General features: G+C 68.7%; 107 protein-coding genes, 3 tRNA genes and 1 other RNA gene (2 of these 111 running past the window's edge). 76 read left to right on the top strand and 35 right to left on the bottom strand.

Annotation, left to right across the window (positions count from 1 at the left end; translation table 11 throughout):
• Together pepN and E4M00_RS07265 are read right to left on the bottom strand one after the other, a co-directional pair.
• A protein-coding gene (pepN, locus tag E4M00_RS07270) for an aminopeptidase N (protein ID WP_135119778.1) crosses the window boundary here: on the bottom strand, positions 1-1,856 show its 5' portion. 718 nt of this gene lie to the left of the window's left edge; the window shows 1,856 of its 2,574 coding nt (coding positions 1-1,856); its start codon is at positions 1,854-1,856; its stop codon lies off the left edge, out of view.
• A gap of 128 nt (positions 1,857-1,984) precedes the next feature.
• On the bottom strand, positions 1,985-3,469 hold the full coding sequence (locus E4M00_RS07265; RefSeq protein ID WP_135119776.1) for an SDR family NAD(P)-dependent oxidoreductase: 1,485 nt from the start codon (positions 3,467-3,469) through the stop codon (positions 1,985-1,987).
• Between the two features lie 97 nt (positions 3,470-3,566).
• Here E4M00_RS07265 and E4M00_RS07260 point away from each other — a divergent pair, with 97 nt between their 5' ends.
• From E4M00_RS07260 to E4M00_RS07230, 7 genes are all read left to right on the top strand, one after another.
• Entirely contained in the window at positions 3,567-4,112 is a 546-nt protein-coding gene (locus tag E4M00_RS07260; RefSeq protein WP_135119774.1) for a ribose-5-phosphate isomerase, read from the top strand.
• A gap of 5 nt (positions 4,113-4,117) precedes the next feature.
• Positions 4,118-5,092, top strand: coding sequence for an Fpg/Nei family DNA glycosylase (locus E4M00_RS07255; protein ID WP_135119773.1), 975 nt, complete (start codon positions 4,118-4,120; stop codon positions 5,090-5,092).
• A gap of 52 nt (positions 5,093-5,144) precedes the next feature.
• Positions 5,145-5,777, top strand: a complete 633-nt coding sequence (locus tag E4M00_RS07250) for an FMN-binding negative transcriptional regulator (RefSeq protein WP_135119771.1) — start codon at positions 5,145-5,147, stop codon at positions 5,775-5,777.
• The gene (locus tag E4M00_RS07245; protein ID WP_135119770.1) at positions 5,774-7,258 is read left to right on the top strand and encodes an amidohydrolase; all 1,485 of its coding nucleotides are present in this window, start codon (positions 5,774-5,776) and stop codon (positions 7,256-7,258) included. The genes E4M00_RS07250 and E4M00_RS07245 overlap by 4 nt, the downstream gene beginning before the upstream one ends.
• Positions 7,259-7,422: 164 nt before the next feature.
• The gene (locus tag E4M00_RS07240; RefSeq protein WP_135119768.1) at positions 7,423-8,997 is read left to right on the top strand and encodes a multicopper oxidase family protein; all 1,575 of its coding nucleotides are present in this window, start codon (positions 7,423-7,425) and stop codon (positions 8,995-8,997) included.
• Positions 8,987-10,435 carry a sensor histidine kinase gene (locus tag E4M00_RS07235; RefSeq protein WP_135119766.1) on the top strand — a complete coding sequence of 483 codons (1,449 nt, stop codon included), beginning with the start codon at positions 8,987-8,989 and terminating at the stop codon, positions 10,433-10,435. The genes E4M00_RS07240 and E4M00_RS07235 overlap by 11 nt, the downstream gene beginning before the upstream one ends.
• Positions 10,436-10,487: 52 nt before the next feature.
• Entirely contained in the window at positions 10,488-11,117 is a 630-nt protein-coding gene (locus E4M00_RS07230; RefSeq protein WP_135119974.1) for a response regulator transcription factor, read from the top strand.
• Between the two features lie 4 nt (positions 11,118-11,121).
• Here E4M00_RS07230 and E4M00_RS07225 read toward each other — a convergent pair whose 3' ends face one another.
• On the bottom strand, positions 11,122-12,198 hold the full coding sequence (locus E4M00_RS07225; protein WP_135119765.1) for an App1 family protein phosphatidate phosphatase: 1,077 nt from the start codon (positions 12,196-12,198) through the stop codon (positions 11,122-11,124).
• 97 nt (positions 12,199-12,295) lie between these two features.
• On the opposite strand from E4M00_RS07225, the gene E4M00_RS07220 reads away from it, so the two are divergent.
• The 5 genes from E4M00_RS07220 to E4M00_RS07200 all read left to right on the top strand — a co-directional run bounded on the left by E4M00_RS07220 (position 12,296) and on the right by E4M00_RS07200 (position 16,341).
• On the top strand, positions 12,296-12,949 hold the full coding sequence (locus tag E4M00_RS07220) for a TetR/AcrR family transcriptional regulator (protein ID WP_135119763.1): 654 nt from the start codon (positions 12,296-12,298) through the stop codon (positions 12,947-12,949).
• Positions 12,950-13,074: 125 nt separating this feature from the next.
• Complete coding sequence (locus E4M00_RS07215) at positions 13,075-13,941, top strand: ABC transporter ATP-binding protein (protein WP_135119761.1); 867 nt, start codon at positions 13,075-13,077, stop codon at positions 13,939-13,941.
• Positions 13,938-14,633, top strand: coding sequence for an ABC transporter permease (locus tag E4M00_RS07210; RefSeq protein WP_135119759.1), 696 nt, complete (start codon positions 13,938-13,940; stop codon positions 14,631-14,633). Before E4M00_RS07215 ends, E4M00_RS07210 begins: the two co-directional genes overlap by 4 nt.
• Positions 14,630-15,412, top strand: coding sequence for an ABC transporter permease (locus E4M00_RS07205; RefSeq protein WP_135119758.1), 783 nt, complete (start codon positions 14,630-14,632; stop codon positions 15,410-15,412). The genes E4M00_RS07210 and E4M00_RS07205 overlap by 4 nt, the downstream gene beginning before the upstream one ends.
• Positions 15,409-16,341, top strand: coding sequence for an ABC transporter substrate-binding protein (locus E4M00_RS07200; RefSeq protein ID WP_135119757.1), 933 nt, complete (start codon positions 15,409-15,411; stop codon positions 16,339-16,341). The genes E4M00_RS07205 and E4M00_RS07200 overlap by 4 nt, the downstream gene beginning before the upstream one ends.
• A gap of 57 nt (positions 16,342-16,398) precedes the next feature.
• Here the strand turns inward: E4M00_RS07200 and E4M00_RS07195 are convergent, their stop codons facing one another.
• Genes E4M00_RS07195 through E4M00_RS07185 form a run of 3 tightly spaced genes read right to left on the bottom strand, consistent with a single transcriptional unit; the run spans position 16,399 to position 18,401 of the window.
• On the bottom strand, positions 16,399-17,103 hold the full coding sequence (locus E4M00_RS07195) for a DedA family protein (RefSeq protein WP_135119756.1): 705 nt from the start codon (positions 17,101-17,103) through the stop codon (positions 16,399-16,401).
• 30 nt (positions 17,104-17,133) lie between these two features.
• Positions 17,134-18,021 carry a M56 family metallopeptidase gene (locus E4M00_RS07190; protein ID WP_135119754.1) on the bottom strand — a complete coding sequence of 296 codons (888 nt, stop codon included), beginning with the start codon at positions 18,019-18,021 and terminating at the stop codon, positions 17,134-17,136.
• Positions 18,022-18,023: 2 nt separating this feature from the next.
• On the bottom strand, positions 18,024-18,401 hold the full coding sequence (locus E4M00_RS07185) for a BlaI/MecI/CopY family transcriptional regulator (RefSeq protein WP_135119752.1): 378 nt from the start codon (positions 18,399-18,401) through the stop codon (positions 18,024-18,026).
• Between the two features lie 89 nt (positions 18,402-18,490).
• Between E4M00_RS07185 and E4M00_RS07180 the strand changes: the two genes are divergently transcribed.
• From E4M00_RS07180 to holA, 10 genes are all read left to right on the top strand, one after another.
• Complete coding sequence (locus E4M00_RS07180; RefSeq protein ID WP_135119750.1) at positions 18,491-19,903, top strand: cytochrome ubiquinol oxidase subunit I; 1,413 nt, start codon at positions 18,491-18,493, stop codon at positions 19,901-19,903.
• A 9-nt stretch (positions 19,904-19,912) separates the two neighbouring features.
• Positions 19,913-20,920 carry a cytochrome d ubiquinol oxidase subunit II gene (gene cydB, locus E4M00_RS07175; RefSeq protein WP_135119748.1) on the top strand — a complete coding sequence of 336 codons (1,008 nt, stop codon included), beginning with the start codon at positions 19,913-19,915 and terminating at the stop codon, positions 20,918-20,920.
• A 51-nt stretch (positions 20,921-20,971) separates the two neighbouring features.
• Positions 20,972-22,675 carry a thiol reductant ABC exporter subunit CydD gene (gene cydD, locus E4M00_RS07170; RefSeq protein WP_135119746.1) on the top strand — a complete coding sequence of 568 codons (1,704 nt, stop codon included), beginning with the start codon at positions 20,972-20,974 and terminating at the stop codon, positions 22,673-22,675.
• Positions 22,668-24,341 (top strand): thiol reductant ABC exporter subunit CydC, encoded by a 1,674-nt coding sequence (cydC, locus tag E4M00_RS07165; RefSeq protein WP_193555552.1) that lies wholly within the window; start codon positions 22,668-22,670, stop codon positions 24,339-24,341. Before cydD ends, cydC begins: the two co-directional genes overlap by 8 nt.
• 148 nt (positions 24,342-24,489) lie before the next feature.
• Positions 24,490-26,049 (top strand): M20/M25/M40 family metallo-hydrolase, encoded by a 1,560-nt coding sequence (locus E4M00_RS07160; protein WP_240036902.1) that lies wholly within the window; start codon positions 24,490-24,492, stop codon positions 26,047-26,049.
• A gap of 86 nt (positions 26,050-26,135) precedes the next feature.
• Entirely contained in the window at positions 26,136-27,518 is a 1,383-nt protein-coding gene (locus tag E4M00_RS07155) for an anthranilate synthase component I family protein (protein WP_135119744.1), read from the top strand.
• Positions 27,519-27,645: 127 nt separating this feature from the next.
• A complete protein-coding gene (gene leuS / locus E4M00_RS07150; protein WP_240036900.1) occupies positions 27,646-30,228 on the top strand; it encodes a leucine--tRNA ligase in 2,583 nt (860 codons plus the stop codon).
• A 148-nt stretch (positions 30,229-30,376) separates the two neighbouring features.
• Positions 30,377-31,090 (top strand): ComEA family DNA-binding protein, encoded by a 714-nt coding sequence (locus E4M00_RS07145; protein WP_240036898.1) that lies wholly within the window; start codon positions 30,377-30,379, stop codon positions 31,088-31,090.
• 6 nt (positions 31,091-31,096) lie between these two features.
• A complete protein-coding gene (locus E4M00_RS07140; RefSeq protein WP_135119741.1) occupies positions 31,097-33,460 on the top strand; it encodes a ComEC/Rec2 family competence protein in 2,364 nt (787 codons plus the stop codon).
• Between the two features lie 29 nt (positions 33,461-33,489).
• On the top strand, positions 33,490-34,518 hold the full coding sequence (gene holA, locus E4M00_RS07135; RefSeq protein WP_135119739.1) for a DNA polymerase III subunit delta: 1,029 nt from the start codon (positions 33,490-33,492) through the stop codon (positions 34,516-34,518).
• Between the two features lie 212 nt (positions 34,519-34,730).
• On the opposite strand, the gene rpsT is transcribed toward holA, so the two are convergent.
• The 3 genes from rpsT to E4M00_RS07120 form a co-directional block, all read right to left on the bottom strand.
• The gene (gene rpsT, locus E4M00_RS07130) at positions 34,731-34,991 is read right to left on the bottom strand and encodes a 30S ribosomal protein S20 (protein ID WP_135119738.1); all 261 of its coding nucleotides are present in this window, start codon (positions 34,989-34,991) and stop codon (positions 34,731-34,733) included.
• Between the two features lie 169 nt (positions 34,992-35,160).
• The gene (locus E4M00_RS07125; RefSeq protein WP_135119736.1) at positions 35,161-36,063 is read right to left on the bottom strand and encodes an NAD-dependent epimerase/dehydratase family protein; all 903 of its coding nucleotides are present in this window, start codon (positions 36,061-36,063) and stop codon (positions 35,161-35,163) included.
• 67 nt (positions 36,064-36,130) lie between these two features.
• Positions 36,131-36,865, bottom strand: coding sequence for an alpha/beta fold hydrolase (locus E4M00_RS07120; RefSeq protein WP_135119735.1), 735 nt, complete (start codon positions 36,863-36,865; stop codon positions 36,131-36,133).
• Positions 36,866-36,899: 34 nt separating this feature from the next.
• Here E4M00_RS07120 and lepA point away from each other — a divergent pair, with 34 nt between their 5' ends.
• The 4 genes from lepA to hemW all read left to right on the top strand — a co-directional run bounded on the left by lepA (position 36,900) and on the right by hemW (position 41,269).
• Complete coding sequence (lepA, locus tag E4M00_RS07115; protein WP_135119733.1) at positions 36,900-38,750, top strand: translation elongation factor 4; 1,851 nt, start codon at positions 36,900-36,902, stop codon at positions 38,748-38,750.
• Between the two features lie 25 nt (positions 38,751-38,775).
• Positions 38,776-39,306 (top strand): hypothetical protein, encoded by a 531-nt coding sequence (locus E4M00_RS07110; protein ID WP_135119732.1) that lies wholly within the window; start codon positions 38,776-38,778, stop codon positions 39,304-39,306.
• A 73-nt stretch (positions 39,307-39,379) separates the two neighbouring features.
• Positions 39,380-40,030 (top strand): DUF1990 domain-containing protein, encoded by a 651-nt coding sequence (locus tag E4M00_RS07105; protein ID WP_135119730.1) that lies wholly within the window; start codon positions 39,380-39,382, stop codon positions 40,028-40,030.
• Between the two features lie 9 nt (positions 40,031-40,039).
• The gene (gene hemW / locus E4M00_RS07100) at positions 40,040-41,269 is read left to right on the top strand and encodes a radical SAM family heme chaperone HemW (protein WP_135119728.1); all 1,230 of its coding nucleotides are present in this window, start codon (positions 40,040-40,042) and stop codon (positions 41,267-41,269) included.
• Positions 41,270-41,288: 19 nt separating this feature from the next.
• On the opposite strand, the gene E4M00_RS07095 is transcribed toward hemW, so the two are convergent.
• Together E4M00_RS07095 and E4M00_RS07090 are read right to left on the bottom strand one after the other, a co-directional pair.
• Positions 41,289-41,675: a DUF4870 domain-containing protein gene (locus tag E4M00_RS07095; RefSeq protein ID WP_135119727.1), complete on the bottom strand. Its 387-nt coding sequence runs from the start codon at positions 41,673-41,675 to the stop codon at positions 41,289-41,291.
• A gap of 160 nt (positions 41,676-41,835) precedes the next feature.
• Positions 41,836-42,276, bottom strand: a complete 441-nt coding sequence (locus tag E4M00_RS07090; RefSeq protein WP_135119726.1) for a DUF4870 domain-containing protein — start codon at positions 42,274-42,276, stop codon at positions 41,836-41,838.
• 192 nt (positions 42,277-42,468) lie between these two features.
• Here E4M00_RS07090 and hrcA point away from each other — a divergent pair, with 192 nt between their 5' ends.
• From hrcA to leuA, 13 genes are all read left to right on the top strand, one after another.
• On the top strand, positions 42,469-43,491 hold the full coding sequence (gene hrcA, locus E4M00_RS07085) for a heat-inducible transcriptional repressor HrcA (RefSeq protein ID WP_135119725.1): 1,023 nt from the start codon (positions 42,469-42,471) through the stop codon (positions 43,489-43,491).
• A gap of 68 nt (positions 43,492-43,559) precedes the next feature.
• Positions 43,560-44,672, top strand: a complete 1,113-nt coding sequence (gene dnaJ, locus E4M00_RS07080; protein ID WP_135119723.1) for a molecular chaperone DnaJ — start codon at positions 43,560-43,562, stop codon at positions 44,670-44,672.
• A gap of 10 nt (positions 44,673-44,682) precedes the next feature.
• Complete coding sequence (locus E4M00_RS07075) at positions 44,683-45,432, top strand: 16S rRNA (uracil(1498)-N(3))-methyltransferase (RefSeq protein WP_135119721.1); 750 nt, start codon at positions 44,683-44,685, stop codon at positions 45,430-45,432.
• Positions 45,433-45,505: 73 nt separating this feature from the next.
• Positions 45,506-45,862 (top strand): histidine triad nucleotide-binding protein, encoded by a 357-nt coding sequence (locus E4M00_RS07070; protein ID WP_135119719.1) that lies wholly within the window; start codon positions 45,506-45,508, stop codon positions 45,860-45,862.
• Between the two features lie 55 nt (positions 45,863-45,917).
• Positions 45,918-46,934, top strand: coding sequence for a PhoH family protein (locus E4M00_RS07065; protein WP_167756849.1), 1,017 nt, complete (start codon positions 45,918-45,920; stop codon positions 46,932-46,934).
• Between the two features lie 21 nt (positions 46,935-46,955).
• The gene (gene ybeY, locus E4M00_RS07060) at positions 46,956-47,417 is read left to right on the top strand and encodes an rRNA maturation RNase YbeY (RefSeq protein WP_056162498.1); all 462 of its coding nucleotides are present in this window, start codon (positions 46,956-46,958) and stop codon (positions 47,415-47,417) included.
• Positions 47,418-47,421: 4 nt separating this feature from the next.
• On the top strand, positions 47,422-48,741 hold the full coding sequence (locus tag E4M00_RS07055; protein WP_135119715.1) for a hemolysin family protein: 1,320 nt from the start codon (positions 47,422-47,424) through the stop codon (positions 48,739-48,741).
• Positions 48,728-49,627 carry a GTPase Era gene (gene era / locus E4M00_RS07050; protein WP_135119713.1) on the top strand — a complete coding sequence of 300 codons (900 nt, stop codon included), beginning with the start codon at positions 48,728-48,730 and terminating at the stop codon, positions 49,625-49,627. Before E4M00_RS07055 ends, era begins: the two co-directional genes overlap by 14 nt.
• Positions 49,627-50,889, top strand: a complete 1,263-nt coding sequence (locus E4M00_RS07045) for a sensor histidine kinase (protein ID WP_135119712.1) — start codon at positions 49,627-49,629, stop codon at positions 50,887-50,889. Before era ends, E4M00_RS07045 begins: the two co-directional genes overlap by 1 nt.
• Complete coding sequence (locus E4M00_RS07040) at positions 50,886-51,551, top strand: response regulator (RefSeq protein ID WP_135119711.1); 666 nt, start codon at positions 50,886-50,888, stop codon at positions 51,549-51,551. Before E4M00_RS07045 ends, E4M00_RS07040 begins: the two co-directional genes overlap by 4 nt.
• Positions 51,552-51,645: 94 nt before the next feature.
• Positions 51,646-52,407 carry an ABC transporter ATP-binding protein gene (locus E4M00_RS07035; RefSeq protein WP_135119709.1) on the top strand — a complete coding sequence of 254 codons (762 nt, stop codon included), beginning with the start codon at positions 51,646-51,648 and terminating at the stop codon, positions 52,405-52,407.
• On the top strand, positions 52,404-53,816 hold the full coding sequence (locus E4M00_RS07030) for an FtsX-like permease family protein (protein ID WP_135119707.1): 1,413 nt from the start codon (positions 52,404-52,406) through the stop codon (positions 53,814-53,816). Before E4M00_RS07035 ends, E4M00_RS07030 begins: the two co-directional genes overlap by 4 nt.
• Positions 53,817-54,104: 288 nt before the next feature.
• The gene (gene leuA / locus E4M00_RS07025; RefSeq protein ID WP_135119706.1) at positions 54,105-55,874 is read left to right on the top strand and encodes a 2-isopropylmalate synthase; all 1,770 of its coding nucleotides are present in this window, start codon (positions 54,105-54,107) and stop codon (positions 55,872-55,874) included.
• A 148-nt stretch (positions 55,875-56,022) separates the two neighbouring features.
• On the opposite strand, the gene E4M00_RS07020 is transcribed toward leuA, so the two are convergent.
• Positions 56,023-56,682 (bottom strand): trimeric intracellular cation channel family protein, encoded by a 660-nt coding sequence (locus tag E4M00_RS07020; RefSeq protein ID WP_135119704.1) that lies wholly within the window; start codon positions 56,680-56,682, stop codon positions 56,023-56,025.
• A gap of 70 nt (positions 56,683-56,752) precedes the next feature.
• Here E4M00_RS07020 and recO point away from each other — a divergent pair, with 70 nt between their 5' ends.
• From recO to E4M00_RS18170, 4 genes are read left to right on the top strand one after another with little or no spacing between them, the layout of a single operon-like run.
• Complete coding sequence (recO, locus tag E4M00_RS07015) at positions 56,753-57,484, top strand: DNA repair protein RecO (protein WP_135119702.1); 732 nt, start codon at positions 56,753-56,755, stop codon at positions 57,482-57,484.
• Positions 57,481-58,299, top strand: a complete 819-nt coding sequence (locus tag E4M00_RS07010; protein ID WP_056162519.1) for an isoprenyl transferase — start codon at positions 57,481-57,483, stop codon at positions 58,297-58,299. The genes recO and E4M00_RS07010 overlap by 4 nt, the downstream gene beginning before the upstream one ends.
• Positions 58,300-58,353: 54 nt before the next feature.
• The gene (locus E4M00_RS07005; protein WP_135119701.1) at positions 58,354-59,019 is read left to right on the top strand and encodes a DsbA family oxidoreductase; all 666 of its coding nucleotides are present in this window, start codon (positions 58,354-58,356) and stop codon (positions 59,017-59,019) included.
• On the top strand, positions 59,016-59,138 hold the full coding sequence (locus E4M00_RS18170) for a hypothetical protein (RefSeq protein WP_275668167.1): 123 nt from the start codon (positions 59,016-59,018) through the stop codon (positions 59,136-59,138). Before E4M00_RS07005 ends, E4M00_RS18170 begins: the two co-directional genes overlap by 4 nt.
• A gap of 30 nt (positions 59,139-59,168) precedes the next feature.
• Here the strand turns inward: E4M00_RS18170 and E4M00_RS07000 are convergent, their stop codons facing one another.
• Positions 59,169-59,663, bottom strand: a complete 495-nt coding sequence (locus tag E4M00_RS07000) for an aminoacyl-tRNA deacylase (protein WP_135119699.1) — start codon at positions 59,661-59,663, stop codon at positions 59,169-59,171.
• Between the two features lie 50 nt (positions 59,664-59,713).
• Here E4M00_RS07000 and dusB point away from each other — a divergent pair, with 50 nt between their 5' ends.
• The 16 genes from dusB (at position 59,714) to E4M00_RS06920 (ending at position 76,455) form a co-directional block, all read left to right on the top strand.
• The gene (gene dusB / locus E4M00_RS06995) at positions 59,714-60,871 is read left to right on the top strand and encodes a tRNA dihydrouridine synthase DusB (RefSeq protein ID WP_135119698.1); all 1,158 of its coding nucleotides are present in this window, start codon (positions 59,714-59,716) and stop codon (positions 60,869-60,871) included.
• Positions 60,861-62,120 carry a deoxyguanosinetriphosphate triphosphohydrolase gene (locus E4M00_RS06990; RefSeq protein ID WP_135119697.1) on the top strand — a complete coding sequence of 420 codons (1,260 nt, stop codon included), beginning with the start codon at positions 60,861-60,863 and terminating at the stop codon, positions 62,118-62,120. Before dusB ends, E4M00_RS06990 begins: the two co-directional genes overlap by 11 nt.
• Before the next feature lie 101 nt (positions 62,121-62,221).
• Entirely contained in the window at positions 62,222-64,099 is a 1,878-nt protein-coding gene (gene dnaG, locus E4M00_RS06985) for a DNA primase (RefSeq protein ID WP_135119696.1), read from the top strand.
• A gap of 198 nt (positions 64,100-64,297) precedes the next feature.
• Positions 64,298-65,935 (top strand): ABC transporter substrate-binding protein, encoded by a 1,638-nt coding sequence (locus E4M00_RS06980; protein ID WP_135119695.1) that lies wholly within the window; start codon positions 64,298-64,300, stop codon positions 65,933-65,935.
• 96 nt (positions 65,936-66,031) lie between these two features.
• Positions 66,032-67,117 carry an ABC transporter permease gene (locus E4M00_RS06975; RefSeq protein ID WP_135119694.1) on the top strand — a complete coding sequence of 362 codons (1,086 nt, stop codon included), beginning with the start codon at positions 66,032-66,034 and terminating at the stop codon, positions 67,115-67,117.
• Between the two features lie 2 nt (positions 67,118-67,119).
• Positions 67,120-68,208 carry an ABC transporter permease gene (locus E4M00_RS06970; RefSeq protein WP_056162544.1) on the top strand — a complete coding sequence of 363 codons (1,089 nt, stop codon included), beginning with the start codon at positions 67,120-67,122 and terminating at the stop codon, positions 68,206-68,208.
• Positions 68,205-69,893, top strand: coding sequence for an ABC transporter ATP-binding protein (locus tag E4M00_RS06965; RefSeq protein ID WP_135119693.1), 1,689 nt, complete (start codon positions 68,205-68,207; stop codon positions 69,891-69,893). Before E4M00_RS06970 ends, E4M00_RS06965 begins: the two co-directional genes overlap by 4 nt.
• A 4-nt stretch (positions 69,894-69,897) precedes the next feature.
• A complete protein-coding gene (locus E4M00_RS06960) occupies positions 69,898-70,740 on the top strand; it encodes an ABC transporter ATP-binding protein (protein ID WP_200933279.1) in 843 nt (280 codons plus the stop codon).
• Between the two features lie 3 nt (positions 70,741-70,743).
• Complete coding sequence (locus tag E4M00_RS06955; RefSeq protein WP_135119692.1) at positions 70,744-71,745, top strand: D-isomer specific 2-hydroxyacid dehydrogenase family protein; 1,002 nt, start codon at positions 70,744-70,746, stop codon at positions 71,743-71,745.
• Positions 71,746-71,805: 60 nt separating this feature from the next.
• Positions 71,806-71,878: transfer RNA gene (locus E4M00_RS06950), tRNA-Asn, on the top strand.
• Positions 71,879-72,024: 146 nt separating this feature from the next.
• Entirely contained in the window at positions 72,025-73,242 is a 1,218-nt protein-coding gene (locus tag E4M00_RS06945) for a sensor histidine kinase (RefSeq protein ID WP_135119691.1), read from the top strand.
• Positions 73,239-73,901, top strand: coding sequence for a response regulator (locus E4M00_RS06940; protein WP_135119690.1), 663 nt, complete (start codon positions 73,239-73,241; stop codon positions 73,899-73,901). The genes E4M00_RS06945 and E4M00_RS06940 overlap by 4 nt, the downstream gene beginning before the upstream one ends.
• Positions 73,902-74,069: 168 nt before the next feature.
• Positions 74,070-74,381, top strand: a complete 312-nt coding sequence (locus tag E4M00_RS06935; protein ID WP_135119689.1) for an SHOCT domain-containing protein — start codon at positions 74,070-74,072, stop codon at positions 74,379-74,381.
• Positions 74,382-74,492: 111 nt separating this feature from the next.
• Positions 74,493-75,383 carry a sensor histidine kinase gene (locus E4M00_RS06930; protein ID WP_135119688.1) on the top strand — a complete coding sequence of 297 codons (891 nt, stop codon included), beginning with the start codon at positions 74,493-74,495 and terminating at the stop codon, positions 75,381-75,383.
• Positions 75,380-76,153, top strand: a complete 774-nt coding sequence (locus E4M00_RS06925; RefSeq protein WP_135119687.1) for an AzlC family ABC transporter permease — start codon at positions 75,380-75,382, stop codon at positions 76,151-76,153. The genes E4M00_RS06930 and E4M00_RS06925 overlap by 4 nt, the downstream gene beginning before the upstream one ends.
• Entirely contained in the window at positions 76,150-76,455 is a 306-nt protein-coding gene (locus tag E4M00_RS06920) for an AzlD domain-containing protein (protein ID WP_135119686.1), read from the top strand. The genes E4M00_RS06925 and E4M00_RS06920 overlap by 4 nt, the downstream gene beginning before the upstream one ends.
• A 5-nt stretch (positions 76,456-76,460) precedes the next feature.
• Here E4M00_RS06920 and def read toward each other — a convergent pair whose 3' ends face one another.
• A complete protein-coding gene (gene def / locus E4M00_RS06915) occupies positions 76,461-77,027 on the bottom strand; it encodes a peptide deformylase (protein WP_135119685.1) in 567 nt (188 codons plus the stop codon).
• Between the two features lie 67 nt (positions 77,028-77,094).
• Between def and E4M00_RS06910 the strand changes: the two genes are divergently transcribed.
• The 3 genes from E4M00_RS06910 to E4M00_RS06900 all read left to right on the top strand — a co-directional run bounded on the left by E4M00_RS06910 (position 77,095) and on the right by E4M00_RS06900 (position 79,468).
• A complete protein-coding gene (locus E4M00_RS06910; RefSeq protein WP_135119684.1) occupies positions 77,095-78,036 on the top strand; it encodes a DMT family transporter in 942 nt (313 codons plus the stop codon).
• Positions 78,037-78,128: 92 nt separating this feature from the next.
• Positions 78,129-79,388 (top strand): glycosyltransferase, encoded by a 1,260-nt coding sequence (locus E4M00_RS06905; RefSeq protein WP_240036896.1) that lies wholly within the window; start codon positions 78,129-78,131, stop codon positions 79,386-79,388.
• Between the two features lie 6 nt (positions 79,389-79,394).
• Positions 79,395-79,468 (top strand) — tRNA-Ile (locus E4M00_RS06900).
• A 30-nt stretch (positions 79,469-79,498) separates the two neighbouring features.
• Here the strand turns inward: E4M00_RS06900 and E4M00_RS06895 are convergent.
• Positions 79,499-79,846, bottom strand: coding sequence for a UBP-type zinc finger domain-containing protein (locus E4M00_RS06895; protein WP_135119683.1), 348 nt, complete (start codon positions 79,844-79,846; stop codon positions 79,499-79,501).
• Positions 79,847-79,972: 126 nt separating this feature from the next.
• Between E4M00_RS06895 and E4M00_RS06890 the strand changes: the two genes are divergently transcribed.
• On the top strand, positions 79,973-80,158 hold the full coding sequence (locus tag E4M00_RS06890) for a hypothetical protein (RefSeq protein ID WP_135119682.1): 186 nt from the start codon (positions 79,973-79,975) through the stop codon (positions 80,156-80,158).
• Between the two features lie 27 nt (positions 80,159-80,185).
• Here the strand turns inward: E4M00_RS06890 and E4M00_RS06885 are convergent, their stop codons facing one another.
• Both E4M00_RS06885 and E4M00_RS06880 read right to left on the bottom strand, forming a co-directional pair.
• Complete coding sequence (locus tag E4M00_RS06885; protein ID WP_135119681.1) at positions 80,186-80,749, bottom strand: dihydrofolate reductase family protein; 564 nt, start codon at positions 80,747-80,749, stop codon at positions 80,186-80,188.
• Positions 80,750-80,761: 12 nt separating this feature from the next.
• A complete protein-coding gene (locus E4M00_RS06880) occupies positions 80,762-81,682 on the bottom strand; it encodes a DNA-3-methyladenine glycosylase family protein (protein WP_135119680.1) in 921 nt (306 codons plus the stop codon).
• A gap of 139 nt (positions 81,683-81,821) precedes the next feature.
• Between E4M00_RS06880 and E4M00_RS06875 the strand changes: the two genes are divergently transcribed.
• Positions 81,822-82,085, top strand: coding sequence for a hypothetical protein (locus E4M00_RS06875; RefSeq protein ID WP_135119679.1), 264 nt, complete (start codon positions 81,822-81,824; stop codon positions 82,083-82,085).
• A 52-nt stretch (positions 82,086-82,137) separates the two neighbouring features.
• Positions 82,138-83,901 (top strand): bifunctional 3'-5' exonuclease/DNA polymerase, encoded by a 1,764-nt coding sequence (locus E4M00_RS06870; RefSeq protein ID WP_135119678.1) that lies wholly within the window; start codon positions 82,138-82,140, stop codon positions 83,899-83,901.
• A 29-nt stretch (positions 83,902-83,930) separates the two neighbouring features.
• On the opposite strand, the gene E4M00_RS06865 is transcribed toward E4M00_RS06870, so the two are convergent.
• Positions 83,931-84,500, bottom strand: a complete 570-nt coding sequence (locus tag E4M00_RS06865) for a PadR family transcriptional regulator (RefSeq protein ID WP_167756839.1) — start codon at positions 84,498-84,500, stop codon at positions 83,931-83,933.
• A 220-nt stretch (positions 84,501-84,720) separates the two neighbouring features.
• Here E4M00_RS06865 and E4M00_RS06860 point away from each other — a divergent pair, with 220 nt between their 5' ends.
• Positions 84,721-85,242: a DUF3145 domain-containing protein gene (locus E4M00_RS06860; protein ID WP_056162593.1), complete on the top strand. Its 522-nt coding sequence runs from the start codon at positions 84,721-84,723 to the stop codon at positions 85,240-85,242.
• Between the two features lie 83 nt (positions 85,243-85,325).
• Here the strand turns inward: E4M00_RS06860 and E4M00_RS06855 are convergent, their stop codons facing one another.
• The 7 genes from E4M00_RS06855 to aceE all read right to left on the bottom strand — a co-directional run bounded on the left by E4M00_RS06855 (position 85,326) and on the right by aceE (position 94,707).
• Entirely contained in the window at positions 85,326-86,852 is a 1,527-nt protein-coding gene (locus tag E4M00_RS06855; RefSeq protein WP_135119969.1) for an MFS transporter, read from the bottom strand.
• 229 nt (positions 86,853-87,081) lie between these two features.
• Positions 87,082-88,317: a beta-ketoacyl-[acyl-carrier-protein] synthase family protein gene (locus E4M00_RS06850; RefSeq protein ID WP_135119676.1), complete on the bottom strand. Its 1,236-nt coding sequence runs from the start codon at positions 88,315-88,317 to the stop codon at positions 87,082-87,084.
• Between the two features lie 117 nt (positions 88,318-88,434).
• Positions 88,435-88,683 (bottom strand): acyl carrier protein, encoded by a 249-nt coding sequence (locus E4M00_RS06845; RefSeq protein WP_055818711.1) that lies wholly within the window; start codon positions 88,681-88,683, stop codon positions 88,435-88,437.
• 61 nt (positions 88,684-88,744) lie between these two features.
• On the bottom strand, positions 88,745-89,749 hold the full coding sequence (locus E4M00_RS06840; RefSeq protein WP_135119675.1) for a beta-ketoacyl-ACP synthase III: 1,005 nt from the start codon (positions 89,747-89,749) through the stop codon (positions 88,745-88,747).
• A 13-nt stretch (positions 89,750-89,762) separates the two neighbouring features.
• On the bottom strand, positions 89,763-90,683 hold the full coding sequence (locus tag E4M00_RS06835; RefSeq protein ID WP_135119674.1) for an ACP S-malonyltransferase: 921 nt from the start codon (positions 90,681-90,683) through the stop codon (positions 89,763-89,765).
• A 95-nt stretch (positions 90,684-90,778) separates the two neighbouring features.
• Entirely contained in the window at positions 90,779-91,972 is a 1,194-nt protein-coding gene (locus E4M00_RS06830) for a PucR family transcriptional regulator (RefSeq protein ID WP_135119673.1), read from the bottom strand.
• A gap of 8 nt (positions 91,973-91,980) precedes the next feature.
• On the bottom strand, positions 91,981-94,707 hold the full coding sequence (gene aceE, locus E4M00_RS06825; protein ID WP_135119672.1) for a pyruvate dehydrogenase (acetyl-transferring), homodimeric type: 2,727 nt from the start codon (positions 94,705-94,707) through the stop codon (positions 91,981-91,983).
• Between the two features lie 209 nt (positions 94,708-94,916).
• On the opposite strand from aceE, the gene E4M00_RS06820 reads away from it, so the two are divergent.
• Positions 94,917-95,381 carry a peroxiredoxin gene (locus E4M00_RS06820; RefSeq protein WP_135119671.1) on the top strand — a complete coding sequence of 155 codons (465 nt, stop codon included), beginning with the start codon at positions 94,917-94,919 and terminating at the stop codon, positions 95,379-95,381.
• Between the two features lie 22 nt (positions 95,382-95,403).
• Here E4M00_RS06820 and E4M00_RS06815 read toward each other — a convergent pair whose 3' ends face one another.
• Positions 95,404-96,093: a hypothetical protein gene (locus E4M00_RS06815; RefSeq protein WP_135119670.1), complete on the bottom strand. Its 690-nt coding sequence runs from the start codon at positions 96,091-96,093 to the stop codon at positions 95,404-95,406.
• A 53-nt stretch (positions 96,094-96,146) separates the two neighbouring features.
• On the opposite strand from E4M00_RS06815, the gene E4M00_RS06810 reads away from it, so the two are divergent.
• The 5 genes from E4M00_RS06810 to rnpB all read left to right on the top strand — a co-directional run bounded on the left by E4M00_RS06810 (position 96,147) and on the right by rnpB (position 99,227).
• Positions 96,147-96,219, top strand: a tRNA-Val gene (locus E4M00_RS06810).
• Positions 96,220-96,286: 67 nt separating this feature from the next.
• The gene (locus E4M00_RS06805) at positions 96,287-97,219 is read left to right on the top strand and encodes a DMT family transporter (protein WP_167756838.1); all 933 of its coding nucleotides are present in this window, start codon (positions 96,287-96,289) and stop codon (positions 97,217-97,219) included.
• Positions 97,220-97,242: 23 nt separating this feature from the next.
• A complete protein-coding gene (locus tag E4M00_RS06800; protein WP_135119668.1) occupies positions 97,243-98,064 on the top strand; it encodes a Nif3-like dinuclear metal center hexameric protein in 822 nt (273 codons plus the stop codon).
• Between the two features lie 22 nt (positions 98,065-98,086).
• A complete protein-coding gene (locus tag E4M00_RS06795) occupies positions 98,087-98,824 on the top strand; it encodes a zinc ribbon domain-containing protein (RefSeq protein ID WP_135119667.1) in 738 nt (245 codons plus the stop codon).
• Between the two features lie 28 nt (positions 98,825-98,852).
• An RNA gene (rnpB, locus tag E4M00_RS06790) (RNase P RNA component class A) lies at positions 98,853-99,227 on the top strand.
• A gap of 117 nt (positions 99,228-99,344) precedes the next feature.
• On the opposite strand, the gene E4M00_RS06785 is transcribed toward rnpB, so the two are convergent.
• The 7 genes from E4M00_RS06785 to ppgK form a co-directional block, all read right to left on the bottom strand.
• On the bottom strand, positions 99,345-100,067 hold the full coding sequence (locus tag E4M00_RS06785) for a response regulator (protein WP_135119666.1): 723 nt from the start codon (positions 100,065-100,067) through the stop codon (positions 99,345-99,347).
• Positions 100,068-102,635: an ATP-binding protein gene (locus E4M00_RS06780; RefSeq protein WP_135119665.1), complete on the bottom strand. Its 2,568-nt coding sequence runs from the start codon at positions 102,633-102,635 to the stop codon at positions 100,068-100,070. It lies immediately after the preceding gene.
• A complete protein-coding gene (gene kdpC, locus E4M00_RS06775; RefSeq protein WP_135119664.1) occupies positions 102,632-103,249 on the bottom strand; it encodes a potassium-transporting ATPase subunit KdpC in 618 nt (205 codons plus the stop codon). The genes E4M00_RS06780 and kdpC overlap by 4 nt, the downstream gene beginning before the upstream one ends.
• Positions 103,250-103,269: 20 nt before the next feature.
• Positions 103,270-105,453: a potassium-transporting ATPase subunit KdpB gene (gene kdpB, locus E4M00_RS06770; protein WP_135119663.1), complete on the bottom strand. Its 2,184-nt coding sequence runs from the start codon at positions 105,451-105,453 to the stop codon at positions 103,270-103,272.
• 2 nt (positions 105,454-105,455) lie between these two features.
• On the bottom strand, positions 105,456-107,132 hold the full coding sequence (kdpA, locus tag E4M00_RS06765; protein ID WP_135119662.1) for a potassium-transporting ATPase subunit KdpA: 1,677 nt from the start codon (positions 107,130-107,132) through the stop codon (positions 105,456-105,458).
• The gene (gene kdpF / locus E4M00_RS06760; RefSeq protein WP_135119661.1) at positions 107,133-107,222 is read right to left on the bottom strand and encodes a K(+)-transporting ATPase subunit F; all 90 of its coding nucleotides are present in this window, start codon (positions 107,220-107,222) and stop codon (positions 107,133-107,135) included.
• 227 nt (positions 107,223-107,449) lie between these two features.
• Complete coding sequence (gene ppgK, locus E4M00_RS06755) at positions 107,450-108,226, bottom strand: polyphosphate--glucose phosphotransferase (RefSeq protein WP_135119660.1); 777 nt, start codon at positions 108,224-108,226, stop codon at positions 107,450-107,452.
• 40 nt (positions 108,227-108,266) lie between these two features.
• Between ppgK and E4M00_RS06750 the strand changes: the two genes are divergently transcribed.
• The gene (locus E4M00_RS06750) at positions 108,267-108,455 is read left to right on the top strand and encodes a hypothetical protein (RefSeq protein ID WP_056162653.1); all 189 of its coding nucleotides are present in this window, start codon (positions 108,267-108,269) and stop codon (positions 108,453-108,455) included.
• A gap of 8 nt (positions 108,456-108,463) precedes the next feature.
• Here the strand turns inward: E4M00_RS06750 and panB are convergent, their stop codons facing one another.
• Complete coding sequence (panB, locus tag E4M00_RS06745) at positions 108,464-109,318, bottom strand: 3-methyl-2-oxobutanoate hydroxymethyltransferase (RefSeq protein WP_135119659.1); 855 nt, start codon at positions 109,316-109,318, stop codon at positions 108,464-108,466.
• Positions 109,319-109,388: 70 nt separating this feature from the next.
• Between panB and E4M00_RS06740 the strand changes: the two genes are divergently transcribed.
• From E4M00_RS06740 to E4M00_RS06730, 3 genes are all read left to right on the top strand, one after another.
• Entirely contained in the window at positions 109,389-110,726 is a 1,338-nt protein-coding gene (locus E4M00_RS06740) for a glutamine synthetase family protein (RefSeq protein WP_135119658.1), read from the top strand.
• 11 nt (positions 110,727-110,737) lie between these two features.
• Positions 110,738-113,755, top strand: coding sequence for a bifunctional [glutamine synthetase] adenylyltransferase/[glutamine synthetase]-adenylyl-L-tyrosine phosphorylase (locus tag E4M00_RS06735; RefSeq protein WP_135119657.1), 3,018 nt, complete (start codon positions 110,738-110,740; stop codon positions 113,753-113,755).
• Between the two features lie 203 nt (positions 113,756-113,958).
• A complete protein-coding gene (locus E4M00_RS06730; protein WP_167756837.1) occupies positions 113,959-115,104 on the top strand; it encodes an ice-binding family protein in 1,146 nt (381 codons plus the stop codon).
• A gap of 118 nt (positions 115,105-115,222) precedes the next feature.
• Here the strand turns inward: E4M00_RS06730 and E4M00_RS06725 are convergent, their stop codons facing one another.
• On the bottom strand, positions 115,223-115,343 hold the final stretch of the coding sequence (locus E4M00_RS06725) for a CPBP family intramembrane glutamic endopeptidase (protein WP_240036894.1). It continues 671 nt past the right edge of the window; the window shows 121 of its 792 coding nt (coding positions 672-792); its start codon lies beyond the right edge, outside the window; it ends in the stop codon at positions 115,223-115,225.

Raw genomic sequence — 115,343 nt, 5'->3', positions numbered from 1 at the left:
GCGAGCACGGCCTGGCCGAGCACGATGCGCAGCGTCGTCGACTCGGTCTCCGAGGCGATGTTGCCGAGCACGAGACGCACGAAGTCGCTCGCCGACACCTCGGCGTCGCGGGTGGCATCCCAGACCGAGGCCCAGACCAGCGAGCGCGCCAGCGGGTTCTCGAAGGCGTGCAGGTGCTCGAGGGCGACGGCGAGCGACGCCTCGTCGAGACGGATCTTGGCGTAGGCGAGGTCGTCGTCGTTGAGCAGCACCAGATCGGGGCGGGTGAGCCCGACCAGCTCGGCGACGTCGGTGCGGGGCCCGTCGACGTCGAGCTCGACGCGGTGGGTGCGCACCAGCTTCTCGTCCTGGAGCGAGTAGAAGCCGATGGCGAGGCGGTGCGGGCGGATGGTCGGGTAGGCCTCGACGGCCGTCTGCTCGACGGCGAACGCCGTGATGGTGCCGGCGGCATCCGTCTCGATGTCGGCACGAAGCGTGTTGACGCCGGCGGTCTCGAGCCACAGCTTCGCCCAGCCGGACAGGTCGCGACCGCTGGCGGCCTCGAGCTCGGACAGGAGGTCGGCGAGGGTGGTGTTGCCCCACTGGTGCTTCTTGAAGTAGGCCGCGACTCCGGTGAAGAAGGCGTCGATGCCCACCCAGGCGACGAGCTGCTTGAGCACCGATCCGCCCTTGGCGTAGGTGATGCCGTCGAAGTTGACCAGCACGTCCTCGAGGTCGTTGATGGTGGCGACGATCGGGTGGGTCGACGGCAGCTGGTCCTGACGGTAGGCCCAGCTCTTCTCCATGGAGTTGAAGGTGGTCCAGGCCTCGTGCCACTCGGTGGCCTCGGCTGTGGCGATGGTCGATGCCCACTCGGCGAACGATTCGTTCAGCCAGAGGTCGTTCCACCACTTCATGGTGACGAGGTCGCCGAACCACATGTGGGCGAGCTCGTGCAGGATGGTGACGACGCGACGCTCCTTGATGGCATCCGTCACCTTCGACCTGAACACGTAGACCTCGGTGAACGTCACGGCGCCGGCGTTCTCCATGGCACCGGCGTTGAACTCGGGCACGAAGAGCTGGTCGTACTTCGTGAACGGGTACGCGTAGTCGAACTTCTCCTCGAAGTAGGCGAAGCCCTGACGGGTCTTCTCGAAGATGTAGTCGGCGTCGAGGTACTCGGCCAGGCTCTTGCGGCTGAAGATGCCGAGCGGGATGGTGCGGCCGTCGCGGCTGGTGAGCTCGCTTCGCACCACGGAGTACGGGCCGGCGACGAGGGCGGTGATGTAGCTCGAGATGCGGTGGGTCGGCTCGAATGCCCACGTCTTGGCTTCGCCCGATGCGTCGCCAGACGCCTCAGCCGATGCCGCCGTCGGTTCGGGTGTCGGGGAGTTCGACACGACCTCCCAGTGGGCCGGCGCCGTGACGGTGAAGCGGAAGGTGGCCTTGAGGTCGGGCTGCTCGAACACCGCGAACATGCGGCGCGAGTCGGGGACCTCGAACTGGCTGTAGAGGTAGACCTCGCCGTCGACGGGGTCGACGAAGCGATGCAGGCCCTCGCCGGTGTTCGTGTAGATGGCGTCGGCTACGACGGTGAGCTCGTTCTCGGCCGCGAGGCCGTCGAGCTGGATGCGCACACCGTCGCTGACGGTGGCGGGGTCCAGGGCGGTGCCGTTGAGCGTGACGGAGTGCACCGTGCGCGTGATGGCGTCGATGAAGGTGGATGCGCCCTCGGTCGCGCTGAAGCGCACAGTCGTCTCGCTGCGGAACGTCTCATCGCCCGTCGTCAGATCGAGGGTGACGTCGTAGCTGTCCACGGCGACGATGCCGGCGCGTTCCTCGGCTTCGATACGGGTGAGGTTCTCTCCGGGCAACGGTGCCTCCTGCGGCGTGTGAGGGGAGTGGATGGATCGGATCGTGTCCGAGCATCCAGCCTAATCACCAGCGCCGCGGATGCGGTCACCTGCTGCACCGGATGCGGTGACCGTTCAGGCTCCTCGACTCACCAGTCGGAGCGCTTGTAGTCCTTGAGGAACACGCCGGTGACGTCCTCGCCGGCCTCGCCGCGCACGATCGGGTCGTAGACGCGGGCAGCGCCGTCGACCAGGTCGAGCGGGGCGTGGAAGCCCTCCTCGGCGAGCCGGACCTTGGTCGGATGCGGCCGCTCGTCCGTGATCCACCCGGTGTCGACGCTGGTCATGAGGATGCCGTCGGAGAGCATCTCCTTGGCGCTGGTGCGGGTGAGCATGTTGAGGGCTGCTTTGGCCATGTTGGTGTGCGGATGCCCGGGACCCTTGTACCCGCGACCGAAGACGCCCTCCATCGCAGACACGTTCACGATGTAGGTGCGCCTGGCCTCGCTCGCGGCGAGCGACGGCCGCAGCCGGCTCACCAGGATGAAGGGGGCCGTGGTGTTGCAGAGCTGCACCTCGAGCATCTCGAGCGGGTCGACGTCTTCGACGTTCGCCACCCAGCTGTTGGTGTGGTGCAGGTCGGGCACGAGTCCGCCGGCGTCGATGGCCGTGCGGTCGGCGAGCTTCGCGAGGGAACTGGAGCCCGGCGCGAGCGCCAGTGCGGTGAGGTCGTCGGCCGTCATGGTTCCGGCGAACAGGCCCGAGGAGAGGATCGGATGACTCGCCACGGAATCGGCGAGGGCGAGCGGATGCGCGTCGTTCGTGTGGCCGAAGCTCACGATCTCGGGCAGTGGGCCGTCGGGGAGCGGCGAGGCCTCGGCGTCGACCAGGGGCGAGTACGCGCCGGGGGAGCGACGCACCGTCTGGGCGGCGTTGTTGATGAGGATGTCGAGGGGACCCTGCGCGGCCACATCATCGGCGAGCGCGATGACCTGGGCGGGGTCGCGCAGGTCGATGCCGACGATGCGTACGCGGTGCAGCCAGTCGGGGGAGTCGGGCATGGCGGCGAAGCGTCGGGCGGCGTCGCGCGGGAAGCGCGTCGTGATCGTGGTGTGGGCGCCGTCGCGCAGCAGGCGCAGTGCGATGTACATGCCGATCTTCGCCCGACCACCGGTGAGCAGAGCGCGCTTGCCGGTGAGGTCGGTGCGAGCGTCGCGCTTGGCGTGGCTCATCGCCGCGCAGCTCGGGCAGAGCTGGTGGTAGAAGGAGTCGACGAGGGTGTACCGCTCCTTGCAGATGTAGCAGGGGCGCGCGACCTGGAGTTCGCCGGCGGTGCGGGCGTCGGTTCCGCTGACCAGATCGGCTCCCCGGGTCTCGTCGTCGATCCGGGTGGGGGCGCCCGTCGCGGTCGCCGCGATGACCTGGCGGTCGGCGTCGGCGATGACGCGGCGCTTCTCCGCTCGGCGGGTCACCTTCACCGACTTGAACATCTTGGCCGTCGCGCGGCGCACGGTGTCGAAGTCGGGATCGTTCTCGTCGAGGTCGCTGAGGGCGGCGAGAACGCGGAGGGTCGTCTCGAGTTCCGCCGGGTCGATCTGCGGCGCGGAATCAGGGAACGAGGGGTCGGAGGGCATCCGGGGATTCTATCCCGCGGCAACCGGGAGAATGCTGCGCGCGCCCCGAGCACGCCCGCGGCGTCATGCGGGTTCCCGCGTCAATACACTGGATGCCATGCGCATCCACATCGCCACCGATCACGCCGGTCTGGACTTCAGCGAGCACCTCCAGTCCCATCTCACGGCGGCCGGCCACGAGGTCGTCGACCACGGCCCGACGAGCTACGACGCGCTCGATGACTACCCGTCGTTCTGCATCAACGCCGCCATCGCCGTCTCCCGTGACCAGCGGGCCGGCATCGAGACTCTCGGCGTGGTCTTCGGCGGGTCGGGCAACGGCGAGCAGATCGCGGCGAACAAGGTCGCCGGCATCCGTGCCGCTCTGGTCTGGAACCTCAGCACCGCCGTGCTCGCACGCCAGCACAACGATGCCAACGTCATCTCCATCGGAGCGCGCCAGCACACCGTCGAGGAGGCGACGAGCTTCATCGACGCCTTCATCGCCGAGCCGTTCACGGGCGAGGAGCGCCACGCGCGACGTATCGCGCAGCTGGCCGAGTTCGAGGCGACCGGGGTGATCGCCGGCAAGTACGTGTCTGCGCAGAACGACGCCTCGGCCGACGTCCACGCTGACGTCGACACCCCTGGCCTCAGGGCGTAGCGCCGATGCCCGAGGGCCATTCCGTCCATCGCATCACGCGGCAGTTCGCCCGCAACTACCTCGGCAAGCAGGTCGCGGTCTCGAGTCCGCAGGGGCGTTTCGCCGCGGATGCCGCCCTGATCAGCGGACGCACCATGGTCGACGCCCGTGCCGTGGGCAAGCAGATGTTCCTCGAGTTCGACAACGGTCTCTGGCTGCGCGTGCACCTCGGGATGTACGGGGCGTGGGACTTCGCCGGCGAGATCCAGCTCGACGCGACCATCGCATCTGCGAACGGTCGCATGGGGCAGACCAATCAGCGCGGCACGATCCTCGATTCCGCCGGCGAGAACTCTCTGCACTCGATCGGCGCTCCACGTCGCAGCCGGGTGCGCATGTCGGAGTCGGAGAAGCCGGGCGAGCTCACCGACACGTTCCCGCCGGAGCCGGTCGGACAGGTGCGGGCTCGTCTGCTGACCGACACCGTCTGCGCCGACCTGCGCGGACCGACGGCCTGCGAGGTCATCGACGCGGCCCGCGTGGCCGAGGTGATCGGCAGGCTCGGCCCCGACCCGCTCAACGACGACGAGGTCGAGTCGGAGGAGCGGTTCACCGCCACGGTGCGCCGGAAGCCGACGCCCATCGCGCTGCTGCTCATGGACCAGTCGGTGGTGAGCGGAATCGGCAACGTCTACCGAGCCGAGATGCTGTTCCGAGCGCGGGTGAACCCGCACACGCCGGGCAGGCTCGTGCCCGAGGAGACCGTGCGCGGCCTCTGGCGTGACTGGGTGCACCTGCTGCGCATCGGAGTCGAGACCGGCCAGATGATGACCATGGACGGCCTCGACGGAGTCTCCTACCGCAATGCCATGGCCAACCGCGCCGACAGGCACTGGGTGTACAAGCGTGAGGGGCTGCCGTGCCGCGTGTGCGGAACGAACATCGTGCTCGAGGAGATGGGCGCCCGCAAGCTGTACTGGTGCCCCCGATGCCAGGCCTGAGCATCGCTGAGCGTTCACACGGACCAGGCGTGACCGTCGACGGAGGACCAGCATGAGACAGAACCCCAGCTTCGTTCTGGCGAGCGACGAGGGCGTCAAACGACTCATCCGCGAGAACCCGTGGGTCACGATCATCTCTCGAACGGATGCCGGGGAACTCGTCGCATCGCACTACCCGATCGTGCTGCGCGACGACCTCGACGGCATCGTCATCGAGAGCCATGTCGGGCGTCCCGACGAGCTGCTGCACGAGCTCGGTCGCCACGAGGTGCTCATCGTCGTGCAGGGCCCGCACGGCTACATCTCGCCGGGGTGGTACGACGGGGGACCTGCGGTTCCGACCTGGAACTTCGTGGTCGCGCACCTGTACGGCACACCGGAGATCCTCTCGGACGCCGAGAACCTGCAGGTGCTCGAGCGGCTCGTCGACCACTTCGAGGATCGGATGCCCGAGCCGTTCCGCATGAACAGAACTCTCGAGAACACGGCGTACGCCGAGCGCATCGTCGTCGGCACCGTCGGCTTCCGTATGAAGGTCGACCGGTTCGTCGCGAAGGACAAGATGAGCCAGAACCGCCCGGCCGCCACCGTCGACCGCATCATCGACGAGCTCGAGACCGGCTCGGTGTACACCAGCCGGGAGCTCGCCCGTGAGATGCGCCGCGCCCGCGGGGAGACCGTATGACCCTCGTGCTCGCCGGCGGTCGCATCATCGGAACCGAGACCGCCGTCGACATCATGGTCGAGCAGGGCGCGATCGTCGCCATCGTGCCCGCGGGTTCAGCGGTCACGGATGCCGGGGTGACGGACGCCGAGGTGACGGATGCCGCCGACCGCGTCGAGCTCGACGGCCGGGTCGTCCTCCCCGGCCTCTGGGACAACCACGTGCACTTCACCCAGTGGGCTCTCACCTCCCGTCGCCTCGACCTGTCCACCGCCGCATCCGCCGACGAAGTGGCGTCGCTCGTCGGCGAGCGCATCGCCGCCGGGGCGACGGAGGTCGTGGGCTTCGGCTTCCGTGACGGGCTGTGGCCCGAGCCGCCGACGGCCGCGCTGCTCGATGCCGTGGCGGCATCCGTACCGGTGGTGCTCGTCAGCGGTGACCTGCACAGCGTCTGGCTCGATTCCGCAGCACTCCTGATGCACGGCTTCGATGGCCACCCCACGGGGCTGCTGCGCGAGGACGACGCCTTCGCCGTCGTGCGCGCGCTCGACGACGTGGCCGACGACGTGCTCGACGGCTGGGCTCGGGACGCGGCGGCCGCGGCCGCCCGACGGGGCGTCGTCGGCATCGTCGACCTCGAGATGACCTGGAACCGCGACGTCTGGGTGCGGCGCATCGCGGGCGGGCTCACGGGCCTGCGGGTGGAGTTCGGCGTGTATCGCCAGCACCTGGGCGACGCAGCGGCCGCGGGACTGCGCACCGGCGACGTCGTGCCGGACAGCGACGGGCTGCTGCGGGTCGGTCCGTTCAAGGTCATCACCGACGGTTCCCTCAACACCCGCACGGCGTACTGCTTCGATCCCTACCCGGGGCTCGACGGCGACGACGCCCTCGGGCTGCTCACGGTCGCGCCCGAGGAGCTCGTGCCGCTGCTCGAGACCGCCCGCGACGCGGGGCTGCGACCCGCCGTGCACGCCATCGGAGACCACGCCAACGCGCTCGCGCTCGACGCCCTCGAGACCGTCGGCGTCACCGGCTCGATCGAGCACGCCCAGCTGTTGAGCACGACGGATGTCGCCCGCTTCGCACCCCTCGGGATCACGGCGAGCGTGCAACCCGAGCACGCGATGGACGATCGCGACGTGGCGGAGCGCTATTGGGCCGGACGCACCGGTCGCGCCTTCATGCTGCGCAGCCTGCTCGATTCCGGCGCCACCCTCGCGCTCGGCTCCGACGCGCCTGTCGCTCCTCTCGATCCGTGGGTGACTATCGCCGCAGCCGTCGGTCGCTCCCGCGACGGGCGCGAGCCGTGGCACCCGGAGCAGTCGATCACCGTGGCCGAGGCTGTCGCGGCCTCGACGCGCAGCACCGTCGAGGTGGGCCAGCCCGCCGACCTCGTGATCGTCGACGCCGACCCGACCACGGCATCCGTCGACGACCTCCGCACGCTCCCCGTGGCCGCCACCCTCCTCGCCGGTCGCTTCACCCACCGCGAGCTCTGAGCGCCCGCCCCGAGCAGCGCCCGTTTACAGGACAGGGCCGAGGATCTGCCCCTGACAAACGTCATCGGCGGCCTCATCCTGTGAACGGAGGAGGGGATAACCCCACCCCGAGTCCGGATGCCGACCGGATGGGCGCGGCAGCGCCGGCTCGCGAGGCTGGAGGCATGCCAGAGCGCACCACGAACCCGCCGAACACCGCACGCCGTCGTCAGCGCCTCCGCCGTCCCCGCGCGGTCGTCGCCGTGGCCGCATCCGCCGCCGTCCTCCTCGGCACTGTCGGCGTGCTCGCCGGGTGCTCGATGATCCCCGGACTGCTCGACGGTGGCCGGGTCGACACCGTGGGCGCCGTCGACTTCACCACCCCTCTCGCCATTCCGCCGCTGGCTCCGTCCACGGTCGACGCCGACGGCACGCGCGTCTTCGAGCTCACCGCCCAGTCGGGAAGCACCGAGTTCCACCCCGGGGTCACGACGCCCACCTGGGGATTCAACGGCACCTATCTCGGACCGACACTCGTGGCCCACCGCGGCGAGAGGGTGCGCGTCGACATCGACAACGAGCTGGCCGAGCCCACGAGCGTGCACTGGCACGGCATGCACCTGCCGGCGGAGATGGACGGCGGGCCGCACCAGATGATCGAGCCCGGAGGCGACTGGTCGCCGAGCTGGACCATCGACCAGCCGGCAGCCACCCTCTGGTACCACCCGCATCCGCACGGCGAGACGGAGGAGCACGTGCGACACGGCCTCGCCGGACTGTTCTACGTGCAGGATCCCGAGGAGGACGCCCTGCCCCTGCCTCAGGAATACGGCGTCGACGACCTCCCGCTCATCGTGCAGGACGCCCAGTTCAACAGCACGGGTGAGCTGAAGGGCACGAACATGGGTTTCGTCGGCGCTCTGGGCGACGAGATCCTGGTGAACGGCACCGCAGGCCCCTACCTCGACGTGTCGACGGAGCTCGTGCGGCTGCGACTGCTCAACGCCTCGACGGCACGCACGTACTCCTTCGGGTTCAGCGACGATCGCGGCTTCGACCTCGTCGCCTCCGACGGCGGCCTCCTCGAGCAACCGGTCCCGCTCGAGCACCTGCGCCTCTCGCCGGGTGAACGCGCCGAGATCGTCGTGCGCCTGGTACCGGGCGAGACGACGGTGCTGCGGTCGGTGGAGCCCGACCTGGGCGTCGATGGAGACGGCGGCGCGCGGAACGGCGGAGCCGACAAGTTCGATGTGCTCGAACTGCGGGCCGCAACGACGCTCGAGTCCGCGGCATCCGTACCCACGACCCTCACGAGCATCGAGAGACTCGATCCGACGGATGCCGCAACCACCCGGGAACTCGAACTCGACGGCTACGCCATCAACGGCGAGTCGATGGACATGAACCGCATCGACCAGGTCGTGACCCTCGGCGACACGGAGGTCTGGAACGTCGTCAACGACATGGACCGGCCGCACAACTTCCACATCCACGACGTGCAGTTCCAGATCGCGTCCATCGACGGATCTCCACCGCCACCCGAGCTCGGCGGCTGGAAGGACACCATCTACCTGCCACCGCAGCGCCGGTTCGAGCTCGTCATGCGATTCGACGACTACGCCTCGGCGGAGCATCCGTTCATGTACCACTGCCACCTGCTGTGGCACGAGGACCTCGGGATGATGGGCCAGTTCGTGGTCGTGAAGCCCGGTCAGCACGCCACAATGACACCAGGAGAGAACACACACCATGAGCACTGACACCGCAGCGACAGCAGTCGCCACACCGACACCCTCAGCGCGCCCGTCGCGCTGGGCGGGCTACGGCTCCCTCTGGCGACGCGTGCCGCAGGAGCTCGGGTTCCTCCTGCTCACGATGCCGATCGCCATCATCGGACTCTCGATCGTGGCGCCACTGTTCTGGACCGGCATCGGCTCGCTCGTGCTCGTCTTCGGCATCTTCATCGTGATCGCGAGTCTCTACGTCAGCCGCGGCTTCGGCGTTCTCGAGCTCGTGCGCCTTCGGTGGTCGGGTCGCCCGGCCATCAGGCAGCCGCTCTGGCGGCCACGCACCGATGGTGCCGGATTCTGGGGGACCTTCATCTTCGGCCCTGTCGCCGACGGCCATTATTGGCTGTACCTGCTGCACACCATGATCATCTCGCCCATCATCAGCATCGTCAGCTGGACCGTCACCGTCGTCTGGGTCTCTATCGGCCTCGGCGGGATCTCGTTCTGGATCTGGGCACGCTACATCCCGATGGGCGATCGCGAGTTCTGGGTTCACGACGTCGTCCTCGACTGGATGTTCCCCGGCAACACGTGGCAGTTCGACAGCATGGCCGGCGAGATCGTGTTCGAGTTCATCCTCGGGGTCCTGTTCCTCATCACCCTGCCGTTCGTCACCCGCTCGCTCACGCTCATGCACCAGGGCGTCGCCCGAGGCCTGCTGGGCGGCTGGCGCTCCGAGGAGCTGCGCCGCGAGGTCGCCGACCTGAGCGCATCCCGCGGGGCGGCCGTGGCCGCCGAGGACAGGTCGCTGCGTCGCCTGGAGCGCGACATCCACGACGGTCCGCAGCAGCGGCTCGTGCGGCTGCAGATGGACCTGGCGGCGGCCGAGCGTCGCCTCGACACCGACCCCGAGGCGGCGAAGACCCTGCTCGCCGAGGCCCGCCTGCAGGCCCACGACACGCTCGAGGAGCTTCGGGCCCTCTCGCGGGGCTTCGCGCCGCCGATCCTGCAGGATCGCGGCCTGGTGAGCGCCCTCGACTCGCTCGCGACCCGGAGCCCCGTTCCGGTGCGTCTCGAATCGACGCTCGGCACCGAGCTGCGGCTGCCCGGCGAGATCGAGCGCAGCGCCTACTTCGTGGCGGCCGAGTTGGTGACCAACGCGGTCAAGCACGCCGGCGCCACGAGCATCCGCCTGGTGATCTCCACTCGCGGCGATTCGGTGACGGATGCCGACAGCGGCGCGGGCTCCGTCGCAGCGGCCGCGGCCTCCGTCCCGCAGTGGCTCGACCTCTGGGTCATCGACGACGGCATCGGGGGAGCGGCGACCGTCGACGGGCACGGACTGAGCGGACTGGAGGAGCGCCTGACCGGCCTCCGCGGCGTGCTCGTCATCGACAGCCCTGTGGGCGGACCAACGACCATCGGAGCCCACATCCCCCTGCCCGGGGAGGGCGCCGCCCTATCCTGAGACGGTGACGACGCCTGACACCGCATCTGCTGCATCCGTTCCCCTCCGCATCATGCTGGCCGAGGACTCGGTGCTGCTGCGCGAAGGGCTGGTGCGCCTGTTCGACGAGGCGGGCTTCGAGACCGTCGGCGCCTTCGGCGACGCGGAATCACTGCTCGCCGAGATCGAGGATGTACAGCCCGACCTCGTCGTGCTCGACGTGCGGATGCCGCCCACCTTCCGCGACGAGGGGGTGAGGGCGGCCGTGCACATCCGACGCACCCTGCCCGGGATCGGCATCCTGCTGCTCAGTCAGTACGTGGAGGGGGCCTATGCCCAGGAGCTGCTGGCGTCGGGCGAGGGCGGCGTCGGCTATCTGTTGAAGGACAGGGTCGCCTCGCTCGATGAACTGAAGGACGCCGTCTCGCGCGTGAGCGTCGGCGGCACTGTGCTCGACCCGCAGGTCGTGCGGGAGCTCATCGGCCGACGCGTCGACCCGCTCAGCTCTCTCACCCCACGGGAGCGCGAGGTGCTCGAGCTGATGGCGGAGGGGCGCACGAACGCCGGCATCGCCGAGCGCCTGTTCATCGGCATCGGAGCTGTCGAGAAGAACGTCACGGCCATCTTCCAGAAGCTCGGCCTCGAGGGCTCGGGCTCCGACCACCGCCGAGTGCTGGCGGTCCTGGCGTACCTGCAGCGCTGACGCTCTAGACGATCCCGAGCTCGTCGAGCTGGTCGACGATGCCCGACCCGTCGGGGGCGTAGACCCAGGGAACGTCGGGAGCGATGTCCTTCTCGGGCTTCGATCGCCCTCCGGCCAGGACCGCCTCGCCTGTCGACAGTTGCCGGATGGCGACGGCCGCGACGTGGCCGGGTCGCTCGGCCGCGAACCGGCGGTAGATGTCCTCGTCGTGCTGGCCGTCGTCGCCGATCAGCAGCCACTTGATGTTCGGGAACTCCTCGGAGAGTCGGCGCAGGTTGTCGCGCTTGTGCTCCTGGCCGCTGCGGAACCAGCGGTCGTGGGTGGGGCCCCAGTCGGTCAGCAGCAGGGCGCCGGCCGGGTAGATGTTGCGCGACAGGAAGCGGGTCAGCGTCGGCGCCACGTTCCATGCTCCCGTGGAGAGGTAGATGACGGGGCATCCGGGGTTGGCCGCCACGAGGCGTTCCATCAGCACGGCCATTCCCGGAGTCGGGATGCGCGCGTGCTCATCGAGCACGAAGGTGTTCCACGCCGCCACGAAGGGACGGGGGAGCGCCGTGACCATGACGGTGTCGTCGACATCCGAGACGATCCCGAACTCCACAGCGGGGTCGATGATCTGCGTCGGTGCCTCGACGGCCACGCCGCCGGGGGTCTCGAGGGTCGCCATGTGCCACCCGGCCTCGAGGGAGATCGGAATGACGGTGTCGACGACTCCGCCGCGATCAGCACGCACCTCGGTGGTCATTCCGTCGATCGTGATCGAGACCGTCGCCCCATTCAGGGGGACACTGACGAAGCTCCGCCATCCGCGCAGGCGCTCCCGACGCTTGGCGCGCTTGCGATCGGAGCGGGTCGGCGGGTCGGAGGGGACCGGTTCCGGCTTCTGCAGCATCACCCTGCAGAGCACCCGGGTCCACTCCGTCGACCCGTACCCGGAAAAAGGAATGATCAGGGGAATTCGTCCGTGCCGGCGGGCCCAGGCCTCGCGGCGCGTGTGCAGCATGTCCTCGAATCGTGCGAGGAGATGGATGGTCGGGTGATCGACGGAGCGCTGAGGCTCGGCATCCGCTGTAGTGACCATATGGTTCAGTTTCGCACGAGCGCGGCGCCTGAGAGCGCGTTCAGGAATCCCTCATTCGGATGCATAGAATAAAGGCTGCAATTTCCAAGGAGGATCAGTGCCGGTAGGCAGCATCATCGGGGCTGAGTTCCCCGTCGCACTCGTGCGAACGGAACCCATCCAGCAGCGCGGAGCCGACCGCCTGAACGCACTGCTCGACGCAGCAGCGACCATCGTCGACGAGATCGGTTTCGACCGCCTCACGACAGCCATGATCGCAGAGCGCTCCGGCGCTTCGATCGGTACCGTCTATCGGTACTTCCCCGACAGGATCGCGGTGCTGCAGGCACTCCGGGAGCGCGCGATCGCGCGATTCCGCAGCCGCATCGTGTCGCTCATCGAGACCGAGGCGCCGTCGACCTGGTGGGACGCCGTGGATCTCGGCATCACCTCGTTCGTCGAGCTCTACCGCTCGGAGCCCGGCTTCCGCATCATCCACTTCGTCGACCGCGAGCGCATTCCGGCCGCAGCCGGCGCGGACGACATCGAGATGCCGTTCTCGAAGCTGTACTCCGACGTGCTCACCGAGGTGTTCGGCCTCGACGGCGGCGACGACCTCGCCTTCCACCTCGAAGTGGCCGTCGAGATGATGGACGCCATCCTCTCGCGGGCCTTCGCCTTCGACTCGAACGGCGACGAGCGCTACATCGACGAGGCACGTCGCGTGCTCCACGGATACCTCACCGGACTCTTCGGACCGGTCGCGGACTGACTTGTCAAGGGGCGAGTCACAGATTCGCCTCAATCGGCAATCCTTTTTGCCTCGGGCGCCGAATGGTGTTTGTGTAGATCACTGACACTGTTCCATTCGGCTGCATCGAGGAAATGAGTTCGTCCATGATCGAGTTCCGCTCGGTGTCGAAGCGTTTCCCCGACGGCACCCTGGCGGTCGACGACTTCTCGCTGCTGATCCCGTCGCGGCGCATCACGGTGTTCGTGGGCTCGTCGGGCTCCGGCAAGACCACGTTGCTCCGCATGATCAACCGCATGGTCGACCCGACAGCCGGCCAGGTCGTCATCGACGACACGGATGTCTCCGGCAGCGATCCCGTCCAGCTGCGGCGCAGCATCGGCTACGTCATGCAGAACGGCGGGCTCCTTCCGCACCGCCGCATAGTCGACAACGTGGCGACCGTCCCGCTGTTGAGGGGAACGTCGAAGGCCGAGGCCCGCGCGCGCGCCCTCGAACTGCTCGACACCGTCGGCCTCGACCGCTCGCTCGCGAACAAGTACCTCAGTCAATTGTCCGGCGGCCAGCAGCAGCGCGTGGGCGTGGCCCGCGCCCTGGCCGCCGATCCGAACATCCTGCTGATGGACGAGCCGTTCGGCGCCGTCGACCCGATCGTGCGCGTCGAGCTGCAGAATGAGCTCAAGCGCCTGCAACGCGACCTCGACAAGACCGTGGTCTTCGTCACCCATGACATCGACGAGGCGTTCACCCTCGGAGATCAGGTCGTCGTGTTCAAGACCGGGGGCATCGTGGCCCAGGTGGGCACTCCGGCCGAGATCCTCGCGCGTCCCGCCGACGACTTCGTGGCGTCGTTCATCGGTGCCGACCGCGGCCAGCGCCGGCTGCACCTGGAGCCCCGCGACCCGTCCAGCGGGCAGATCCTCGTGGTCGATGACACCGGGCGCCCCGCCGGCCTCATCGACGGGGACCCCAGGTCGAGCGACGACGTGCCCGTGGACGTGAGAGTGTCGTGAACTGGTTCCTCTCGAACTGGGAACTCGTCCTCGAGCTGACTCTCAACCACATCAGGCTGAGCATCATCCCGATCATCATCGGATTCGTCATCGCGGTGCCTCTCGGCCGTCTCGCCATCACCGGACGCACGGCGCGCGGCATCATCATCACGTCGACGAGCCTGCTGTACACGATCCCCTCGCTGCCGCTCTTCGTCATTCTCCCGGCGATCCTCGGCACGAAGGTGCTGAGCGACATCAACCTGATCGTCGCGCTCAGCATCTACGCCGTCGCCATCATGGTGCGCGCGGCATCCGACTCCTTCGCCTCGGTCTCGCCCGACGTCAAACAGGCGTCACTCGCCATGGGGTACTCGCGGTGGCAGCAGTTCTGGAAGGTCGAGTTCCCGCTCGCCGGCCCCGTGCTCCTCGCCGGAATGCGCGTGGTGTCGGTGAGCACGATCGCCCTCGTCTCCGTCGGCGTGCTGATCGGCAGCGAGAACCTCGGCTACCTGTTCACGAACGGCAAGCAGCGCGGCATCCTCGAGGAGGTCGGGACCGGCATCATCGCCAGCCTGCTCATCGCACTCGTCTTCGACCTCATCCTCGTCCTGCTCGGCCGCATCCTGCTTCCGTGGAGTCGCAGCGACAAGAAGAGCCAGTCCGCCTCCGCTGCGCTCCAGCTCCAGATCAAGGCGGCGGATGCCGCATGAACCTCTTCGTGAGTGCGATCCAATGGATCCTCGATCCGGCCAACTGGGTGCCGGGCTCGCAGTCGCCGCTGCCCATCCAGGACCGACTGGCCGAGCACCTGCTCTACACCTTCGTGTCCGTGCTCATCGCTGCGGTGATCGCTCTGCCCCTCGGCTTCTACATCGGCCACACCGGGAAGGGGCGCCAGTTCGTCATCTCCTTCACCGGAGCCATGCGGGCGCTTCCGACCCTGGGTGTGCTGTTCTTCCTCACGATGGTGCTCGGCTACTCGATGGTCAGCACCACCGCGAACTTCGTCGGAACGATGATCGCGCTGGTGCTGCTCGCGATCCCGTCGATCCTCGCCGGGGCCTATGCCGGCCTGGAGTCCGTCGATCGCCAGACGATCGACTCCGCACGCGCGAGCGGGATGACCGAGATGCAGATCCTCACGAAGGTGGAGATCCCGCTCTCACTCCCGCTCATCATCGGCGGACTTCGCGCCGGCGTCCTCCAGGTCATCGCGACAGTGGTCATCGCCTCGTACGTCGGTCTCGGCGGTCTCGGCCGCATCATCGCCAGCGGCATCGGACTCAACGACTACGACCGCATCCTCGGGGGCGCCATCCTCATCACGGCGCTCGCACTGCTGATCGACGGCGTCTTCGCCGTCATCCAGCGACTCACGGCGACGCCGGGTGTCGGCAGCACACGTCAGACTGAAAAGCAGAGTCTTCGTCGGCGGGCACCAGGCCCGTCCACGACGGTGGGAACACCACTCCAGGAAAGGGAATCATGAGTATTTTCAAGAAGGGCCGGATCGCCATCGGCGTTGTCGCGGTCGGAGCTGTCGTGGCTCTGGCAGGGTGCGCATCCGGAGATCCCACCGCTCCAGAGACCGCTTCGGGGGGAGACAGCGGCGACGCCATCGTCGTCGGCTCCTTCGCATTCCCCGAGAGCGAGATCCTGGGCGAGATCTATGCCCAGGCGCTCGAAGCCCAAGGCTTCGACGTGAGCACCAAGTTCAACATCGGCCCGCGCCAGCAGACCATTCCGGCTCTGCAGGACGGATCGATCAACCTCATCCCCGAGTACAACGGCAACCTGCTGGCGTACTACGACACCGAGTACACCGAGCGCACGACGGAAGACGTCGACGGCGCCCTCGGCGACGCCGTGGCGAAGGACGACCTCGTCGTCTACAAGTCGGCTGAAGCCGAGGACAAGGACGCCTACGTCGTCACCAAGGAATTCGCCGACGCGAACGGTCTGAAGGCCATCGGCGACCTCACCAAGGTGGAGCCGTTCAGCCTCGGCGCGAACCCGCAGTTCGGGGAGCTCGGCTACGGCATCCCGGGGCTCAAGTCGGTCTACAAGGTGAACGACGTGACCTTCGTGCCGATCGAGGACTTCGGCGGGCCCGACACGGTCAAGGCCCTCACCGATGACACCGTGCAGGTGGCCGACATCTACACGACGTCCCCCGACATCAAGTCGAAGGACCTCGTGGTTCTGGACGACCCCGAGAACCTCATCTCGGCACAGAACGTCATCCCTCTGCTCAGCTCGAAGATCGCGTCGGACGAGCTCGAGAAGGCGCTCGACGCCGTCTCGGCGAAGCTGACGACCGACGACCTCATCGACCTGCGCGAGCGGGTCGAGGGCGAGGAGAAGGCGTCGGCCAACACCGCCGCCAAGGACTGGCTCGAGAAGGCCGGTCTGCTCTAACACGCTGCGCTTCACTGCAGGGACGGGTCGGATGCCTCACGGCATCCGGCCCGTTCGTCATTCTCCCGGCGATCCGGGGGCGTCCTGCGACTCGGACTCCGCCTCGGGGCCGCTGTCGGCGACGTCATCGCCGAGGTGCCGCCGCTCGAGGCGTGTGAGCAGCTTCTTCGCCACGAGTACGAGCAGCAGGAACACCACGATGATGCCGACGAAGATGTAGCCGGCGTAGTGCAGCTTCTCGCTGGTCTCGCGGAAGCTCCCGGCTGCAGCCGACCCCACCGAGACGTAGGCGAAGGCCCAGATGATGCTGGCCGGGGCCGTCCAGGCCAGGAAGCGTCGGTAGCGCATCGTGCTCATGCCGACGGTGACGGGCACCAGCGAGTGCAACACGGGCAGGAAGCGCGAGATGAAGACGGCGATGCCGCCCCGTCGCTCGATGTAGCGCTCAGCCCTCTGCCAGTTCTTCTCGCCGATACGGGCACCGAGGCGGCTGCGACGGATGCGGGGACCGAACCACCGGCCGAGGTAGAAGCCGATGCTCTCCCCGATCAGGGCGCCGACCACGACGGTGGCGATGAGGGCGAAGTACTCCACCGTGCCGTCGACGGCCGTGCTCGCCACGAGCACGATCGAGTCGCCCGGCACGACGAGCCCGATGAGCAGCGACGTCTCGAGCATGATGCCGACGCCGGCGATCAGGGTGCGCAGGACCGGATCCACCGACTGCACAGTCTCGAGGATCCACAGCAGGACGTCGTTCATCGACCCGAGCCTAGGCGACCGGACCGGGAATCAGGCTGCGAGAAGCCGGGAGATCCGCGCGCCGATCGCCCCGGTCACGGGCGGGCTCGCCTGCGGGCCGGCAGAGGCCGGGCCGGTGGCCGAGACCTGCCGGGGCGCCGCGCCCAGAACGTCGGCGTGGGCCACGTCGCCCCACGCCGATCCGACCAGGGCGATCGCCGTGGCGAGGGTCGCCGCGTCGACCTCGCGGCGAGCGGTGTCGTCGGCCAGCATCTCGACCAGCAGGGCGACGGCCCGCTCGGCGCGGTTGGCGATCGGGAACCAGGGGAGTGCGCTGTTCCAGGCGGTGAAGGCGAGCAGCACGAGATGGTGGTGCTGACGCAGGTGAGTGCGCTCGTGGGCGAGCACGGCGTCGAGCTGGTCGCGGTCGAGCAGCTCGACGAGCCCCTCGGACAGCACGGTGACGGTGTGCATGCCGGGCAGGCAGTACGCGACGGGCGCTGCGTGGTCGAGCATGCGCGTGCCCGGGCGCCCGGGCACCGGCGAGCTCAACAGTTCCACGAGAGCGTGGTGCCGACGCCGGCTGCGCTCGGCCCGCACCGCCGTCGTACCGAGGTTGAGGAGCAGGTGCGCGCCGAGCAGCACCGCAGCGCCGAGCGCCACGATGTGCACCGCCCCCACGCCCGTCGGCAGCGGTCCGCTGATGAGGCCGCTCAGAAGCAGGCCGGCATCCGCCGCACCGGAACCGACGAAGGGCGCGAAGCCGAACAGCAGGAGCGCGCCGATCATGCTCGTGCCTCCGGCGAGGGCGATGAGCTGCCAGAGCGCGAGGGCGCGACCCGGTGTGCGCGACGGCCACGAGGCGCGGGCGAGGGCGATCGGCACCGGCCAGGCGAGGGCCACGGCGATCAGGGCGAGGACTGCGGCTGCCGCGTACACGGCTAGGCCTGATCGCGCGAGGCGAGCAGCGTGCGCAGCATCTCGGCCTCCTCGGGGCTGACCTGCCCGACGAAGCGGGCGAGGGCCGCATCCCGGTCGGATGCCGTGCCGAGGACCTCGTGCATGAGCTCGGCCGTGTGCTCCGCGCGGCCGCTCACGGCAGTGTACAGATGCGGGCGGCTCTCGCGGGTCCGGTCGACGAACCCCTTGGTCTCGAGGCGGGAGAGCACCGTGAGAACCGTGGTCGCAGCGACGTCCCGCCCGCCGGCCGCCGCACCGCCGGCCTCGAGGGCGGCACGGAGTTCGTTGGCGGTCAGCGGGGTCGCGGCGTCCCAGAGCAGATCCATCACCGCTCTTTCGAGATCACCCAGCGTTGCCATAAGTTCAGAATACCGTTTCGCGTGAATGTGTTCTACGCTCTGTAGAAGTTGGTTTCTACGCTGTGTAGAAATCATCGAGGGGAGCACCCGTGAACGACTGGCTGGATCCGCTGCTGCTGTCGCGCTGGCAGTTCGGGCTCACGACGATCTACCACTTCCTGTTCGTGCCGATCACGATCGGCATGAGCCTCACCGCTGCGGTCTACCAGACCGCGTGGTACCGCACCGGGAAGGTGCACTACCTGCAGCTCACCAGGTTCTTCGGCTCCCTCTTCCTCATCAACTTCGCCATGGGCGTCGTCACGGGAATCGTGCAGGAGTTCCAGTTCGGTATGAACTGGTCGACCTACTCGCGATTCGTCGGCGATGTCTTCGGCGCACCGCTCGCCCTCGAGGGCCTGCTCGCCTTCTTCCTCGAGGCCACGTTCATCGGCCTCTGGATCTTCGGCTGGGACAAGCTGCCCCGGGGAATGCACCTCGCGACGATCTGGGTGGTGAGCATCGGCAGCATCCTGTCGGCCTACTTCATCATCGCCGCCAACGCGTTCATGCAGAACCCCGTCGGCTACGAGCTGAACGAGGCGCGCGGGCGAGCCGAACTCACCGACATCTGGGCGCTGCTGACGAACAAGGTGGCTCTGGCCGCGTTCCCGCACACCATCTTCGCGTCCTTCATGGTCGCAGCCGGACTCATCATCACCGTGGCCGCCTGGCACCTGGCCCGCCATCAGAACCTCGTCACCATGCGCCCGGCCCTCAAGTTCGGGCTCTGGATGATGGTGGGCTCCGGCATCCTCACGACGCTCTCGGGCGACCAGCTGGGACTCGCCATGGTGCAGACGCAGCCCATGAAGATGGCGGCGGCCGAGGCGCTCTACGACACGGCGACGGGGGCGGATGCCTCCTTCTCGATCTTCACGTGGGGAACCCCCGACGGCAGCAGCGAGCTGTTCTCGATCCGCATCCCGTACCTGTTGTCCTTCCTCTCGACCCACACGCTCACCGGTACCGTCGAGGGCATCAACGACCTCCAGGCCCAGTACACGCAGCTCTACGGTCCCGGCGACTACACGCCGGTCATCTGGATCACCTACTGGGCGTTCCGCTGGATGATCGGCCTCGGCCTCCTGCACGTCATCGTCGCCGTCGTGGGCCTCTGGCTCACCCGCAAGGGACGGATGCCGAAGAACAAGTGGATCTGGCGTGCGGCGATCTGGTCGTTCCCGCTGTCACTGGCAGCCATGATCATGGGCTGGATCTTCACCGAGATGGGCAGGCAACCCTGGATCGTCTTCAGCCTGCTGAAGACACAGGACGCCGTCTCGCCCAATGTCACGGGGCTCGAGGTGCTCATCTCGCTGATCGCCTTCACGGTGATCTACGGCATCCTCGCCGTGGTCGAGTTCAAGCTCATCAAGCGTGCTGCCCAGAAGGGGCCGGCTCCTGCGCCGGAACCCGATGCCGAGAGCGGCGAGATCAAGCCCCTCACGACGGTCTACTAGGAGACTCCGATGGATCTGCCCACCCTCTGGTTCTGGATCATCGCCGGTCTGTTCATCGGCTACTTCGTCCTCGACGGCTTCGACTTCGGCGTCGGCATGTCCCTGCCTTTCCTCGGCAGGGACGAGGCCGACCGCCGAGTGCTCATCAACACCATCGGCCCCGTCTGGGACCTGAACGAGACCTGGCTCATCGTGGCGGGCGCCTGCCTGTTCGCCGCGTTCCCCGAGTGGTACGCCACGCTGTTCAGCGGTTTCTACCTCGCGCTCCTGCTCATCCTGCTCGCCCTCATCGCGCGCGGAGTCTCCTTCGAGTATCGGCATCAGCGACCCGAGTCGCAGTGGAAGTCCTGGTTCGACGGCATGATCATCGTCGGCTCGGCAGTGCCGGCGCTGCTCTGGGGCGTCGCCTTCGCGAACATCGTGCAGGGGGTTCCTCTGGACGAGGGCCACAACTACACGGGCACCCTCATCGATCTGCTGAACCCTTATGCCCTGCTCGGCGGGCTCACGACCCTCCTGCTGTTCTTCACCCACGGCGTCGTGTTCGTCTCGCTGAAGACGACGGATGAGATGCGGGTGCGGGCCCGGAACCTCGCCGTGCGCTCGGGGCTCATCACGATCGTCGTCGCGGCGCTGTTCCTCATCTGGACCGCCGTCATCGCCGAGTTCGCCTTCATGTACCTGGTGCTGGCCACCCTCGCCGCCCTGGCGCTGATCGGTTCGTGGTTCCTCAACCGCGCAGGCTCGGAGGGGTGGTCGTTCGCCCTGGGCGCCGCCACGATCGCGTTCGCCGTGCTCGCTCTGTTCACGGCACTGTTCCCCGACGTGATGCCGGCATCCAACGATCCGGCGAACAGCCTCACGATCGCCAACGCCTCGAGCTCCACCTACACGCTCACCGTCATGAGCTGGACGGCGCTGGTGTTCCTGCCGCTCATCCTCGCGTACCAGGGCTGGACCTACTGGATCTTCCGCAAGCGCGTGACGAGGGCGCACATCGAGGTGGCTCAGCACTGATGCGCCACCCGCTACCGTTGGTGTCGTGACCGAACCGACACGCGCCATCGCGTGAAACCACTCGATCCACGTCTGCTCCGCCGTGCCGCTGGAGCGCGCCTGTTCCTGCTCGGCGGGGGCGCGATCGGCTTCGTGCAGACCCTCGCCATCATCGTGTTCGCCTGGTGCACCGCGCAGTCGGTCTCCCGGGCCATCGACGGTGCGACACTCGACGAGCTCGCGCCACTGCTCGCCGGGCTGGGCGCGGCCGTTCTCGTGCGTGGAGCATGCATCTGGGCGACGGATGCCGCAGCCGCAGCCGCGTCGTCCCGGGTGAAGGGCGAACTGCGCGCCCAGGCCGTGACCGCGGCGGTTCGGCTGGGCCCGAGCTGGGCGCGCGGGCGCGGCACGGCCGCTCTGGCGACGGTGCTCGGCGCCGGGCTCGACGCCCTCGATGCCTACTTCGGCAAGTACGTGCCGCAGCTCATCCTGACGGTCATCGCCACCCCGCTGCTCGTGCTGGTCATGCTGGTGCAGGATCCGCTGAGCGGAGTCATCGTCATCATCACCCTTCCGCTGATCCCCGTCTTCATGATCCTGATCGGTTGGGCGACGCAGGCCGCGCAGAAGCGGTCCTGGTCGCGGCTGCAGCTGCTCTCGGCCGCGTTCCTCGACGTCGTCGGCGGCCTCGGCACCCTGAAGATCTTCGGTCGTCAGCACAGGCAGGCGGCCCGCATCGGCGCCGTCACAGACGACTACAGACGCGACACGATGAAGGTGTTGCGCATCTCCTTCCTCAGCGGGTTCGTGCTCGAACTGGCGGCGAGCCTCTCCGTGGCCATCGTCGCCGTGCAGATCGGACTGCGCCTGCTCGACGGGGCCATGCCCCTCTCCGTCGGGCTGTTCGTGCTGCTGCTGGCCCCCGAGGCGTTCCTGCCCGTGCGCGGGGTCGGCGTGCAGTTCCACGCCGCAGCCGACGGACTGGCGGCGGCGAACGATGTCCTCGGCATCCTCGATGAGGCGGATGCCGCACCGGCGACATCCGAGGGAGCGGAGCCGCCGAGCACCTCTGTCGCAGGTTCCCCCGGGTCATCGGCCGCGGCATCCGCGGCTGCGCCCACGCGGGCTCGCCGGCCTTCGCCCGCGCACCTCGAGATCACCGGGTTGAGCGTGGCGCACGACGGCGCGCGAGTCCTCGACGGTGTCACCGCCGGCGCGAGCGCGGGCGCGATCACCGTGGTGGTCGGGCCGAGCGGCGCGGGCAAGTCGACCCTGCTGAACGCCATCGCCGGACTCGACGGCGCCACCTACCATGACGGCGGCATGATCCTCCTCGACGGCCGCCCGCTCGACCGCGCCGACGTGGCCTGGTCGGGCCAGCAGCCCGGCCTGGTCTCCGGGACCGTCGCGGCGAACGTGGCGCTCGGCGACCCGGCACCGGACGAGGCGCGCGTTGCTGCGACGCTCGCCCGCGTCGGGCTGAACGACGTCGCCCCGTCGGCCCCGCTGGGGGTCGGGGGATCCGGGCTGTCCGGCGGGCAGGCGCAGCGGGTCGCCATCGCGCGCGCCCTCTATCGTCTCGAGGGCCGCGGATGCCGCATCCTGCTGCTCGACGAACCGTCATCGGCGCTCGACTCGGCCTCGGAACAGCTCGTGATCGGGGAGCTTCGCTCGGCCGCGGCATCCGGTGCCATCGTCATCGTCGTGAGTCACCGCCCCGCCCTCATCGCTGCCGCAGACGCCGTCATCGGGCTCGAGGAGGTCGCCCGTGTCTGAACGGACCCGCACGCGCACCGTGCTGCGCCTGGCACAGCCGCCGGCTCGACGCTTCGTTCCCGGAGTCCTCGTCGGCGCTCTGGGTGCAGGCTCGGCCGTCGCCCTGCTCGCGTGCTCGGCGTGGCTCATCGCGCGCGCCGCCGAGCAGCCGTCGATCGTCTACATCTCGCTCGCCGTCGTCGGCGTGCGGGCGTTCGCCATCGCGCGCGGGGCCTTCCGCTACCTCGAGCGGCTCGTGACCCACGACGCCGCTCTCCGCCAGCTCACCCGGCTTCGGGTGGAACTGCTCGAGCGCCTCGTGCCGCTGGCGCCGGACGGCATGAACGCGATCGGGCGCGGCGACCTGCTCACCAGGTTCTCGCGCGACGTCGACGAGTTGCAGAACCTGCCTCTGCGGGTGCTCCAACCGGCTCTGGTGGCCGGGGTGACGGCGGTCGGGAGCGTGGTGTTCCTGTGGTTCCTCAGCCCGACGGCGGCCATCGCCCTCGCGGGCTGCCTCGCTGTGGCCTTCGTCGCGGGCACCCTGCTCCACGCCACGGTCTCCGCCCGCGCCGATGCCGTGATCGCTCCCCGTCGCGGAGCCGTCGGCGCCGCGCTGGTCGACCTGCTCTCGAGCCTCGAGGCACTCATCGCCTATGGAGCCGTCGACGCGAGCCTGAATCGTGTCGCGGCTGCGGATGCCGCCCTCCGCCGGGCCGAGACCCGGGCCGCCATCGGGGCGGGACTCTCCTCGGGCGTCGTCTCCCTCGCCGCAGGGGCCGCCACTCTGGCCGGCATCGTCATCGCCGTTCCAGCGCTCCGCTCCGGCACCCTCGACGGCCCGGAGCTGGCCGTGATCGTGCTGGTGCCGCTTGCGGTGTTCGAGGTCTGCGCGATGCTCCCGGCCGCGGTGGGAGCATCGCGTTCCGTGCGCTCCAGCGCCGAGAGGGTGGCCTCGGCTGTTCCCGACGTCGTTCCCGCGGAGCTTGCGGTCGACGATGCCGACGCCCGACCCCTGGCACCGGGTGCCGACAGCACCCTGGCCCTGCGCGGCCTCACGGCGCGCTGGCCCGACGGCGGCGGCGCCATCGGCCCGCTCGACCTCGTCGTGCGTCCCGGGGAGCGACTGCTCGTGCGCGGTGGGAGCGGCGCCGGCAAGACGACCCTCGCTCACACGCTGGTGCGCCTGCTCGACTACGGCGGATCATTCAGCGTGGGCGGTGCCGAGGCGCGGGAGCTGCAGCAGGACGGCATCCGTACCCTGATCGGACTCTGCGAGCAGCAGCCGTGGATCTTCGACGCGACCCTGCGCGACAACCTCGTCTTCGCTCGGGAGACGGCGACGGATGCCGAACTCACCGCCGTGCTCGCTCGCGTCGGGCTCGCCGACTGGGCGGCCTCCCGTGCCGGGCTGGACACAGCGCTCGGCGAGCACGGATCGCGCGTCTCCGGCGGGCAGGCCCAACGCATCGCGCTCGCGCGCGCGCTGCTCGCCGACTTCGCGGTGCTCGTGCTCGACGAGCCGACGGCTAACGTCGACGCCGACCGCGCCGACGAGGTGCTGCGCGACCTGCTCGCGGCGGCGTCGAGCGATGGGCGCACTGTCATTCTCATCTCGCACGGGGAGGTTCCGGCCGACCTCGTCGACCGCACCGTCACGCTGGTCGACGGTCGGATTCCGGCGTGACGGTTGCCTCGACGTGCGCGGTGCGTTTGTTCCACTGATGAGAACATTCACACCCGCGTCCTCCCGATCGGGGATAGGTTCGATGGAGACGTCGGCGCCATCAGTGCCTGCGGAACGGATTCCACTCGACTCCCCAGAAGGAGCACCAGTGAACAGAACACAGATGAGGCGCGGGCTGGCCATCGCCACGAGCATCGTGCTCGGAGGCGCTCTGGCCATGACGGGAGTCTCGCCGGCACTGGCCTCCGGATCCCCGGGCGGCGACGGCTGGCAGAAGCTCAACTCGCTCGCGCTCCGGACGGCGATCACCGCCGACGGCCTCACCCGCCACCTCGACGCGCTGCAGTCCATCGCCGTCAGGAACGGCGGCAATCGTGCTGCGGGAACTCCCGGCCACGAGGCGTCGGGCGCGTACGTCGAGACGCGGCTCGCCAAGGCCGGGTACAAGACGTCCCGGCAGTACTTCAGCTACGAGCAGTTCGTACTGGAGGACTCGGCCTTCGAGCTGACTGCTCCGACGCCCAGGGTGTTCACGGCCGACGAGTTCTCGGCGATGAGCTACTCGGCATCTGGAGACGTCTCGGGCCCCGTGGTGCCCGTCGACCTCAACCTGACCGGCGATCGTGCCTCGACGAGCGGATGTGAGTCCGCCGACTTCGAGGGCTTCGTCGAGGGCGCCATCGCCCTCCTGCAACGCGGCACGTGCCCGTTCTCCGACAAGGTCGCCAACGCAGCGACGGCGGGGGCCACAGCCGCGATCATCTTCAACCAGGGCAACGATGTTCCCGGTGACGATCGCACCGGAGTCGTCTCCGGAACGCTCGGAACAGCCTCCGCGATCCCGGCGGTCGGCACCAGCTTCGCGATCGGCGAGTCCATCGCGGCGACGACCGGATCCGCGGCCCGGGTGTTCGTCGACGGCACGCTGAAGAACACGAAGACGTTCAACGTGCTCGCCGACACCTCGGGCCGGGCATCGGAGACCGTGGTCGTGGGTGCCCACCTCGACTCCGTCGCCGGAGGTCCCGGAATCAACGACAACGGCACCGGATCCGCGACTCTGCTCGAGACCGCCATCCAGCTGAAGCGTCTGCACATCCAGCCGCAGAACCGCGTGCGGTTCGCGTTCTGGAGCGGAGAGGAAGACGGCCTGCAGGGCTCGAACTACTACGTGTCGCAGATGTCCGAGAAGCAGATCGCAGCCACCGCGGTCAACCTCAACTTCGACATGGTGGGCTCGCCCAACGCCGTGCGCTTCGTCTACGACGGCGACGGCGACGCGTTCGGTGCAGCCGGTCCCGAGGGTTCGGCCGAGATCGAGAAGGTCTTCACCGACTACTTCGCCATGAAGAAGCTGCCCACGGCGCCCACCGAGTTCGACGGCCGCAGTGACTACTTCGGCTTCATCGAGAACGGCATCCCGGCGGGTGGCCTGTTCACCGGCGCCGAGGGGATCAAGACCGATGCCGAGGCAGCGATCTTCGGCGGTCCGGCCGGGGCGCCATACGACCCCTGCTACCACCAGGCCTGCGACACGACCGACAACGTCGATCCCGTGGTCTTCGAGCAGATGGCCGACGCTGCGGCGCACGCCACCCTCGCCTTCGCGAAGGTGAAGAGCTGGAAGCACGGTCACGGCTGGGGCGGCAACGGCCTCGACAAGATCACGGAGCACGTGCAGAACCGGGGAAGCCACGCGTTCCGCTGAGTGACGCACGAGTGAGCCGAGAGGCGGATCCCCTTCCCCCGGGGGTCCGCCTCTCGTGTGCTCGCCCCCGGCTCTAGGCTGGACGGATGCCCCGGATCATCGCGCTCCACGCCTGGTGTGATCCCGAGCGGGTGTTCACCGAACTGTTCGGTGCGGAGGCGCACGCCTTCTGGCTGGATGCCGGAGCGGATGCCGAGCACGGACGCAGTTGGATGGGAGCACCGTCGACACCCGACGGCGTGGCGCTGTTCGGCCCTCGGGACGACGTGTTCGCCTTCCTGCGTTCCGGGCTGTCAGCGGTGGCCGATGCCGCGGATGCCGCGGATTCCGGAGGCCGGGCGGTCGATGACACGACGCGGCTCGACGGGCGCCCGCTCGGCTGGGTCGGCTGGCTCGGCTACGAGCTCGGAGCGCAGACGACGGGGGTGCCGCTTCCGGAGTCGCGGCATCCGGAAGCGGCGTTCCAGTTCATCGATCGCGCCATCGAGTTCGACCACGGCGCGCGCTCCGTGCGGGTCATCGCGCTCGAGTCGGCGGCGCACCGCTCCGACTTCGCAGCGTGGCTGGATCGGGTGGGTCGAGCTGTCGCGACGTCCGAGGCCACCCCGGTCCGGCAGGCGCCCGCCCCCACTCGCGGCGTCGCTCGGTGGCGTCACGGCCCCGCCGCCTACGAGCAGCTCATCGAGCAGTGCCAGCAGGCGATCCGCCGCGGCGACGCCTACCAGCTCTGCCTCACCAACACGATCACCGTCGACGGGCGCTTCGATCCGCTCGAGACGTACAGTCGCCTGCGTGCCGCAAGCCCCACACACCACGGCGGCCTGCTGCGCTTCGGCGACCTGGCGCTGCTGAGCTCGTCTCCCGAGCAGTTCCTGCACGTCTCCGAGACCGGCCGCGTCGTCACGAAGCCGATCAAGGGAACCCGTCCGCGTGGACGCTCGGTCGTCGAGGACATCGATCTGCGGGCCGAACTCGAGGCCAGCGACAAGGAGCAGGCCGAGAACCTGATGATCGTCGACCTCATGCGCAACGACCTCGGCCGCATCGCCGCTCTCGGCAGTGTGCGGGTCACGAGCCTGCTCGCCGTCGAGAGCTACGCCCAGGTGCACCAGCTGGTGTCGACGGTCGAGGCCGATCTCGCCGACGGCCTCAGCGGCATCGACGCGGTCGAGGCCTGCTTCCCGGCCGGCTCGATGACCGGAGCACCGAAGATCAGCGCCATGCGCATCCTGGCCGAGCTCGAGCAGGGTCCCCGAGGCATCTACTCGGGAGCGTTCGGTTACTTCGGCGTCGACGGCTCGATCGACCTCGCCATGGTCATCCGGTCGATCGTGCTCACTCCGGATGCCGCCACCATCGGTTCGGGCGGCGGGATCACCGCGCTCTCGGTGCCGGCCGAGGAGGTCGAGGAGACGCGGGTGAAGGCACGCGCCCTGCTCGCTGTGCTGGGCGTGCATTCCGCTCGGTGAGACCCGGGAATGCGGCATCCGCGGCGCTGTTCAGTAAAGTGGAATCTTGGTTACAGCCATGTTTCGCACAAGGCCGCCCTCGAGCAATGGCGCTCCCATCATCACTTCCGTATCGATTGAGAGTCACGTGGCACACCAGCACGAGTCCGCGAGCAGCGCGCCCGGCGAGGACGAGGTCTACGACTTCGCCTCCATCCAGAAGAAGTGGCTTCCCGTCTGGGACGAGATGAAGCCCTTCCGCTCGGGCGACCCCGACGACAAGCGGCCCCGCAAGTACGTGCTCGACATGTTCCCGTACCCGTCGGGCGACCTGCACATGGGCCACGCCGAGGTCTACGCCCTCGGCGACGTCGTGGCGCGCTACTGGCGCCAGCAGGGCTTCAACGTGATGCACCCGATCGGCTGGGACTCCTTCGGGCTGCCTGCCGAGAACGCCGCCATCAAGCGCGGCATCGACCCGCGCGGGTGGACCTACGACAACATCGCGCAGCAGAAGGCCAGCATGCGCCTGTACGCGACCTCCTTCGACTGGGAGCGCGAGCTGCACACGAGCGATCCCGAGTACTACAAGTGGAACCAGTGGCTGTTCCTGCAGCTCTACAAGAAGGGCCTGGCGTACCGCAAGGACAGCTGGGTCAACTGGGACCCGGTCGACCTCACCGTGCTCGCGAACGAGCAGGTGCTGCCCGACGGAACGTCCGAGCGCAGCGGCGCGGTCGTGGTCAAGAAGAAGCTCACGCAGTGGTACTTCCGCATCACCGACTACGCCGATCGCCTGCTCGACGACCTGAACCAGCTCGAGGGCTCCTGGCCGTCGAAGGTGCTCAACATGCAGCGCAACTGGATCGGTCGGTCCATCGGAGCCGACGTCGAGTTCGAGATCGAGGGCCGCGAGGAGCGCGTCACTGTCTTCACCACGCGTCCCGACACGCTGTGGGGAGCGACCTTCATGGTCGTGGCTCCGGACTCCGACCTGGCCGCCGAACTGGTCGAGGGATCGACCCCCGAGATCCAGGAGCGCTTCGGCACCTACCTGACGGCCGTGCAGAAGTCGACCGAGATGGAGCGCCAGGCCACCGACCGGGAGAAGACCGGCGTCTTCCTCGGTCGCTACGCCGTCAACCCGGTGAATGGCGAGAAGCTGCCGATCTGGGCCGCCGACTACGTTCTGGCCGACTATGGCCACGGCGCCGTGATGGCCGTCCCCGCTCACGACCAGCGCGACCTCGACTTCGCCCGGGCTTTCGACCTGCCCGTGCGCGTGGTCGTCGACGTGAACGCCCCGGTGACCGGCGTCATCCCCGTGATCGACATCGACGAGCACGGCGACCCCGTGCTTCCCGACATGGAGAGCACCGACCCCGCGGAGACCGGCATCGCTCTCGCGGGCGAGGGCCGCCTGATGAACTCCGGGCCGCTCACGGGCCTCTCGAAGTCGAACGCGATCAAGAAGGTCATCGAGATCCTCGCGGCAGAGGGCCGGGGTCGCGCCGCCAAGAACTACCGCCTGCGCGACTGGCTCATCTCGCGCCAGCGTTACTGGGGCACGCCCATCCCGATCATCCACGGGGCAGACGGCACGGAGGTTCCGGTGCCGGAGGACCAGCTGCCGGTTCTGCTGCCGGATGCCGAAGGCCTCGACCTGAAGCCCAAGGGCACGTCGCCGCTCGGTGCGGCCGAGGACTGGGTCAACGTACCCAACCCCATCGACGGCACCCCGGCCCGCCGCGACGCCGACACGATGGACACCTTCGTCGACAGCTCGTGGTACTTCCTGCGCTTCCTGAACCCGAACGACGACACCAAGGCGTTCGACCCCAGGGAGGCCGAGCGCTGGGCTCCCGTCGACCAGTACGTCGGCGGCGTCGAGCACGCCATCCTCCACCTGCTCTACGCCCGTTTCATCACCAAGGTGCTCTTCGACCTCGGCCACCTCAGCTTCACCGAGCCGTTCTCGGCGCTGCTGAACCAGGGCATGGTCATCCTCGACGGCTCCAAGATGAGCAAGAGCAAGGGCAACATCGTCTACTTCACCGAAGAGGTCGAGAAGCACGGTGTCGATGCTGTGCGCCTCACGATGGCCTTCGCCGGACCTCCGGAGGACGACATCGACTGGAACGACGTGTCGCCCGTCGGCTCGTCCAAGTTCCTCGCGCGTGCCTGGCGCGTCGCGAAGGACGTCTCGTCCTCGCCCGACGTGCTGTGGAAGAACGGCGACCCCGGCCTGCGCCGGGTCACCCACCGCTTCCTCGCCGACGCTCCCGGCCTCGTCGAGTCGTTCAAGTTCAACGTGGTCGTCGCCCGACTCATGGAGCTGGTCAACGCCACTCGCAAGGTGATCGACTCGGGCGCCGGCCCGGCGGATGCAGCCGTGCGCGAGGCGGCCGAGGTGACGGCGATGGCCCTCAACCTGTTCGCGCCGTACACGGCGGAGGACATGTGGGAGAAGCTCGGCTACCAGCCCGGCGTCGCCCTCGTGCAGTGGCGCAAGGCCGACCCCAACCTGCTGATCGCCGAGTCCGTCACCGCCGTGGTGCAGGTCGACGGCAAGGTGCGCGACAAGCTCACGGTGTCGCCGAACATCTCGGCAGACGAACTCGAGGCCCTGGCTCGTGCCTCTGCAGGAGTCCAGCGTTCGGTCGGTGAGCGAGAGATCGTGAATGTGATCGTGCGCGCCCCCAAGGTCGTGAGCATCGCCACCAAGGGCTGAGCTCGACTCGCGCATCTCCCGCGTTTCGCGTGGGGTCCGCGCGTTGAGAAGGGCTGGGGATTCCTCCCCAGCCCTTCTCGCGTCCGGTCGACGCGTCGACCTGCAGGCTGCACGTCGGAGCCCGCCCGACGCAACCTAGCCTGACCCGGTGGGCACCGCAGACGACGAGGCGATCGGGCGGCTCGATCCGTCCGCTCGGGCGGCTCCGCGCGTGCGTCTGGCTGTCGGCGGCGTCATCGTGCTCGTCATCGCCGCTCTCATCGCCACGGTCGTGGTCGCCATGCTCGGCGCCGGCGGCAGCGGCGAGACCGTCGATCCCGGCGAGCTGCCGGACGAGCTCCGATCGACGTCGACCTCGACGTCGACGTCGCAGGGTGGCACGCCGGCGGGCGATGGCGGCTCGTCGTCGTCGGCACCGGTGCTCTTCGTGCATGTCCTCGGCGCGGTCGGCCGCCCGGGCCTCTACGAGATCGCGTCGGGCTCCAGGGTCATGGACGCCATCGCCGCGGCCGGCGGCTTCGCTGCGACAGCCGACCCCGGCGGAGTGAACCTCGCCCGGGAACTGTCCGACGGCGAGCAGCTCGTCGTGCCCGCCGTCGGTGAGGTGCCGCCGCCATCGGCCGTGGCACCGGGCGCGAGCGGCGGTGCTGCCGGGGGAGCGGCATCCGGTGGCCCGATCGACCTCAACAGGGCGACGGTGGCCGACCTCGACACCCTGCCGCGCATCGGCCCCGCCCTCGCGCAGCGCATCATCGACTGGCGCGACGCCAACGGCGGCTTCTCGAGCGTCGACGAGCTGCGGGAGGTCAGCGGCATCGGCGACAAGACCTTCGAGTCGCTGCAGGACCTCGTGACGGTCTGAGCGGCCATGGGAGCCGAGCTGCGACTTGCCTGGCCGGCGACCATCGCCTGGGCTGCGGGGTTCGTGGCGATCGGGTTTCCGGATGCCGCAGGCTGGGTGGCGGCGGCCGCGGCGCTGTCGGCGATCGGCGGGGTCGCCGTGCTGGTGCGCGGGTCCGGCTCGATCCGCGGCCGTCGCATCCTCGCGGTCATCGCCCTCGGAGCCGCGGCGACTGCACTGGTCTGTACCTCGGTGGCTGTCGCGGCGCCCGCGCGTACGCCTCCCGTGCTCGTCGGGGCCGCAACGCAGCACCGCACTGTGACGGTCGAGGCGGTGGTGTCCTCTGCGCCGGTCGTGGGGGCGGGGGCCTCCTCCGGGGCCGAGCAGCTCCGGTTCGAGGCCCGCGGGGTCGTGATGTCGAGTCGTGGGCCCGAGGGCGTGAGCCCGGCTGTCAGGGCCGCTGCGCCCCTGCTCGTCTTCGGCGAGATGACGGGGGAGCATCCGCGCATCGGGTCCACCGTGCGAGCGAAGGGCACCGTGAAGCCGACGGATGCCGGAGAGGACGTCGCCTACCTGCTGTTCGCGTCCGCGCCGATCGCCGTGCTCGCTCCACCGCCGTGGTACCTCGGCTGGGCCGATCCGCTGCGTGCGGGCCTGTCGCAGGCGGCCGCGGCCCTCCCCGGCGACGGCGGTGATCTGCTTCCCGGACTCGCCATCGGCGACACCAGCGCCGTCACGGCAGAGCTCGACGCCGCGATGAAGAGTTCGTCGCTCAGCCACCTCACCGCCGTGTCCGGCGCGAACTGCGCCATCGTGGTCGCCGCCGTCGTTCTGCTCGGCGCGGTCTGCGGACTCCCGCGGCGTGCGCGCTCCGTGCTCGCCGTCGTGGCTCTCGCGGGGTTCGTCGTGCTCGTCACCCCGCAGCCGAGCGTGCTGCGCGCCGCCGTCATGGCCACGGTGGTGCTGTTCGCCCTCGGCATCGGCCGGCCCGGCCGCGGTATCCCGGCGCTGTCGGTCGCCGTCGTGGCGCTGCTGGTACTCGATCCCTGGATGGCCCGCAGCTACGGGTTCGCGTTGTCCGTCGCGGCGACGGCGGGGCTTCTCCTGCTGGCCCGCCCGCTGGCAGGCGCCCTCGCGCGCTGGATGCCGTTGCCCATCGCGATCGCGGTCGCTGTGCCCTTGTCGGCTCAGCTCGCCTGCCAGCCGATCCTCATCCTGCTCGACCCGGCGGTGCCCGTCGCAGGTGTGCTCGCGAACCTCCTCGCCGAGCCGGCAGCGCCGATCGGCACGGTGCTCGGCCTGATCGGGTGCCTGCTGCTGCCCGTCATTCCGGGACTCGGCTCGGCCTGCCTCCAGATCGCGTGGGTGCCGTCTGCCTGGATCGCGCAGATCGCCCGCACCGTCGACGGGCTCGCGTGGACCCGGCTGCCCTGGCTCGGCGGCGCTGCCGGTGCCGTGCTGCTCGCGCTCGTCACGGCGTCCGTGATCTGGCTCGCGGTGCGCCGCAGAGACGGACCATCCACCCGGGCTGTCAGCGTGCTCGTCACCGGTCTGCTCCTCACGGCTGGGGCCTACGGCGGCGCCCTCGTCGGTTCCTCGGTGCTCCGCTCGCTCTCGATACCGAGCGACTGGCAGTACGCGGCCTGCGACATCGGGCAGGGCGACGCCGTGGTCGTGCGCGACGGCGACAGCCACGCCCTCATCGACACCGGACCGGAGCCCGCGCCGCTGTCGCGGTGCCTCGATGCGCTCGGCATCCACCGACTCGACCTCCTCGTGCTCACGCACTACGACCTCGACCACGTCGGCGGGGTCGACGCCGTCCTGGGTCGGGTCGACCACGCCATCGTGGGCCTGCCCGAGACCGAAGCCGACCGGCGCATCCTGTCCCGCCTGCAACAGGGAGGCAGCATCATCGAGCGCGGAGCCGCCGGGCTCTCGGGGTCGCTCGGCGCACTCGACTGGGAGGTGCTCTGGCCGCTGCCGGATGCCGCCACCATGGCGACCGGCAATGCGGGCAGCGTCACGATGCGCTTCAGCGGCGCCGGGTCGAGCTCGCTCTTCCTCGGCGACCTCGGCGAGGAGTCGCAGGACGCACTGGTGCGCTCAACGACCCTGGCGCCTGTCGACGTGGTCAAGGTGGCGCATCACGGGTCGTCCGACCAGAGCGCCGAGCTGTACGAGCGGCTGCGCGCCACGGTGGGCCTCATCTCGGTCGGGGCCGACAACAGTTACGGGCATCCGACCGCCAGGATCCTCGAGATCCTCGCGAGCGTGGGCACAGTCGCAGAGCGCACGGACCAGCAGGGACTGGTGCTCCTCGCGCCGGGCGTCGACGGTGCGGTGCGGGTGTGGTCGGAGCGACATCCGGCTGTCGGCGGCGCGGGATAAAGTGGAGATTCCATCCTGAGAGGACCCGCGTGGCTGCTCGTACTTCCGCCCCGGCCAAGGCTCGGTCCACGGTCTCCATCCCGCAACTCGGATGGAACCAGGTGCGTCCGGCGCCGGTCGTGCTCGTGTCCGGCACCGAGACCTTCCTCGCCGAGCGCAGCATCCGCGACCTGCGCGACTTCCTGAAGACAGAAGACCCGAGTCTCGAGATCGTCGACATCGCAGCAGACTCCTACGCGCCGGGGGAGTTGCTCACGATGGCTAGCCCGTCGCTGTTCGCCGAGCCGCGCCTGCTGCGCGTGAGCAACGTCGAGAAATGCACCGACGACTTCATCACCGAGACCCTCGCCTACCTGCAGGAGCCGGCCGACAGCACCTTCCTGGTGCTGCGGCACAACGGCGGCGTGCGCGGCAAGAAGCTGCTCGATGCCATCAGGGGCGGTCTGGGCGGTGGCATCGAGATCGTCTGCGCCGAGCTCAAGAAGGACGCCGAGAAGTACGAGTTCGCCGCCGGCGAGTTCGCGGCGAAGGGGCGCCGGGTCGCGCCGTCAGCCCTGCGGTCGCTCGTCTCGGCGTTCTCCGACGACCTCGCCGAACTGTCGGCTGCATGCCAGCAGCTCATGAGCGATGCCAGCGCCGAGATCACCGAGGCCACGGTCGACCGCTACTACGGCGGACGCATGGAGGTGAACGCCTTCAAGGTGGCCGACGCGGCCATCGCGGGTCGGCACGGCGAGGCTCTCACCAACCTGCGCCAGGCGATCTCCTCGGGTGAGGATCCCGTGCCGATCGTCGCGGCGTTCGCCATGAAGATCCGCACGATGGCCAAGGTGTTCGGCACCCGCGGTGGCTCGGGTCAGCTGGCCTCGAAGCTCGGCATGGCCCCGTGGCAGGTGGAGCGGGCACAGCGCGACCTGCAGGGCTGGACCGAAGACGGCCTCGCCCGGTGCATCACGATGCTCGCCGAGACCGATGCCGCGGTGAAGGGCGCTGAGCGCGATCCCGTCTTCGCCCTCGAGCGCATGGTCGGCGTCATCGCCGCGCGCGGGCGCGCATAGCGCGTACCGAACGGCGCCGTCCTGCGGCGCTTCGACCGCGGACTTCGTCCGGGCCTCAGCGAGCGGTACTCCTGAACGCCGACCCCCTGCTCGCTGAGGCCCGACGCAGTCGCGGCCGAAGCGTTATCAGCCCGCGAGACTCGCCGAGCGCCCGCACACAGAGAAGGGCCCCGCATGCCGAAGCATCCGGGGCCCTCTCGACAGATGAGCGCTTAGAGCGCTGCGACCTGCTTCGCGATGGCCGACTTGCGGTTCGCGGCCTGGTTCTGGTGGATGACACCCTTGCTGACGGCCTTGTCGAGCTTCTTCGAAGCGGTCTTCAGGGCGCTGGTTGCAGCAGCCTTGTCGCCGGAGGCGATGGCGGTGCGGGTGACGCGAACGGCGGTCTTGACCTCGCTCTTGACGGCCTTGTTGCGCTCCTGGGCCTTCTTGTTCGTGCCGATGCGCTTGATCTGCGACTTGATGTTTGCCACGTTGAGTACGTTCTTTCGTTTGTGTGTGGATCGGATGTTGCCGCATGACGGTAGAGGGACGTCTGCGGCGAAATCGTGTGAGGTGGGACCCACACGCAAGCCAACAGGCAACTTTACCCTATGAAGGGCCGTCGCCGATAATCCCGCCGGGTCTCGGCACGGCGGACTCTCAGGCCGGGAACCCTGTTGCCGGCTCTGCGACCACCGAGGGGGAATAAGAACCCGAGCTGATCTCGTCGAGAACGGATGCAGCTGAGGGCGCCCAGCCGAGCTCGGTGCGCGCCCGCCCACCAGACGCCTGCTGGTCGAGCAGCAGCGCATCGGCGAAGTCGGCGCCCAACCGCTCGCGGCTGGCGTTGACGCTCTCCGGGGCGACGCCGCCGGCGATGTTCCAAGCTCCGGCGATGGCCTCGCCGAGCTCCCGTACGGTGGGATTCGCCCCGCTGGCGCCGATGTACACGCCGTGAGCGCTTCGGTTCTCGTAGGCGAGCACGAAGAGCGCGGCGATGTCGTCGAGGTGAACCGTGGTCCAGTGCTGCGATCCGTCGCCCACGAGGGGCACTGTCGGGGCGACTCCGGTTCCGCGTGCCGCGTCGATGAGGCCACGCACGATTCCGCTGCCGTCGCCGTAGACGACGGCAGGCGCGACGATCGTTGTGTTGGGTGCCGCGGTCACGAGGGCCTGGGACTCGGCGCGCCAGCCGCTGATCGGCAGCGGCTGGAACGGCGACTCCTCGGTGATGTCGGCTCCGGACCCGTAGATCCAGATTCCGCCGGTGTGGACGAAGCGCGCGTCGCGTCCTTCGATCGCGGCGAGGACTGCCGGCACGAGGATGGCGTCGACGTCGGGGGAGGAGGCGATGTGGATGACGCCCTCGGCCGCTCCGGCGGCTGCGCGCACGATCTCGGCGTCGTCGGCGGCGCCGATGATGGCGGTCGCGCCCGCCGCTTCGACGATGGCGGCATTCTCAGGTGAGCGCACCAGCGCCGACACCTCGTGGCCGGCGGCGAGGAGCCGCTCGAGAACTGCTGATCCGATGTAGCCGGCTCCGCCGGTCAGAAGAATGCTCATGAGGAGATGCAACCGCGCCGGCCGCAGATCCTTCCCGATGCGATGACACATCGGGTCACATCAGTGCTTACTCGAGCGGCGCGGCCTCGACTCCCGCGAGTTCCCGCCAGGCCTCGAGCACGGCATCGGTGAAGGCCTCCGGTTGCACGAGGCTCGCGAGATGCGTCGCGCCGGGAATGACGGTGAGGGATCCGTGGCGACTGGCCCGCAGCATCCGTCGCTCGTCGAAACGGATGTGGTCGTAGCGTCCGTTCACCAGCCAGACGCGTCCGTCGTAGGCCGCGAGGTCCTCGAGGGGCCTCAGCTTGCCGATCGAGCGCAGGCCGGACTGCATCACCTCGAGCGCGATGCCGCCGGCGAGCAGGTCGGAGAGGCCGGGCTCGCGAACGAGCATCTTCGCCAGGCCGTCGTTGAGGGCGGAGCCGCGGTCGGGTAGCAGGTGGATCGCCGCGGCCGCCGCCCGGTATCCGCCGATGAAGATCGGCCGGGGGATGGCGCCGGATGATGCGGCCACCAGCCCGCGCAGTCGGGTCGGGTGACGTGCGGCGTAGTGCATGCCGATGTAGCCGCCCATCGAGAGTCCGACGATGAGCGGCGGCTCGCCGACGGCCTCGACGCCGTCGTGGATGGCGGCCGTCGCGGCCTCGAGGGTGAAGTCCTCGCCCATCCGTGCGCCGTGTCCGGGCAGGTCGATCGCGAGCGAGGGGATGCCACGATCGGCGAGCGCGCCGATCTGAACGCGCCACATGCTCGATGAGGTGCGGATGCCGTGCAGGAAGAGCACCGGAGGGCCGCTGTGCATCCAGCCATGCTAGTCATGGGAGAATCGAGTCACGATGTCTCCACGTGCCCTCAAGCCTCTGCAGCCCGCCGCGACCGACCCGGCACTCCTCCGCAACTTCTGCATCATCGCCCACATCGACCACGGCAAGTCGACGCTGGCCGACAGGATGCTGCAGATGACCGGCGTGGTGAGCGACCGTGACATGCGGGCGCAGTACCTCGACCGCATGGACATCGAGCGCGAGCGCGGCATCACCATCAAGAGCCAGGCCGTGCGCATGCCGTGGTCGCTGAACGGCGACACGTACGCCCTGAACATGATCGACACCCCCGGGCACGTCGACTTCACCTACGAGGTGTCGCGGTCGCTCGCCGCCTGCGAGGGCGCGATCCTGCTCGTCGACGCCGCCCAGGGCATCGAGGCCCAGACCTTGGCGAACCTCTACCTGGCGCTCGAGAACGACCTCACGATCATCCCGGTGCTCAACAAGATCGACCTCCCGGCCGCCGACCCCGACAAGTACGCCGGCGAGCTCGCCAGCCTCATCGGCGGCTCGCCCTCCGACGTGCTGCGCGTCTCGGGCAAGACCGGCGCCGGCGTCGAAGATCTCCTCGACCGCGTCACCGAGCTCATCCCCGCTCCGCAGGGCGACAAGGACGCCCCGGCGCGCGCCATGATCTTCGACTCGGTCTACGACAGCTACCGCGGCGTCATCACCTACGTGCGCATGATCGACGGGCACCTGAACCCTCGCGAGCGCATCCAGATGATGTCGACCCGTGCCACCCACGAGATCCTCGAGATCGGCGTCAGCTCGCCCGAGCCCACCCCGAGCAATGGTCTGGGCGTCGGCGAGGTCGGCTACCTGATCACCGGCGTGAAGGACGTGCGCCAGTCGAAGGTCGGCGACACCGTCACCACCGCCGCCAAGCCCGCGACCCAGGCGCTGCCCGGTTACACCGAGCCGCTGCCCATGGTGTTCTCGGGCCTGTACCCGATCGACGGCAGCGACTACCCCGACCTGCGCGAGGCCCTCGACAAGCTGAAGCTGTCGGATGCCGCCCTCGTCTACGAGCCCGAGACCTCGGTCGCGCTCGGCTTCGGGTTCCGCTGCGGCTTCCTCGGCCTGCTGCACCTCGAGATCGTGACCGAGCGCCTCGAGCGCGAGTTCGGCCTCGACCTCATCACGACGGCGCCCTCGGTGATCTACGAGGTCACGACCGAGGACAAGAAGACCGTCACGGTCACCAACCCGAGCGAGTTCCCCGGCGGCAAGATCGTCAGCGTGCGCGAGCCCGTCGTCAAGGCGGCCGTTCTGGCGCCCAAGGACTATGTCGGCGTGATCATGGAGATCTGCCAGGCCCGACGCGGAACCCTCCTCGGCATGGAGTACCTCGGTGAGGACCGCGTCGAGATCCGCTACACGATGCCCCTCGGCGAGATCGTGTTCGACTTCTTCGACCACCTCAAGTCGAAGACGGCCGGTTATGCATCGCTCGACTACGAGCCCGCCGGCGACCAGGAGGCCGACCTCGTGAAGGTCGACATCCTGCTGCAGGGCGAGCAGGTAGACGCGTTCAGCGCCATCGTGCACCGCGAGAAGGCCTACGCCTACGGTGTGCTCATGACCGGGCGCCTGCGCAAGCTCATTCCGCGCCAGCAGTTCGAGGTGCCCATCCAGGCCGCCATCGGCGCCCGCATCATCGCCCGGGAGTCGATCAGTGCCATGCGCAAGGATGTCCTCGCCAAGTGCTACGGCGGTGACATCACCCGCAAGCGCAAGCTCCTCGAGAAGCAGAAGGAGGGCAAGAAGCGCATGAAGATGGTGGGTCGCGTCGAGGTGCCCCAGGAAGCGTTCATCGCAGCGCTCTCCGGCGACGTGGAGACCAAGGACAAGAAGTAGCGTTCCGGCGCCTACGCTCGAAGCTGTGCCCCAGGAGAACGACGACGTCATCGCCGGCATCCGCACCCTGCTGACGGATGCCGCCGCCCGGCTTGCCGCGGCCGGAGCCCGCGACGAGGCCCTGGGCGAGTACGTTCCGGCGCACCGCAAGCTCCTCGTCACGCGTCGTGCCGTGATGGTGCCCCGTGGGCGGGTCTGGCGGCTCGGCGTGCTGCTGATCGACGCCGACGGCGCCGTCTACCGGGAGGGCCTGACGACACGGGCGGTGCCACCGGGACGCACCCAGTACCAGTCCGAGTCGGCCGAGGTGCGTCGCGCCTACCGTGACGCAGCCTTCCGCGGGAAGTTCCCCGAGGGCGAGACCGTCAACTTCGACGCGACACCCATCGTGCTGGCCGTCGACGAGCTGCGGGCGTCGACGGGTGCCCTGTTCGTGCGGGGCGACGAGCCGCTCGTGCGGTGGAGCGCCACGGTGGGCGATGACGCCGCGATTCCCCTGGAGCGCTACCTCCGCGATCGAGTCGACCTGCTCGTGAACCCGCCCATCGGCGCCTGACGCAGGCCGTCGGCGCCGCGACCGACGCCGGCCTCGAATGAGCCGATCGGCCCCGTCGGCGTAAGCTGGAGGGATGCGCCGTTCCACCTTCGTCGGAGAGCCGGTCACCTACGGGGCGATCGGCGGCACTCTCGCCCCCGACCTCCTCGCGTACCCGCCGGCCGGATATCGTGCCGAAGAGCACACAGTGCGTCTCGGCAGCGGTGCCGAGCGCTTCTCCATCGCCTCCTCGTCGCTCATGACGTGGGGAGTGCAGCGCGGCAGCGGCATCGAGGTCACCGAGGTGCGCTCGGGCACAGGCACCCAGTACACGGGCCTGGTCTTCAATGACGATGGAACTCCCGCGGCCGAGCAGCCCGCCCTGCAGGCCGAGGAGCGCTACGGCCCCGACGGCTCCCCGTTCATCACCGCCGGGATGACCGCGAAACTCAAGCTGCACATGTGGGGACTCGGCTTCACGGCTCCGGTGCGTGTCATCTACGTCATCGACGAACCCGGCCGCGTCGGCTTCGCCTACGGAACCATGCCCGGTCACCCCGAGAGCGGCGAGGAGGCCTGGGTCGTCGAGCACCGCGACGACGACTCCGTCTGGCTCACGATCCGCATGTTCTCACGGCCGAGCACGGCGCTGTACAGGCTCGCAGCGCCGGTGCTGCGTTCGGTGCAGAAGCGCTACACCAAGCGCTACCTGCGCGCGCTGCATCCTGTCGCCGCGGCCGTCTAGCCCCTGCCCATGCCCAGCGCACTTCCCCTCGGCGACCCGGCGCCCGCCGACGGCCTGCTTCCGGCATCCGCCGTCATCGGAGCAGACGAGCGCACCTTCGGCGTCTATCTCCACGTGCCGTTCTGCCGGGTGCGCTGCGGATACTGCGACTTCAACACCTACACCTCCGAGGAGATCCGCGGGGTGAAGCAATCGGACTACGCGTCTCAGGCCTCTCTCGAGGCGGCGGCAGGCGCCGGCATCCTCGCTCAGTCCGGCCTTCCGAGGCGCCCGGCGAGCACTGTCTTCTTCGGTGGCGGCACTCCGACCCTGCTCCCGTCGGGCGACCTGGTGCGGATGCTCGATGCCGTTCGCGCCTCCTTCGGCATCGAGGCCGACGCCGAGGTCACGACGGAGGCGAACCCGGACTCCGTCGATGCCGAGTACCTCGCGGCGCTGGCGGCGGCCGGCTTCACGCGCGTCTCCTTCGGCATGCAGTCGGCCGTTCCCCACGTGCTGGCGACGCTCGAGCGCACGCACGACCCTGCCCGCATCCCGCTCGTCGTCGCTTGGGCCCGGGATGCCGGACTCGACGTCAGTCTCGACCTCATCTACGGTACGCCGGGGGAATCGCTCGACGACTGGAGGGCCAGTCTCGAGCACGCCATCGCGCAGCGACCCGACCACTTGAGCGCCTACTCGCTCATCGTGGAGGACGGCACCAAGATCGCCAGGCAGATCAAGCGCGGCGAGGTCGCCCAGCCCGATGAGGACCTGCAGGCCGACATGTACGAGCTGGCCGACCGGATGCTGGCCGAGGCCGGCTACGACTGGTACGAGGTGAGCAACTGGTCGCGCGGCGCCGAGCACAGGTCCCGCCACAATCTCGCCTACTGGCGGGGCGGCGACTGGTGGGGCGTCGGCCCCGGTGCCCACAGCCACGTGGGAGGCGTGCGCTGGTGGAATGTGAAGCATCCGGCGGCCTATGCAGACCGTGTCCTGTCCGGCATCTCGCCCGGCGCCGGGCGCGAGACCCTCGACGCGGAGACCCGCGAGGTCGAGCGGGTGCTGCTGCTGGCCCGAATCCGCGAGGGCATCCCGGTGTCGTCGCTTCACGCCCCCGGGCGACACGCCGTCGCCGGCCTCATCGCCGATGGCCTCATCAACGCGAAAGCCGCCCTGTCGGGATCAGTGGAACTGACCCTGACAGGACGGCTTCTGGCTGACGGCGTCGTGCGGCGACTTCTCGCCGACGACTGATCAGTGCGACGGCATCGACTCAGCTGACGAACTTGATGGTCAGCGGGTACGTGTAGAGCTGACCCGCATTCGCCCTGATCGCGGCGATGATGCCGAACACGATCGCGCACACCCAGGCGGCGAGCAGGATGAGGAACCCGACGAGGACGAGCGTCAGGATGCTGCCGACCACGTAGACGATGAGCAGCGTGATCTGGAAGTTGAGGGCCGTGGCCGTGTGCTCGCGGATGAACGGGCCCTTGTCCTTCAGGACCAGGTAGCCGATCAGGGCGGGCAGGAAGCCGAAGAGGATGCCGCCGATGTGGATCAGCGTCGCCCAGAGCTTCTCGTCAGCGGGGCTCAGGTTCCCTCCGGGTGCCTGGTACGGGTTCTGCGGCGGGGGAGGAGGAGGTGTTGCGTCGGACATGGTGACTCCTTGTGGTCAGTCGTCGATGAGGCTGATTCTCCCGCGCGGACTGTCGAGGGCCCGGTGGGTGCACTGAAACGATAGCGCGACGGCTACTTCGGCCCTACGATCTCCCGCGAAGTGTCGGCGCGAGTCGGCCCGTCGAGCGCCGTGCGCCGGTTCAGTGCACCAGACGCAGGGCGAACGGGTAGCGGTAGCTGCTGCCGTTGTTGACGCGCACCCCGCCGATGATCGAGAAGATCACGTCGACGATGACGAGTGCCCAGCCGATGATCTGGAAGAGCGGACCGAGCACGAGCCAGACCGGACCGAGCCACCAGAACAGTGCACCCAGGATGGTCGCCACGATCGCCCAGACGATGATCGCGCCGACCATGGTGATCTGGAAGTTCAGGGCCTCCCTGGCCTCGTCACGGGTCAGGTGGCCGCGCTTCCCGAGCACCAGGTAGATGATGAGCGCCGGCAGGATCGCCAGAACCGCGGCCCAGCTGCTGAAGAAGCCGAGGATGGCGATGGCCCCTCCGAAGTGAGCGAACGACGCCCACTGGCGGTCCTCGGTGGCCGAGAACGGCTCGTCCGGTGTGTGATTGGTATCGCGCATGGCGAGGGTCTCCTTGGAAGCCGGATGCGCGCGGCAGCCTCCGGTCGAGGCGGATCGCGCAGCCCGTCGGGGTGCGGCTTCACGCTACTGGTTCGAAACTCCGCCCGGCAAACGACTGTTGCTCCGCGGTCGGGTAGAATTGGCACTCATACTTTACGAGTGCTAAACGCGGCGGCAGGGGGTGGAGAGCAGATGGTGTCGGAACGTTCACTCGCCGTGCTCAGGGCCATCGTGCACGACTACGTCGCCTCCCGTGAGCCCGTCGGCTCCAAGGCCATCGTCGAGCGGCACTCCTTCGGCGTCTCGGCCGCGACCATCCGCAATGACATGGCGCTGCTCGAGGAGGAGGAGCTCATCGCGGCTCCGCACACCTCGTCGGGCCGCGTCCCGACCGACAAGGGCTACCGGCTCTTCGTCGACAGGCTCACCGACGTCAAGCCGCTGTCCGCCGCGCAACGCCACGCCATCGAGACCTTCCTGGGCGCATCCGCCGACTTCGACGACGTCCTCGGCCGAACGGTCCGATTGCTCTCGCAGCTCACCCACCAGGTCGCCCTGGTGCAGTATCCGTCGCTCAGTCGGGCGCGGGTGCGGCACATCGAACTGGTCGGGCTCAGCGACACCCGCCTGCTCTCGGTGCTCATCACCGACAACGGCCGCGTCGAGCAGCGCGTCATCGAGTTCACGACCCCGGTCGACGAGCAGCAGCTCGCCGAGCTGCGCACCCGTCTGAACGGCGTTCTCGGGGGTCTCGCGATGACGGATGCCGCCGAGCGACTCACCGGCCTCGTCGACGACGTCGCCCCCGACGCGCGCGCGCTGGCCACAGCGGTCGTGCATGCCCTCGGCGAGCAGGTGCTGGCGCACCGCCAGGACCGCCTGGTGATGGCCGGTGCCGCCAACCTGGTGCGCACCGAGAGCGACTTCTCGGGCAGCATCTTCCCGGTGATGGAGGCCATCGAGGAGCAGGTGGTGCTGCTGCGCCTGTTCGGCGAGATGGCCGCAGACCAGAACGCCGTCTCGGTGAGCATCGGCCGGGAGAACGAGTCGTTCGGGCTCGGCGAGACCTCGATCATGCTGAGCGGATACTCGGCCTCGCAGGGCGACATCGCCAGCGTCGGCCTGCTCGGCCCCACCCGCATGGACTACTCGAACAACATGGCGGCGGTCCGCGCCGTCGCCCGCTACCTCTCGAAGCTCCTCGCCGAGGGCTGAGGGGCACCCAGGAACATCTCACGAGGCCGAAGGAACGGCGTTCGTGAGCGGAAAGGAAACGGCCGCCTGTGGCTGACCACTACGAAGTACTCGGCGTCTCCCGTGAGGCGACCAACGACGAGATCAAGAAGGCCTACCGACGCCTTGCTCGCGAACTGCACCCCGACGTGAATCCCGGAGCCGACGCCTCCGAGCGGTTCAAGCTCGTCACCCACGCCTACGACGTACTGAGCGATCCGAAGCAGCGCCAGCAGTACGACCTCGGCGGTCAGGGCGGCTTCGGCGGAGCCGGCGGGGGAGACTTCGGCGGCTTCGGCGACATCTTCGAGACCTTCTTCGGCGGGGGCGGCACCAGCGGCCGCCGCGGCCCGCGATCGCGTCGCGAGCGCGGACAGGACGCCCTGCTCCGCGTCGAGGTGGACCTCGACGAGATCATCTTCGGCACCCACCGCGAGATCGAGGTCGACACGGCGATCCTCTGCGAGACCTGCCAGGGCTCGTGCTGCCAGCCGGGAACGCATCCCGTCACCTGCGACATCTGCCACGGAACCGGCAGCATCCAGCGGGCCGTGCGCTCACTGCTCGGCAACGTGATGACCTCGAGCCCCTGCGGCACCTGCCGCGGCTACGGCACGGTCATCGCCTCGCCGTGCGTCACGTGCCAGGGACAGGGCCGCGTGCGCGCCCGCCGGACGGTCCCCGTCGACATCCCCGCCGGTGTCGACACCGGCGTGCGCCTGCAGATGCCGGGCAGCGGCGAGGCCGGCCCGGCCGGCGGACCCAACGGCGACCTCTACCTCGAGATGAAGGTGCGCCACCACGACGTCTTCAGCCGCGACGGCGACGACCTGCTGTGCACCCTCGAGGTTCCGATGACGGATGCGATCCTCGGCACGACGACGACGGTGCACGCCCTCGACGGCGACGTCGAGGTCGAGCTGAAGCCGGGCGTGCAGAGCGCCGAGATCATCACTGTGCGCGACCGCGGCGTCACCAAGCTCCGCGGCAACGGACGAGGCGACCTCAAGATCGGCGTGCAGGTGGTGACGCCGATGAAGCTGAGCGGCAAGGAGCGCGACCTCATCACGCAGTTCGCGAACTCGCACAAGGCTCCGAAGCCCGCGCTGACCCACTTCCAGCAGGGCCTGTTCGCCAAGCTGCGCGACCGCTTCCTCGGCTGATCGGGGCATCGTGAGCTCGCTCTACCTGCGTGACGACCTCGAGCCCGACGCCGTCGGCGACTCCGTGACCATCACGGGCGCCGAGGCGCGGCACGCCGTCACGGTCGGTCGCACGCGGGTCGGCGAGATGCTCTCGATCGGCAACGGTCGCGGGCTCATCGTCACGGGCGAGGTCACGACCGCCGCTCCGGGCGAGCTCACTATCTCGGCCGACCGGGTGCAGCGCGTCGACGCCGCCTCGCCCCGCCTCGTGCTCGTGCAGGCCCTCGCCAAGGGCGACCGCGACGAGCTCGCCGTACAGGCCGCGACAGAGCTCGGCGTCGACGCCGTCATCCCGTGGGCGGCCTCCCGCTCGATCTCCCGGTGGGACGCCGCGAAGGCGGCGAAGGGTCGCGACAGGTGGGCGACGATCGCCCGCGAGGCCACCAAGCAGTCCATCCGGCCGTGGGCGACCGAGGTGCGCGAACTCTCGACGACGAAGCAGCTGGCCACCCTGGCGGCATCCGTGCGGATGCTGCTGCTGGAGCCCACCGCAGAACTCGCGCTCACCGAGATCGATCTCCAGACGAGCATGCAGCACCCGGCCGATGCCGACATCGTGATCGTCGTCGGTCCGGAGGGCGGGATCGCTCCAGCCGAGCTCGAGGCGCTGGGCGCCGCCGGTGCCCAGGCCGTCCGGCTCGGGGCAGCCGTTCTCCGTACCTCGACGGCGGGTCCGGCCGCCCTCGCGGTGCTGAACGCCCGCCTCGGACGCTGGTAGGACGCCAGGTCGCCAGGTCGCCGGGTCGCGCCCGGGCCTGCGGTCATCCGCCGGCAGACCTTAAGATGGAACCATGGCTGAACCGAGCATCTTCTCCCGCATCATCGCGCGCGAGATCCCCGCGACGATCGTGCTGGAGACCGACCGCGTGATCGCGTTCAACGACATCGCCCCGCAGGCTCCGGTGCACATCGTGGTCACGCCCAAGACCGAGCAGTACCGCGACGTCGTGGAGCTCGCTGCCGGCGACCCCGAGCTGCTCGCCGAACTCGTGGCGACGGCCCGCCAGCTGGCCGACGAGCATGCCAACGGCGACTTCAGGCTCGTCTTCAACACGGGGGCGGATGCCGGTCAGACGGTGTTCCACGTCCACGCGCACGTGCTGGCCGGCCACGGCGGTCTCGGGGAGGACACTGTTGGCTCCGACTGACGCCGGCGGCGGAACGCCGTTCGGGGAAGCCCACCTGCACGTCGACGGCATCGCCATGGTGCGTCTGCTCGGTCCGCAGGATCGCCTGCTCACCACCATCGAACGGCAGTACCCGGTCGTGAACGTGCACGTGCGCGGAAACGAGATCTCACTGAGCGGACCGGCGGATGACGTCGAGGCAGTCCGCCGACTCATCGAGGAGCTGCAGCAGATGGTGCGGAACGGTCAGAACCTGAGCCCGGTCGAGGTCACCACCTCGGCCCGCATCCTCGACGCCGACGCATCATCCAGCCCGTCGGACCTGCTCGGGCAGGCCATCCTGCAGACCCGGGGTCGCAGCATCCGTCCGAAGACCCTCGGTCAGAAGCAGTACGTCGACGCCATCGACGAGAACACCATCGTGTTCGGCATCGGCCCGGCCGGAACGGGCAAGACCTACCTCGCGATGGCCAAGGCCGTGCAGGCGCTGCAGCGCAAGGAGGTCAACCGCATCATCCTGACGCGTCCCGCAGTGGAGGCCGGAGAGCGCCTCGGCTTCCTGCCCGGCAGTCTGACCGACAAGATCGACCCGTACCTGCGCCCGCTCTACGACGCCCTCAACGAGATGATGGACCCCGAGCTGGTACCCAAGCTGCTGGCAGCGGGCACCGTCGAGGTCGCCCCCCTCGCGTACATGCGCGGTCGCACGCTCAACGACTCCTTCGTCATCCTCGACGAGGCCCAGAACACCACGCCCGAGCAGATGAAGATGTTCCTCACCCGCCTCGGCTTCGGCTCGAAGATGGTCGTCACCGGAGACATCACCCAGGTCGACCTGCCCGCCGGATCGTCGGGCCTGCGCATCGTCACGCGCATCCTCGACGACATCGACGAGATCCACTTCGCGCGCCTCACCAGCGACGATGTCGTGCGCCACACCCTGGTCGGCCGCATCGTCGACGCCTACAGCGAGTTCGACGAGAAGAAGCAGGCTCAACGCTTCGAGCGCGAGCAGGCCGCCGAGTTCGCGAACCGGGCCGAGCGCCGCGGTTCCGCTCCCCGAGACCACAAGCCGCCGCGCGCGAGCCGCTAGAACGAGACGAGTGAGAACACCGTGAGCATCGAGATCAACAACGAGTCGGCGATCCAGGTCGACGAGGTCGCCCTCCAGCGGCTCGCCGTCTACGCGCTCGACGCGCTGCACGTGCACGCCGACGCCGACCTCGCGATCGTGCTGGTCGACGAGGGCGCCATGGAGCAGCTGCACGTGCAGTGGATGGACGAGCCCGGCCCCACCGACGTGCTCAGCTTCCCGATGGACGAGCTGCGGCCGGGCACCGAGGAGAACCCGGCACCGGCCGGCCTGCTCGGCGACATCGTGCTCTGCCCTCAGGTCGCGCAGTCGCAGGCCGAGACGGCCGGACACGGGCTCACCGACGAACTGCAGCTGCTCACCACGCACGGCATCCTGCACCTCCTGGGCTTCGATCACGCGGAGCCCGACGAGGAGAAGGAGATGTTCGGCGTGCAGCGCGACATCCTCGTCGGCTTCGCCCTGCAGGAGCGCCGCGGCTGATCGCATGATCTGGTTCTTCATCATCGCCGCGTTCGCCCTCGTGGCGTTCGGCGGCCTCATGGCTGCCGTCGACGCGGCCCTCTCGGCGCTGTCCCGCGCCGACGTCGCCGAGCTCGCCGAGGGCTCGCGATCCGAGCGGTCGCTGCGCGCCATCGCCGAGGACACCGGCGCCCACGTGAACGCGGTCAACTTCGTGCGCATCGTCTCGGAGACCACGGCCGCGGTGCTCGTGACCCTGGTGTTCGCCTTCACCATCGAGAACGTCTGGCTCGCCCTGCTGCTGTCGGCACTCATCATGACGGCGATCTCGTTCGTGCTCGTCGGATCCAGCCCGCGCAGTGTGGGACGAGCCAACGCGAAGACCGTGCTGCGCCTGTCGGCGCCCGTCGTTCACCTCGTGCGCGTCGTTCTCGGTCCCGTCGCCAGTGCTCTCGTCGCACTCGGAAACCGTGTCACGCCGGGGCGAGCGAGACTCGTCACGTTCTCCTCGGAGCAGCAGCTGCTCAGCATGGTCGACGAGGCCACGGAGCTCGACGTCCTCGAGGAGGACGACCGCGAGCTCATCCACTCGATCTTCGCCTTCGGCGACACCGTGATCCGCGAGGTCATGATCCCGCGCACCGACATGGTCACCATCGACGGCACGGCCGACCTCAGCACGGCGATGGGCCTCTTCCTCAGCACCGGCGTCTCCCGCATCCCGGTGATGGCCGATGACGTCGACGACATCGTCGGCATCCTGTACCTCCGCGACGTGGCGAAGTTGAGCCACGAGCGACCGATCGATGCCGAGGGCATCAGCGTTGCCGAGCTCGCCCGCCCCGCCCTGTTCGTACCCGAGTCCAAGAAGGCCGACGATACGCTGCGCCAGATGCAGACGGAGTCGAACCACCTCGCCATGGTCGTCGACGAGTACGGCGGCATCGCCGGCCTTGTCACGCTGGAAGACCTCATCGAGGAGCTCGTGGGCGACATCTCCGACGAGTACGACCGCGAGGTCGTCGAGATCGAAGACCTGGGCGACGAGCGCTACCGCGTTGCAGCGCGGCTCCCCGTCGACGAGCTCGGCGACATCTTCGGCCTCGAACTCGACGACGACGACGTCGACTCCGTCGGCGGCCTGCTGGCCAAGGCGTTGGGTCGTCTGCCGGTTCCCGGGTCGGTGGCATCCGTCAGCGGACTCGTTCTGACGGCCGACCGCAGCGAGGGCCGACGCAAGCGCATCAGTACAGTAATCGTTGAGCGCGATCAGGCACTCATCGAAGTCCAGGCGTCGTTCGCTCCGGATGCCGCAGAGCAAGGAGTACGCCATGACCGAGAATGACTACCGCGCGGGATTCGTCTCGTTCGTCGGCCGCCCCAACGTGGGCAAGTCGACGCTGACGAACGCGCTGGTCGGCCAGAAGGTCGCCATCACCAGCTCGAAGCCGCAGACGACACGTCGCGCCATCCGGGGCATCGTGCACCGCCCGAACGGCCAGTTGATCCTCGTCGACACCCCCGGCATCCACCGTCCGCGCACCCTCCTCGGTGAGCGCCTCAACAGCCTGGTGACCTCGACCCTCGGCGACGTCGACGTGATCGGCATGTGCTTCCCGGCCGACGAGCCCATCGGCCCCGGCGACAAGTTCATCAACGAGCAGCTCGACAGCTTCCCGCGCGCCAAGAAGGTCGCCATCGTGACCAAGGTCGACGTGGCCTCGAAGCAGAAGGTGGCGGCGCAGCTCCTCAAGGTCAGCGAGCTGCGCGAGTGGGACTCCGTCATCCCGCTCTCCGCCGTGAGCGGCGAGCAGCTCGACATCCTCACCGCCGAGCTCCTGAAACTGCTGCCTCTCTCGGAGCAGCCGCTCTACCCGGAGGAGGCCGTCACCGACGAAGGCCTCGAGGACCGCGTGGCCGAGTACATCCGTGAGGCCGCCCTCGAAGGCGTCAGCGACGAGCTGCCGCACTCCATCGCCGTCACCATCGACGACATCGTGCAGCGGGAGGACAAGGACCTCGTCGAGATCTACGCGAACCTCTTCGTCGAGCGCGACAGCCAGAAGGGCATCATCATCGGCAAGGGAGGGTCGAGGCTCGCGGATGTCGGGACTCGAGCCCGCGCCCAGATCGAGCCTCTCGTCGGTTCCAAGGTGTTCCTGTCGCTGCGCGTGAAGGTGGCCAAGGAATGGCAGCGCGACCCGAAGCAGCTCGGCAAGCTCGGCTTCTGATGACGAGCCCCGACCCGGCGCCGGTCCTCCCGGGCCGAACCCCCGGGGACGGGCTGATCCGCCGGCTGCCCGCTCGCAGCCTCGCCTTCGACCTGAGCGCGGCGGTGATCCTGTTCCTGGTGTCGCTCGGCGTGACCGCGGCCCAGGGCGCTGCATCCGTCGTCGCGCTGGTCGTGCTCTGCAGTGCCCTCGCGATCCGTCGCGTCTCGCCGGCTCTGGCCCTCACCGTCGCGTGGCTCGGTGCCGTGCTGCAGCTGGTGACACTGAGCGACCCGGGCGCCGGCGACATCGCGATCTGCGGAGTGCTCTATGCGACCGCCGCCTACGGCAGCCGGCTCGTGCGTTGGCTCGGGCTCGGCTCTGCGGTCCTGGGAACGATCATCGCCACGACCTACCTCGTCGTGGTGCAGCCGGCCCTGCGGGGTCAGGACACCGCGACGATCGTGCAGCCGACCGACGGCTCGAGGATCTGGATCATCACCCTCTTCTTCGGCATCGGCATCCTCGCCCTGCTCGGCCTGTCGTGGACCCTCGGACTGCTGGCGCGCACCGTCGCCCTCTCGAGGACGGCGCGGGTGGAGGCGCGCATCGCCGACGAGCGCGCCCAGTACGAGGTCGCCGTCGAGCAGGAGCGCACCAGAATCGCCCGCGACATGCACGACGTCGTGGCGCACTCGCTCGCCGTTGTGATCGCCCAGGCCGACGGTGCCCGCTATGCGGCATCCGTCGATCCGTCGTCGAGCGATGTGCAGGGAGACGCCCTCGTCACCATCGCGCAGACCGCCCGCACGGCCCTCGGCAACGTGCGACTGCTGCTGGCGGAGCTGCGGCACGATGCCTCGGATTCACCGCAGCCCCGGCTCGAAGACATCGACGTGCTCGTCGAGCAACTGCGTGCCACGGGAATGAACGTCGAGGTGACACGTCAGGGCGAGCCTCAGCGGCTCGGGGCCGGGCAGGAGATCGCGGCGTACCGCATCGTGCAGGAAGCCCTCACGAACGCCCTGCGTCATGGCGAGCCTGAGGCCCCCGTGCTGCTCGAGCTGGGCTGGCGTGACGACGCCCTCGCCATCCATGTCGAGAACGCGGTGCGACCGGATGCCGCCACCCTGCCCGTCACAGCATTCGGTCACGGCCTGCCCGGGATGCGCGAGCGAGCGACGCTTGCCGGCGGCACGCTGCTCGCCCGCCGCAGTGAGGCCGACCCCACACGGTTCGTCGTCGAGGCGACGATCCCGGTGTCGACCGGGGGAGTCTCGTGAGCCGCATCCGCGTCGCCCTCGTGGATGATCAGGCCCTGTTCCGGGCCGGCATCCGCATGCTCGTATCCTCGCAGGCCGACCTCGAGTTCGTCGGCGAGGCGGCGAACGGGCGGGAGGCCGTGCAGCTCGCCGCCGATGAGCACCCCGACGTCATGCTCATGGACATCCGCATGCCCGAGCTCGACGGCATCCAGGCGACCGCGGAGATCGTTCAGGACGCCGCGGATGCCGCCGGCCCCGGACCGCGCATCATCGTGCTCACCACCTTCGACCTCGACGAGAGCGCTGCCCGGGCCATCCGGGCCGGCGCCAGCGGCTTCGTCCTGAAGGACGCCGATCCCGAGTTCCTCCTCGCGGCCATCCGCACTGTGCACGCGGGCAATGCCGTGATCGCGGCCTCCGCCACCAGGCGGTTGTTCGAGGAGTTCCGGGCGACTCCGGATGCCGTTCCCCAGCCGACGGCGTTCGCCGAGCTCACACCGCGTGAGCGGGAGATCTTCGTCCTCGCGGCCAGGGGGCTGAGCAACGCCGAGATCGCTGCGGCGGAGTTCCTCAGCGAGGCCACGGTGAAGACGCACGTCTCGCGCATCCTCACGAAGCTCTCGCTCCGCGACAGGGTGCAGCTCGTCGTCTACGCCTACGAGAACGGCCTCGTCGACTGAGGGCACTCCCGGCCCGAACATCATCCTTCCGATGTACATCGGATGCTCCCTCAGCCTGATTCGCCATCCTCGCCGCATCCGTAGCGTCGTAGACATGCAGATCCAGACCTCAGACCTCGGGCTCGTCGCCCGCGTCGCCCGCCTCAGCAAGTCCTTCGGCTCGGGAGCCGGAACAGTCACAGCACTCGACGACGTGTCCATCGGCATCCGTCGCGGAGAGTTCACCGCCATCATGGGACCGAGCGGGTCGGGCAAGTCGACCCTCATGCACCTCATGGCCGGCCTCGACTCGCCGACCTCCGGCGAGGTGTGGCTCGGCGACACCGAGATCTCGCAGCTCGGCGACAGCCAGCTCACCCTGCTGCGCCGCCGTCGGGTGGGCTTCGTCTTCCAGTCGTTCAACCTCGTGCCGACCCTCGATGTGAGGGCCAACGTGATGCTGCCGTTCGAACTCGACGGACGTCGCCCCACGGCCGAGGAGAAGGAGTGGATCGAAAGGCTCTACGAGTCGCTCGGCCTGCAGTCGCGTCTCACCCACCGTCCGCACGAGCTGTCGGGTGGCCAGCAGCAGCGCGTGGCCATCGCCCGTGCCCTCGCCACCCGGCCCGACCTGGTCTTCGCCGACGAGCCGACGGGCAGCCTCGACTCCCGCACCGGCCGCGAGGTCCTCACCCTCCTCGCCACCGCCGCGCGCGAGTACGGCCAGAGCATCGCGATGGTGACCCACGACCCTCTCGCCGCCAGTCACGCCGACCGCATCCTGTTCCTCGCGGACGGCCGCGTGGTCGATGACCGCCCCGGGGCCTCGGCAGAGGAGATCTCCCGCATCATGCTCGGAATGGAGGCAGCGGCATGAGTGCCAACGCCGCCCGCCTGACCGGCCGCCCGCGCGACCACGTGTCGAGCATCGTCGTCGCGTCGCTCAGCGCCACCTTCGGCGTCGTGCTGCTCGAGGCGACCGGGCTCATCAGCACCGTCGTCGACTCCTCGGGCATGACCGAGGGATCGGCGACGGTCCGCGCCATCCTCACCGTCGTCACGTCGGTCTTCACCCTGATCGCGGTCTACGTCGGTGCCATCGTCACCGCGAACACCTTCTCGACGATCATCGCCGGCCGCGTGCGCGAGATCGCGCTGCTCCGCCTCATCGGCGCGCAGGCGAAGACCGTGCGCCGCAGCGTCGCCACCGAGGGCCTCATCGTCGGCCTGCTCGGCTCGGCGCTCGGCCTCGTCCTCGGCATCCTGATCGCGGTACTCACCGTCGTGATCGGCATGGCCCAGGGCTGGCTGCCCGAGTTGGAGTACTTCTTCCTCGACCCCGTGATCCTGCTGCCCGTAGGCGTCGTCGCCGTGACCACGTGGGCGGCAGCCTGGGTGGGGTCGCGCAAGGTGACCACCGTGACCCCGCTCGCAGCCACCGGCGCCTCCGTGGAGGCCACCCGCGAGGAGGCCGTGAAGCGCACGGGCCGCAACGTCGCCGCGATCGTCCTGTTCGTGATCGGCCTCGGCCTGGTCGCGCTGGGCGTGATCGTCGGCCTCGTCTCCGTCTTCGGCCTCTTCATCGCGTTCTTCGGGGGCGTGTTCTCCTTCACCGGCATCATCGTCGGCGCGCACATCATCATGCCGCCCGTCCTGACCCTGGTCGGGCGCATGCTGGGGTCTCGTCCTCCGGCCAGGCTCGCGGCCGAGAACGCGGTGCGCTTTCCCGACCGCTCCTCGCGCGCCACCATCGGTCTCGTGATCGGCGTGACCCTGGTCACGATGTTCGCCGTGGCCATGCAGAGCTATCGGGACATGATCGTCACGCAGTTCGCCGACGACCCGATGGCCCTGGCCGCGATCGACCAGACCCTCACCGTCACGACAGCGATCTTCACCGGCCTGGTCGGCTTCTCGGCCGTCATCGCCGCCATCGGCATGATCAACAACCTGTCGCTCAGCGTGCTCCAGCGCACCCGCGAACTCGGCCTCCTGCGTGCCCTCGGCTTCACCGGTCGTCAGGTGCGCTCGATGATCGTCGCCGAGAGCGCCCAGATGACCGTCGCCGCCATCGGCCTCGGCGTGGTGCTCGGCGTCTTCTACGGCTGGGCTGCCGCACAGTCGATGCTCGGCTCGATCGTCCACGGCATCGCCGCCCCGTCGCTCCCGTGGGCGATCATCGGCATCACCGTGCTCGCGGGCATCGTGCTCACGCTGGCGGCATCCGTCGCCCCGGCCCGTCGGGCCACCACGGTCTCGCCCGTCGTCGCCCTCGCGGTCGACTGAGGCGAATGAGCTCGACCGTTGGGGGGCCACCGGTCGGGACGGGCAGGGGCGGCGTTGAAGCCGCCCCTGCCTCATGTCGGTCGGGGCAGCAGTCCGAGCCGCCACGGAGGTCACGGCCGCATTGCGATCGGGATGAAGCATCCGTCACACAGACGCCTCGGATGCTAACCTGAAGATGTGTTCCACGGCTTCCTTCTTCTTAGCTGCCGCGACGAGTCCTAACTCAGGCCTCCCTCGTCGCGGAGTTCGTCGTCGGCTGACACCCATCGCGAAGAGATCGAGAAGACCATGAAGAACACCCAGACCGCATCCGGCATGCCGGTCCACCGGTACACCGCCTATCACGAGCAGTTCCGCGTCGAGCTGCCCGATCGCACCTGGCCGAGCAAGCGCGTCGAGAAGGCCCCGCGCTGGTGCGCCGTCGATCTCCGCGACGGAAACCAGGCCCTCATCGATCCGATGAGCCCCGAGCGCAAGCGCGTCATGTTCGACCTGCTGGTGGGTATGGGCTACAAGGAGATCGAGGTCGGCTTCCCGAGCGCCAGCCAGACCGACTTCGACTTCGTGCGCAGCCTCATCGAGGAGAACGCGATCCCGGATGACGTCACGATCCAGGTGCTGACGCAGGCGCGCGAGCACCTCATCCGTCGCACCTACGAGTCGATCGCCGGCGCCAAGCAGGCCATCGTGCACCTCTACAACTCGACCAGCATCCTGCAGCGCGACGTCGTGTTCCGCACCGACAAGCAGGGCATCATCGACATCGCCCTCAACGGCGCGCGCCTCTGCAGGCAGATGGAGTCGCTGGTTCCCGGCACGACCGTCTACTACGAGTACTCGCCCGAGAGCTACACGGGCACCGAGCTCGAGTTCGCACTCGACATCTGCAACCAGGTGCTCGACGTCTTCGAGCCGACCCCCGAGCGCAAGGTCATCATCAACCTGCCCTCGACGGTCGAGATGGCCAGCCCCAACATCTACGCCGACTCCATCGAGTGGATGAGCCGCCGCCTCAACCACCGCGAGAACGTGCTGCTCTCGCTGCACCCGCACAACGACCGCGGAACCGCCATCGCCGCCGCCGAGCTCGGCTACCTGGCCGGGGCCGACCGCATCGAGGGCTGCCTCTTCGGCAACGGAGAGCGCACGGGCAACGTCGACCTCGTCGCGCTGGGCATCAACCTGTTCACGCAGGGGATCGACCCGCAGATCGACTTCTCCGACCTCGACGAGGTGAAGCGCACCGCCGAGTACTGCAACCAGCTGCCCGTGCACGAGCGCAGCCCGTGGGCCGGGGACCTCGTCTACACGGCGTTCAGCGGATCGCACCAGGACGCCATCAAGAAGGGCTTCGAGGCCATGGAGACGGATGCCGCCGAGCGCGGCGTCACGGTCGACCAGCTGAAGTGGGCCGTTCCCTACCTGCCCGTCGACCCGAAGGACCTGGGTCGCACCTACGAGGCCGTCATCCGCGTGAACTCGCAGTCGGGCAAGGGAGGCGTCGCCTACCTGCTGAAGACCGACCACGCGCTCGACCTGCCGCGTCGCCTGCAGATCGAGTTCAGCGGTGTCGTGCAGACCAAGACCGATGCCGAGGGCGGCGAGGTGTCGAGCGACGACATCTGGCGTGCCTTCCGCGACGAGTACCTGCCGGCGCCGGCCGATCACCCCGAGGAGAAGTGGGGCCGCTTCGAGCTGCTGTCGGTGCGCTCCGCGAGCGAGCTCGACGGCTCCGTCGCACTCACCGTGGGCCTGCGCGATGGCGATGAGCGCGTCACCATCGAGGGCAACGGCAACGGCCCCGTCGACGCCTTCCTCGACGTGCTGCGCCGCAACGGCGCCGACGTCCGGGTTCTCGACTACTCGGAGCACGCTCTCAGCTCGGGCGGCAACGCCCACGCCGCTGCGTATGTCGAGTGCGTCGTCGAGGGAGTCACGCTCTGGGGTGTCGGTATCGACGGTGACATCTCGACCGCCAGCCTCAAGGCCGTCATCTCGGCCGTGAACCGGGCCATCCGAGTGCGCCAGGGCGATCTGGTCGGTTCCACCGCGGTCTGAGGTCAGCACTGCTGCCCGTCCCGATCACACCTGAGTCTCCCGCTCGCTGAGGCCCGCGCGCAGCGCGCGGTCGAAGCGCTCCACGCAGCGCTTCGACCGCGGACTTCGTCCGGGCCTCAGCGAGCGGGCGGTTCCAGCATCACGCCGTCTACGCCCGCCGCCACCGCATCCAGCTGCCGATGGCGCGCTGCTCCGGCAGGCTCCAGCCGAATCTCACCGCCAGCAGTCGGATGAGCGTCGTCACCGCCACGCAGGCGAGCCCGGCGATGGTGATGTCGATTCCGGCCGCGGCGAGCGCGACCAACAGGATCGTGCCGGCCCCGGCGGCCACGGCGTAGAGCGACCCGACGTGCATGAGCGCGATCGGGAGGTTCAGCATCATGTCGCGCAGGATCGAGCCGCCCACGGCCGCGACGACGCCGACGAAGACCGCGGGCACGACGGGAACCCCGACCGAGAGCGCCTTCGTCGTGCCGATCGCACCGAACAGGCCGATAGTGACGGCGTCCAACGCGATGATCAGGGGGTTGAGGCGTGCGAATGCGCGCTGGAGCAGCATGCCGATGATGGCGGCGACCGTCGCGACGATGAGATACCAGTTGGTCTGGATCAGGGCGAGGGGAACATTCAGCAGCAGGTCGCGCAACAGACCACCGCCGAGGCCGACGACCACGCCGATGATCGTGACGCCGAGCAGGTCGATGCGGTGCTCCTTCAGACGGCCCGAGAACATCGCGCCCTGGATGGCTCCGATTGCGACGGCAGTCAGGTCGAGCCAGAGGGGGATGGTGAAGAGGGCCGTATGCACTCGTCATGTATATCAACTGAGTCGGCCCGCCCGGCGCGATGTCATGCCGGGGCAGTGGGATGATCGAGGGGTGCCTGTCTACCGTGATGAAGCCGTCGTGCTGCGCACCCACAAGCTGGGTGAAGCCGACCGCATCGTCACCATGCTCACGCGTCAGCACGGCAAGGTGCGCGCTGTCGCCAAGGGCGTCCGACGCACGGCTTCGAAGTTCGGTGCCAGGCTCGAGCCGTTCATGGTCGCCGACGTGCAGCTCTGGGAGGGGCGCACCCTCGATGTGATCACCCAGGCCGAGTCGCTCGGCTCCTACGGCACCCTCATCACCGACGACTACGGCAGCTACACGGCGGCATCGGTCATGGTGGAGACGGCCGATCGGGTCACGGAGTCCGAGGGTTCGCTGCAGCAGTACCTGCTGCTGGTCGGCGCCCTGCGCTCCCTCTCCCGCCGGGAGCACGCGCCGACGCTCACCCTCGACTCCTACCTGTTGCGCGCCCTGTCTGTCGCCGGCTGGGCGCCCACCTTCACCGACTGCGCCCGGTGCGCCACCGTCGGTCCGCACCACTCGATCGTCGTGCAGCTGGGCGGGGTGGTCTGCGACACGTGCGCGCCTCCCGGAGCTCCCAAGGTGGATGCCGTCACGATCGGCCTGCTCGGCGCCCTCGTCGAGGGCGACTGGCCCACGGCGGAAGCGGCATCCGAGTCGACCAGGTCCAAAGCCAGCGGCATCGTGGCCGCCTACGCCCAGTGGCACCTCGAGCGTGGTCTGCGCTCTCTGCCGCACGTCTCCCGGGAGAGTTCGTGAGCCCCAAGCCGTACACGCACAAGGATGCCGTTCCCTACGTTCCCGTCGACTGGACCGGCCTCTACCCGCCCGAGCTGCCGAAGAAGGCTGTTCCCGAGCACGTCGCCATCGTCATGGACGGCAACGGACGCTGGGCCAACCAGCGCGGCCTCACCCGCATCGAGGGCCATAAGGCCGGAGAGGTGGCGTTGCTCGACGTCGTCGCCGGCGCCCTGCAGATCGGGGTGAAGCACCTCAGCGTGTACGCGTTCTCCACCGAGAACTGGAAGCGTTCGCCCGAGGAGGTGCGCTTCCTCATGGGCTACAACCGCGACGTGCTCCACCGGCGCCGCGACCAGCTCAACGAGTGGGGTGTGCGCATCCGGTGGGCCGGTCGCAAGCCGCGCCTGTGGAAGAGCGTCATCGAGGAGTTGCAGTTCGCCGAGCAGATGACGGCGGGCAACGACGCGCTCACGCTGACCATGTGCGTCAACTACGGCGGACGCAATGAGATCACGGATGCCGTGCGCTCGATCGCCGACGACGTGGCCGCCGGTCGCATCCGCCCGTCCGCGGTGTCGGAGAAACTCATCGCCAAGCGGCTCTACACCCCGGAGATGCCCGACGTCGACCTGTTCGTGCGCAGCTCGGGGGAGCAGCGCACGTCGAACTTCCTGCTGTGGCAGTCGGCCTACGCGGAGATGGTCTTCCTCGACACCCTCTGGCCCGACTTCGGCCGCACCGAGCTCTGGAAGGCCATCGAGCTCTACGCCTCGCGCAACCGGCGGTTCGGCGGAGCCGTCGATGCGCCGACCACTGCCTCGTCTGCTCGCTGAGGCGGGGAGCACCGCGGCGGGAATACGAACGTCTGAGCCCCGGTTGCCACCAGCGTGAGTGAACCCATCAAGATCGACATCTGGTCCGACATCGCCTGCCCCTGGTGCTACATCGGCAAGCGCAACCTCGAAGGCGGCATTGCGGCTCTCGGAGCCGACGGCCCCGACGTCGAGGTGGAGTACCACTCCTTCGAACTCTCGCCCGACACCCCGGCCGACTTCGTGGGCTCGACGACCGAGTACCTCGCCAATGCCAAGGGCATGCCCGTGGAGCAGGTCGAGGCCATGCTCGAGCACGTGACCGGCATCGCCGCGAAGGCCGGGCTCGACTACCACTTCGACGAGGTCAAGCACACGAAGACCCTCAAGGCGCACGAGCTGCTGCACTTCGCGAAGGCCGACGGCAAGCAGCTCGAACTGACCGAGCGCCTGCTGAAGGCGTACTTCGAGGAGGGCGGCTACGTGAACCGCACCGATGACCTCGTCGGATACGCCGTCGAGGTCGGCCTCGACGCCGATGCCGCCCGGGCCGCCCTCGAGAACGACAGCTTCGCCGCCGATGTGCAGGCCGACATCGACCAGGCTCGCGCCTACGGCATCAATGGCGTTCCGTTCTTCGTGATCGACGGCAAGTACGGGGTCTCGGGCGCACAGCCCTCGGAGGTCTTCACCCAGGCGATCCAGCAGGTCGCCGGCGAGCGGGAGCAGGTCGGCGCATGAGCGACGACACGGCCACCGCAGCTCCGACGATCGCGGCCCCGGTGATGAAGCCGCTGCTCCTGACTCTGGCGACGGATGCCGCGGCTCCGGTCTGCGAAGGCGACAGCTGCTCCTTCTGAGCGTCTTCCGCTACTCGCCCAGCGGAGTTCCTACTCCGGATCGGTGATGTCGGCGACCTGCGCGCCGTACGCCGCGATCAGCGCATCGGCGTCGACGAAGGCACTGTGCCCGTGCGCTCCGGCGCCCATCGCGACGCGCGCGCCGACGATCGAGACGTCGGCGACCACCGGCCACTCGTGGCGCGAGCCCAGCGGCGTGATCGTGCCGCGCTCGTAGCCCGTCGCCGCCAGTGCGCGGTCGGCATCCGGCATCTGCAGCTTGTTCACCCCGAGAAGTGCCCGCAGCTTCGGCCACGAGATCTTCCGGCCGCCGGGAACCAGTGCGAACAGGTAGGTGTCGTCGCTGCGCTTGACCACCAGCGTCTTCACGATGTCGAGCGGCCTGATGCCCATGAGCGCCGCGGCCTCGGCGAGACTCGACGCAGCGGGGCGCTCGATGATCTCGACGGTGAGCCCTCGAGCAGCGGCATCCGCCGACACCCGCGCCGTTCCCTCGAGGCCGTCGAATCGGATCTCATCACTCATCAGTACCCCGCAGTTCGAGAAGCAGTCGTCATCTGGGAGAATAGAGCCACATGTCTTCCGCAACCACTCTCACGCAGGCGCCCTTGTCGATCGGGCCGCTCGAACTCGACGTCCCCGTCGTGCTCGCACCGATGGCGGGCATCACCAACACGGCGTTCCGCCGCCTCTGCCGCGAGTTCGGCGCAGGCCTCTACGTCAGCGAGATGATCACGAGCCGCGCGCTCGTCGAACGCACGCCCGAGTCGATGCGCCTCATCACGCACCACGAGAGCGAGACCACCCGCTCCATCCAGCTCTACGGCGTCGACCCCAAGACCGTCTCCGAGGCCGTCACCATGCTCGTCGCCGAAGATCGCGCCGACCACATCGACCTGAACTTCGGCTGCCCGGTGCCGAAGGTGACGCGCAAGGGCGGGGGAGCGGCGCTGCCCTGGAAGCTCGGGTTGTTCCGCCAGATCGTCGAGGGCGCTGTGAAGGCGGCCGGCGATGTTCCGCTCACCATCAAGATGCGCAAGGGCATCGACTCCGACCACCTCACCTACCTCGAGGCCGCCCGTGCCGCCGAGGGAGCCGGTGTCGCCTCCATCGCCCTGCACGCCCGCACCGCCGCCGAGTTCTACTCGGGCCACGCCGACTGGTCGGCCATCGAGAAGCTCAAGAACACGATCACCGGCACCCCGGTGCTCGGCAACGGCGACATCTGGTCTGCCGACGACGCCCTCCGGATGGTGCGCGAGACCGGCTGCGACGGCGTCGTCGTGGGCCGCGGATGCCTCGGCCGGCCGTGGCTGTTCGGCGACCTCGCCGCAGCCTTCCGCGGCGAGTCCGTATCGTTCCAGCCCACGCTCGGCCAGGTCGCCGAGACCTTCCGCCGGCACGCCGAGCTGCTCGTGGACTTCTTCGACGACGAGGATCGCGGCTGCCGCGACATCCGCAAGCACGTGGCGTGGTACTTCAAGGGCTACCCCGTCGGTGGCGAGCTTCGTGCGCGCATGGCCACGGTGGAGTCCCTGCAGATGCTCGACGATCTGCTCGGCACGCTCGACTGGGACCAGCCGTACCCGGGTGAGGGCGCCGAGGGACCTCGCGGTCGTGCGGGCACCCCGAAGAGCCCCTCCCTGCCGCAGGGCTGGCTCGACTCGCAGGAACTCGCCGGCGCCGAGCGCACCACGCTCAACGACGCCGAACTGGACACGAGTGGCGGCTGAGCCGGGCACCGGCGACTACGGCGTGCGAGACGCCGAGCGCTGGCTGCCCGAAGACCACTCGACGCGTCGCAGCGACTTCGCCCGCGACCGCGCCCGGCTCCTGCACTCGAGTGCTCTGCGCCGCCTCGCCGCCAAGACCCAGGTCCTGAGCCCGACTGCCGGCCTCGACTTCGCCCGCAACAGGCTCACGCATTCGCTCGAGGTCGCCCAGGTCGGCCGCGAGCTCGCCACCAGCCTGTCGCTCGACCCCGACGTCGTCGACACCGCCTGCCTCGCGCACGATCTCGGCCACCCGCCCTTCGGGCACAACGGCGAGCGCGCGCTCAACTCCTGGGCTCGCGACATCGGGGGTTTCGAGGGCAATGCGCAGACCCTGCGCCTGCTCAGCCGGCTCGAGCCCAAGGTGTTCGGCGACGACGGCCGCAGCTACGGCCTCAACCTCACGCGCGCCAGCCTCGACGCGAGCTGCAAGTACCCGTGGCCGGAGGAGACCAGCGTCACCGACCCCAGCGGCCGCCACAAGTTCGGCTTCTACAGCGACGACATCGACGTGTTCACCTGGCTGCGGGCCGATGCCCCCGACCGGCGCCTCTGCATCGAAGCGCAGATCATGGACCTCTCCGACGACATCGCGTACTCGGTGCACGACTTCGAGGACGCCGTGGTGAACGGCTTCATCGACATCCCGGCTCTCGCCAGTCGCTCGGAGCACGACGCGCTCGTCGACTCGATGTACGAGTGGATCGGCGGCGAATACAGCCACGACGAGCTCATGGGCGCCTTCGACCGCCTCGAGGAACTCCCGCTCTGGATCGACACCTGGGACGGCACCCGCCGCGACCAGGCGCGTCTCAAGAACCTCACCAGCGAGCTCATCGGCCGCTTCGCCCACGCCGCGACCGAGGCGACCCGACAGGCGGCCCCGCAGGCCGTGCTGGCGCGCTTCGGCGCCGATGTCGTCGTACCGCGTTCGGTCAAGACCGAGATCGCCGTGCTCAAGGGCATCGTCGCCGCGTTCGTGATGTCCAAGAACACCCGCCAACCCATCTACAAGCAGCAGCGCCAAGTGCTCAAGTCTCTCGCCGAGGTGCTGTGGAGCGGCGGCGACGAGCACCTCGATGTCGGCTTCGCGGGCGACTGGCGGGCGGCATCCGACGATGCTGCACGCAAGCGCGTCGTCGTCGACCAGGTCGCCAGCCTCACCGACCAGTCGGCCCTCGCCTGGTACGAGCGGCTCGTCCAGAACTGAGCATCGCGGGCTGCGCTGTCGTGCGGCCGCTGCCGGCAATGCGCATCCCGAACCTCGAGCTGGGGGACGGATGCCGCGTCGCTCGCCCGTAGGATTGGGGGATGGCCGGCCGCATCCGTCAAGGAGACATCGATGAGGTCAAGTCCCGTACCAACATCGCCGACATCGTGGGCGACTACGTCTCGCTGAAGTCGGCCGGCGTCGGCTCGATGAAGGGCCTCTGCCCCTTCCATGACGAGCGCAGCCCCAGTTTCCACGTGCGTCCGCAGGTCGGTTTCTACCACTGCTTCGGATGCGGCGAATCCGGCGACGTCATCTCGTTCCTGCAGCGCATGGACCACGTCACCTTCGCCGACGCCATCGAGCGCCTCGCGGCCCGCATCGGTTTCGAGCTGCACTACGAAGACGGCGGCGCGACTCCCGATCAGGGCAACCGCGCCCGCCTGCTCGCCGCGAACTCCGCAGCGGCCGAGTTCTTCGTCGACCAGCTGCGCACGGGCGGGGCGGAACCCGGTCGGCGCTTCCTGGGCGAGCGCGGCTTCGACGCCAACGCCGCCGCGCACTTCGGCGTCGGCTTCGCCCCCAAGAGCTGGGACGAGCTGACCAAGCACCTGCGCAGTCGCGGCTTCAAGGACGACGAGCTCGCTGCAGCGGGGCTCGTCTCCAGCGGCGATCGGGGCATCTACGATCGCTTCCGCGGCCGGCTGGTCTGGCCCATTCGCGACATCACCGGCCAGACCGTGGGCTTCGGCGCCCGCAAGCTGCTCGACGACGACCCCGGTCCCAAGTACCTCAACACCCCCGAGACCCCCGTCTATCACAAGGCCCAGGTGCTCTACGGGCTCGACCTCGCCAAGCGCGACATCTCCCGCGCCCGCCAGATCGTCGTGGTCGAGGGCTACACCGACGTCATGGCCTGCCACCTCGCCGGAGTCACGACGGCGGTCGCCACCTGCGGCACGGCCTTCGGAGTCGACCACATCAAGGTCGTCCGGCGCGTACTCGGCGATGACTCCGTCGGGGGAGAGGTCATCTTCACCTTCGATCCGGATGCCGCGGGCCAGAAGGCCGCCATGCGCGCGTTCTCCGAGGAGCAGCGTTTCGCGGCGCAGACCTACGTGGCCGTCGCGCCCGACGGCCTCGACCCGTGCGACCTGCGCATCCACCGCGGCGACGACGCCGTGCGCCGTCTCGTCGACGAGAAGCGTCCGATGTTCGAGTTCGTCATCAAGAACCAGCTCGCCCAGTACGACCTCGAGACCGTCGAGGGGCGCGCCGCCGGCCTGCGAGCGGCTGCTCCGGTCGTCGCCGACATCCGCGATGCGGCCCTGCGCCCCGGGTACACCCGCGAGCTCGCCCGCATGCTCGGCGCTGAGCTCGGCGACGTGCAGCGCGCCGTCTCCGGCGCGTCCTCCGGACCGGCCGCCCGTGGGCGCCGCGAGATCCGTGAACCCGCCGCCGCGCCGCTCCGCGAGGGCGAGACGGCTCCCGTCGTCGAGCAGCGTCCGTACTCGATCACCGAGTTGCCCGGCGACCCCGCCACCCGCCTCGAGCGCGACGCCATCATGGCCATGCTGCAGCACCCGTCCCTCGTCGGAGTCGACCTCATCCGGCGGGCGACGCAGACCGGATTCTCGAACGCGTCGCTCGGCGTCGTGCGCGACGGAATCGCCTCCACCGTCGACACCATCGCGCAGCCCGACTGGCTCGGTCGCGTCGTCACCGAGGTTCCCGAGCCGTTGCGCGACTTCGTGCAGCAGCTGGCCGTCGCCCCCATCCCCGAGCGCAGCGAGCGCGAACTCGCCGGCTATGCGCGCGGAGTGGCGCTGTCGCTCATCGACCGCGACCTGCTGCGCCGCAAGAGCGAGCTCCTCGGGCGCCTCCAGCGAACCGATGCGACCGACCGCGAGACCTACACGGCACTCCAGCGCGGCCTGGTGCAACTCGAGGCGGAACGACGGGCTCTGCGCGAGGAATGACCTCGACGCGCACCATCCGTCGGCCCGGCCATCATCGACGCAACATGATTGCAGCTCTGTAACCTTTGGGCGCAGAAGGTGCCCTGAAACACATTCGTGAAACACGCGTGTGTTAGTTCTAGGTGTACGCGTGATTCATCCGGGGTACATCTCTGCGTGCATCGCGCATCACACATCGACAGGAAGAGGTAGACGGATATGACATCCGCATCCAAGACCGGCAAGCGCGCCATCATCGTCGCCGCGGGCTTCACCGCTGCTGCGCTCGCGCTCTCCGGCTGTGCCGCAGGCGGCGGGTCCGACAAGGACTCCGGCTCCAGTGGAACGCTCACCATCGGCACGACCGACAAGATCACGGTCCTCGACCCGGCGGGCTCGTACGACAACGGCTCCTTCGCCGTGATGAACCAGGTGTTCCCCTTCCTGATGAACACGCCGTACGGCAGCCCCGATGTCGAGCCCGACATCGCCGAGTCCGCCGAGTTCACGGCTCCGACCGAGTACACGGTCAAGCTCAAGCCCGGCCTCACCTTCGCCAACGGCAACGAGCTCACGGCATCCGACGTGAAGTTCACGTTCGACCGCCAGCTCAAGATCGCCGACGAGAACGGCCCGTCGTCGCTGCTCTACAACCTCGAGTCCACCGATGCCGTCGACGACACCACCGTCGTCTTCCACCTCAAGTCGGCCAACGACCAGGTCTTCCCGCAGATCCTCTCGAGCCCCGCCGGCCCGATCGTCGACGAGGACGTCTTCTCCGCCGACGCACTCACCTCCGACGACGACATCGTCAAGGGCAAGGCATTCGCCGGTCAGTACTCGATCTCGAGCTACGACTTCAACAACCTCATCCAGTACAAGGCGAACCCCGACTACGACGGTGTTCTCGAGCCTGCCAAGACCGGCACCGTGAACGTCAAGTACTACGCCGACGCCTCAAACCTGAAGCTCGCCGTGCAGGAGGGCGAGATCGACGTCGCGTTCCGTAGCCTCTCCGCCACCGACATCGACAGCCTCCGCGGCAACGACAAGGTGAAGGTCGTCGACGGTCCCGGTGGAGAGATCCGCTACATCGTCTTCAACTTCGACACCCAGGCCTTCGGCGCCAAGACCCCCGAGGCCGACCCGGCCAAGGCTCTCGCCGTGCGTCAGGCCGTCGCCGACCTCGTCGACCGCGACGAGATCGCCGACCAGGTCTACAAGGGCACCTACACCCCGCTGTACTCCTACGTCCCGGCCGGTCTGACCGGTGCCACCGAGTCCCTCAAGGGCCTCTACGGCGACGGACAGGGTGCACCGGATGCCGACAAGGCGAAGGCGACCCTCACGGCGGCCGGCATCACCGAGCCCGTCGTGCTCAACCTGCAGTACTCGAACGACCACTACGGTCCTTCGTCGGGTGACGAGTACGCACTGGTCAAGGACCAGCTCGAGTCGAGCGGCCTCTTCACGGTGAACCTGCAGACCACCGAGTGGGTGCAGTACTCCAAGGACCGCACCACCGACGTGTACCCGGAGTACCAGCTCGGCTGGTTCCCCGACTACTCGGACGCCGACAACTACCTGACGCCGTTCTTCCTCACGGAGAACTTCCTCGGCAACCACTACGACGACAAGGAGGTCAACGACCTGATCCTCAAGCAGGCCACGACCACCGACCCCGCCGAGCGCACCAAGGTCATCGAGGAGATCCAGGACAAGGTCGCGGCCCAGCTGTCGACCATCCCGCTGCTCCAGGGTGCTCAGGTCGCCGTCACCGGAACCGACGTCACCGGAACCGAGGACACGCTCGACGCGTCGTTCAAGTTCCGCTACGGCGCTCTCGCCAAGGGCTGAGAGCTCCACGGCTAGAGTTTCTCCAGCGTGAAAAACCGGGGGCGGCCCGCGCAAGCGGGTCGTCCCCACACTTCTGCACCAAAACGTGAGGTACGCATGACCACAGAGGCACTGACGCCCGAGGCGACGAAGACGCCGACTGCTCGCAAACGCTCGTCAGGAGGAAGCCTCGGCAGTTACCTGCTGGTGCGATTCCTGCTGATCATCCCGACCATCTTCATCCTGGTCACCCTGGTCTTCGTGCTCATGCGCACGACGGGTGACCCCATCACCGCCGCCCAAGGTGGCCGCCTCGGGCCCGAGCAGCTGGCCGAGCGCATTCACGCCGCCGGCTACGACCGTCCGCTGTTCGTGCAGTACCTCGAGTACCTCGGCCAGGTCTTCACGGGCAACTTCGGCACGACGATCTCGACGAACCGGCCCGTGACCGAGGTGCTCTTCACCTATGGTCCCGCCACCTTCGAGCTGGCCTTCTACAGCCTGCTCGTGGCCTTCGTCATCGGCATCCCGCTCGGCATGGTCGCGGCGTACTTCCGTGACAAGTATCCGGATGCCATCTTCCGCATCATGGCGATCCTGTTCTACGCGACCCCGGTGTTCTTCTCGGGCCTGCTCCTCAAGCTCGTGTTCTCGGTCTGGCTCGGCTGGCTGCCCATCGCCGGGCGCGCCTCGACCTCTGCAGAGCTCGAGATGGAGTTCCTCTCGAACAAGACCGGCTTCTACACGATCGACGCGATCCAGACCGGCAACCCTGAGGTACTCCTCGACGTCCTCGCCCATGCCGTGCTGCCCGCCATCGCACTCGGCCTGCTCACCGCCGGCGTCTTCCTCCGACTGGTGCGCACCAACGTCATCGGCACCCTCTCGACCGACTACGTCGACGCCGCACGCTCCCGCGGAGTCAGCGAGTTCCGGCTCGTGCGCACGCACGCCTACCGTCCTGCGCTCATCCCGATCATCACCGTGATCGGCCTGCAGATCGCGCTGCTGCTCGGCGGAGCTGTGCTCACCGAGACGACCTTCGAGTGGAAGGGCCTCGGCTTCATGCTGATCGAGTTCATCAAGGCCCGCGACTACGTGGCGGTGCAGGGCATCGTCGTGCTTCTTGCGGTGATCGTGGCGTTGACGAACTTCATCGTCGACGTCATAGCCGCCGTCGTCGACCCGCGAGTGAGGTACTGACCATGACGACCATCACCCCGTCCGCGGCTCCCGCGGCGACCCCGCCCAAGCGCAGCCTCTGGCAGCGCGTTCCCGTCGTGCACCAGCTGCGGCAGAGCGTCGGCCTGCAGCGCGGCATGCTCGTGACCGGCCTCGTGCTCATGGCGATCTTCGTCCTCACGGCGATCTTCGCGCCGCTGCTCGCGCCGTACAAGTACAACCAGCTCCGCGCCGACGGCGTCGCGTTCGGCGCCCAGCAGCCCCCGTCGGCCGAGCACCTGCTCGGCACCACCGTCGGCGGCTACGACGTGTTCTCCCGGGTGATCTGGGGAGCGCAGACGGCGATCCTCGTCATCGTGCTCGCCGTCGTGTTCTCCATCTTCATCGGCGTGTTCCTCGGCCTGGTCTCCGGCTACTTCGGCGGATGGCCCGACAGGCTCCTCGTCGTGGTGTGCGACGCGATCTACGCGTTCCCCTCGCTGCTCCTCGCCATCGTGCTCTCGATCGTGATCTCCGGGGGCAGGTCGAGCCTGTGGGGCGGCATCCTGGCGGCTGCCCTCTCGATCACCGTGGTCTACATTCCGCAGTACTTCCGGGTGATCCGCGCCGAGACCGTGCGGATCAAGGCCGAGGCCTACGTCGAGTCCGCCCGCGTGCTCGGCGCCAGCAACACGCGCGTGATGTTCCGGCACGTGCTGCGCAACGCCACCCGCTCGCTGCCCCTGCTCATCACGCTCAACTCCTCCGAGGCCGTGCTCACCCTGGCCGGTCTCGGCTTCATCGGCTTCGGAATCGAGCCGACGGCCGCCGCCGAGTGGGGCTACGACCTCAACAAGGCCATCTCCGACGTGACCAGCGGCATCTGGTGGACCGCCCTCTTCCCGGGCCTCGCCATCGTGCTCACCGTCCTCGGCATCACCCTGGTGGGCGAGAGCCTGAACGACCTGGCCGACCCGCGCCTGCGCGGTCGCCGCGCTGTGGCGAAGGCATCCGGAACCGTCTCCGAGACCTCCGTGGTCCCCGGCGGCACCCTGTCGGCCGGTCCCGGCGGACTCGCCGGCCTGGAAGACGGGGAATCATTCGACGAGCACGGAATCGAGGTCCGACCATGACGAACGTCGTCTCCATCGAGAAGCTGGGCATCTCCTTCGCGACCGACGCCGGTGCGGTGAAGGCCGTCTCCGACGTCAGCCTGTCCGTCGGTCCGGGCGAGGTGCTCGCCATCGTCGGCGAGAGCGGCTCGGGCAAGACCGTCACCGCGAAGACCATCCTGGGGCTGCTGCCCGAGACCGCCACCGTGAGTGGTGCGGTCATCCTGAGCAGTAAGGACGGTTCGTCGTCGACGGATGTCGTCACCCTGTCGAAGAAGGAGCTGCGCCGCGTGCGCGGCACCGACGTGGCGATGGTGTTCCAGGAGCCCTCGACGGCGCTCAACCCGGTGTTCACCGTCGGCTGGCAGATCATCGAGGGGCTCCGCGCCCACGGAAAGGTGTCGAAGAAGGCCGGGCGCGAGCAGGCCATCGACATCCTGCGCAGGGTCGGCATCCCCGAGCCCGAGAAGCGCGTCGACTACTACCCGCACCAGTTCTCCGGCGGACAGAAGCAGCGCGTCGTCATCGCCATGGCGCTCGTGCTCGACGCGGGCCTCATCGTCGCCGACGAACCGACCACGGCACTCGACGTCACGGTGCAGGCCGAGATCCTCGACCTCCTGCGTCGCTGCCGCGACGAGTTCGGTGCGGCCATCGTGCTCATCACCCACAACATGGGCGTGGTGGCCGACCTGGCCGACCGCGTCGCCGTCATGTACCAGGGCGAGGTCGTGGAGGAGGCGGACGTCGCGACGCTCTTCTCCGCGCCGAAGGATCCGTACACGCAGCGCCTGCTCGCCTCGGTTCCCCACGTCGGACAGGGCACTCTCACCGCCGCCGACCGCGCGAGCGCACGCACCACGGACTGGTCGAGCAACGCCCCCGTCGTCGTGGCGCAGGACCTGCGCATCGAGTACCCCGGACGCTTCGGCCGCGCCGGCTTCGTCGCCGTCGACGGTGTGAGCTTCGACATCCGCGCCGGAGAGGTGCTCGGCCTGGTCGGCGAGAGCGGATCGGGCAAGACGACGATCGGCCGTGCCATCGGCGGGCTGACCCGGGTGACCGGCGGCTCCCTCTCGGTGCTCGACCACGAGATGAACGGCGTGCGCGAGCGCGACTTCAAGAAGACCCGCAGCAACATCGGCTTCGTGTTCCAGGACCCGGCGTCGAGCTTCAACCCGCTGCTCACCATCGCCGAATGCGTCGCCGAGCCGCTGGTCATCCACGGCCTGTCGTCCAGCCCGGGTGCGGCGCGCGGTCGGGTCGACGACCTGCTCGAGGCCGTGCAGCTTCCGCGCAGCTACGGAGACCGCTACCCGCACGAGCTCTCGGGCGGCCAGCGTCAGCGCGCCAGCCTCGCCCGTGCTCTCGCCCTCGAGCCGAAGCTGCTCATCGCCGACGAGCCGACCAGCGCGCTCGACGTGTCGGTGCAGGCGCGCGTGCTCGAGCTCTTCGCCGAGTTGCAGCGCGAGTTCGGCTTCGCGGCGCTGTTCATCAGCCACGACCTGGCCGTCGTCGACCTCCTCGCCGACCGCATCGCGGTGCTCTACAAGGGCAAGCTCGTCGAGGAGGGCACCGGAGCCGAGGTGCTCGGAGCTCCGCAGCATCCGTACACCCAGCGCCTCCTCGCCTCCCTCCCCGTGCCCGATCCGGCTGAGCAAGCGCTCAGAAGGGATGCGCTGCACGCCCTGCGGGAGGCAGAGTAGAAGCATGGTGGGCAACGCGCAGCACGGCTATCCGATCCTCGCGAGTGATCTGACGATCGAGTACCCGGCGCACGGGCCCTCGCCCGCCTTCGTGGCGGTGCGGGGGCTCGACCTGCGGGTGCAGCCGGGGGAGGTGCTCGGCCTCCTCGGCGAGAGCGGGTCGGGCAAGAGCACCATTGCCCGGGTGCTGGCCGGCCAGTTCCTCGAGGCTCCGCGCGGCGACGTGCATCCCGTGATCACCGGGGGAGACGCCGAGGTCTTCGGGGAGTCGCTGCGCAAGCTCCGCCGCCGCGATGCAGACAGGCTGATGTTCGAGGTCGGCTACGTGGCGCAGGACGCCTCCGAGAACCTGCCGCCGAACTTCACCGTCTCCGAGATCGTGGCCGAGCCCATCCTGCTGCGCGACAGGCATTACAACCGCAAGGCCCTCGAGGCCCGCGTCGTCACGATGGTCGACGCTGTGCGCCTGCCCCTCAGCGTTATTCCGCGCTACCCGTACGAGCTGAGCGCCGGCCAGCGCCAGCGTCTCGCCATCGCCCGAGCGCTCGTGCTCGACCCGGCACTGCTGATCGCCGATGAGCCGACGGCGGCCATCGACGCCCTCGTGCGCCACTCGATCATCGACCTCATCCGCGAGTTGCAGGAGCACAGCGCGTTCTCCGCCCTCGTCATCAGCCACGACCTCGCCGTGCTCCGGCGCATCGCAGATCGCATCGCCGTGCTGAAGGACGGCGTGCTGGTGGGGTACGGCACCATCGACGACGTGCTCGCCAACCCGCTGCATCCGTACGTCGAACGCCTGGCCTCCGAGCTCGTCGGCCTGTCCGGCGCGAGCGAACAGGACTGAGCGATGACCGCGAACGCACCCATCCACCGCGCCGTGCTGGCGCCCGAGACCGACGACGGCGCTCGATACCACCGGCCCCGGCCAGGTAGTGTCGCGCTCCTCCCGCGCAGCAGTGCGGTCTTCGAGACGGCGGTCACGGATGCCGGGGGCACGACCGCGCCGCTCGGCCCGGACACCCGCGGCATCGTGTGGCTGTCGTATGCCCGGGCCGCCGAACTCGGCGCCGTGCTCGATGCCAATCCGCAGGTCGAGTGGGTGCAGCTGCCCTTCGCCGGGGTCGACGCGTTCTCCGACAGCATCCGCGAGCACTCGCGCGAGAACCTGCTCTGGACCAGCGCGAAGGGAGCGTACGCGCAGCCCGTCGCCGAGCATGCCCTGGCGCTCTCGCTGGCTCTCATGCGCTTCCTGCCGCGCCGCATCCGTGCCACCTCGTGGGACTCCGAGCCGCGGGGAGTCTCCCTCTACGGCCGGGAGGTCGTCATCATCGGTGCCGGCGGCATCGCGATCGAGCTGATCCGCCTCCTCGAGCCGTTCGCGCCGCGCATCACCATCGTCAGGCGGCGAGCGGATGCCGTTCCCGGCGCCGCCGAGACCGTGGGCGCGGATGACCTCCACCGGGTCCTGCCGCGGGCCGACCTGGTGGTCGTCGCCGCTGCGCTCACCGGCGGAACCCGGCACCTGTTCGGGAGCCCCGAGTTCGAGCTCATGCAGGATTCGGCGTATCTCGTCAACATCGCCCGGGGCGGTCTCGTCGACACGGATGCGCTGGTCACCGCCCTGAACGACGGCACGATCGCCGGCGCGGCCGTCGACGTGACCGACCCGGAACCGCTGCCGGACGGGCACCCGCTGTGGAGCGCCGAGAACGTCATCATCACCCCGCACATGGCGGACACCCCCGAGATGACGGCGCCCCTGCTGGCGGAACGAATCCGCCACAATGTCGAGGCGCTTCTCCGCTCCGGCGAGTTCATCGGAGTGGTCGACCCCGAGGTCGGTTACTGAGCTCCTCGATTTTGTTGTGGCCGAACTTTTGATAAAGTAGACGAGGCGCGAAAGTGCTGATCCTCGATAGCTCAATTGGCAGAGCAATCGGCTGTTAACCGGTAGGTTCTTGGTTCGAGTCCAAGTCGGGGAGCGAAGGACCGGAAGGGCTCCACCCCTCCGGTCCTTTTCACTTTAAGGCGCAACACCGCTGCGACCGGCCGTGTACTCCCGGCGGAGCAGCCCGGGAGCCTCCCGCGGCGTGACGACTGCGCCCGACGCCATCGCTACGATCGAATCATGCCGTCCTCCGAGCGCTGGTCTCACCCCGGCGCCCCGGGTGCCGACTGGACGGGACCGCACCGGGGTCCCTGGGGACGCTGGATGGACGACGACCCGCGACCGCTTCGTCGAGTGCGGTGGTTCGCCGTCGTGTTCTCGCAGCTGGTCCAGTTGCCGGTGCTCGTCTGGCTCGTGGTGTCCGGTGCCGACGGCGCGCTGATCGCGGCATCCGTCGTCGCCTTCGCGGCCTCGTACCTGCTGCTGCTCCTGCCGCGATATCCCGGCCCGACAGTCGCGGTCGTGGCGCTGGCGATAGCACCGGCCCTGGTGATCGTGCCGTTCGGGCCGCCGTTCGCCGCAGTTCCCCTCGCGTTCGCCGTCGTGCAGGCGACGGCGCGAGGCGCTCGAGTGTGGGTCTGGAGCACGATCGGAGCCGGAGTCATCGCCGCGCTGGCATACGGCACGGTGTCGGGGGAGTGGGCCTCGCTCGTGCGCTCCCTCATCGTTCTGCTCGTGCTGAGCATTCTCGTGGGAGCCGGGGAGGCCGCCCGCAGCCGCATCGAGCGCTACCGCGGCTTCCGCGAGCAGCAGCTGCGAGCCCGGCAGAGCGAGGCAGAACTCGAGCGGCTCCGCATCGCCCGTGAGCTCCACGACGTGCTCGCGCACTCCCTGTCCTCCATCAACGTGCAGGCCGGGATGGGGCTGCACCTAATGGAGAGCCAGCCCGAGAAGGCTGCGGAGGCCCTCGCGAACATCAAGGAGACCAGCCGCACCGCGCTCGACGAGGTGCGCGGCGTGCTCGGCTTCCTGCGATCAGGGGATGACAGCGCTCCGCTCGTGCCGGAACCCGGCCTCGCACGTCTGCCAGCGTTGGCAGCCTCGCTCGAGGCACTCGGCGTCACGGTGACCCTGCAGGGCCACCTGTCGGCCGACCCTCCGACCGCCACGGATCGCACGATCTACCGCATCGTGCAGGAGGCACTCACGAACGTCACCCGTCACTCCGAGGCGCGAACGGCGCTGGTGGAGCTGTCGACCGTGGACGGCGTCGACATCGTGACCATCAGCGATTCCGGCACCGGCCACGGCGGCGACCCGATCGAGGAGGGCCGCGGGTTCCTCGGCATGCGCGAGAGGGCGGCACTCGTCGGCGGCACGGTCAGTGCAGGATGGCAGCCGGGCGGCGGCCTTCGGCTCGAGGTGCGCATCCCACGCCGTGAGGAGGCGCTTCCGTGATCTCGGTCTTCATCGCCGACGACCAGCACCTGGTGCGCGCGGGCTTCCGTGCCTTGCTCGACGCTGAGCCCGACCTCGAGGTCGTCGGGGAGGCCGCGACGGGCTCGAGTGCCGTCTCCGGCATCATCGCGACCCGTCCCGATGTCGTTCTCATGGACATCCGGATGCCCGACGGAGACGGGCTGCAGGCGACCCGCGAGATCACGGCACATCCGGAACTCGACGGGACCCACATCGTGATCGTGACGACCTTCGAACTCGACGAGTACGTGGCCGAGGCGATCAGGGCCGGCGCCAGCGGCTTTCTCGTGAAGGACACGGAGCCCGCGGAACTCATCCGCGCCGTGCACGTCGTCGCCGCCGGGGACGCGCTGCTGTCCCCGGGGGTGACGAGACGTCTTCTCTCCCGAATGGCGTCGGGGCTCAAGGAGGCGCCGGTCAGCGGGATCTTCGACGCTCTCACCGCTCGCGAGCTCGAGGTGCTCGAGCTCGTCGCCCACGGCCTCAGCAACGACGAGATCGCCGGGAGGCTGTTCCTCAGTCCGTTGACGGCGAAGACCCACGTCTCGCGGATCATGACGAAGCTCGGGGCGCGCGATCGGGTGCAGCTCGTGGTGAGCGCGTACGAGGCCGGCCTGGTGCGTCCGGGCTGGTCCTAGCCGACCGGCAGCTGCGGGGTACTCGGATCGACCTGGTGCCGCCGGGTTCCGGATGCTGCACCCGAGGGAGTAGCCGAAGTGACGCCCCCGAGCGGATTCGCCGCGAGGCGCTGGTTGGGAGTCTCGAGGAGTGGCATCGTCCGGTGCCCGTGACCGATCGGAAATCCCATGTTGTCGTCCTCCATCGCCCTCGCTTCAGTCTCAGCCCACGTCGGCCCCTGGGCCGGCGGGTGGGGCTGGCTGTTCCTCTTCGTCCCGCTCTTCTGGATCAGCATCATCGCGCTGTTCGTCACCCTCGGACGCCGCCGCTGGGCGCGTTACGGGTACGGACCCGGCTATGGCCACGGACCGGCATCCGGTGCCTGGAACGCCGTCGCGGCGGAGCAGACCCTCGCGGACCGTTTCGCCCGCGGCGACATCGATGAGGTCGAGTACCGCGCTCGCCTCGAGGTGTTGCGCGCGGCACGCCCGGCAGCCTGACCCCTCGTTCACTGAGGCCCGGTCTGAGCCGGGCCTCAGCGGGCGGAATCGGGGTCGCTCGGCCTCTCCGGTAGAGTCTCCTCGACCCGCACGCAGCGGGAGAGGAGAACGATGGACTGGCTGAACAGCCCCGCAGCCACCAGCGCACTCATGGTCGCATCCGCCGTCCTGGCGGTGCTGGCGGTGGTGCTGCTCGTGCTCTGGCTGAGCGCGCGCACGCGACTTCGTCGCGTCGACCGCGACTGGACCAGCGCCGAGCGCACCCGCATCGACCTGGAGCTGTCGCTCGCCGAGCAGACCGGTCGCCTCGGCATCGTGCGCGACCTGCAGGACGTCGCCGTGCACGCCGTCGGTCGCCTCGTCTCCCAGGCCGAGGGTGCCAAGTACACCGCCGAGAGCGACCCGTCGTCGGCCGTGCGTGCCGTGACCGGTGTCGTCGATGCCGGTCGCACCGCCCTCGGCGACATGCGCCGCGTGCTGACGGTGGCCCGCGAGGGAGAGTCGTTGCGCTCGCCTCAGCCCGGTCTCCAATCGGCCCAGAACCTGTTCCGGGTCATGCGCGATGCCGGGCTCGTGATCAGCTTCGAGGAATCCGGTGAGCGCTACGAGCTCAAGCCGGGCGCCGAGCTCGCGGTCTACCGCATCCTGCAGGCGGCCCTCGCCAACTCGCTCAAGCACGGCGGTGTCGGCACCGAGGCCCGAGTGTCGTTCGTCTGGACCGAGGAGGGACTCCAGGTCACCATCGACGACGACGGCATCCGTGCCGCTCTCCGCCGTGAGGGCGACGAGGCGCGTGCCGACGCGACCTCGATCGACGACGACCTGCGCGCCCTGACCGAGACCATCTCCGGGGCCGGCATCTCGCAGATGCGCCAGCGCGCCGAGCTCTTCGGCGGCGTCTTCAGCGCCAACTCGGTTCCCGGGGTCGGCTTCAGCGTCTCCGCAGTGTTCCCGGCCCTGCGGTTCCACAACGGCGTGCACGGGGTCGAACTCGCGCGATGACCGACGAGGGCATCCGAGCGGCCGGCGACCAGCCCGGTGGTGGAGACCAGGTCTCCGACACGCCGGAGGGCGATGGCCGGGGCTCGGCAGCTGAACGGATCGCCATCCGTTCCGGACTCTTCGTCGGAATCGCCACCGCCGCGTACGGCATCTCCTTCGGCGCCCTCTCGGTCGCCGCGGGCCTCGACATCTGGCAGACCTGCTTCCTGAGCCTCGTGATGTTCACGGGCGGATCCCAGTATGCGCTCATCGGGATCATCGCCGGCGGCGGGGTCGCCGCCGGGCCGAGCGCCATAGCGACAGCGGGCCTGCTCGGATCGCGCAACGCCATCTACGGCATGCGGATGGCGCCCATCGTCGGCATCGGACCGTGGTGGTACCGCCTCGCAGCCGCCTGGGGCACGATCGACGAATCGACCGCCGTGTCTCTCGCCCAGCCCACGGGCCATCTCCGCCGCGTCGGCTTCTGGGTGACGGCGCTCGTCGTGTTCGTGGGCTGGAACCTCACCACGCTCGCCGGTGCCCTGATCGGCGACGCACTGGGCGACCCTCGGGCGTGGGGACTGGACGCCGCGGCTGCGGCGGCATTCCTCGGGCTCCTGTGGCCACGACTGAAGCGCGTGCAGGCCGCGGCCGTGGCCGTCGGGGCCGCCGTCGTCGCCACGGCTCTCACCCCGGTGCTCATGCCCGGTCTGCCCGTGCTGGTCGCGGCATCCGTCGCCGTCGTCGTGGGTGCCTTCAACTGGTTCGGGAAGGAGGCACGATCGTGACGCTCTGGCAGGTCGTCATCCTGGCGTCGATCGCGACGCTCGCCTTCAAGTTCGCCGGTTACCTGATACCGCAGCGCCTGCTCGAGGCTCCGACGCCGTCGCGCATCGCCGACCTGCTCACCGTGGCGCTGCTGGCGGCCCTCATCGCCGTGCAGACCTTCGCCGACGGGCAGGACATCGTGATCGACGCACGGGTTCCCGCCGTGATAGTCGCGGCAGCGCTCTACGCGCTCAGGGTGCCGTTCATCATCGTCGTCATCGCCGCCGCGCTCGTCGCTGCCGGCATCCGCGCCGTCACCTGATCCGTCTAGGCGTCGAGGTTGTCGACCCCGGGCATCCAGGCGTTGCCGGGAACACCCCATCCGCGCTTGCGCGTGAGCTTGGCCACGATCTTCTGGTCGTGCCCGTCGAGGCGATCGGTGTAGAGCACGCCCTCGAGGTGATCGAACTCGTGCTGGAAGATGCGGGCGAGCCAGCCCTCGGCACGGATCTCGTACGGCTCTCCGTCGGCGTCGAACGCCTGCAGGATGGCACGCCCGGCGCGCCGCAGTCCGAAACGCTCGCCGGGGAACGAGAGGCAGCCCTCGGCCTCGGAGTCCTCATCGGCTATGCCGGCGGGCACCGGCGTGATCCACAGGGTGGGGTTGATCGCGACGCCGCGCACGTGCTCGCCCGAGTCCTCGACCCAGGTGTAGGTGAAGATGCGCAGCGGCACGCCGATCTGCGGTGCCGCGAGGCCGACACCGGGAGCCGCATCCATCGTCTCGAACATGTCGGCGACCAGCCTGCGGAGCTCGTCGTCGAACTCGATGACAGGGGCTGCGGGGGAGTGGAGCGCGTCGTCTCCGGTGATCCTGATGGGGTGTACGGCCATTCTCCGAGGATATCGGCGGCGCTCGGGTTAGGGTCGACAGGTGTTCAACGGCGGAGGATTTGAAGACGTGACCGAGGTGTTCACGCAGAACCCGGCCCAGGTGTTCGGGATCGTGCTCGCCCTGATCGGCGCAGTCTTCCTGTCGATCGGGGCCCAGCTGCAGTATCGCGGGGTCGGCAAGGTCGAGAAATCGCTCGGCGACACCGGCGGCGGCCTCACCCTGCGTCAGCTGCTGGCGCTCCTCGGACGGCCGTCCTGGGTGCTCGGTACGGCGATGCTCGGCGCAGCCATCGTGTTGCAGTTGTTCAGCCTCTCGCTGGCGCCCCTGATCGTGGTGCAGCCGTTGGGTGCTGTCGCCCTCGTGATCACGGCGATCATCAACGCCCGGGTCTCGCACGTGCGACTCAACCGTCTCTCCATCTTCGCCATCTGCCTCTGCGTGGCAGGCGTCGGCCTGTTCGTGACGATCGCCGCGTTCACCGCCGTCGACAAGCCGGTCTCGGATGCCGATCTGATCACCATCCTCACGATCCTCGCCGTCGTGCTCGTGCTGTTCGCCGTGACGTTCGCGTTCCTGCGCAAGCGCTTCAAGGCGTTGTTCTACATCATCGGCGCCGGCGTGCTCTACGGCTTCGTCGCCACTCTCGCCAAGGTCGTCATCAGCCGCCTGCAGGCCGAGAACTTCACGTGGCTCACTGTGCTGTGTCTGCTCGGCCTCATCGGGGCAGCAGCCCTCGGCGCCTACTTCGTGCAGAACGCCTATTCCTCCGGCCCGCCGGATCTCGTGATCGCCGGCCTGACCGTCATCGACCCGCTCGTGGCCGTCACGATCGGCATCGTCGTGCTCGACGAGGCCTCGCAGGCTCCGCCGTGGGCCCTCTGGGCCTTCGCGCTCGTCGGGGCCATCGCCATCTGGGGCGTGTTCCTGCTGTCGAAGCACCACCCTCAGACCAATCTCGTCGTCGACGAGCCACCGACTCCAGCCGCGTCATCCGATGGAACCGTTTAGAATAGGCACCACAACGCCGGTGGCGCCACAGCGCCCGGCGTCCACATCCCGCCGATCCATCACCTCGGCCGAGATACGTAGGGACATCCCACTTGACTGACACCCCCGGTTCGACTGCTTCCGCGCACGCGGACAGCGCGGAGACCGCGAGGAAGCCCCTCACCGTCCTCATCGGCGCCGATACCTTCTCGCCCGACGTCAACGGTGCGGCCAAGTTCGCGGAACGCCTCGCCTCCGGACTCGCGGCCCGCGGCCACGACGTGCACGTCATGGCGCCGGCCGCCAGCAGCAAGCACGGCACGTGGACCGAGGAGTACGAGGGGCAGAAGATCACCGCTCACCGCCTCTTCAGCCTGCGCTGGTACCCGCACGACTGGCTGCGCTTCGTGATGCCGTGGCGCATCAACCAGAACAGTGCCCGCATCATCGACGAGATCAAGCCGGATGTCGTGCACTTCCAGTCGCACATCATCGTCGGCCGCGGCATGTCGATCCAGGCAGAGAAGCGCGGCATCCGCATCATCGGCACGAACCACTTCATGCCCGAGAACATGCTCGAGTTCACGCTCATCCCGAAGGCCTGGCAGGAGTGGGCCATCGGCCTCGCCTGGAAGGCTGCTCGTCGATCGTTCGGCCGTGCCGAGTCCGTGACGACGCCGACGAAGCGTGCTGCCGAGTTCCTCGAACGTTCCACGGGGCTGCGTGGCGTTCACGCCATCTCGTGCGGCATCGACGCAGATCGCTACTCGCCGTCGTGGGAGCCGCGCACAGAGAACCGCATCCTGTTCGTGGGTCGCGTGACCGGCGAGAAGCAGATCGACGTCCTGCTGAAGGCCATGACGCTGCTTCCGGCCGAACTCGACGCCAAGCTCGAGATCGTCGGAGGTGGCGACCAGTTCAAGAACCTGCAGCACCTGTCGCGTGAGCTGGGCATCGCCGATCGCGTCGCCTTCCGCGGCTACGTCACTGACGAGCAGCTGCGTGAGGCCTACTCGCGGGCCTCGGTCTTCGCGATGCCGTCGATCGCCGAGCTGCAGAGCATCGCCACAATGGAGGCCATGGCCTCGGCCCTCCCCGTCGTGGCGGCGAACGCGATGGCGCTGCCGCACCTCGTGCACGACGGGGTCAACGGGCACCTCTTCGAACCGAGCAATCCCGACGACCTCGCGGCGAAGCTCACCGAGGTGCTGACGGCGTCTCCCGAGGTGTACCAGGCCATGAAGAAGGAGTCGGTGCAGCTCATCGTGCCGCACGACATCCAGCGCACGCTCTCGACTTTCGAGAGCCTGTATCGTGGTGAGCCGGTCACGGATCCCGTGACCGACATCACCAACGCGACCACCCCCGAGTAGTCGCGCGGGGCGGTAGCTCAGCTGGTTAGAGCAAGCGACTCATAATCGTTCGGTCACGGGTTCAAGTCCCGTCCGCCCTACTTCAACGCCCGAGAGCAGGCACCCTGCGGTCAGTGCAGCAGGTTGCGCCAGTCTGCAGGCACGCGATCCCTCGGGGCGGGCGATCCCTGCCCGTCCGGGCGCGCGACGGGCGGAGCGAGGTCCGGCCCCTCGGTGTACGCGTCGCTCTCGTAGTTCCAGAACCAGCTCTCCCCGGGCTCGAAACTGCGCACGATCGGATGCCCGGTCTCGGTGAAGTGGGCCGTGGCATGCTGTGCCGGCGAACTGTCGCAGCATCCGATGGATCCACAGGTCGTGCACCGTCGCAGGTGCAGCCACCACCCGCCGTCCGACTCGCAGGCGGAACAGCCCTCCGAGGCCGGCGGCACGGAGGGATCGATGGCGGAATTCGCGTGCATGGGCAACTCCTCGTCGTCCATCGCATCCTGCCATGAGCGTGGCCGGCCTGACCAGAGCGGCTCCCCGAACCGGTGCCACCCGGACGCGGACTTACCGCCGCCGAGCCGCCCTCATAGTCTCTGGGGATGCCCCCTATTGCCGCCGGCTGGTACGAAGTCGACACCGCGATCTGGTGGTGGGACGGTGCGCGGTGGTCCCACGACGAGGGCTACCGGGCTCTCGGGGCCGCGGCGACGGATGTCGCTCCTCCGGTGGGCGAACGGGTGCAGATCACCGGCGCCATCGAGCCGCTGCCGAAGAAGAAGCGCTGACCTCCTGACACCCCCGCGCGGGCGTCGTCACCCGCGCCGTCGGTACTCGAGGTAGACCACGCCGTTCGAGAAGCGATGCTCGTCGGTCAGTTCTAGGTCGACGCGCACCTCCGGTGGGAGATACCTCGAACCACCTCCGACGATGACGGGGTTCACGTAGAGCTGGTACTGATCGACGAGTCCGGCACGCACGGCGAGACCTGCGAGTTCAGCGCCGCCGATTCCCACGTCGGTGTCGGCGTCGGCCACGAGACGGCGCACGGCGTCGACGTCGAACCGCCGCTCGAGTCGAGTCCTCGGGAGCGGCACCGTGCTCAGCGTCGTCGAGTACACCACCTTGTCGGCCTCCCGCCAGAGTCGGGCATAGTCCAGCATCGCGGGGGATACGTCGGGGAACGTCTCATCGATGTCCTGCCAGACCTTCATCACCTCGTAGAGGCGCCTGCCGTAGAGGTAGGTGCCGATGCCGCGCTCGCGCTCGTTGACGAACGCATGCACCTCCTCGTCGGGGGCGCTCCAGTCGAAATCGCCGTAGGCGTCGGCGACGTAGCCGTCGAGCGATTGGATACCCGACCAGATCAAGCGGGCCATCGGATGCCTCTCTCAGCGTGAACGGTGGTCTACGAACTCCATGCGGGGCCCGCGACGCGCAGGTCCGGGCACGCCGTGCGCCTGAAGCAGCCGCACGAGCCTGTAGCGATGAGGGCGCCAGGACTCGAGCGCCTGCACCATGTCCTCGTCGCTGAACCGGTCACGACCGTACAGGGCGTGACCGACGTAGTTCGCCAGGTGGTAGTCGCCGACGGAGAGGGCATCGGCGTCTCCGAGGGCGCGCTGGGCGACCTCGGCCGCCGTCCAGACGCCGATGCCGGGTACGGCCCGGAGGCGCGCCTCAGCGGCCGCAGGAGCGAGCTGCGAGCACTCCTCGAGGCGATCCGCGACGCGCGCCGCCGTCACGACAGTGCGGGAGCGCTGCGGGTCGACGCCCGCCTTGTGCCACTCCCACGACGGGATCATCGCCCACGTCCGCGGCGACGGCACCACGAGCATCGGTCCCGGCGTGGGACCTGGGGCGACGCTGCCGTATCGCCGTACGAGGTGCCGCCACGAGGCCGTGGCCTGCAGCGTGATCACCTTCTGCTCGAGGATGGCCGGCACCAGGGCCTCGAACACGCGGCCGGTCTTCGGGATGCGCAGGCCCGCATGGCGTCGATGGGCGTCGGTGATCACGGGGTGTCCGGGTTCGAAGGAGCTCGGATCGTCGTCGCCGCCGAGCAGTGCCGGAGCGGTCGTCACCGCGGCATCCGCCCCCTGCCCCCAGGCCTGGCACCTGAGCGCCCCGTCGCCGTCGCGGCTGATGCGCATGCTCGCAGGACCGTCGCTGGTGAGAGTCGTGCGCCAGAGGGCACCGTCGGGCGCGAACCCGTGGGTGGGGTCCGAGGCGCCGCGCCCGAGGCGGGCCACGGTGAGGCGTACGTCGGTGGCGTGCCGAGGGCGCCACGTCAGTGTCGCGTCGGGAGCCATACCTCCAGTCTGCATCCTCCGACACTGAACGAACCCTGCGACGCTCGACGGATCTCCAGCTCCTGGCCGGCTCCGGGCAGAGTGCACAGGGGCAAACCGGCTCTCGCGCCGATGGGCGTCTTCGTGACAGGATCGCGACATGAGCGAAGAGGCCCGACAGCCGGTGACGATCGAGCTGTTCCACGATTTCGACCAGCGCTGGCGCGCGGTGCTGCAGGATGCCGACTCCGAGGACATCGAGACGATCGTGCTCCCGCCGGAAATCGATGGGGTGCGCTCGGCGGTTCGCCAGGTACGCACCAAGCTCCGCGGTCGCATGCTCGACGTCGGAGAGCTGACTCCCACCGACGAGAGCCACTCGATCTGGCGCGGCACGGTGCAGACGGCGGTTCCCACGTCCTGATCGTCACCCCGGCGCGGTCCGCGGTGTCCGTGTCAACCGAGAGAATGGTGGGGTGCACTTCATCGTCGGCCGCCTCTCTTCGGGCGCTTCGTCGACGCAGGCCTTCGACGCCGAGGGCACTGCCGTCGGTGAACGGATGCAGCACGCCGACGACGCGGCCCTCGCCACGTTCGCTCGCCTCGAGTCGGCGGCCGACCCGGCGGCCCGCTGGGTCTGGGACGACACCGCCCGCTGGTACCCGCGGCTGCTGCGCCACGGTGTGCGCGTCGCCCGGTGCCACGACCTGAGGCTCGCCCACGCGATCCTCAGGCTCTCGACGCTCACACGCGGCAGCGCGCTCTCGAAGGCGCCCCGCAGCGCCTGGGACGCGGCGCCGGCGATCGAGCGCCCGCCGGCCACCCACACCGCGCTGTTCGACGTCGAGCTCGACGCCGGCACCGGCGATGACGTCGCCGCTCCGACCGACGCCGTCGACGAGACCCTGGCCGAGTGGCGCCGCCAGCTCGAGACCGTGCGCGGGTCCGCGGCATCCGGCAGACTGCGACTGCTGCTCGCGGCGGAGTCGGCCGGGGCGCTGATCGCGGTCGAGATGCGCGCAGCGGGCCTGCCGTGGAGCATCGAACGCCACGACGAGGTGCTCACCGAGGCGCTGGGCCCGCGGCCGGCAGCCGGAGCGCGCCCGGCACGCATGCACGAGCTCGTCCTCGCCATCCGCTCCGCCGTCGACGACGAGCAGCTGAACCCGGATTCGCCTCAGGAACTGCTCCGGGCGCTGCGCCGCAGCGGCATCAACGCCGCGTCGACGAGCCAGTGGGAGCTGCGGGAGATCAAGCACCCGGTGATCGGACCCCTGCTCGAGTACAAGAAGCTGGCGCGGCTGCTCTCTGCCAACGGCTGGACCTGGATGGAGGCGTGGATCGTCGACGGTCGTTTCCGTCCCGACTACGTGCCCGGCGGAGCAGCCACCGGCCGCTGGGCGACGAACGGCGGCGGCGCGCTCCAGCTGCCGCGGCAGGTGCGCTCGGCCGTGCGCGCCGATCCCGGCTGGAAGCTCGTGGTGGCGGATGCCGCCCAGCTGGAGCCGCGCATCCTCGCGGCGTTGTCGGCCGATACCGCCATGGCCGCGGCAGGCCGCGGCGTCGACCTCTATGCCGGCATCCAGGCGACGGGAGTCGTCGAGACCCGGGCCCATGCCAAGGTGGCCATGCTCGGCGCCATGTACGGGGCGACGACGGGGGAGAGCGGACGGTTGATGCCCCGGCTGACGCGGGCCTATCCCCGGGCGATCGCTCTGGTCGAGGAGGCTGCCCGCGCGGGTGAGCGCGGAGAGAGCGTCACGTCGTGGCTCGGGAGGTCGTCCCCGCTGCCGCCTGCAGCCTGGTTCGACGTGCAGTCGCAGGCGAGCGCCGCCGATGCCTCCGAGGCCGACGAGAGGCGAGCGCGCAGCAGTGCCCGCGAGTGGGGACGGTTCACCCGCAACTTCGTGGTGCAGTCCACGGCAGCCGAATGGGCGCTGTGCTGGATGGCGGAGCTGCGAACCGCGCTCCTCGCGATGCCGGATCAACCCGGGTCGACGTCGGGGCAGGGGCCGGCCTCCAGCGGTCCCCTCGCCGGCACGGTCTTCGCCGGACGCCCGCACCAGGTCTTCTTCCTGCACGACGAGATCGTGGTGCACACCCCGGCGGCCCTGGCGGATGCCGTCGCGGAGCAGGTGCGACTCGCCGCCGAGGCAGCGGGCCGGTTGCTCTTCGGAAGCTTCCCAGTCGACTTCCCGCTCGGCGCGGCGATCGTCGACGACTACGCCGAGGCCAAATGAGCGGGCCCGTCAACCGGCGCGCGGTGCGCTCAGGCGCTCGGCCTGCCCCGACGCGGTCGCGTGGTGCTGTAGCCGCGAGCGAGCTCGGAGTCGTGCCCTCCGGAGAGGCCGTCGAGCTCCGCCTCGACACCATCGAGCCACCCGAGGGCGGCGGCTGAGAGAGCGGCATCCGCTCGCCCCGAGAGCCTGCTCTGTGCGGTGCTCCTGCTGGTGCCGTCTGCTGCGGTTCCGGATATCGCCCGCCAGCGCTCCCGGTAGGAGACCAGCAGCTCCCGAGCGTCGGCGCCGGGCAGGGACGTGGCCATGAGCACGGCGTCGAGCATCTCGGCCCAGTCCGGTGCGCCGTCTGGTGCTTCGACGAGTGCCGATTCGACCTGCCGCTGGCCGTCGTCGGTGATGCGGTACAGAGGAAGTCCGTCATCCGTCACGCCGGCCGCCCGCACCAGGCCCTGCACGCCGAGCCGTTCGAGGGTCGCGTACACCTGGCCGATGTTCACGGTGCGCCGATGACCGAGCCTGTCGCCGAGTTCGGCGTGCAATTGGGCGCCGTAGGCCGGACCCAGGGTGAGCACGGCGAGCAGACCGTTCCTGACCGACACCGGCACCTCCGCGCTCCTGAGAAATCCATACCGAGCATACCTTCTGCGGCCGCCGGGGAACCGGCATCCGACTGGCCGAATGACACTGTTGTCATCCATCAGGAAAGTGAGGCATAATCTGCTGTATCGGCCTCTGGCCGCACAAGTTCACACACAATCGCCGTGGTATCCGTGGTCGAGGTCGTTGGGGAAGACGTACCTCACACGAACGGAGAGCACCATGGCGTCACCAGCTGCCCGTCAGGCACCGACTGCGCGGGGCGTTGTCTATGTCCACTCGTCGCCGCGGGCACTGTGCCCGCACGTCGAGTGGGCTACAGGTCGTGCCCTCGGGCGCGCCGTCAATTTCTCCTGGGTCGACCAGCCCGTGCTCAAGGGCGCGCAGCGCGCCGAGTTCTACTGGGAGGGCGACTCCGGCACCGGAGCGGCCATCGCCTCGGCCCTGCACGGCTGGGAGCACCTGCGCTACGAGGTGACGGAGGACCCGGGCCCCGGTACCGACGGCGGCCGCTGGATGCACACGCCCGACCTCGGCGTCTTCTTCGCCCAGACCGACAGCGCGGGCAACATGGTGATCTCCGAGGATCGCATCCGTGCCGCGATGGAGAACGCCGGGCTCAATGCCATCGACCTGCACAACGAGCTGCGAGTGGCTCTCGGACAGGCCTGGGATGACGAGCTCGACGTCTTCAGGCACGCCTCCGATGACGCCGCCGTCATCTGGCTGCACAAGGTCGGTTGAGCTCTCGACGCTCCACGAACTCAGAAGCCCCGCGCTGAATACAGCGCGGGGCTTCTGTACGCATCGGGTGCGTGCGGGGCAGGTCAGCCGAGGAGCATGCCCTCGCCCGCGCCGCTGGACTTGGGGTCGGGGAGCCGGCGCATCCGGAAACCGTTGATCAGCCCGATGCAGCCGGCCAGGATCGGGATGAGCAGGGCGATCTGGAGCGCGATGGGGCGCGCGTCGGTGTTGATCCGGATGATCTCGTCCTGGATCTCCTCGGGTTGACCGACGAGGAGCTCCTCGAGCGCCGTGTTCGACATGATCTCGGCGTCCTCCTCCAGCACCTGGGAGACCTGCTGCTTCTCGTCGGCGGGGAGCACATCGCTCGACATGGCCATGGAGGTGAAGATGAGCGAGAGCGAGGCGAGCATGATCGCGCCCGCGAACGCGAGACCGAACGACAGCCCGAACGAACCGGCGGCCGAGTTCACTCCGGCGGCCTCGCTCACGCGTTCGTCGGAGATCGGCGACAGGGTGTAGTTGTTGAGCTGGGAGACGAGCAGCCCGAGGCCGCATCCGGAGATGATCAACGGGACCAGGAGCCACCACCCGGAATCCGCCCGCGGCACCACCGGGATGAGGATGACCAGGCCGGCCGTCAGGAGCACGAATCCCCAGAGGATCAGCGTGGCCGGGCGGCGTCGACCGACGCGCTTCCCGGCGAGCATCGCCACGCCGAACATGGTCAGTGACAGCGGAGCGATCGACAGGCCGGCCTGCAGCGCGTTGTAGCCGAGCACCATCTGGAGGTAGATCGGCAGCACGATCATCGTTCCGCCGAGTGCGATCTGCTGCATCAGCTGGCCGCTGACCCCGAGCCGGAAGAGTTTGGAGCGGAACAGGTCGGGATCGATCAGGGTCGGCTTGCCGTGGCGCTTGCGCCGCACGAGCCAGTAGGCGAGGGCGCCGAGACCGAACACGCCGACGGCGATCAGGATGCCGACCGCCTCGCCTCCCTCCTGCCAGACCAGGATGCCGATGACGATCCCGCCCATTCCGACGACCGAGAGCAGTGATCCGAGGGCATCGACCTGCCGGGAACCCGTGTACGGCACATCGTGCACGAGCTTGATCCCGCTCAGCACGATGACGATGACGACTGCCTCGAGGGCGAAGGCGACCCGCCACGACAGGAAGGTCGTGATGAACCCGCCGATCAGGGGGCCGACCGCTGCTGCGATAGCGGCGGATGCCCCGACCGTCGCGTAGACCCGAGCTTGCGCCGCACCCTCGAAGTTGCCGTGGATGAGGGACTGCATGGAGGGCAGGAGCAGCGAAGCGCCGAGTCCGCCGATCACAGCCCAGAAGATGATGATGGGTACCAGCGACTGCGCCAGAACCATCGCCACGGCTCCCGTCGCGTAGCAGAGGAGGCCGATGACGTAGGCCTTCTTGCGTCCGATGAGGTCGCCGACCTTGCTCCCGATGAGGATGAACGCCGCCGACACGAGCGCCTCGAGGGCGATGGCCGACTGCAGCCCGCTGACCGTCGTGTCGATGTCGCGTACGACGGCCGAGATCGACACGTTCATGATCGACGTGTCGACCACGAGGACGAACATCGCCATCGCGAGCAGGAGCGCCAGCCTGCCGTTGAAAGTGGCCGTGCCCTTGTCCGTCTCGGGACTGCTCACCAGAGTCCCCTTCCGAGCGACGCCGCGGTCTTCCTAGAACCTAGACCCGAATCGGAGTGATTGTCACGCCTTCGGACACGATGGTGCCAGCGTCTGCACGTCGTCGACAGGGGGACGGCGGATCATCACGCGCGCCCCCCTGTGCGACAGGACCAACCGGTGACTAGACCGAGCGGAACGCGACGACGGCGTTGTGGCCGCCGAAGCCGAACGAGTTGCTGATCGCCAGCAGGTCTCCGGTTCCGAGGTCGCGCGGGGTCGTCACGACGTCGAGCGGGATCTCGGGGTCCTGCTCGGTGAGGTTGATCGTCGGCGGCGCGACACGCTCGGCGAGAGCCTTCACCGTGAAGATCGCCTCGATGGCGCCGGCGCCGCCCAACAGGTGGCCGGTCGAGGCCTTGGTCGCCGAGACGGGGATTCCGTCGAGCGCGTCACCGAACACGCGCCGCAGAGCGTTGTACTCGGCGATGTCGCCGACGGGGGTGCTGGTGGCGTGGGCGTTGATGTGCGAGACGTCGCCGATGGAGGCATCCGCTCCCGAGATCGAGGCCAGCATGGCCCGGGCCGCGGCAGAGCCCTCGGGGTCGGGAGCCGTGATGTGGTAGGCGTCGCTGGTGACGGATCCGCCGACGAGCTCGGCGTAGATACGTGCGCCACGAGCCTTGGCGTGCTCCTCGGTCTCGACGACGAGGGCTGCCGCACCCTCACCGAGGACGAAGCCGTCGCGAGTGACGTCGTAGGGGCGGGAGGCCGTCGCCGGATCGTCGTTGCGCTTCGACAGCGCCTGCATGGAGGCGAAGGCCGCGATGGGCAGCGGGTGGATCGCCGCTTCGGAACCACCGGCGATCACGACGTCGGCGAGGCCGGCCTGCAGGTGGTTGTAGGCGTTGACGAGGGCCTCGGTGCTGGAGGCGCAGGCGGAGACGACGGTGTGGATGCCGGCGCGAGCATGCAGGTCCATGCCGATGGCCGCTCCGGGGCCGTTCGGCATGAGCATGGGAACGGTCATGGGCAGCACGCGACGGGGACCGCGCTCGCGCAGGGTGTCCCAGGCGTCGAGGAGAGTCCAGACGCCGCCGATGCCGGTCGACCAGTCGACCATGAGACGCTCGGGCTCGACCTCGGGGGAGCCGGCGTCGGCCCAGGCCTCGCGCCCGGCGATGAGGGCGAACTGGCTCGAGGGGTCGAGGCGCTTGGTCTCGTGACGCTCGAGCACGTCTGCGGTCTTGACGGCGGACTGTGCGGCGAAGGTGACGGGCAGCGCGAGCTCTTCGACCCACGGCTGCAGGAGGGCGCTGGCGCCCGACATCCCGGCGAGCAGGTTCGACCAGCTGTCGGTCGCGTTTCCGCCGAGGGGGGACGTTGCACCGATTCCGGTGACGACGATCTTCTTGGTCATAACGGTTGAACTCTCCGGGAGGATCTTTCCAGGCGCGCGACGCGGGAGTGCGCACGCGGGCCGAGGTGGCGGGCCGGACTCACCAGAGGTGGTCCGGCCCGTCCGCGACGAACGTGACTAGTCCTGGGCCTTCACGATGAAGGAGACGGCGTCGCCGACGGTCTTGAGGTTCTTGACCTCTTCGTCGGGGATCTTCACGTCGAACTTCTCTTCAGCGTTGACGACGATCGTCATCATCGAGATGGAGTCGATGTCCAGGTCGTCGGTGAACGACTTGTCCAGCTCAACCGTGTCGGTTGCGATGCCGGTCTCGTCGTTGATGAGTTCGGCCAGGCCGGCGAGAACTTCTTCGGTGGACAATGCCATTGTTATCTCCTTGGGGGGTTTCGTTTGACCGTCACTCAGTTTAGGGGTGACGGCGAGTGGGTCAGGGAAGGACGACGACCTGCGCGCCGAACACGAGTCCGGCGCCGAAGCCGATCTGCAGCGCCAGTGTGCCGCTCAGCTCGGGGTGGCCCTGCAGCAGGCGGTGGGTGGCGAGGGGGATCGAGGCGGCCGACGTGTTGCCGGTCGATTCGATGTCGCGCGCGATGACGACGGACTCCGGGAGCTTGAGCTGCTTCGCGAACTCGTTCACGATGCGCATGTTGGCCTGGTGCGGGATGAAGGCCGACAGGTCGTCCACGGTGATGCCGGCGGCGTCGATCGCTTCCTTCGCCACCTTGGCCATCTCCCACACGGCCCAACGGAACACGGTCTGGCCCTCTTGGCGAAGCGTGGGCCACTCGGCCTTGCCGTCGCGGAAGTCGGTGAGGGTCCCGTTCATGCCGACGGCATCCGCCTTCGATCCATCGGAGCCCCACACCGTGGCGGAGATGCCGGGAGCGTCGCTCGGGCCGATCACGACGGCGCCTGCTCCATCGCCCAACAGGAACGAGATCGAGCGGTCGGTGGGGTCGACGACGTCGGAGAGCTTCTCGGCGCCGATGACCAGCGCGTAGTGGCCGGCACCGGCGCGGATGAGGGCGTCGGCCTGGGCGATCGCGTAGGTGTAGCCGGCGCAGGCGGCGTTCAGGTCGTAGGCGGCCGCGGGGTTGGCGCCCACGTTGTCGGCGACGACGGCGGCCATCGACGGCGTCTGCTGCACGTTGCTGATCGTGGCGATGAGCACGAGGTCGATCTTGGACGCCTCGACTCCCGACTTGGCGATGGCCTCCCGGGCAGCGGCGGTCGCGAGATCGGTTGCCGACACCCCGGCCGAGGCCCTGGTGCGCGTGACGATGCCCGTGCGCTGCTGGATCCACTCGTCGGAGGAGTCGATCGGGCCGACCAGGTCGTCGTTCGGCACGATGAGGTCACCGCGTGCGGCGCCGATCGAGTAGATGCGGGTGAAGGCCGGGCCTGTGGCCTGCGTGAGGGTGGGGACTGTCATGGTCTCTCTCGTGTCAGGCGTTCTGCTCGATGAGCGCGACGGCGGCGTCGAGGTCGTCCGGGGTCTTGATGCCCACGCTGGGGATGCCCTTCAGGCCGCGACGGGCGAGCCCGATGAGCGCGCCGGCCGGAGCGAGTTCGATGATTCCGGTGACTCCCGCAGCAGCGAGAGACTCCATGGTGAGGTCCCAGCGTACGGGGGACGCCACCTGGGTCACGAGGAGCTCGAGGTATTTCGCGCCCGACTCGACCCGTGAACCGTCGTTGTTCGTCCAGATCGGAAGGGTGGGGTCGGAGGTCGCGTAGCCGTCGACGGCACCGGCGAGCCACGTGCGCGCCGACTCCATGTAACGGGTGTGGAATGCGCCGGCGACCTGCAGCGGGATGACGCGCGCACCTGCCGGCGGCTCGTCCGCGAGCCGGGCGAGGGAGTCCGCCGCGCCGGCGACGACGATCTGGCCGCCACCGTTGTAGTTGGCCGCCTGAAGCCCCAGCGACTCGGCCTTCGCCACGACATCGGCGGCGTCGCCTCCGAGAACCGCGCTCATCGAGGTGGGCATCGCGGCGGCGGCCTGAGCCATCGCCACGGCACGCTCGCTCACGAACTGCATGGCGTCGGAGGTGCTCAGGATGCCGGCGGCGGCGGCGGCGGTGATCTCGCCGACCGAGTGCCCGGCCACGCCGCCGATGCGCTCGCGCCCGGCGGCTTTCACCAGGGAGGAGAAGGCGACGAGGCCGGCAGCGACGATGAGGGGCTGGGCGACGGCCGTGTCGCGGATGGTGTCGGCGTCTGAGGTGGTGCCGTGCGCGGCCAGATCGAGGCCCGCCGCTTCCGAGTACTCGGCGATGAGTGAGGCGTTCTCGGGCACCTCGAGCCAGGGTGCGAGGAAACCGGGGGTTTGCGAGCCCTGTCCAGGGCAGACGACGACGATCACCTGTACAGTCTGCCAACCGCTGGGCGCTGCGCGATGTCGAGGTTCACCAAGGATTCCGCCGATCGTTTGTTCGTGGCGCACATGGTGGCGCCGACTCAGCCGCGGCGGTCAGGGTCGCTGATGGCTCCGAGCACGAGGGCCGCCTGCAGGATGAGCGCCTCACGCGAGCCCGTGGCGTCCCAGCCGATGACTTCGGAGACGCGCTTGAGGCGGTAGCGCACCGTGTTCGGGTGCACGAAGAGTTCGCGGGCGGTCGCCTCGAGGGAACGACCGTTGTCGAGGTAGCTCCACAGGGTGTTGAGCAGTTCGGTCGAGTGCGCGCTGAGCGGCCGGTAGATGCGGTGGATGAGCGTGGCCCGCGCGAGCGGATCCCCGGCGAGGGCTCGCTCGGGAAGCAGGTCGTCGGCCTGCACGGGGCGCGGCGCATTGCGCCACGCGCGAGCCACGGCGAACCCGGCCAGGGCGGCCTTGGCGCTCTTGGAGGCGTCGACGAGGTTCGGCACCTCGTGACCGAGCACCAGGTGCCCGTCGCCGAAGTGCGGCTCCAGTGCCTTCGCGATGTCCATGAATCCGAGTGACGCTGCCGGCTCGGAGTCCTCTCCGTCGCGCGCCTCGGGGCGGGCGCGCCCGATCACGAGGACGAGACGGCCACCCTGCACTCCGATGAGCACATCGGCTGCCATGTGGCGTGCTGCACGACGCAGCACGTCGACGTCCAGCATCCGGGGCGTGGTCCCGACGAGAACGGCGACGGCACCGTGTCCGTGCCAGCCGAGGGCGGCGATTCGGCTCGGCAGCTCGTCGTCGTACTCGCCCGACAGGATCGAATCGACGACGAGGGCCTCGAGCCTGGCGTCCCAGAGCCCGCGAGCCTCGGCTGCACGGGCGTAGACGTCGGCTGCCGCGAAGGCGATCTCGCGCGAGTAGAGCAGGATCGCCTCGCGGAGGTCGACGCTGCCGTCCTTGACGCGGTGCTCGACGACCTCGACGACCACCCTGATGAGCTGCAGCGTCTGCTGGAGGCTCACCGAACGGAGCAGCTCACGGGGAGCTGCTCCGAACACGTCCGCCGCGATCCACGGGATCGACTTCGGGTCGTCGTACCAGGAGATGAACGAGGTGATGCCGGCCTGCGCCACCAGGCCCACCGCGGACCGCCGCCCCGGCGGCATGTCGCCGTACCAGGGCAGCGTGTCCTCGAGGCGCTTGATGGTCGCAGTGGAGAGCTCGCCTGAGATCGTGCGGAGCCAGGCGAGCGTCTCCTTCTTGGTGCGCGGCGTCGTGGGCACTGTCGCTGTTAGCTCTCGCCCCCGGCATTGCCGGTGGTTCCAGCGTTCACGTCGTGCAGCTTGTACTTCTCGATGGCCTGGGCCGGGAGGCTGCGGTCGACCTCACCGCGCGAGGCGAGGAGCTCGAGAGCGCGCACCACGACCGACGGGCCGTCGATCTTGAAGAAGCGACGGGCGGCGGCGCGGGTGTCCGAGAATCCGAAGTCGTCGGCACCGAGCGTGGCGTACTGCCCGGGCACGAACTGGCGGATCTGGTCGGGGACGGCGTGCGAGAAGTCCGTCACGGCGACGAACGGGCCCTGGGCTCCGGCCAGCTTCTGCCAGACGTACGGCGACTGCGGAGCGGCATCCGGGTTCAGGAAGTTGTGCGACTCGGCGGCGAGACCGTCACGTCGCAGCTCCGACCAGCTCGTGACGCTCCAGACGTCGGCGGAGACGCCCCAGTCCTCGGCGAGCAGCTTCTGGGCCTCGAGCGCCCAGGGCACGGAGACACCGGAGGCGAGCAGCTGCGTCTTCGGGCCGGCGACAGTGCCGTCAGCCAGCTTGTAGATGCCGCGCACGACGCCTTCGACGTCGAGGTTCTCCGGCTCGGCGGGCTGTACGTACGGCTCGTTGTAGACCGTCAGGTAGTACATCACGTTCGGGTCGGTGTGCTCTCCGCCGTACATGCGCTCGAGGCCGGAGCGCACGATGTGCCCGATCTCGTAGCCGTAGGCGGCGTCGTACGCGACGACGGCCGGGTTCGTGGCGCTGAGCACCAACGAGTGGCCGTCGGCGTGCTGGAGGCCCTCACCCGTGAGCGTCGTACGACCGGCGGTGGCGCCGATCATGAAGCCGCGGGCCATCTGGTCACCGGCGGCCCAGATGGCGTCACCGGTGCGCTGGAAGCCGAACATCGAGTAGAAGACGTACACGGGGATGAGGGGTTCGCCCTGCGTCGCATACGAGGTTCCGATGTTCGTGAAGGCGGCGAGGGCACCGGCCTCGTTGATGCCGACGTGCAGGATCTGTCCCTGCGGGCTCTCCTTGTAGGCCAGGAGCAGCTCGCGGTCGACCGAGGTGTAGTGCTGGCCGTTGGGGTTGTAGATCTTCGCGTTCGGGAAGAACGCGTCCATGCCGAAGGTGCGGGCCTCGTCGGGGATGATCGGCACGATGCGGTGGCCGAAGTCCTTGGAACGGATGAGGTCCTTGAGCAGGCGCACGAAGGCCATCGTCGTGGCGATCTCCTGCGTGCCGGAGCCCTTCTTGGCGATGGCGTACGCCGAGTCGTCAGGCAGCGAGAGCGCCGTGTGCTTCGTGCGACGCTCGGGGACGTAGCCGCCGAGGGCGCGACGACGCTCCTGCAGGTACTGGATCGCCTCGTCCTGCTCGCCCGGGTGGTAGTAGGGCGGGAGGTAGGGGTTCTCCTCGAGCTGCGCATCCGTGATCGGGATGTGCATGGCGTCGCGGAAGTCCTTGAGGTTCTCCAGCGTCATCTTCTTCATCTGGTGGGTCGCGTTGCGGCCCTCGAACGACGGTCCGAGGCCGTAGCCCTTGATCGTCTTCGCGAGGATGACCGTGGGCTGGCCCTTGTGCTCGCTGGCGGCCTTGAAGGCGGCGTAGATCTTCTTGTAGTCGTGGCCGCCGCGCTTGAGGCCCCAGATCTGGTCGTCGGTGAGGTCCTTGACGAGCTCGAGGGCACGGGGGTCGCGACCGAAGAAGTTCTCGCGCACGTAGGCGCCGTCCTCGGTCTTGTAGGTCTGGTAGTCGCCGTCGGGGGTGACGTTCATGAGGGTGCGGAGGGCACCGTCGTCGTCGCGGGCGAGCAGGTCGTCCCACTCGCGGCCCCAGACGACCTTGATGACGTTCCAGCCGGCACCGCGGAAGAAGCTCTCGAGCTCCTGGATGATCTTGCCGTTGCCGCGCACGGGGCCGTCGAGTCGCTGCAGGTTGCAGTTGATGACGAAGTTGAGGTTGTCGAGACCGTCGTTCGCCGCGAGCTGGAGGGCTCCGCGGCTCTCGACCTCGTCCATCTCGCCGTCGCCGAGGAACGCCCACACCTGCTGGTCGCTGGCGTCCTTGATGCCGCGGTTGGTCAGGTACTTGTTCGCCTGGGCCTGATATATGGCGTTGATCGGGCCGAGGCCCATCGACACCGTCGGGAACTGCCAGAACTCGGGCATGAGACGCGGATGCGGGTACGACGAGAGACCGTGGGGTGCCTGCGACTTCTCCTGGCGGAATCCGTCGAGCTGGTTCGCCGACAGGCGACCCTCGAGGAACGCGCGGCCGTAGATGCCGGGGGAGGCGTGGCCCTGCACGAAGATCTGGTCGCCGCCGCCGGGGTGGTCCTGGCCGCGGAAGAAGTGGTTGAAGCCGACCTCGTAGAGCGACGCGGCTCCGGCGTAGGTCGAGATGTGGCCGCCGACACCGATGCCGGGGCGCTGCGCGCGGTGCACGAGCACGGCCGCGTTCCAGCGCATCCAGGCGCGGTAGCGGCGTTCGACCTCTTCGTCACCGGGGAAGGTCGGCTCGTTCTCGGGAGCGATGGTGTTGAGGTAGTCCGTCGTCGGCACCATCGGAACACCGAGGTGCAGCTCCTTCGAGCGGCGCAGCAGGCTGAGGATGATCTCCCGAGCACGGCCGTGGCCCTCAGCGGCGACGAGGGCGTCGAGGGACTCTGTCCACTCGGCGGTTTCCTCCGGGTCTGAATCCACATTCGTCACGGAATACGGATCCTGGTCGTTGACAGTCACACTCGACCTCTCATTTGGGGGCAGATCATGCCGCTGGGACGTGTCGTCAAACGCGCGGTCGGATTGCGTCCGCACAACTCGCCATCCTATTGATTCTATTTCTCCTCCGTGGCGCATCCGAACCACCGGCTATCGTTGCGATGGTCCGCCCGGGCCGTCCTCCGGGCTCCCGCTCGACGCTGGTCGGGCCGACGAGACGGAGATCGCTCATGGGTGTGCAAGTCGGTGATGAGGCCCCGCCGTTCACTCTGGTCAACCAGTACGGGGCGGATGTCTCCCTCGAGTCCTTCCGTGGACGCCGGGCCGTGGCCCTCGTGTTCTTCCCGCTCGCGTTCTCACGCACCTGCTCGGGGGAGCTGTGCGAGCTCCGCGACAACCTGGCGCTCTTCGCCGCGGAAGACGTGGAACTGCTCGGCATCTCGGTGGACTCGAAGCACACCCTGCGGGCGTGGGCGGAGGCCGAGGGCTTCGGCTTCGACCTGCTCACCGACTTCTGGCCGCACGGTGACGTGGCGTCGTCGTACGGGGTGTTCCTTCCCGAGCGGGGCTACGCGGGACGCGCGACGTTCCTCATCGACGTCGATGGCGTCGTGCGCGCCCGCTTCGAGAGCGAGCCGGGGGAGCCGCGGCCGCTGTCCGCCTACCGCGACGCCCTGGCCACGCTCCGCCGCTGAGCGGCATCCGTCGTCGCGTCACTCAACCGATGAGGCTGACCGCGCGGGCGATGACGAGCGCGAGGATGATGAAGCCGCCGAACGCCTCCAGGCCCATGAGCATCTTCGCCCGGGGCGAGAGCGGCATCGTGTCCGTCGGGCTGAACGCCATCGAGTTCGACATCGAGAAGTACAGGTAGTCGACGAAGGCCGGCGTCCAGTCGATCGCACGAGACGAGCGGCGGGCGACCTCGTCGACGGCGTCGTGGTCCTCGTCCTGAGGGAAGCGGAAGTCGGCGACCGGCAGGTCCTTGCGAGCGGCCATCGTGCGCATGACGGGTCCGCCGCGATCGATCTCCCAGTACAGCAGGGCGAAGCCGATCACATTGGTGACCCAGACCTGCAGGGCCGACTGCAGCAGCTTCGGTCCCTCGTCCGTCCCTCCGACCAGCAGGAAGATCAGGAACACGAGAGTGACCTGGTTCGACAGGACGACGACGCACGCGAGAACGACCGACACCGTCCGGGACCAGGGCGTCTCGTTGTCGAGGTGATGGGGATTGATGACGATGAGCGGGATGAGCAGCACGATCCCGATGCCCACCACGACGAAACGCTGCACCTGCAGCAGGTCGTTCGGGATGAGGGCGTAGATGAGCAGGGCGAACACCAACGCCGCCACAGCCGGCCAGCGGTGCTCGGAACGTGCGGTTCGACTCGGATGGCGGTCCATGGCGGTGAGTCTAGGCGCGCTCCGGTATCATCGAACGCAGCCTCGCGCGTCGAGGGCCTTTAGCTCAGTTGGTAGAGCGCCACGTTTACACCGTGGATGTCATCGGTTCGAGCCCGGTAGGGCCCACTCCCTCCTCACCCGGTCGACGCCGTCGGCATGGCTGACTAGGTGCATCCGATAGCCTCCGAAGATCGTGACGAACAGTTCAGGCTCCGTCGAGCACAGCTCCGGTCTCCGTGGGGTCGTTCCGATCGTCATCGCAGCGCTCCTGTGGGGAACCACCGGAACCGCGGCGCATTTCCTGCCCGGCGACGTCAGCCCGCTGGCCACGGGTGCTGCGACCATGTTCATCGGCGGCGTGCTGCTGTTCGCCGTCTCGTCGCGGGGAGCCGTGGCAGCCCTCCGGGATCGACGCAGCCTCGTCTGGCTGCTGGTCGGGTCGCTCGGCGTCTTCGCCTATCCGCTGGCCTTCTACTCCTCGATGCACCTGGCGGGCGTCGCCATCGGCACCGTCGTGTCCCTCGGCGCTGCCCCGGTCTTCGCCGCCATCCTCGAGTTCCTCGTCGACCGACGCCGGGTGTCGCTGCGGTGGGCTCTCGCGACGGCGGTGGCCGTGCTGGGTGTCGTGCTGCTGGCGACGGGAGGATCGGCGGGAACCGAGGCCGCGGCATCCGTCTGGGGGGTGCTGCTGGGGCTCGTGGCAGCGTTCAGCTATGCGCTCTACACCTTCGCGAGCGAGCGGGCGATCGGTGCCGGACATTCGTCGCGCTCTGTGATGGGCGCGTTGTTCGGCGTCGGCGCCGTGCTGCTGGCGCCCGTGCTGATCGTGACGGGCGCTCCGCTCCTGCAGAGCTGGTCGAGCGTCGCCATCACGGGGTACCTCGCCCTCGGGCCGATGTTCGTGGCCTACCTGCTGTTCGGCGCAGGGCTGCGCTGGGTGCGCAGCAGCACCGCCACAGTGATCACCCTCATCGAGCCCGCTGTCGCGACGGTTCTGGCCGTGGTGATCGTGGGAGAGCGCTTCGACCTGTTCGGCTGGCTCGGCCTGGCGCTCGTCGCGGTCGGCATCCTCATCCTCGTGCTGCCCCGGCGCGGCCCGACGGCCCTGGACGCGCCGCGACTCTGAGTGCCCGACGATAGGGTTGATGCGTGCCGACCTCCCTCTCCGATGTGCTCCAGGTAGTGCAGGAACTCTGGCCTGTCGAGAACGCGGAATCGTGGGACGCCCCGGGTCTCGTGACGGGTGATCCGTCGGCTCCGATCGAACGGATGCTGCTCGCGGTCGACGCCGTCGGCCTCACCGTCGACGAGGCCATCGCCACCGAGAGCGACCTGCTGCTCGTGCACCACCCGCTGTTGCTGCGCGGCGTGACGAGCATCGCCGAGGATCGATACAAGGGCTCGCTTCTGACTCGACTGATCCGAGCGGACTGCGCCCTGCTCGCGGCGCACACGAACGCCGACATCGTCGATCGGGGCACCAGTGCCGTGCTGGCGGATGCCCTCGGACTCGTCGACGTCTATCCCATCGTTCCCGGAGCAGCACCTGACACCGGACTCGGCCGCGTCGGTCGTCTCGTGACGCCGACGACGCTCGGCCGGCTGGCGCGCGCTCTGGCGGAGATCCTGCCGGCCACGGCGTCGGGCATCCGAGTGTCCGGCGACTACGACACCCGGGTCGAGACCGTCGCGGTCTGCGGGGGAGCCGGAGACTCGCTGCTCGGGCACCCCGAGGTCACCGCCGCCGACGTCTACATCACGGCGGACCTGCGTCATCACCCGGCGTCCGAGTCGCGCGAGCAGGCAGTGCTCGCCGGCCGCGGCCCGGCGCTCATCGACGTCTCGCATTGGGCCAGCGAATGGCTCTGGCTCGACGCCGCCGCGGACCAACTCCGCTCAGCACTTCCGGAGCTCGAGGTGACGGTGAGCGACCTGCGCACCGACCCCTGGGACTTCGTCATCGTCCAGTAATGCATCACCAGAGGAGAACCACGTGAAGGCCACCCCCACGGAGCAGAAGGAACTGCTGCGACTGCAGGCCATCGACACCCGGGTGCAGCAGTTGACCCACCTGCTGGCGAACCTGCCCGAGGACAAGACGCTGGCGGCTCTCGCGTCGAAGTCCGAGGACGTGCGCCGCCGCCTCATCGGCGCCGTCGGCGAACTCGACGACGCCAAGCTCGAGCTCACCCGTCTCGAATCCGACGTGGCCGTGGTCGAGGCCCGCATCGCCCGAGACAACGAGCGCGTGCAGCACACGGCATCCGTCAAGGACATCCAGGCGCTCGAGTCGGAACTCCTCGCGCTGCGCAAGCGTCAGGGCGATCTCGAGGAGATCGAGCTGAACGTCATGGAGCGCGTGGAGGACAAGGAGGCCGTCGTCGCCGAGATCGAGAGCGAGCGCGCCGTGCTCGCCGATGAGGCCAGCGTGACCACCCAGGAGCGCGATCGCAGCAAGGCCGCTCACGAGGGCACGCGTGCCGAGCTGGCGCGCGACCGCGAGGCCGTGTCGGCCGGGATTCCCGAAGACCTGCGCGAGCTCTACGAGAAGCGCCGCACCCTGAACGGCGGCGTCGGGGCCGCCCTCATGCAGGCTCGCACCTGCATGGGCTGCAACATGTCACTCACCGGATCCGACCTCGAGACGGTGCGCACGGCGCCGACGGACGAGGTGCTGTTCTGCCCGGACTGCGGGCGCATCCTGGTGCGCACGGAGGAATCGGGCATCTAGCCACCGCGCTGTAGGCTTGCTCCTCGAGTGGGTCGGCAAGACGACCGCGTCATCCGTTCTGCGGGTGCCGAGGAACGTCCGGGCTCCGCAGAGCAGGGCGGTGGGTAACACCCACCCGGGGTGACCCGCGAGACAGTGCCACAGAGAACAGACCGCCACGGGCCTCGGCCCGCGGTAAGGGTGAAACGGTGGGGTAAGAGCCCACCAGCGGCCGTGGTGACACGGTCGGCTCGGTAAACCTCGCCCGGAGCAAGGTCAGACAGGGAACGATGGGGCTGCTCGTCCCGTTCCCGGGTAGGCCGCTTGAGGGCTGCGGCAACGCAGCTCCTAGAGAGATGGTCGTCCAGCCGGAGTCGCGCAAGCGCCCGGTGAACAGAACCCGGCGTATCAGCCGGCCCACTCACTCTCTCGCTTCGCTCGTTCGCGAGTGGGCCGGCTGATGAACTGTGCATATTGGCGCCGCTTCGCGGCGCGGGCGGCCCACTCACTCTCTCGCTTCGCTCGGGCGAGGCGTCGGGCGCTATTCACTCGCCGCGACGGGCTCCTCGTCGGGCACGAACCTGTAGCCCATGCCCGACTCCGTCAGCAGGTAGCGCGGATGCGCCGGATCCGGCTCGAGCTTCTTGCGCAGCTGGGAGACGTAGAGCCTCAGGTAGCCGGTGTCGTTCGTGTACTGCGGACCCCACACCTCGGTGAGGAGGGTCGTGCGGGTGACGAGTCGCCGCGGGTTGCGCACGAGCACCTCGAGCATCTTCCACTCCGTCGGGGTGAGCCGCACGATGGCGGGCTCGGCCGATGGATCGGCATCCGTCGCCCGCAGAACCTGATGCGCGGCGAGGTCGACCGTGATGTCGCCGAAGCGCACGACAGGTTCGTCGCTCTGCGCCGGAGTGCGACGGGTGAGCGCCCGGATGCGCGCCAGCAGTTCGTCGATCGCGAACGGCTTGGTCACGTAGTCGTCTGCACCCGCGTCGAGGGCGTCGACCTTGTCCGCGGAGTCGGCCCGGCCCGACACCACGAGGATCGGCACGGTGGTCCATCCGCGCACGGCGAGGATGACGTCGATGCCCGTGAGGTGCGGCATGCCGAGGTCGAGCACGATGAGGTCGGGATGCTGCGCCGCGGCCTCGCTGATCGCCTGACGTCCGTCGTGGGCGACGACCACCTCGTAGCCGTGGGCCGTCAGCGTGATGCCCAACGCCCGCAGGATCTGCGGGTCGTCGTCGGCGATGAGGATCTTCACTCAGGCTTCCTTCGTCAGGGGAGGAGCCGTGAGCTCCGAATCGGGGCGGGAATCGCCGGCGGCTGCCGCCAGGCTGATCACCATGGTCAATCCTCCACCGGGAGTGGTCTCGGCTTCGAGCGTGCCGCCCATGCCCTCGACGAAACCCCTCGCGATCGCGAGGCCCAGGCCGATGCCCGAGAGGTTGTCGGTGTCGCCGAGGCGCTGGAACGCGACGAAGGCGTCGTCGCGACGCTCCTCGGGGATGCCGGGCCCGCGATCGATGATGCGTAGCTGCACGAGGCCCCCGAAGGTGCTCACGGCGATCAGCGGGGGAGTCTCCTCTGGGGCGAAGCGCAGCGCATTCGTCACGATGTTCACGATCGCGCGCTGCAGGAGGACGGCATCCGCTCGCACGGCCGGAACGTCGTCGGCGAGGTCGAGTTCCACGGCTCCCGGTGGCAGCTGCAGCTCGTCGATCACCAGCGGCAGCACGTCGTCGATGTCGACGTCGTCGAGGGTCACCGCCAGCACACCGGCCTGCACGCGGCTCACGTCGAGCAGATTGGTGACGAGGGCCGCCAGGGCGTGCAGCGACACCTCGGCCGTGTCGAGCAGGGCGGCGCGGTCATCGTCATCCAGACGGATGCCGGCCGAACGCAGGCTCGTCACTGCAGCAGTGGCCGAGGCGAGCGGTCGTCGCAGGTCGTGCCCGACGGCGGCGAGCAGAGCAGTGCGCACCCTGTCGGCAGCGGCCAGGGGTCCGATCTCCTCGGCTGTGGCGGCCAGCCGGGAGTGCTCGAGGCCTGCCGCGATCTGCACGATGATGACCCCGAGAAGCCGGCGGTCCGCAGCATCGAGATCGCGTCCGGTCAGTTCCAGCACGACATCGTCGGCCACGGGCAGCGAGGTCACCTGCGCCGGATGCGCCGAGCCGCGGGAAGCAGCCTCGGTGACAGCCGTGCCGTCGCCGTCCCCATCGGCGTACAGCACCGCGCCACCGTCGAGCAGGCGCACGCCCGTGAGGCCGAAGGCCTCCCGAGTGCGCGAGACGAGCGCGTGCAGGGCGTCGTCGCCACGCAGCACGCTGCCGGCGACGGTGGCGAGCAGCTCCGCCTCGCTGGCCTTGCGTCGCGAGAGCAGGCTGAGCTTGGCGGACTGGTCGACGACGTAGCTCACGAGCGCCGCCACGATCATGAACAGGCCGAGCGCGAGCAGGTGCAGCGGATCGCTGATGGTGATGTGATGCAGCGGTGCCACGAGGAAGAAGTCGAGGCTGAGGCCTGAGAGCACGGCCGCGAACATCGCCGGCCAGAAGCCTCCGATGAGCGCCACCACGACGACGAGCAACTGGTAGCTCAGCACGTCGCTCGCCATCGACGCATCGCTGTGGTTGGCCGACAGCAGGAGGGTGAGCAGCGGGCCGACGACCAGTGCGACGACGAAGCCCCACACCCGGCGTCGACGCGTGAGACCGCCGGTCAGTCTGGGGAGGGCGAATCGGCCGCCGGCCTGGGCGTGCGACACGATGTGCACGTCGATGTCGCCCGACTCGCGGATGACGGTCTGGCCGATGCCCGGTCCGCTGAGCAGCGCCGCGAGACGGCTGCGTCTGCTGACGCCGATCACCAGCTGAGTGGCATCCGACGCGCGGGCGAAATCGACCAGTGTGCGCGGAACGTCGTCGCCGACGACCTGGTGGTACGAGCCACCCAACTGTTCGACCAGTGCTCGTTGCCTGGCCAGCGAGCCCGGATGCGACTCGCGCAGTCCGTCCTGGCTCATCACGTGCACCGCGAGGAGTGAGCCCCCGGCCGAGCGGGCGGCGATCCTGGCACCGCGTCGAAGCAGAGTCTCGCCCTCGGGTCCGCCGGTGAGTGCGACCACGACCCGTTCGCGCGCCTCCCACTTGGCATCGATGCCCTGCTCGGCCCGATACCGCTTCAGGGAGCTGTCCACCTCGTCGGCGAGCCAGAGCAGGGCGAGTTCGCGCAGGGCCGTGAGGTTGCCCAGCCTGAAGTAGTTGGAGAGCGCGGCATCGATGCGTGTGGCCGGGTAGACCTGGCCTTCCGAGAGCCTGTCCCGGAGCGCCTGCGGGGCGAGGTCGACGACCTCGATCTGGTCGGCACCCCTCAGGACGGCATCCGGAATCGTCTCCCGCTGCACCACGCCCGTGATCTGCTGCACGACGTCGTTGAGTGAGGCGATGTGCTGGATGTTGACGGTGGAGTAGACGTTGATGCCAGCGTCGAGCAGCTCGTGCACGTCCTGCCAGCGCTTCTCGTTGCGGGAGCCCGGCGCATTCGTGTGCGCGAGTTCGTCGACGAGCGCGAACTCGGGGTGACGCGCGAGCACGGCATCGAGATCCATCTCGTCGAGCGTGACGCCCCTGTGCTCGATGGTGGTGCGCGGCTGCACCTCGAAGCCCTCCAGGATGGCCGCCGTCGCCGCGCGACCGTGCGTCTCGACGACGGCGACCAGCACGTCCCTGCCGGAGGCGACGAGCCGATGGCCCTCCTCGAGCATCGCGTACGTCTTGCCGACGCCCGGCGCAGCACCGAGGAGGACCCTCAACCGACCGCGAGTCACTGGTTACCCGAATCCATCTCTGCCAGGGCGATGTTCAACTGCAGCACGTTCACCGTCGGTTCGCCGAGATAGCCGAGGTCGCGTCCCTGAATCATAGACTCGACCAGCCCTGACACCTCGGCGACCGGTAGGTCGCGGGCCTGGGCGACCCGCTCCACCTGGAGGCGCGCGTAGGCGGGGCTGATGTGCGGATCGAGCCCCGAACCGGATGCCGTCACGGCATCCGCCGGGATGTCGGCGAGTGCGGCACCGTCGGTCTTCTCGATCGCCGACTGACGATCGCCGACCGCAGCCACGAGGTCGTCGCTGTTCGGTCCGAGGTTGCTGCCGCTCGAGGCTGCGGCATCCCAGCCGTCGCCTGCGGCAGACGGCCGGGACTGGAACCATTCGGGCTGGGCTCTGCCGTCGGCATCCGTGAAGCCCTGGCCGATCAGGCTCGAGCCGACGACCTTCCCATCGATCCGCACGAGCGAGCCGTTCGCCTGGGCAGGCGCGGCGACCTGGCCGACGACCGTGATGACGAGGGGGTAGAGCACTCCCAGAAGGAGCGTGAGCACGAGCATCGCGCGGATCGCGACCCAGTACTGGCGGGAGGTTCCGCGGAGGGGAGACATGAGATGGAGTCCTTCGAGAGTCAGAAGCCGGGGAGGAGGCTCACGACGATGTCGATGAGCTTGATGCCGATGAACGGTGCGATGACTCCGCCGAGTCCGTAGATCAGCAGGTTGCGACCGAGGATCCCCGAGGCGGATGCCGCCCGGTAGCGCACACCGCGCAGGGCGAGCGGGATCAGGATCACGATGATGATCGCGTTGAAGATCACGGCGGAGAGGATGGCGGAGCCGGGGGAGTGCAACTGCATGAGGTTGAGCGCTTCGAGCCCGGGGTAGGCCCCGGCGAACATCGCCGGGATGATGGCGAAGTACTTCGCCACGTCGTTCGCGATCGAGAAGGTCGTGAGCGAGCCGCGGGTGATGAGCAGCTGCTTGCCGATGCGCACGATGTCGATGAGCTTGGTCGGATCGGAGTCGAGGTCGACCATGTTGCCGGCCTCCTTCGCCGCCGAGGTACCCGTGTTCATCGCGACGCCCACATCGGCCTGGGCGAGCGCCGGGGCGTCGTTCGTGCCGTCCCCCGTCATCGCGACCAGGTTGCCTCCCTCCTGCTCGCGGCGGATGAGCGCCATCTTGTCCTCGGGCGTCGCTTCGGCCAGGTAGTCGTCCACACCGGCTTCTGCGGCGATGGCCTTCGCGGTCAGCGGGTTGTCGCCCGTGATCATGACCGTGCGGATGCCCATCCGACGCAGGTCGGCGAAACGCTCGACGAGCCCGGTCTTCACGACGTCCTTCAGGTGGATGACGCCCAGGATTCGTGCGTCGCCTGACGCGCTTCGGGTGGCGACCACGAGTGGCGTTCCGCCGTCCTCGGAGACTCGGGTCACGATCTGGTCGAGTTCTGCGATGGTCCCGGATGCCACGGGCCCGGCCGAGCGCACCCACTCGACGGCCATCGACGCGGCCCCCTTGCGCACCATGGAGCCGTCAGCGTAGTCGACGCCGCTCATGCGGGTCTGGGCCGTGAACGGCACCACCTCGCCGGGACGCTCCATGGAACCGGATGCCGTGTCCTCTCCGTGCCCCTGCCTGTCGGCCAGGTCGACGACGGACTTGCCCTCGGGTGTCGGGTCGCTGAGCGACGACGCCCGTGCGGCGATCGCCAGCTCCGCAGCGCCGACGCCCGTCAGGGGGAGGAACTCCGACGCCTGACGATTGCCGTAGGTGATCGTTCCGGTCTTGTCGAGGAGGAGAGTGGTGACGTCTCCGGCCGCCTCGACGGCACGACCCGACATCGCCAGCACATTGTGCTGCACGAGGCGGTCCATGCCGGCGATGCCGATGGCCGAGAGAAGAGCGCCGATGGTGGTCGGGATGAGGCAGACGAGCAGGGCGATGAGCACCACGACGCTGGGGGCGGCGTCCGAATAGCCCGCGATGGGGCCGATCGTGAGCACGACCACCAGGAAGACGATCGAGAGCGTCGCCAGCAGGATGTTGAGGGCGATCTCGTTGGGCGTCTTCTGACGTGAGGCGCCCTCGACCAGGCGGATCATCCGGTCGACGAAGGTCTCGCCCGGCTTCGAGGTGATGCGCACGACGATGCGGTCGGAGAGCACGCGTGTTCCTCCGGTCACCGCACTTCGGTCACCGCCCGACTCGCGGACGACCGGTGCCGACTCGCCCGTGATGGCCGACTCGTCGACCGAGGCGATGCCCCACACGATGTCGCCGTCACCCGGGATCAGCTCGCCGGCCACGACCACGACGGTGTCGCCGAGATGCAGGTCGGCGGATGCCGTCTCCTCGACGATCGCGTGCTCGGCTGAGGCATCCGTCACCGCGTCGTACGCGACCACCCTCTGGGCCGCAGTCGTGGTCCTCGTGGCGCGCAGACTCTGCGCCTGGGCCTTGCCACGGCCCTCGGCCACGGACTCGGCGAGGTTGGCGAAGATCACGGTCAGCCACAGCCAGATCGCGATGCCGATGGTGAAGGACGGCGCCATCTCGGTGCCGCCGGATTCGCGCAAGGCCGGTGCGAAGGGCTCCACCACGGCGAGCACCGTAGTGATGGCCGCCCCGACCTCGACGATGAACATGACGGGGTTGCGCCACATCGATCGGGGATCGAGTTTGCGCAGGGCTCCGGGGAGGGCCGTGACGAGCTGCTTCGGGGAGAATGCCCCTCCGCCGGTCTTCGTCGTCGACGGGTGAGACGACGGCGCCGACGAAGGTGTCGGTGTCGGTTCGGTGATGGTGGACATGATCAGTTCAGCCCTTCAGCCAGGGGACCCAGCGCGAGAACGGGGAAGTAGGTGAGTGCCGACACGATGAGGACTGTGCCGAAGAGAAGGCCGATGAACAGGGGCTTGTGCGTCGGCAGCGTGCCCGCGGTCACGGGGACTCTGTCCTGGGCGGCGAGAGAGCCGGCCAGGGCGAGCACGAACAGGATCGGAAGGAAGCGCCCGAGGAACATCGCCACGGCGAGCGCGGTGTTGAACCACGGTGTGTTCGCGGTCAACCCGGCGAAGGCCGAACCGTTGTTGTTAGCCGCGGAGGTGAACGCGTAGAGCACCTCGGAGAAGCCGTGCAGTCCCGAGTTCCAGATGGATGTGCCCTCGACATCGTCGCGCACCGCGGGGATGGCGAAGCTCAGGGCCGTGCCGACGAGCACCAGGGTCGGCGTGACGAGGATGTAGAGGCTCGCGAGCTTGATCTCTCGGGTGCCGATCTTCTTGCCGAGGTACTCGGGAGTGCGACCGACCATGAGGCCGGCGATGAAGACGGCGATGATCGCGATGACCAGGATGCCGTACAGGCCGGCGCCGACACCGCCGGGGGCGACCTCGCCGAGCATCATGTTGATCATCGCCATGCCACCACCGAGGGCGGTGTACGAGTCGTGCATCGAGTTGACGGCACCGGTGGACGTCAGCGTGCTCGTCGTGCCGAAGATCGTCGACCCGACGATGCCGAACCGTTGCTCCTTGCCTTCCATAGAACCCCCGGCGAGGCTCGTGGCCGAGCCCGAGCCGGCGAGTTCGAAGGCGGTCATGGCCGCGACGGAGACGATGAAGAAGGCCACCATCGTCGCGAGGATCGCGTAGCCCTGGCGGTTGTCGCCGACCATCCGTCCGAAGGTGCGGGGGAGCGCGAAGGGGATGACGAGCATCAGGAAGATCTCCACCAGGTTCGTCCACCCGGTCGGGTTCTCGAACGGGTGGGCCGAGTTCACGTTGAAGAAGCCGCCGCCGTTCGTTCCCAGGAGCTTGATGGCCTCCTGCGAGGCAGCGGGGCCGCCTGGGATGGCCTGCGTGCCTCCAGCGATGGTGGAGGCATCCGTGTAGTCGGAGAAGTTCTGGATGACACCGCCGACGACCAGAACGACCGCGAAGACCGCGGCGAGCGGGAGCAGGATGCGGATCGTCCCACGGAACAGGTCGACCCAGAAGTTGCCGATGGTCGGGCTGGATCGGCGTGCGAAACCGCGCACGAGGGCGATCGCGACGGCGATTCCGACGGCCGCCGAGACGAAGTTCTGCACGGCGAGGCCCAGCATCTGCACGGTGTAGCCGACGGTGAGCTCAGGGGAGTACGACTGCCAGTTGGTGTTGGTGACGAAGGAGATCGCGGTGTTGAACGAGAGGTTCTCGGGCACCGCGGGAAGGCCGAGCGCGTACGGCAGGTATTCCTGCAGACGCTGCACCGCGTACACCAGAACGATGCCGACCGCTGAGAACGCGATGACGCTGCGGAAGTAGCTGGGCCAGGACTGGTCGGAGTCGCTCTTCACGCCGATGACCCTGTAGAGGCCGCGTTCGACCGCGAGGTCCTTCCTCGTCGTGAAGACCGTCGCCATGTAGTCGCCGAGAGGACGATAGACGATGCCGAGCAGCAGGGCGAGCGTGGCGAGCTGCAGGATGAGCAGCAGGAGCGGCGGCATCTAGAAGCGCTCCGGTCGGAGCAGGGCCACCAGGAGGTAGGCGACGGCAGCGAGGGCGAGAACGCCGGCGAGGATGTCGACGACGATCACAGCCGTTCCACCCCGCGAGCGATGAGGGTCACGAGCGCGACGAGCGCGACGATCCCCCCGATGAAGACGATGTCGAGCACGAGGATCTCTTCCGATGAAGACGGTGCGCACGGGATGCCGTGCGCAGTGGCTCGTCGGCCACGTGCTTCATCGAACTCTTCTCAGAGCGGGCGGATGCCGGTCCTCACGGCTTCCTCACGGTGAGGGCCGGAACGCTCACGAGTTCCTCACTTCGCGGGCGCTGCCCCGACGCCGAGGTCGACGGCGAGCGCCGCAGCACCGAGGATTCCCGCGTTGTTCCGGTGCACTGCCGGGACGATCTTCGTGTTCAGCTCGAGGAAGGGGAGGAACTCCTCGTAGTTCTTCGAGACGCCGCCGCCGACCACGAACAGGTCGGGGGTGAAGAGCATCTCGAGGTGGCTGTAGTACTTCTGAAGGCGCTTGGCCCAGTGCTTCCAGTCGAGCTCCTCGCGTTCCATGGCGGAGTACGCGGCCTTGCTCTCGGCATCGTGGCCGTTCAGCTCGAGGTGGCCGAGCTCGGTGTTGGGGACGAGAACACCGTCGTTGATGAGGGCGCTGCCGATACCGGTGCCGAGCGTGGTGAGCAGGACGACGCCCGGAACGTCCTTGGCGGCACCGAAGCGCGCCTCCGCATAGCCGGCGGCATCCGCATCGTTGACGAAATGGATGTCTCGGCCGAGTTGCTCCTCGAACAGCTTCTCGGCCTCGAGGCCGATCCACTTCTTCGACACGTTCGCGGCCGACATGGTGCGCCCGTTCTTCACCACAGCGGGGAAGCAGACTCCGATGGCGAGGCCGTCGGCGTGCTTCTCGAGCTTGGCGAGCAACTCCGTGGCGGTCGCGACGATGTCTTCGGGCTCTCCTCCCTTCGGAGTGGAGAGCTTGATGCGGTCCGTCACCAGTTCACCGGTCGAGAGATCGACCACTGCTCCCTTGATGCCGGTGCCGCCGATGTCGATCCCGATCGCGTGCTGCGCTGCCATGACAGCAGACTATCGGGACGCCCGGTCGTAAGATCGCACTATGGCCTCAGACCTCGAGCACAAGTACTGGTACAACATGAAGACCGGCGCCGTCGAGCACGGTTTCGAGTCGGCTTCGGCAGATCGTGTCGGCCCGTTCGACACCCATGCCGAGGCAGAGCACGCGCTGGAGAAGTTGCGTGAGAACAGCGCCAAGTGGGCGGAAGAGGACGCGGCCGACAACCGCTGACCCCGGTCTCACTCGTAGCTGTGCTCCGGCGCCGGGTACACGCCCGACTCGACGTCGGCCCGGTACTGGGTGACGGCGTCGAAGAGCACCGTCCGCACGTCGGCGTACTGCCGCACGAACTTGGGCACCCTGCCGTCGCTCATCCCCGCGAAGTCGGTCCAGACGAGCAGTTGGCCGTCGACATCGGGCCCGGCGCCGACGCCGATGGTCGGGATCGACAGCTGCTCGGTGACCTTCGCGGCGATCGTCGCCGGCACCATCTCGAGCACGACGGCGAAGGCCCCGGCATCCTGAACCGCATGCGCGTCCTCGAGAAGCTGCTTCGCCCCGCTGCCACGACCCTGGATGATGTGTCCACCCAGTCCGTGCTCGCTCTGCGGCGTGAAACCGATGTGCGCCATGACCGGGATGCCGGCGCCGACGATGCGCCGGATCTGCTTGTAGCTGCGCACGCCGCCCTCGAGCTTCACGGCGTGGGCACCGGTCTCCTTCATGAAGCGCACCGCTGTGTGCAGTGCCTCGTCGGGACCGGTCTCGTAGGAGCCGAACGGCATGTCCGCGACGACGAGGGCGCGACTGGCGGCGTGCGCGACGGCGCGGGTCAGCGGGATCAGCTCGTCGACCGTCACCGGGAGCGTGGTGTCGTAGCCGAAGACGTTGTTGCCCGCGCTGTCGCCCACGAGCAGGAAGTCGATTCCCGCCTGGTCGAAGATGCGAGCGGTGAGCTGGTCGTAACTGGTCAATCCCGTGATCGGGATGCCGTTCGCCTTGGCGTTCTGGAAGTGCCTGGTGCGCACTCTCCGCGGTCCCGTCGTGGTTCCGCCGCCGTAGGGATTGGTCTCCTCGGAAGGCTGCTCTGGCATGTCATCGAGTCTAACGACGTCAACTCGCACCGTTGGTCGATAGTCTGAGGACGTCTAGGAAAGGGCACGGATGGATAAGCAGCGCGACTTCGTTCTTCGCACCATCGAGGAGCGGGGAGTCAAGTTCATCCGTTTGTGGTTCACCGACGTCGTCGGCACCCTCAAGTCGGTCGCCATCGCTCCAGCCGAGGTGGAGGGTGCCTTCGCCGAGGGCCTCGGATTCGACGGCTCGGCCATCGAGGGCCTCACCCGCACCTTCGAGTCGGACTTGTTGGCGCATCCCGACCCCACGACGTTCCAGATCCTGCCGTGGCGCGGCGACGTCGACCCGACCGCGCGCATGTTCTGCGACATCACGACGCCAGACGGACTGCCCGCCGTCGCTGACCCGCGCAACGTGCTCAAGCGCACCCTCGCGAAGGCGGCCGACCGCGGCTTCACCTTCTACACCCACCCTGAGATCGAGTTCTACCTGCTGAAGTCGTCGAAGTACGGCGAGAACGGGCCGGAGCCCGTCGACAGCGCCGGATACTTCGACAACGTCCCGGGCGGCACCGCCCACGACTTCCGTCGCCGCTCCGTGCGCATGCTCGAAGACCTGGGCATCTCGGTGGAGTTCAGTCACCACGAGGCAGGCCCCGGCCAGAACGAGATCGACCTGCGGTACGCAGACGCCCTCACGACGGCCGACAACGTCATGACGTTCCGCACCGTCATCAAGGAGGTGGCCATCGAGCAGGGCGTCTACGCGACGTTCATGCCGAAGCCGTTCTCCGACAAGCCCGGCTCCGGCATGCACACGCACATGTCGCTGTTCGAGGGCGATGCGAACGCCTTCTACGAGGCCGGAGCTCAGTACCAGCTCTCCAAGACCGGTCGTCATTTCATCGCGGGCCTCCTGCGTCACGCGCCCGAGATCACCGCCGTCACGAACCAGTTCGTGAACTCCTACAAGCGCCTCTGGGGCGGGGGAGAGGCTCCGAGCTTCGTCTGCTGGGGCCACAACAACCGGTCCGCGCTCATTCGGGTGCCGCTCTACAAGCCCAACAAGGGTCAGAGCGCCCGCGTCGAATACCGTGCCATCGATTCCGCGGCGAACCCGTATCTGGCGTACTCGCTCATCCTCGCCGCCGGACTGAAGGGCATCGAGGAGGGCTACGAGCTTCCGCCCGAGGCCGAGGACAACGTGTGGGGCCTCTCCGACACCGAGCGTCGGGCTCTCGGCTATAACGCCCTGCCCGCCAGCCTCGACCACGCCGTGTCGCTGATGGAGGACTCGGAACTCGTCGCCGAGACCCTGGGCGAGCAGGTGTTCAACTACGTCCTGCGCAACAAGCGCGAGGAGTGGGCGGCCTATCGCACCCAGGTCACGCCATACGAGCTGCGCACCAATCTCGAGATCCTCTGACCTGTTGACGGATGTCGGAACAGCGCTTCACCCTCACTGAACTCGCGCGCGTCGGTTTCTCCGACCTGAGCTCCGCGGCGGACGACCTCGCGGAGCTCGGGCGGGCGACAGGCGTCGACGCCCGTGAGCTCCTGCCGGTGTTCGCGCGCGCGGCGTCGCCTGACGCGGCACTCGGCGGCGGGCTGGCTCTCACGCGGCAGGCTCCGGATGCCGTCCGCGGCGTGCTTCAGCGTGCCGACGCCGCCGGCCGCCTGGTGGGGCTCCTCGGTGCGTCGACCGGCTTCCGTGAGTTCTTCCTGCGCCGCCCCGAGGAGCTCGTATCCTTCGCGTCGGAGCTACGGACCCTGCCGACAGCCGGAGAGCTGCGCGACGACCTCGTGCGCGTCGCCACAGACGGCGCCGTCGCCGATTCCGCAGGCGACGAGGCGGCGTGGGCACGGTTGCGCATCCGCTACCGCAGCTGGCTCGCCCGCATCGCCTCCTTCGACCTCGAGCAGCCCGACCCCGTCGCCGGCATCGACGCCGTGGCGTCCTGCCTCTCGGACCTCGCATCGGCAGCTCTGGAGGCCTCGCTCGCCGTCGCCCGCATCGCCGTGTCACGCTCAGCCGACACCGTCGCAGCTCCGGGCACGTTCCCCGCCGCCGAGGTCGACGCCACCCTGCTCACGATCATGGGCATGGGGAAGGCCGGTGCGTCCGAGCTCAACTACCTGAGCGACGTCGACGTGATCTTCGTCGCTGCTGCAACCGAGGCATCCGACCTCGAGACCGGACGTGCCGTCGACATCGCCACCCGTCTCGCGATGCTCACCATCCGGGGCATCGACGGCATCGGCAACGAGCCCGGCCTCTGGGAGGTCGACCCGAACCTGCGGCCGGAGGGCAAGGACGGCGCCCTCGTGCGCTCACTCGAATCGCACCTCGCCTACTACGAGCGCTGGGCGAAGAACTGGGAGTTCCAGGCGCTGCTGAAGGCGCGCCCGCTGGCCGGTGACGTGGGCCTGGGTGAGCGCTACCTCGCCGGCATCGCCCCCAAGGTCTGGACCAGCGCCTCTCGCGAGGGCTTCGTGGCCTCGGTGCAGGCGATGCGCCAGCGGGTCACCGACAACATCCCCGACGATGAGGTGGACCTGCAGCTCAAGCTCGGGCCCGGCGGCCTGCGCGACATCGAGTTCACCGTTCAGCTGCTGCAGCTCGTGCACGGCCAGGACGATCCGTCGGTGCGCGCGGCCGGAACCCTTCCCGCCCTCGAGGCCCTCGCCGAGGGCGGCTACATCGGGCGGGTCGAGAGCGCCGAGTTCGCCCGCGACTACAGGATGCTGCGCCTCATGGAGCACCGCATCCAGCTCCGGCAGCTCACCCGTACCCACCTCATGCCGCGCGATCCTGACGACAGACGCGCGATCGCTCGTGCCACAGGTCTCGCCAACAGCGCCGAGGCCCTCACCACGCTGTGGGCGGAGCTCAAACATCGCGTTCGGGGCCTGCATGAGCGTCTGTTCTACAGGCCGCTGCTCTCAGCCGTCGCCGCCATGCCGGCCGATGGACGTGCGTTGACGAGCGCCCAGGCCGAGGCCCGTCTCGCGGCCATCGGATTCCGCGATCCCCACGGTGCCCTCGCCCACATCGCCGCCCTCACCGCAGGGGTCTCACGACGCTCGACCATCCAGAGACACCTCGTTCCCGTGATGCTGCAGTGGTTCTCCGAGGGCGCCGATCCCGACTACGGCCTGCTGGCCTTCCGGCGTCTCAGCGACAGCCTCGGCTCCACGTACTGGTACCTGCGCATGCTCCGCGACTCGTCGGGAGCCGCCCAGCGTCTTACCCGCGTCCTCTCCAGCTCGCGTTTCGTGGGAGAGCTGCTCGACCGCATCCCCGAGTCGGTCGCCTGGCTCGAAGATCTCGAGGAGCTGCGCCCCCGCCCGCGCGCCGCTCTGCAGGAGGAGACCGCCGCCATCCTGGCGAGGCACGGTTCGTCCGATACCGCGGCCGGCGTCCTCCGCTCGATGCGGCGTCGTGAAGTGCTGCGGGTGGCATTCGCCTCCATCCTCGACGTCTGCACGGTCGAGGAACTCGGCTGGGCGTTGGCCGACATCACGGCCAACCACATCGCGGGCATCCTCGCGGCGGCCCGCGGCACCGACGACGACGGCATCGAGTTCGCGATCATCGCCATGGGCCGCTTCGGCGGGCGGGAGCTCGGGTTCGGCTCCGACGCCGATGTCCTCTACGTGCACCGTGCGACCTCCGCGGAGCCCGAGATGGCCCAGCGGCGCGCCCAACACCTCGTGGCCGAGGTGAAGCGTCTCACCGAGGAGGCCATCCTCCCGCTCGACCTCGACGTCGATCTGCGGCCCGAGGGCAAGAACGGGCCGATCACCCGCTCCCTCGAGTCGTATCGCGCGTACTACGCGCGCTGGTCGCTCACCTGGGAGGCGCAGGCCCTCCTGCGTGCCCGGGCCATCGCCGGCGACGAGTCGTTGCAACGCGACTTCGAGGAGATGGCCGCGCCGGTGCGATACCCGATCGAGCTCAGCGAGCTCGACATCCGCGAGGTCCGCCGCATCAAGGCTCGTGTCGAGAACGAGCGTCTGCCGCAGGGCGCAGACCCCACCCGTCATCTCAAGCTCGGACGAGGCTCGCTCAGCGATGTCGAGTGGCTGGTGCAGCTGCTTCAGCTGCAGCACGCGCACGCCACCCCCGCGCTGCGCACCCCGTCCACCCTCGAGGCCCTGACCCGGGCGACGGAGGCCGGCCTCATCGGCGAGACGGATGCGGATACCCTGCGCGCGGCTTGGATCTTCGCGTCGCGCGCCCGCTCGGCCATGACCCTCTGGCTGAACAAGACTGCGGACGTGCTTCCCAGCGACCGCGTCCAGCTCGATGGCGTCGCCCGCATCCTCGCGTACCCGCCAGGGTCCTCTGCGCAGCTCGAGCAGGACTACCTGGCCGCCACGCGTCGTGCCCGCACGGTGTTCGAGCGCCTGTTCTACGGCTTCGCGGAGACCGCTCCGCCCACCACGGGCTGAAACTCCGGGCATTCCACCGAAATCGAGAATGTCTCATTTCGGTACATGCTTTCGATTCAACGGTCGTGGTGCGCCCATCGGGGCATAGGTTGGCCAGAGGCGCAGACACTGTCGACTACCGTTGGCATTCTTTGTTCCTCCCTAGGGGACGGGATCGAACATTGGTCAATTTTTCAGGTATTCGTATCGGATGCGCAGCCACCGTGCTCGCAGTTCTCGCTGTGGCCGGGCAGGCATCGGCGGCGAACGCGGACACGGCGATCGACGGGCCCGTCGATCTCGGGACCGCAGCGCAGTTCTCCGTGCTGGGCTCCTCGACCGTGACCAACACGGGCCTCTCGGTTCTGGACGAAGACCTGGGTGTCAGTCCGGGCACGTCCATCACGGGCTTTCCACCCGGAATCACCGGCGGGACGATCCACCCGACGGATGCCGTGGCCGCGCTCGCTCAAGACGACCTGACGACGGCGTATGGAGTTGCGGCGAGCCTGACACCGATGGCGACAGGACTCGGCGATCTCACCGGCCAGTCCCTGACACCCGGCGTCTACTCCGGCGGCGAGCTTTCGGTCACCGGCGCGTTGACCTTGGAGGGCACCGCCGAATCGGTGTGGGTCTTCCAGGCGGCGTCGACCCTGACGATAGCCTCGGGTGCCATCATCACGGTCACGGGCGAAGCCAGTGTGTGCAACGTCTTCTGGCAGGTCGGCAGTTCAGCCACGATCGAGCCCGGTGCCCAGTTCGTGGGGACCGTCATGGCAGACGTGTCCATCACCGCGCAGACGGCCGCCACCATCACCGGCCGGCTCCTTGCCCGAACGGGCGCCGTCACCTTGGACACCAACAGGCTCATCGCCCCGACCGGATGCGATACCGAGCCGGGAACCGTGACCACCAGTCCGGAGATCACCTCCGAGGCGCCGCCTGCGGGCCGTGCCGGCGAGGCGTATACCCACACCATCACGGCGAGCGGCACGCCCAGCCCGACGTACACGGTCTCCAGCGGCGCGCTCCCCACCGGAGTCGTGTTGGACGAGGAGACAGGCGTCCTGAGTGGCCAGCCGACCGAAGAGGGCACCTACGAGTTCGAGATCACCGCGAGCAACGGAACCGCCCCCGACACGACCGTCGCCTACTCCGTCACGATCGACGCGGCACTGCCGGACTCCTCGACGCCGCCGGTCGCGCCCGTCGTGGGACTCGCGGCTCCGGCCGGGCCGAGTCTTCCTGCGACAGGACCGGACCTCGGGTTCTCTCCGCTCTTGGCCGCAACGCTGTTGGGTCTCGGAGCTGTGCTGTTGTTCGTCCCGATCCTGCGGAGGAAGCCCGGCGGCGCACACCGCCTCTGACGCCTCTCGCAACGCGAGACGCGTGATGGCCGGGTAGGCGCCGCCACTCGCATGCGAAGCCCTCGGGACCGGAATGTCCCGAGGGCTTTCGTCGGCTCAAAGCTCTCGCGCTCCTGTCCTACGCCTTCGCAGAGACCGCGCCGCCCACCACCGGCTGAGGAGTCACCAGCGGCTTCTCGTCGGCGCCCTTGATCACCCAGTAGACGACGGCGAGCGACAGCACGCCGACGACCGGGCCG

This window comes from Orlajensenia leifsoniae, from assembly GCF_004570845.1.
In the GTDB taxonomy this organism is placed as follows: Bacteria; Actinomycetota; Actinomycetes; order Actinomycetales; family Microbacteriaceae; genus Orlajensenia; species Orlajensenia leifsoniae.
Note: the sequence above shows the minus strand (reverse complement) of the source record. Positions and strands in the feature narration are given on the sequence as shown.

Bases quoted from the DNA above. Each gene is read 5' to 3' on its own strand.
- E4M00_RS07035 (WP_135119709.1), top strand. From the start codon at position 51,646: ATGCAGATCCAGACCTCAGACCTCGGGCTCGTCGCCCGCGTCGCCCGC.
- E4M00_RS07055 (WP_135119715.1), top strand. From the start codon at position 47,422: ATGATCTGGTTCTTCATCATCGCCGCGTTCGCCCTCGTGGCGTTCGGC.
- E4M00_RS06895 (WP_135119683.1), bottom strand. From the start codon at position 79,846: ATGCACGCGAATTCCGCCATCGATCCCTCCGTGCCGCCGGCCTCGGAG.
- dusB (WP_135119698.1), top strand. From the start codon at position 59,714: ATGTCTTCCGCAACCACTCTCACGCAGGCGCCCTTGTCGATCGGGCCG.
- E4M00_RS07155 (WP_135119744.1), top strand. From the start codon at position 26,136: ATGCCCCGGATCATCGCGCTCCACGCCTGGTGTGATCCCGAGCGGGTG.
- E4M00_RS07000 (WP_135119699.1), bottom strand. From the start codon at position 59,663: ATGAGTGATGAGATCCGATTCGACGGCCTCGAGGGAACGGCGCGGGTG.
- E4M00_RS07090 (WP_135119726.1), bottom strand. From the start codon at position 42,276: ATGCGCGATACCAATCACACACCGGACGAGCCGTTCTCGGCCACCGAG.
- leuA (WP_135119706.1), top strand. From the start codon at position 54,105: ATGAAGAACACCCAGACCGCATCCGGCATGCCGGTCCACCGGTACACC.
- E4M00_RS07140 (WP_135119741.1), top strand. From the start codon at position 31,097: ATGGGAGCCGAGCTGCGACTTGCCTGGCCGGCGACCATCGCCTGGGCT.
- E4M00_RS07255 (WP_135119773.1), top strand. From the start codon at position 4,118: ATGCCCGAGGGCCATTCCGTCCATCGCATCACGCGGCAGTTCGCCCGC.
- E4M00_RS07245 (WP_135119770.1), top strand. From the start codon at position 5,774: ATGACCCTCGTGCTCGCCGGCGGTCGCATCATCGGAACCGAGACCGCC.
- E4M00_RS06855 (WP_135119969.1), bottom strand. From the start codon at position 86,852: ATGGCGATGTTCGTCCTCGTGGTCGACACGTCGATCATGAACGTGTCG.
- E4M00_RS07195 (WP_135119756.1), bottom strand. From the start codon at position 17,103: ATGAACGACGTCCTGCTGTGGATCCTCGAGACTGTGCAGTCGGTGGAT.
- E4M00_RS06880 (WP_135119680.1), bottom strand. From the start codon at position 81,682: ATGGCTCCCGACGCGACACTGACGTGGCGCCCTCGGCACGCCACCGAC.
- E4M00_RS06840 (WP_135119675.1), bottom strand. From the start codon at position 89,749: ATGACAGTCCCCACCCTCACGCAGGCCACAGGCCCGGCCTTCACCCGC.
- E4M00_RS06980 (WP_135119695.1), top strand. From the start codon at position 64,298: ATGACATCCGCATCCAAGACCGGCAAGCGCGCCATCATCGTCGCCGCG.
- E4M00_RS06960 (WP_200933279.1), top strand. From the start codon at position 69,898: ATGGTGGGCAACGCGCAGCACGGCTATCCGATCCTCGCGAGTGATCTG.
- E4M00_RS07120 (WP_135119735.1), bottom strand. From the start codon at position 36,865: ATGCACAGCGGCCCTCCGGTGCTCTTCCTGCACGGCATCCGCACCTCA.
- hrcA (WP_135119725.1), top strand. From the start codon at position 42,469: ATGGTGTCGGAACGTTCACTCGCCGTGCTCAGGGCCATCGTGCACGAC.
- dnaG (WP_135119696.1), top strand. From the start codon at position 62,222: ATGGCCGGCCGCATCCGTCAAGGAGACATCGATGAGGTCAAGTCCCGT.
- E4M00_RS06930 (WP_135119688.1), top strand. From the start codon at position 74,493: ATGGACTGGCTGAACAGCCCCGCAGCCACCAGCGCACTCATGGTCGCA.
- hemW (WP_135119728.1), top strand. From the start codon at position 40,040: ATGCCCAGCGCACTTCCCCTCGGCGACCCGGCGCCCGCCGACGGCCTG.
- E4M00_RS07200 (WP_135119757.1), top strand. From the start codon at position 15,409: ATGAGTATTTTCAAGAAGGGCCGGATCGCCATCGGCGTTGTCGCGGTC.
- kdpB (WP_135119663.1), bottom strand. From the start codon at position 105,453: ATGTCCACCATCACCGAACCGACACCGACACCTTCGTCGGCGCCGTCG.
- E4M00_RS07095 (WP_135119727.1), bottom strand. From the start codon at position 41,675: ATGTCCGACGCAACACCTCCTCCTCCCCCGCCGCAGAACCCGTACCAG.
- era (WP_135119713.1), top strand. From the start codon at position 48,728: ATGACCGAGAATGACTACCGCGCGGGATTCGTCTCGTTCGTCGGCCGC.
- kdpA (WP_135119662.1), bottom strand. From the start codon at position 107,132: ATGCCGCCGCTCCTGCTGCTCATCCTGCAGCTCGCCACGCTCGCCCTG.
- E4M00_RS06885 (WP_135119681.1), bottom strand. From the start codon at position 80,749: ATGGCCCGCTTGATCTGGTCGGGTATCCAATCGCTCGACGGCTACGTC.
- E4M00_RS07265 (WP_135119776.1), bottom strand. From the start codon at position 3,469: ATGCCCTCCGACCCCTCGTTCCCTGATTCCGCGCCGCAGATCGACCCG.
- E4M00_RS07215 (WP_135119761.1), top strand. From the start codon at position 13,075: ATGATCGAGTTCCGCTCGGTGTCGAAGCGTTTCCCCGACGGCACCCTG.
- E4M00_RS06860 (WP_056162593.1), top strand. From the start codon at position 84,721: ATGGCGTCACCAGCTGCCCGTCAGGCACCGACTGCGCGGGGCGTTGTC.
- E4M00_RS06845 (WP_055818711.1), bottom strand. From the start codon at position 88,683: ATGGCATTGTCCACCGAAGAAGTTCTCGCCGGCCTGGCCGAACTCATC.
- E4M00_RS07205 (WP_135119758.1), top strand. From the start codon at position 14,630: ATGAACCTCTTCGTGAGTGCGATCCAATGGATCCTCGATCCGGCCAAC.
- ppgK (WP_135119660.1), bottom strand. From the start codon at position 108,226: ATGGCAGCGCAGCACGCGATCGGGATCGACATCGGCGGCACCGGCATC.
- E4M00_RS07065 (WP_167756849.1), top strand. From the start codon at position 45,918: ATGGTGCGTCTGCTCGGTCCGCAGGATCGCCTGCTCACCACCATCGAA.
- E4M00_RS06735 (WP_135119657.1), top strand. From the start codon at position 110,738: ATGTCGGAACAGCGCTTCACCCTCACTGAACTCGCGCGCGTCGGTTTC.
- E4M00_RS06975 (WP_135119694.1), top strand. From the start codon at position 66,032: ATGACCACAGAGGCACTGACGCCCGAGGCGACGAAGACGCCGACTGCT.
- lepA (WP_135119733.1), top strand. From the start codon at position 36,900: ATGTCTCCACGTGCCCTCAAGCCTCTGCAGCCCGCCGCGACCGACCCG.
- E4M00_RS06965 (WP_135119693.1), top strand. From the start codon at position 68,205: ATGACGAACGTCGTCTCCATCGAGAAGCTGGGCATCTCCTTCGCGACC.
- E4M00_RS07045 (WP_135119712.1), top strand. From the start codon at position 49,627: ATGACGAGCCCCGACCCGGCGCCGGTCCTCCCGGGCCGAACCCCCGGG.
- E4M00_RS06850 (WP_135119676.1), bottom strand. From the start codon at position 88,317: ATGACCAAGAAGATCGTCGTCACCGGAATCGGTGCAACGTCCCCCCTC.
- E4M00_RS07230 (WP_135119974.1), top strand. From the start codon at position 10,488: ATGCTGGCCGAGGACTCGGTGCTGCTGCGCGAAGGGCTGGTGCGCCTG.
- E4M00_RS06890 (WP_135119682.1), top strand. From the start codon at position 79,973: ATGCCCCCTATTGCCGCCGGCTGGTACGAAGTCGACACCGCGATCTGG.
- def (WP_135119685.1), bottom strand. From the start codon at position 77,027: ATGGCCGTACACCCCATCAGGATCACCGGAGACGACGCGCTCCACTCC.
- kdpC (WP_135119664.1), bottom strand. From the start codon at position 103,249: ATGTCTCCCCTCCGCGGAACCTCCCGCCAGTACTGGGTCGCGATCCGC.
- E4M00_RS07030 (WP_135119707.1), top strand. From the start codon at position 52,404: ATGAGTGCCAACGCCGCCCGCCTGACCGGCCGCCCGCGCGACCACGTG.
- E4M00_RS06750 (WP_056162653.1), top strand. From the start codon at position 108,267: ATGGCCTCAGACCTCGAGCACAAGTACTGGTACAACATGAAGACCGGC.
- E4M00_RS07250 (WP_135119771.1), top strand. From the start codon at position 5,145: ATGAGACAGAACCCCAGCTTCGTTCTGGCGAGCGACGAGGGCGTCAAA.
- E4M00_RS07125 (WP_135119736.1), bottom strand. From the start codon at position 36,063: ATGAGCATTCTTCTGACCGGCGGAGCCGGCTACATCGGATCAGCAGTT.
- E4M00_RS18170 (WP_275668167.1), top strand. From the start codon at position 59,016: ATGAGCGACGACACGGCCACCGCAGCTCCGACGATCGCGGCCCCGGTG.
- E4M00_RS06970 (WP_056162544.1), top strand. From the start codon at position 67,120: ATGACGACCATCACCCCGTCCGCGGCTCCCGCGGCGACCCCGCCCAAG.
- E4M00_RS07225 (WP_135119765.1), bottom strand. From the start codon at position 12,198: ATGGTCACTACAGCGGATGCCGAGCCTCAGCGCTCCGTCGATCACCCG.
- panB (WP_135119659.1), bottom strand. From the start codon at position 109,318: ATGCCAGAGCAGCCTTCCGAGGAGACCAATCCCTACGGCGGCGGAACC.
- cydB (WP_135119748.1), top strand. From the start codon at position 19,913: ATGGATCTGCCCACCCTCTGGTTCTGGATCATCGCCGGTCTGTTCATC.
- E4M00_RS06740 (WP_135119658.1), top strand. From the start codon at position 109,389: ATGGATAAGCAGCGCGACTTCGTTCTTCGCACCATCGAGGAGCGGGGA.
- E4M00_RS07105 (WP_135119730.1), top strand. From the start codon at position 39,380: ATGCGCCGTTCCACCTTCGTCGGAGAGCCGGTCACCTACGGGGCGATC.
- E4M00_RS06945 (WP_135119691.1), top strand. From the start codon at position 72,025: ATGCCGTCCTCCGAGCGCTGGTCTCACCCCGGCGCCCCGGGTGCCGAC.
- E4M00_RS06935 (WP_135119689.1), top strand. From the start codon at position 74,070: ATGTTGTCGTCCTCCATCGCCCTCGCTTCAGTCTCAGCCCACGTCGGC.
- E4M00_RS07235 (WP_135119766.1), top strand. From the start codon at position 8,987: ATGAGCACTGACACCGCAGCGACAGCAGTCGCCACACCGACACCCTCA.
- E4M00_RS06815 (WP_135119670.1), bottom strand. From the start codon at position 96,093: ATGGACCGCCATCCGAGTCGAACCGCACGTTCCGAGCACCGCTGGCCG.
- E4M00_RS06955 (WP_135119692.1), top strand. From the start codon at position 70,744: ATGACCGCGAACGCACCCATCCACCGCGCCGTGCTGGCGCCCGAGACC.
- E4M00_RS07260 (WP_135119774.1), top strand. From the start codon at position 3,567: ATGCGCATCCACATCGCCACCGATCACGCCGGTCTGGACTTCAGCGAG.
- E4M00_RS07185 (WP_135119752.1), bottom strand. From the start codon at position 18,401: ATGGCAACGCTGGGTGATCTCGAAAGAGCGGTGATGGATCTGCTCTGG.
- E4M00_RS06820 (WP_135119671.1), top strand. From the start codon at position 94,917: ATGGGTGTGCAAGTCGGTGATGAGGCCCCGCCGTTCACTCTGGTCAAC.
- E4M00_RS07070 (WP_135119719.1), top strand. From the start codon at position 45,506: ATGGCTGAACCGAGCATCTTCTCCCGCATCATCGCGCGCGAGATCCCC.
- E4M00_RS07240 (WP_135119768.1), top strand. From the start codon at position 7,423: ATGCCAGAGCGCACCACGAACCCGCCGAACACCGCACGCCGTCGTCAG.
- E4M00_RS06875 (WP_135119679.1), top strand. From the start codon at position 81,822: ATGAGCGAAGAGGCCCGACAGCCGGTGACGATCGAGCTGTTCCACGAT.
- E4M00_RS06925 (WP_135119687.1), top strand. From the start codon at position 75,380: ATGACCGACGAGGGCATCCGAGCGGCCGGCGACCAGCCCGGTGGTGGA.